Origin of the sequence: Chryseobacterium sp. SIMBA_038 (assembly GCF_046535115.1) — a bacterium.
Taxonomy (GTDB): Bacteria; Bacteroidota; Bacteroidia; order Flavobacteriales; family Weeksellaceae; genus Chryseobacterium.
Window position 1 is genome coordinate 115,343 of record NZ_JAWRXH010000008.1, and the last position, 91,919, is coordinate 207,261.

The 91,919-nt window shown below is 34.0% G+C and carries 73 protein-coding genes (1 of these 73 cut by a window edge); 51 read left to right on the plus strand and 22 right to left on the minus strand.

What is annotated here, in order from left to right; all coding sequences use genetic code 11:
• The 13 genes from SB689_RS19185 to SB689_RS19245 all read left to right on the plus strand — a co-directional run.
• On the plus strand, positions 1-231 hold the 3' portion of the coding sequence (locus SB689_RS19185; RefSeq protein ID WP_410693693.1) for a YceD family protein. It extends 294 nt beyond the left edge of the window; only the last 231 of its 525 coding nucleotides appear in the window; its start codon lies beyond the left edge, outside the window; its stop codon occupies positions 229-231.
• 69 nt (positions 232-300) lie between these two features.
• Positions 301-504: a 50S ribosomal protein L32 gene (rpmF, locus tag SB689_RS19190; protein WP_034678990.1), complete on the plus strand. Its 204-nt coding sequence runs from the start codon at positions 301-303 to the stop codon at positions 502-504.
• Positions 505-632: 128 nt separating this feature from the next.
• The gene (gene accB / locus SB689_RS19195) at positions 633-1,115 is read left to right on the plus strand and encodes an acetyl-CoA carboxylase biotin carboxyl carrier protein (protein WP_410693694.1); all 483 of its coding nucleotides are present in this window, start codon (positions 633-635) and stop codon (positions 1,113-1,115) included.
• Positions 1,116-1,214: 99 nt separating this feature from the next.
• Entirely contained in the window at positions 1,215-2,570 is a 1,356-nt protein-coding gene (gene accC, locus SB689_RS19200; RefSeq protein WP_410693695.1) for an acetyl-CoA carboxylase biotin carboxylase subunit, read from the plus strand.
• Positions 2,571-2,725: 155 nt separating this feature from the next.
• Positions 2,726-3,238: a hypothetical protein gene (locus SB689_RS19205; protein ID WP_410693696.1), complete on the plus strand. Its 513-nt coding sequence runs from the start codon at positions 2,726-2,728 to the stop codon at positions 3,236-3,238.
• A 323-nt stretch (positions 3,239-3,561) separates the two neighbouring features.
• Positions 3,562-4,812, plus strand: coding sequence for an ornithine--oxo-acid transaminase (rocD, locus tag SB689_RS19210; protein WP_410693697.1), 1,251 nt, complete (start codon positions 3,562-3,564; stop codon positions 4,810-4,812).
• A 2-nt stretch (positions 4,813-4,814) separates the two neighbouring features.
• A complete protein-coding gene (locus SB689_RS19215; protein ID WP_410693698.1) occupies positions 4,815-5,579 on the plus strand; it encodes a glycosyltransferase family 2 protein in 765 nt (254 codons plus the stop codon).
• Positions 5,579-6,565 (plus strand): hypothetical protein, encoded by a 987-nt coding sequence (locus tag SB689_RS19220; RefSeq protein WP_410693699.1) that lies wholly within the window; start codon positions 5,579-5,581, stop codon positions 6,563-6,565. The genes SB689_RS19215 and SB689_RS19220 overlap by 1 nt, the downstream gene beginning before the upstream one ends.
• Positions 6,566-6,568: 3 nt before the next feature.
• Positions 6,569-7,756: a glycosyltransferase family 4 protein gene (locus SB689_RS19225; RefSeq protein WP_410693700.1), complete on the plus strand. Its 1,188-nt coding sequence runs from the start codon at positions 6,569-6,571 to the stop codon at positions 7,754-7,756.
• Between the two features lie 19 nt (positions 7,757-7,775).
• Positions 7,776-8,819: a glycosyltransferase family 2 protein gene (locus SB689_RS19230; RefSeq protein ID WP_410693701.1), complete on the plus strand. Its 1,044-nt coding sequence runs from the start codon at positions 7,776-7,778 to the stop codon at positions 8,817-8,819.
• 5 nt (positions 8,820-8,824) lie between these two features.
• Positions 8,825-9,802: a hypothetical protein gene (locus SB689_RS19235; RefSeq protein ID WP_410693702.1), complete on the plus strand. Its 978-nt coding sequence runs from the start codon at positions 8,825-8,827 to the stop codon at positions 9,800-9,802.
• 24 nt (positions 9,803-9,826) lie between these two features.
• The gene (locus SB689_RS19240; RefSeq protein WP_410693703.1) at positions 9,827-10,663 is read left to right on the plus strand and encodes a glycosyltransferase family 2 protein; all 837 of its coding nucleotides are present in this window, start codon (positions 9,827-9,829) and stop codon (positions 10,661-10,663) included.
• 5 nt (positions 10,664-10,668) lie between these two features.
• Entirely contained in the window at positions 10,669-11,556 is an 888-nt protein-coding gene (locus SB689_RS19245) for a glycosyltransferase family 2 protein (protein WP_410693704.1), read from the plus strand.
• A 7-nt stretch (positions 11,557-11,563) separates the two neighbouring features.
• Here SB689_RS19245 and SB689_RS19250 read toward each other — a convergent pair whose 3' ends face one another.
• Together SB689_RS19250 and SB689_RS19255 are read right to left on the minus strand one after the other, a co-directional pair.
• A complete protein-coding gene (locus SB689_RS19250; protein ID WP_410693705.1) occupies positions 11,564-12,250 on the minus strand; it encodes a hypothetical protein in 687 nt (228 codons plus the stop codon).
• 549 nt (positions 12,251-12,799) lie between these two features.
• Positions 12,800-13,144: a phosphomannose isomerase type II C-terminal cupin domain gene (locus tag SB689_RS19255; protein ID WP_410693706.1), complete on the minus strand. Its 345-nt coding sequence runs from the start codon at positions 13,142-13,144 to the stop codon at positions 12,800-12,802.
• A 122-nt stretch (positions 13,145-13,266) separates the two neighbouring features.
• Here SB689_RS19255 and gltX point away from each other — a divergent pair, with 122 nt between their 5' ends.
• Both gltX and SB689_RS19265 read left to right on the plus strand, forming a co-directional pair.
• Complete coding sequence (gene gltX / locus SB689_RS19260) at positions 13,267-14,991, plus strand: glutamate--tRNA ligase (RefSeq protein ID WP_410693707.1); 1,725 nt, start codon at positions 13,267-13,269, stop codon at positions 14,989-14,991.
• A gap of 48 nt (positions 14,992-15,039) precedes the next feature.
• Entirely contained in the window at positions 15,040-15,996 is a 957-nt protein-coding gene (locus SB689_RS19265; protein WP_410693708.1) for an acetyl-CoA carboxylase carboxyltransferase subunit alpha, read from the plus strand.
• Positions 15,997-16,059: 63 nt separating this feature from the next.
• On the opposite strand, the gene SB689_RS19270 is transcribed toward SB689_RS19265, so the two are convergent.
• Positions 16,060-16,773 carry a DUF6759 domain-containing protein gene (locus SB689_RS19270; protein ID WP_410693709.1) on the minus strand — a complete coding sequence of 238 codons (714 nt, stop codon included), beginning with the start codon at positions 16,771-16,773 and terminating at the stop codon, positions 16,060-16,062.
• 148 nt (positions 16,774-16,921) lie between these two features.
• Here SB689_RS19270 and tsf point away from each other — a divergent pair, with 148 nt between their 5' ends.
• The 10 genes from tsf to SB689_RS19320 all read left to right on the plus strand — a co-directional run bounded on the left by tsf (position 16,922) and on the right by SB689_RS19320 (position 35,445).
• Positions 16,922-17,749, plus strand: coding sequence for a translation elongation factor Ts (gene tsf, locus SB689_RS19275; RefSeq protein ID WP_410693710.1), 828 nt, complete (start codon positions 16,922-16,924; stop codon positions 17,747-17,749).
• A 210-nt stretch (positions 17,750-17,959) separates the two neighbouring features.
• Positions 17,960-22,054 carry a gliding motility-associated C-terminal domain-containing protein gene (locus SB689_RS19280; protein WP_410693711.1) on the plus strand — a complete coding sequence of 1,365 codons (4,095 nt, stop codon included), beginning with the start codon at positions 17,960-17,962 and terminating at the stop codon, positions 22,052-22,054.
• A gap of 80 nt (positions 22,055-22,134) precedes the next feature.
• Positions 22,135-24,981 carry a gliding motility-associated C-terminal domain-containing protein gene (locus SB689_RS19285; RefSeq protein ID WP_410693712.1) on the plus strand — a complete coding sequence of 949 codons (2,847 nt, stop codon included), beginning with the start codon at positions 22,135-22,137 and terminating at the stop codon, positions 24,979-24,981.
• Positions 24,982-25,107: 126 nt separating this feature from the next.
• Entirely contained in the window at positions 25,108-27,939 is a 2,832-nt protein-coding gene (locus tag SB689_RS19290) for a gliding motility-associated C-terminal domain-containing protein (protein ID WP_410693713.1), read from the plus strand.
• A gap of 113 nt (positions 27,940-28,052) precedes the next feature.
• Positions 28,053-31,451, plus strand: a complete 3,399-nt coding sequence (locus SB689_RS19295; protein ID WP_410693714.1) for a T9SS type B sorting domain-containing protein — start codon at positions 28,053-28,055, stop codon at positions 31,449-31,451.
• A gap of 134 nt (positions 31,452-31,585) precedes the next feature.
• Positions 31,586-32,374 carry a hypothetical protein gene (locus SB689_RS19300; protein ID WP_410693715.1) on the plus strand — a complete coding sequence of 263 codons (789 nt, stop codon included), beginning with the start codon at positions 31,586-31,588 and terminating at the stop codon, positions 32,372-32,374.
• Between the two features lie 202 nt (positions 32,375-32,576).
• Entirely contained in the window at positions 32,577-33,362 is a 786-nt protein-coding gene (locus SB689_RS19305; RefSeq protein WP_410693716.1) for a DUF6759 domain-containing protein, read from the plus strand.
• An 84-nt stretch (positions 33,363-33,446) separates the two neighbouring features.
• Positions 33,447-34,124, plus strand: a complete 678-nt coding sequence (gene trmB, locus SB689_RS19310) for a tRNA (guanosine(46)-N7)-methyltransferase TrmB (protein ID WP_410693717.1) — start codon at positions 33,447-33,449, stop codon at positions 34,122-34,124.
• A 191-nt stretch (positions 34,125-34,315) separates the two neighbouring features.
• Positions 34,316-34,963: a DUF6759 domain-containing protein gene (locus SB689_RS19315; protein ID WP_410693718.1), complete on the plus strand. Its 648-nt coding sequence runs from the start codon at positions 34,316-34,318 to the stop codon at positions 34,961-34,963.
• 32 nt (positions 34,964-34,995) lie between these two features.
• On the plus strand, positions 34,996-35,445 hold the full coding sequence (locus SB689_RS19320) for a DUF6759 domain-containing protein (protein WP_410693719.1): 450 nt from the start codon (positions 34,996-34,998) through the stop codon (positions 35,443-35,445).
• A gap of 72 nt (positions 35,446-35,517) precedes the next feature.
• Here the strand turns inward: SB689_RS19320 and rpsB are convergent, their stop codons facing one another.
• The 3 genes from rpsB to rplM all read right to left on the minus strand — a co-directional run bounded on the left by rpsB (position 35,518) and on the right by rplM (position 37,332).
• On the minus strand, positions 35,518-36,282 hold the full coding sequence (rpsB, locus tag SB689_RS19325; protein ID WP_410693720.1) for a 30S ribosomal protein S2: 765 nt from the start codon (positions 36,280-36,282) through the stop codon (positions 35,518-35,520).
• Positions 36,283-36,480: 198 nt separating this feature from the next.
• Positions 36,481-36,867 carry a 30S ribosomal protein S9 gene (rpsI, locus tag SB689_RS19330; protein ID WP_054511446.1) on the minus strand — a complete coding sequence of 129 codons (387 nt, stop codon included), beginning with the start codon at positions 36,865-36,867 and terminating at the stop codon, positions 36,481-36,483.
• A 9-nt stretch (positions 36,868-36,876) separates the two neighbouring features.
• Positions 36,877-37,332 (minus strand): 50S ribosomal protein L13, encoded by a 456-nt coding sequence (rplM, locus tag SB689_RS19335; protein WP_066754694.1) that lies wholly within the window; start codon positions 37,330-37,332, stop codon positions 36,877-36,879.
• 348 nt (positions 37,333-37,680) lie between these two features.
• On the opposite strand from rplM, the gene SB689_RS19340 reads away from it, so the two are divergent.
• A complete protein-coding gene (locus SB689_RS19340) occupies positions 37,681-38,790 on the plus strand; it encodes a DUF3667 domain-containing protein (protein WP_410693721.1) in 1,110 nt (369 codons plus the stop codon).
• A 40-nt stretch (positions 38,791-38,830) separates the two neighbouring features.
• Here SB689_RS19340 and SB689_RS19345 read toward each other — a convergent pair whose 3' ends face one another.
• On the minus strand, positions 38,831-39,163 hold the full coding sequence (locus SB689_RS19345) for a hypothetical protein (RefSeq protein ID WP_410693722.1): 333 nt from the start codon (positions 39,161-39,163) through the stop codon (positions 38,831-38,833).
• Between the two features lie 183 nt (positions 39,164-39,346).
• On the opposite strand from SB689_RS19345, the gene SB689_RS19350 reads away from it, so the two are divergent.
• The 8 genes from SB689_RS19350 to SB689_RS19385 all read left to right on the plus strand — a co-directional run bounded on the left by SB689_RS19350 (position 39,347) and on the right by SB689_RS19385 (position 49,745).
• Positions 39,347-42,694 carry a methylmalonyl-CoA mutase family protein gene (locus tag SB689_RS19350; protein ID WP_410693723.1) on the plus strand — a complete coding sequence of 1,116 codons (3,348 nt, stop codon included), beginning with the start codon at positions 39,347-39,349 and terminating at the stop codon, positions 42,692-42,694.
• A gap of 66 nt (positions 42,695-42,760) precedes the next feature.
• A complete protein-coding gene (locus tag SB689_RS19355; RefSeq protein ID WP_410693724.1) occupies positions 42,761-43,375 on the plus strand; it encodes a transposase in 615 nt (204 codons plus the stop codon).
• A gap of 59 nt (positions 43,376-43,434) precedes the next feature.
• A complete protein-coding gene (locus tag SB689_RS19360) occupies positions 43,435-44,145 on the plus strand; it encodes a diphthine--ammonia ligase (RefSeq protein ID WP_410693725.1) in 711 nt (236 codons plus the stop codon).
• Between the two features lie 41 nt (positions 44,146-44,186).
• Positions 44,187-45,089, plus strand: a complete 903-nt coding sequence (locus SB689_RS19365) for a hypothetical protein (protein ID WP_410693726.1) — start codon at positions 44,187-44,189, stop codon at positions 45,087-45,089.
• Between the two features lie 128 nt (positions 45,090-45,217).
• Positions 45,218-45,712 carry a T9SS type A sorting domain-containing protein gene (locus SB689_RS19370; RefSeq protein ID WP_410693727.1) on the plus strand — a complete coding sequence of 165 codons (495 nt, stop codon included), beginning with the start codon at positions 45,218-45,220 and terminating at the stop codon, positions 45,710-45,712.
• Entirely contained in the window at positions 45,709-47,955 is a 2,247-nt protein-coding gene (locus SB689_RS19375) for a carbohydrate-binding domain-containing protein (RefSeq protein WP_410693728.1), read from the plus strand. The genes SB689_RS19370 and SB689_RS19375 overlap by 4 nt, the downstream gene beginning before the upstream one ends.
• A gap of 143 nt (positions 47,956-48,098) precedes the next feature.
• Positions 48,099-49,217: a serine hydrolase domain-containing protein gene (locus SB689_RS19380; protein ID WP_410693729.1), complete on the plus strand. Its 1,119-nt coding sequence runs from the start codon at positions 48,099-48,101 to the stop codon at positions 49,215-49,217.
• 9 nt (positions 49,218-49,226) lie between these two features.
• Complete coding sequence (locus tag SB689_RS19385) at positions 49,227-49,745, plus strand: 2'-5' RNA ligase family protein (protein ID WP_410693730.1); 519 nt, start codon at positions 49,227-49,229, stop codon at positions 49,743-49,745.
• Between the two features lie 62 nt (positions 49,746-49,807).
• Here SB689_RS19385 and SB689_RS19390 read toward each other — a convergent pair whose 3' ends face one another.
• Together SB689_RS19390 and SB689_RS19395 are read right to left on the minus strand one after the other, a co-directional pair.
• Complete coding sequence (locus SB689_RS19390) at positions 49,808-51,169, minus strand: M64 family metallopeptidase (protein ID WP_410693731.1); 1,362 nt, start codon at positions 51,167-51,169, stop codon at positions 49,808-49,810.
• 2 nt (positions 51,170-51,171) lie between these two features.
• Entirely contained in the window at positions 51,172-51,663 is a 492-nt protein-coding gene (locus SB689_RS19395; protein ID WP_410693732.1) for a hypothetical protein, read from the minus strand.
• A 102-nt stretch (positions 51,664-51,765) separates the two neighbouring features.
• On the opposite strand from SB689_RS19395, the gene ruvC reads away from it, so the two are divergent.
• Positions 51,766-52,320: a crossover junction endodeoxyribonuclease RuvC gene (gene ruvC, locus SB689_RS19400; protein ID WP_072411035.1), complete on the plus strand. Its 555-nt coding sequence runs from the start codon at positions 51,766-51,768 to the stop codon at positions 52,318-52,320.
• Between the two features lie 34 nt (positions 52,321-52,354).
• On the opposite strand, the gene SB689_RS19405 is transcribed toward ruvC, so the two are convergent.
• From SB689_RS19405 to SB689_RS19415, 3 genes are all read right to left on the minus strand, one after another.
• Complete coding sequence (locus SB689_RS19405) at positions 52,355-52,762, minus strand: hypothetical protein (RefSeq protein WP_410693733.1); 408 nt, start codon at positions 52,760-52,762, stop codon at positions 52,355-52,357.
• A gap of 86 nt (positions 52,763-52,848) precedes the next feature.
• Positions 52,849-53,316, minus strand: a complete 468-nt coding sequence (locus tag SB689_RS19410) for a DUF6705 family protein (RefSeq protein WP_410693734.1) — start codon at positions 53,314-53,316, stop codon at positions 52,849-52,851.
• A 51-nt stretch (positions 53,317-53,367) separates the two neighbouring features.
• Positions 53,368-55,269: a zinc-dependent metalloprotease gene (locus SB689_RS19415; RefSeq protein ID WP_410693735.1), complete on the minus strand. Its 1,902-nt coding sequence runs from the start codon at positions 55,267-55,269 to the stop codon at positions 53,368-53,370.
• 227 nt (positions 55,270-55,496) lie between these two features.
• On the opposite strand from SB689_RS19415, the gene SB689_RS19420 reads away from it, so the two are divergent.
• From SB689_RS19420 to SB689_RS19430, 3 genes are all read left to right on the plus strand, one after another.
• Positions 55,497-56,567 (plus strand): DUF4407 domain-containing protein, encoded by a 1,071-nt coding sequence (locus SB689_RS19420; protein WP_410693736.1) that lies wholly within the window; start codon positions 55,497-55,499, stop codon positions 56,565-56,567.
• A 112-nt stretch (positions 56,568-56,679) separates the two neighbouring features.
• Positions 56,680-57,273 carry a phage tail protein gene (locus SB689_RS19425; RefSeq protein ID WP_410693737.1) on the plus strand — a complete coding sequence of 198 codons (594 nt, stop codon included), beginning with the start codon at positions 56,680-56,682 and terminating at the stop codon, positions 57,271-57,273.
• 6 nt (positions 57,274-57,279) lie between these two features.
• Entirely contained in the window at positions 57,280-57,966 is a 687-nt protein-coding gene (locus tag SB689_RS19430) for a T9SS type A sorting domain-containing protein (RefSeq protein WP_410693738.1), read from the plus strand.
• A 167-nt stretch (positions 57,967-58,133) separates the two neighbouring features.
• On the opposite strand, the gene SB689_RS19435 is transcribed toward SB689_RS19430, so the two are convergent.
• From SB689_RS19435 to SB689_RS19470, 8 genes are all read right to left on the minus strand, one after another.
• Positions 58,134-60,002 carry a GEVED domain-containing protein gene (locus SB689_RS19435; protein ID WP_410693739.1) on the minus strand — a complete coding sequence of 623 codons (1,869 nt, stop codon included), beginning with the start codon at positions 60,000-60,002 and terminating at the stop codon, positions 58,134-58,136.
• A 425-nt stretch (positions 60,003-60,427) separates the two neighbouring features.
• Positions 60,428-61,888: an IMP dehydrogenase gene (guaB, locus tag SB689_RS19440; RefSeq protein ID WP_410693740.1), complete on the minus strand. Its 1,461-nt coding sequence runs from the start codon at positions 61,886-61,888 to the stop codon at positions 60,428-60,430.
• Positions 61,889-62,303: 415 nt separating this feature from the next.
• Positions 62,304-62,807, minus strand: coding sequence for a DUF4252 domain-containing protein (locus SB689_RS19445; protein ID WP_410693741.1), 504 nt, complete (start codon positions 62,805-62,807; stop codon positions 62,304-62,306).
• Between the two features lie 13 nt (positions 62,808-62,820).
• Positions 62,821-64,101: a DUF4252 domain-containing protein gene (locus SB689_RS19450; protein ID WP_410693742.1), complete on the minus strand. Its 1,281-nt coding sequence runs from the start codon at positions 64,099-64,101 to the stop codon at positions 62,821-62,823.
• A 67-nt stretch (positions 64,102-64,168) separates the two neighbouring features.
• Entirely contained in the window at positions 64,169-64,849 is a 681-nt protein-coding gene (locus tag SB689_RS19455) for a hypothetical protein (protein ID WP_410693743.1), read from the minus strand.
• A complete protein-coding gene (locus SB689_RS19460) occupies positions 64,824-65,333 on the minus strand; it encodes an RNA polymerase sigma factor (protein ID WP_066754654.1) in 510 nt (169 codons plus the stop codon). Before SB689_RS19460 ends, SB689_RS19455 begins: the two co-directional genes overlap by 26 nt.
• Positions 65,334-65,431: 98 nt before the next feature.
• Positions 65,432-66,592: a GlmU family protein gene (locus SB689_RS19465; RefSeq protein ID WP_410693744.1), complete on the minus strand. Its 1,161-nt coding sequence runs from the start codon at positions 66,590-66,592 to the stop codon at positions 65,432-65,434.
• A 243-nt stretch (positions 66,593-66,835) separates the two neighbouring features.
• Positions 66,836-67,087, minus strand: a complete 252-nt coding sequence (locus tag SB689_RS19470; RefSeq protein ID WP_123981131.1) for a type B 50S ribosomal protein L31 — start codon at positions 67,085-67,087, stop codon at positions 66,836-66,838.
• Between the two features lie 183 nt (positions 67,088-67,270).
• On the opposite strand from SB689_RS19470, the gene SB689_RS19475 reads away from it, so the two are divergent.
• From SB689_RS19475 to SB689_RS19535, 13 genes are all read left to right on the plus strand, one after another.
• On the plus strand, positions 67,271-68,680 hold the full coding sequence (locus SB689_RS19475; RefSeq protein WP_410693745.1) for a hypothetical protein: 1,410 nt from the start codon (positions 67,271-67,273) through the stop codon (positions 68,678-68,680).
• On the plus strand, positions 68,680-69,006 hold the full coding sequence (locus tag SB689_RS19480; protein ID WP_047488591.1) for a nucleotide pyrophosphohydrolase: 327 nt from the start codon (positions 68,680-68,682) through the stop codon (positions 69,004-69,006). Before SB689_RS19475 ends, SB689_RS19480 begins: the two co-directional genes overlap by 1 nt.
• 89 nt (positions 69,007-69,095) lie before the next feature.
• Entirely contained in the window at positions 69,096-70,316 is a 1,221-nt protein-coding gene (locus tag SB689_RS19485) for a 3-phosphoshikimate 1-carboxyvinyltransferase (RefSeq protein WP_410693746.1), read from the plus strand.
• 474 nt (positions 70,317-70,790) lie between these two features.
• Positions 70,791-71,591: an SDR family oxidoreductase gene (locus tag SB689_RS19490; RefSeq protein WP_410693747.1), complete on the plus strand. Its 801-nt coding sequence runs from the start codon at positions 70,791-70,793 to the stop codon at positions 71,589-71,591.
• An 18-nt stretch (positions 71,592-71,609) separates the two neighbouring features.
• Positions 71,610-73,214, plus strand: coding sequence for a hypothetical protein (locus SB689_RS19495; RefSeq protein ID WP_410693748.1), 1,605 nt, complete (start codon positions 71,610-71,612; stop codon positions 73,212-73,214).
• 188 nt (positions 73,215-73,402) lie between these two features.
• Positions 73,403-76,543: a SusC/RagA family TonB-linked outer membrane protein gene (locus SB689_RS19500; RefSeq protein WP_410693749.1), complete on the plus strand. Its 3,141-nt coding sequence runs from the start codon at positions 73,403-73,405 to the stop codon at positions 76,541-76,543.
• Positions 76,544-76,564: 21 nt separating this feature from the next.
• Positions 76,565-78,040, plus strand: a complete 1,476-nt coding sequence (locus SB689_RS19505) for a SusD/RagB family nutrient-binding outer membrane lipoprotein (protein WP_410693750.1) — start codon at positions 76,565-76,567, stop codon at positions 78,038-78,040.
• Between the two features lie 82 nt (positions 78,041-78,122).
• The gene (locus SB689_RS19510; protein WP_410693751.1) at positions 78,123-80,471 is read left to right on the plus strand and encodes a phosphocholine-specific phospholipase C; all 2,349 of its coding nucleotides are present in this window, start codon (positions 78,123-78,125) and stop codon (positions 80,469-80,471) included.
• 234 nt (positions 80,472-80,705) lie between these two features.
• Entirely contained in the window at positions 80,706-81,284 is a 579-nt protein-coding gene (locus tag SB689_RS19515) for a hypothetical protein (RefSeq protein ID WP_410693752.1), read from the plus strand.
• A 98-nt stretch (positions 81,285-81,382) separates the two neighbouring features.
• Positions 81,383-82,183, plus strand: a complete 801-nt coding sequence (locus tag SB689_RS19520; RefSeq protein WP_410693753.1) for a WxL protein host-binding domain-containing protein — start codon at positions 81,383-81,385, stop codon at positions 82,181-82,183.
• On the plus strand, positions 82,176-84,938 hold the full coding sequence (locus SB689_RS19525) for a hypothetical protein (protein ID WP_410693754.1): 2,763 nt from the start codon (positions 82,176-82,178) through the stop codon (positions 84,936-84,938). The genes SB689_RS19520 and SB689_RS19525 overlap by 8 nt, the downstream gene beginning before the upstream one ends.
• Positions 84,935-85,471, plus strand: coding sequence for a hypothetical protein (locus SB689_RS19530; protein ID WP_410693755.1), 537 nt, complete (start codon positions 84,935-84,937; stop codon positions 85,469-85,471). Before SB689_RS19525 ends, SB689_RS19530 begins: the two co-directional genes overlap by 4 nt.
• A 10-nt stretch (positions 85,472-85,481) precedes the next feature.
• Positions 85,482-86,006 carry a hypothetical protein gene (locus SB689_RS19535; RefSeq protein ID WP_410693756.1) on the plus strand — a complete coding sequence of 175 codons (525 nt, stop codon included), beginning with the start codon at positions 85,482-85,484 and terminating at the stop codon, positions 86,004-86,006.
• A 58-nt stretch (positions 86,007-86,064) separates the two neighbouring features.
• Here the strand turns inward: SB689_RS19535 and SB689_RS19540 are convergent, their stop codons facing one another.
• Complete coding sequence (locus tag SB689_RS19540) at positions 86,065-87,966, minus strand: SusD/RagB family nutrient-binding outer membrane lipoprotein (protein WP_410693757.1); 1,902 nt, start codon at positions 87,964-87,966, stop codon at positions 86,065-86,067.
• A gap of 11 nt (positions 87,967-87,977) precedes the next feature.
• Positions 87,978-90,890: a SusC/RagA family TonB-linked outer membrane protein gene (locus tag SB689_RS19545; protein ID WP_410693758.1), complete on the minus strand. Its 2,913-nt coding sequence runs from the start codon at positions 90,888-90,890 to the stop codon at positions 87,978-87,980.
• Positions 90,891-91,919: the final 1,029 nt, after the last annotated feature.

Here is a 91,919-nt window from a genome sequence, read left to right on the forward strand (position 1 = left end):
AGCGAAGAAGATGTTATCACGATCCCAACCAGCGACCATGCTTTCAATGTAGCACAGTTGATTTATGAAAATGTAGCCCTTTCCATACCAATGAAAAAGGTTTCACCAAACATAAGCGACGAAGATCTTGAAATTCTTGAAAAATTCAGTCCGAAAGAGACCGAAGAAGAGGAAGAACCGCAAAGTGATCCCCGATGGGAGGCACTTAAGAAATTAAAAGATAAAAATTAAAATAATTTAAATATGATGAGATGATGAAAAAAATCTCATCGCTCATCAAATTAAAAAAGTTATTACAAGATGGCACATCCAAAGAGAAGACAATCGTCCACAAGAAGAGATAAGAGAAGAACTCACTACAAAGCTGTAGTTCCTCAACTAGCTAAAGATGCAACAACAGGAGAAATGCACCTTTACCACAGAGCTCACTGGCATGAAGGGAAACTTTACTACAGAGGTAAAGTAGTACTGGAAAAAGAAGTAGCAACTACTGAAGAAAACTAAGAAGTCGTTTTTCACTGAAAAACACTCGTTTTTATACAAAAACCGCCCAATTTTTATAAAATTTGGCGGTTTTTTGTTGTTTTTTACGTTTTTTTGGTATCTTTGACCCAAAATCAAATATCAAATTTATGGACATTAAAGACATACAAAATCTTATTAAGTTTGTATCTAAGGCTGAAGTTTCTGAAGTGAAGTACAAAACTAAAGATTTCGAAATCACTATTAAAACTCCATTAGCTGGAAGCGAAGTTTCTTATGCTCAACCTGCAGTTTACCACACTGCACCGCAACAAATGGCTGCTCCGGCACAAGCTCCGGCTGCTGCATCTGTACCTGTTGAAAAAGCCGAAGCTGCATCTGATGACAGCAAATATATTACAATCAAATCTCCAATGATCGGAACTTTCTACAGAAAACCATCTCCAGATAAAGATGTTTTTGTAAACGTTGGTGATGAAGTTTCTGTTGGAAAAGTGGTTTGTGTAATTGAAGCAATGAAATTATTCAACCAGATTGATTCTGAGGTAAGCGGAAAAATCGTTAAGATTTTAGTTGATGATGCTACTCCGGTAGAATATGACCAACCTTTATTCTTAGTAGATCCATCTTAACTAGAAGTTAGATGTTAGACATTAGATGTTAGACTAAAATTCTACATTCAAATAACATTAATCTAATTTTCAAATTATCTAATTTTCAAATTTAAGAAGATGTTCAAAAAAATATTAATTGCCAATCGTGGCGAAATTGCAATGCGTATCTTACGTACTTGTAAAGAAATGGGAATCAAAACTGTTGCAGTATATTCTACTGCCGACAAAGATAGTCTTCACGTTAGATTTGCTGACGAGGCTGTTTGTATTGGTCCCGCAATGAGTAAAGACTCATACCTAAAAATCCCTAACATTATTGCTGCTGCAGAAATTACAAATGCAGACGCGATTCACCCAGGTTACGGATTTTTATCTGAAAATGCTAATTTCTCAAGAATCTGCCAGAAGAACGGTATCAAGTTTATTGGTGCTTCTCCTGAGCAAATTGAGAGAATGGGAGATAAAGCCAACGCTAAAGCTACCATGAAAGCAGCAGGTGTACCTTGTGTACCAGGTTCTGAGGGATTAATTGAATCTTACGAACACGCTGTAAAAACTGCTGAAGAAACAGGTTATCCTGTAATGATCAAAGCTACTGCCGGTGGTGGTGGAAAAGGGATGAGAGCTGTTTGGAAAGCTGAAGACCTTAAAGAACACTGGGAATCTGCAATTCAGGAAGCTGTGGCTGCATTCGGAAACGGAGGTATGTACATGGAAAAACTGATTGAAGAGCCTAGACACATCGAAATTCAGGTTGCGGGTGACCAATTTGGTAAAGCTTGCCACCTTTCTGAAAGAGACTGTTCTGTACAAAGAAGAAATCAAAAATTAACGGAAGAAACTCCTTCTCCGTTCATGACTGACGAACTTCGTGAGAAAATGGGTGACGCAGCTGTAAAAGCGGCAGAATTCATCGCGTATGAAGGTGTTGGTACGATTGAATTCTTGGTTGATAAACACAGAAATTTCTATTTCATGGAAATGAATACGAGAATTCAGGTGGAACACCCAATTACTGAGCAGGTTATTGATTATGACTTGATCAGAGAGCAAATTCTTTTGGCGGCTGGAACTCCAATTTCTGGAATTAATTATTATCCAAAATTGCATTCAATCGAATGTAGAATTAATGCTGAAGATCCTTACGCTGATTTCAGACCATCTCCGGGGAAAATCACAGGATTAAACATTCCTGGTGGACACGGAATCAGAGTTGATACTCACGTTTATTCTGGATATACAATTCCTTCTAACTATGACTCAATGATTGCAAAATTAATCACGACGGCTCAAACCCGTGAGGAAGCGATTGCAAAAATGAGACGTGCTTTGGAAGAATTCTATATTGAGGGTGTAAAAACTACAATTCCTTTCCACAGACAGTTGATGAATGATGAAGATTATCTTTCAGGAAACTACACTACAAAATTCATGGAGAGTTTTGTAATGGATAGAAAATACGATAATCACTAAGATTATTTTTAAATAAAAAACTTTGAAACTGTCTCATTTTGAGGCAGTTTTTTTTATTTCTAAAATCACTCATTTGTGGTATTGCGAGTTATTTTTAGGTCAATTACTTTTAATTTAAGATTTTTTCAACTTAATTTTAAATCAAACTACAGAAAATGAGACAAAAAAATAATTCAAAACGGTTTTTAGCATTGATCATGTTCTTCGGATTCTGGAGTTTGTTTTCGGCTCAGGAAAAAACGATTATCAAAATACTTAACCGAGAACTGAAAAAAGAAGTAAAAAATCAATTAAAATATTCTAATTTCAACGGAGATACCATCAGTATTATTAAAGAATTCAGTATTGATAATAATAAAAACCTGACTTTTCAAATTAAAAAGACAAGTCCATATTTCATTGGTTACCAAATTATTAAACAAGAAGTCCCGCTTAATAAGATTGTGAAAATCGGAAAAGATATTCAAATAATTTTAGAGACAGAAAAAGACGCTGTTATAACAACGACGACAACTTTCGACGAAACCAAAAAGGAACAAAAACTTACGGAAAGTCTATTTTTCCTCTACATTTCTAATGAAAAACAAAATGACGACTTAGGAATTGAATTACAGAAAGCCTTTCAAAAAGCAGGTTTTAATGTTAAGAAAGAATATTGGTATGATTAAGTTAAATCTATTTCAAAAATTATTGACATGAAACTTAAAGGTATCGAAAAAAAATTATTGAACCCCTGCTATTTTCCATAAAATATGAATATAGCCATTATTCCAAAATGGGCAAAGATCGTATTTTAGAAGAAATCATCAAACTGGAAATAATTCTACCAAACTGCATTTTTTACGTAGATCACAATCTTTATCAATAATTTTCAGGCATAATATTCATTTAAATTTCATTAAAAAAACATTCTTTTTATTTATTATTACTGATTCAAGTCACTTTCACAACTTTAAAATAAATCACTAACTTTGTACAAAAGCAAAAATATATGTCAACAGTAGAAACAGCAAAAAACTCACAGTATTTTATTGACCTTGAAGACAAACATGGTGCCCACAACTATCACCCTCTACCAGTGGTTTTAGACCGTGGAGAAGGCGTTTTCGTTTGGGATGTGGAAGGCAAGAAATATTATGATTTTCTTTCTGCTTACTCTGCTGTAAATCAAGGACATTCTCATCCTAAAATTGTTGAAGCTTTAGTCAATCAGGCTAAGAAATTAGCTTTAACGTCAAGAGCTTTTTACAACTCTAATTTAGGAGAATACGAACAGAAAATTACCACCCTTTTTGGTTTTGATAAAGTTTTACCAATGAATTCCGGAGCAGAAGCTGTGGAAACTGCGGTAAAATTAGCAAGAAAGTGGAGTTATGAAGTAAAAGGAATTTCAGAAAACGCTGCAAAGATCATTGTTTGTGAGAATAATTTCCACGGAAGAACAACAACGATTGTTTCTTTTTCAAATGATCCTGATGCGAATCAAAATTATGGTCCTTTTACTCCCGGATTTATTAAAATTCCGTACAATGATATCAAAGCTTTAGAGGAAATTTTAACTCAAGATGCTCAAAATATTGCTGCATTTTTGGTTGAACCGATTCAAGGAGAAGCAGGAGTTTACGTTCCGGACGAAAATTTCCTGAAAAATGCTTCTGAATTATGCAAAAAACACAACGTTCTTTTCATTGCCGATGAAGTACAAACCGGTATCGCAAGAACTGGTAGATTAATTGCTTGTCACCATGAAGATGTTCAACCTGATATTTTAATTTTAGGGAAAGCACTTTCAGGCGGAATGTATCCCGTGTCTGCTGTATTGGCAAACAACGAGATCATGAATGTTATCAAACCCGGACAACACGGTTCCACATTCGGAGGAAACCCGATTGCATGTGCAGTTGCCGTTGCAGCTTTAGATGTTGTAGCTGATGAAAAATTATCTGAAAGAGCAGAAGAATTAGGTCAATTATTCAGAAGTGAAATTGAAAAACTGATTGAAAAATCTGATTTGATTACGAAAGTAAGAGGAAAAGGTTTGTTAAATGCTATTTTGATCAATGATACTCCGGACAGCTCTACTGCATGGAATCTTTGTTTACAGTTAAAAGAAAACGGATTGCTGGCAAAACCTACTCACGGAAATATCATCAGATTGGCTCCACCATTGGTAATTACAGAAGAACAATTACTTGATTGTGTGAGAATTATTGAGAAAACGATTTTAGAATATACAAAATAAATATGCCTGAACTCACTGAAAAAGTAAGTGGCTTAATCATAACGTATAACGAAGAGAAAAACATTCGGGAAGTACTCGAATGTTTTGATTTTTGTGACGAGATTGTAGTAGTTGATTCATTTAGTACAGATAAAACATTGGAGATTGCACAAACATTTCCCAATGTAAAAATTATTCAAAACACTTTTGAGGACTTTACAAAGCAAAGAAATTTAGCTTTAGACCATGCTAAAAACGATTGGGCACTATTTTTGGATGGTGATGAGAGGATAACACCTCAACTTAGAAGCGAGATCATCGAAAAGTTAAATAGACCCTATAAAAAAGATGCCTACTATTTTTACAGAAAATTCTTTTTCGCAGGAAAACCTATCAACTATTCAGGAACTCAGACTGATAAGAATTTTAGACTTTTTAGAAGATCTAAAGCGAGGTATATTGCAGGGAAAAAAGTTCATGAAACTTTAGAAGTTAACGGAACAATCGGAGAGTTTAAAAATAAACTGCTGCATTATTCCGTTTCAGATTATGATTCATATAAACAAAAGATGATTCATTACGGAGTTTTAAAAGGACAGGAATTAGCTATAAAAGGTAAGAAATACAGTATTTTAGCTCAATACTCTAAAACGGCATTTAAGTTTTTTAAGGCTTATATTATGAGGCTTGGAATTTTGGACGGAAAAGAAGGCTATCAGCTTTCCTACCTGCAGTCATTAAGTGTTTTTGAAACTTATGAATCATTAAAAAAGAGCAAAATTAGTTGATGAAGATTTGTATAATTAGTTATGATTTCTGGGGATATGATCAATATATTGTTGAGACATTAAGCAAAAAAGGCATTAATGCTCATCATATTAAGATCGCTTCAATTACTCACTCTAACTTTGGAGAAAGGGCTACAAATGCCCTAAGCAAAACTCTTCTCAACAGAAACCTAAAGAAGGAAAAAAGACAGCAGTTTGTTCTGGATTCATTGGATGAACAAGGTCATTATGATCAGATTTTAGTTTTAAATCCTGATACTTTCAGCATATCTACTTTAGAAAAAATAAAAAAACATACCGACAGGCTCATTACTTATCTTTACGATAGTCTCGACAGAGTTCCTGTAAATGAAAATAAATTAAAACTTTTTGATAAAATATTCTCATTCGATATTGCTGATATTGATAAATTTGGATTTGAAAAACTAACCAATTACATCTATCTTCCTCACCTCTCAAATGATACACAAAAACCTGAAATGGATCTTTTTTACATCACTTCATATGATAATAAAAGAGTTTCGTTTATAAAAACTCTTGCAAAAAGATTAATTGATCTTGATCTAAAATTTCAGATTATGATCATAGGAAAAAAAGGTTGGAAACATCAAATCAAAAACCTGTTTACTACTGTTCCTGAAAATTTATCTATTATTTTCAGCATCAAAAAAATATGTCACGAAAAGTTGCCTAAATTTTATCAAAATTCAAAGGCTTTGTTAGATTTGACTCGTGAAAATCAATACGGACTGAGTTTCAGGGTATTTGAGGCGCTAGCTTTAGATAAAAAAATTATTACAGACAATGAAGCCATTAAAAATTACGATTTTTATAATCCTAATAATATTTTGGTTTTAGACGAAACTTGTAGTAACCTTGACAGAGAATTCTTTGATAAGCCTTATGAAAAAATTCCGGAGGATATCTATTATCAATACACGCTTGATCATTGGACAAACAGAGTTTTTGAATTAAATAAAGACTAATAAATGGGAATTCTAAAGAAAATTAAGAAATATTTCAACAGAAAAGAAAAACTCAAAGCTCTTAACACCAATGATATTGTCAATATAGAATTATTTGATTCTTCAAAAAAAACAATATTATTCGCTTCAAGGGACTTCCCTACTCATGATAAAGATTCCGGATCAAACAGGTTGAAAGAAATCATTTTGATCTATAAACAATTAGGATATAACTGTATTCTGTTTGCTCCCAATATGTTTGAGGACGATTCTTATGTGAAATTTTATAAACAGCATCAGGTCATCGTATTTGTAGAAAACACAAAATATAACAGTATTTACAATTTCATTTCCGCTTTTAAAAATATTGATTATGTGTGGTTTAACGGTCCTCTTGCCTTAAATTTATTCTACAAGAAAATGAAAAGTATTCTGCCTAATACAAAATTCATGTATGACATGGTGGATATTCATTTTTTAAGATATAAAAGAGCAATTGAGATTGAACCTACCCGTATTTCTTTAAAGAAAAACTATAAACATTTCTTTCATTTAGAAACTGTAATTGCGCCACAATTGGATTATATTATTGCAATTTCAGACAAAGAAAAAGAAATAATGAGTGAATATGTGGATAAAAATAAAATCATTACGATTTCAAATATTCACTATCCGAAAATTGATATTTCCGAAAGAAAATCATTTAATGAAAGTAAAGGAATCATTTTCATAGGCTCAATCCACGAACCGAATATTGATGCTGTAAGATTTTTATATGAAAAAATAATGCCTCTTGTCTGGAAAACAAATCCGGATCTGAAAGTAAGCGTTATTGGTAATGTTGCAGATAAATTAGACATCAAACAATTTCCGAAATTTGATTTCCTGGGCTTTGTTGAAAGCATCGAAGAGCATTTTATGACTTCAAAAATCATGGTCGCTCCGCTAAGGTTTGGTGCCGGAGTTAAAGGAAAAATAGGACAGGCTTTTGAATACTTTTTCCCTGTAGTAACAACTGATATTGGCGCAGAAGGAATGCAATTGATCAATGAGAAAAATGTATTGATCGCAAATGACGAAAAAACGTTTGCTGAAGCTATTCTTCGACTAAACAATGATGAAGAGCTATGGAATACACTAAGAGACAATTCAATAGACAGTCTGAAACCATTTTCTTTGGAAGCAGTGAGCTCTACGTTAAAAGAAATTTAATCCCTTTAGATTTTTATCTATGAATAATTCCAACTTTCTGGTCAGTATTATTGTTCCCTGTTACAATGCGTCTTATTATGTAAAAGAGGTGCTTTACAGCATCCAGAATCAAACCTATTCGAATATTGAATGTATCATCATCAATGATGGCAGTACAGATAATACTTTAGATATTATTAATGAGTTTGCAGATGTGAGATTTCACATTTATAGTCAGGAAAATAAAGGTCTTTCTGACACTAGGAATTTTGGATTGGAAAAAGCTGCCGGAGATTTCATATTTTTCTGTGACAGTGATGATATTCTTCCTCCAAAAGCTATTGAGGCTTTATTATCAAAACACACGGGAAAAGAAGACATTATTGTTGGAAAAACAGCTAATTTTTCTTGGGAAGAGAAAAAAATAATCTCTTATTTACCTCATCCGAAAGAGCATCAATTTTTAGCAAACACCAATTCTGAAGTTCTATTAAAAAATATAACCGTAGGATTGAGTCCGATTGCTCAGAACAAATTATATAACGCTAAGTTTTTAAAAGAAAACAACTTAAAATTTTTAAGCGGAATTTACCACGAAGATGAATTATGGTTCTTCGAAACAATGTTTAAGGCAAAAAACGTAATCTTTACTCCAGAAATCACCTATCATTATACTGTTGATAATGCACAATCTATCACCAAAAAAAACAGTGATAAAAATCTTTTAGGATATTTAAGTGTCATCAAAACTATTTACGATAAATATTATTTAAAATATCCGAACCAAAGCATTATTGCCTATTACATTTCTTATTTAAAGAAAATCATAATTGGAAATTATAAACATCATTCAAATTACTCAAACGAAGCGCTTAAACAAATGGAAACAACTTTCAAAGAAGTAAATCCGAAGTTTAGTGAGCAAATTGAATTAAAAAATGTTGAGAAAAAATATTTTCAATATATTAATGCTGTAAGTTTAAAAGATGCAGATTCAATAAAAAAAGAGTATTTTAATAATCCGGTTAACAGTTTAAGAAAACAGTTTAAAATTCTGTTATTCAGTATCTTTAATTCAAAATAAAAAAAGTGAAAAAGAAAAGATTTCTTTTGGTAATGCCCGATTATTCTGATTTTCCAAAGCTATTTTTAGATAATTTGGAAAAGGAAGGATTTGACACGTATTTAATTACGGACAAACTTCCAAAATTTAAATATAAAAGCAGCGAAAGCGTCAAAAATTTTTTCGTTAAAAATATTCTTAGAAATAAAGAATACAAGCAAAATCTCATCAATCGACACAACTTTGAAGAACTTAATAAAAGTCTTTCCAAAATTGATGATGAACTAGATTATATTCTGGTTATTCGACCAGATAATTTCCCGATTTCTTTCGTGAAAAATTTAAAGAAAAAAACAAAAAAACTCATTGCCTATCAGTGGGACGGAATTGAAAAATTTCCGGAAGTGAAAAATTATTTCAATCTTTTTGACACTTTTTTTTGCTTCGAAAAAGTAGAATCTGAATATAATATTAGGTCTATTACTAATTTTTATTTCGATCATTTACCACCTTCTCAAAAAAGCTATAATACAGAAAAACCTATATTATATTTCGTCGGTTTATATTGGAAGAGCCGTGAAGAAAAGATTGATAAATTTATCGATCAGGTATCTCGTTTTCCTGTAGAATTATCAATTTTTATTCAATATTTCAAAGAACCTGAACAGAAAAATGATAAAATTAAATACATCCAAAACAGAATAACTTTTGAAGAAAATCTGGAATTTGTGAAAAATTCAGATATCCTTTTGGATTTTGTTGATCCTTTACACAATGGGCTTTCTATCCGTTTTTTTGAAGGAATGTATTATAAGAAAAAAGTAATTACTGATAATATTATGGTAAAAAATTATGACTTTTACCATCCTGATAATATATTTGTCGTAGAAAATGACAATTATAAAAATATTGAGCAATTTTTAAAAGCTCCCTATCATGAACTGTCTGAAGATATTGTAAAAAAATATGGTTTCAGTAATTGGATAAAGGAGGTTATAAAATAATATTTGACTTATAAATACAATACAATGAACGATCTTATTTCTGTTATTATTCCATATTACAATGGTGAAGACTACATTTGTGAATGTCTTGACAGTATTTATAATCAAACTTTCAGAAATTTTGAGGTCATTTTGGTTAATGACGGATCACCAAAGGAATTTCTGGAAGACTTAAAAGTTAATAAATACCCTGATCTTATTTTATACCACCAAGAAAATAAAGGACAATCTGCAACAAGAAATAAAGGTGTTGAAATTGCAAAAGGTAAGTATATTTTATTTGTTGATTGTGATGATAAAATTGCCTCTACATTTCTTGAAAAAACATATAATATCTTAATTTCTAACCCTAAAATTAAAATCTGCTATACAAAAGGACAATACTTTGAAAAAGAATCATCGGAATGGTATTTACCTGATTTTGAAGTGAAGAGATTTCTTTTTGCAAATTGCATTCCTATTTCAGCTTTATTGTATAGAGAGGATTTTATTAAAGCAAAAGGGTTTGATGAAAATTTAACGTATTTTGAAGATTGGGATTTATGGATATCGATTCTAGAAGATGGCGGCGAAGTATATAGGATACCGGAGTATTTATTTTATTACAGAATAAGACATAATGCAAATTCTCTTACCAACATCAGCACTCATCAGGAAGATAAAATAGCCCAAAATAGATTTCTTATTTATCAAAAACACTATAAATTTTATGAAAAACATGGATTTGATTTCAGTAATATAAGCTATATTATCCTCAACAGAGATCAATACAAAAAAAAATATTTCAACGTTTGGTACAGAAAACTGATATACAAACTTTTCAAACAAAAAAAATTCAACGAAATATACAGCCAACTATAATAATTATGAAAATTTCAATTGTAACAGCATACTACAACCGTAAAGCATTATTTATAAAGACTCTTGAAAGTATTCAGAGACAATTAGTGGGCAACAATCTAGATATTGAACTAATTGCAGTAGATGATGCAAGCAGCGAAGAAGAAAGATTAGAAGACCTTATCAACCAATTCCCGTTCTTGAAAATTATACGCCTGGAAAAGGATAACAAATGGTATAAGAATTCTTGCATCCCTTTTAATGTAGGTTTTTTGGCAGCGAAAGGAGATTGTATCATTTTACAAAATCCTGAATGTTTACATTTCGGTAATATTTTAAAATACACTGTTGAAAATCTCACAAAAAATAAATATTTGAGCTTTGGATGTTATTCTCTTGACGAAGAACCAACCGACAATATAGATGAGTACATTCAAAATCCTGAAAAGCTTGAAAAGCTGATTCTAGAGAACAATGTTGAAAATACCAGAGACGGAAGTAATAGTTGGTATAATCATACTGTTTTCAGACCCTTTGCCTATCATTTCTGTTGTGCTATAACGAAAGAAGATTTATATGATTTAGGAGGCTTTGATCCGGCTTATGCAGAAGGTGTTGCATATGATGACAATGAGTTTTTGCACAGAATAAAACTAAAGAAAATGCAGATTGAAATCATAGACAGTGAGCTTGTTTTGCATCAAAATCATTACCGCAGAAAATCCGCTTATAATAATGCTTTAACACTTGATGAAAAGTCAAATGCCATACGAGAAAAGCTTATTGAGAAAAACAGAGATCTTTTTAATAAATATACTTTAAAAAAGAAAAACTGGAGAGTGAGAGGGCTTTCAGGGAATGTTTTAAAAAGAAGTCTAATCAGTAGACTTAAAGAAATGTTCAAATCAAATTGAAGTTGAATTATTTCGTCAACTTCAATGATTTCTTCATTATCAATACGATATAAAATATAAAAACAATAGCCAAAGAAGTAATCAGTATCTGATTAAAAATAAAAATACCATTAGAATTTCCTGAAAATATTTTCTCCGTTAATTTTCTTAGCGTCTGGTTCCATAAAATCAGGGGTAAAATTATCATCAGATATTTTGATCCAAACTGATTATTTTTTGCCCAGGACAAAATTGCAGGCGCACACAATACAAGGAAAAACAATCTATATTCCCAGCTTATAGAAAGAAAAAAACTAAATAAGAAAATCCCCGACCCTACCAGAAAAAGTGAAATTTCCTTATTTCCAATATTTATCAGATCGATTTCCCTCCATTTATTTTTAAATATTTTATACAATAAAAAAATAATACCAAGCAACAAGGCAATATATCCGCTCCAATAAACATATTCAATTTTATACATTTTAGTATTATGGGACATGATATTTTTTAGCGGAACTAAAAAACCAAAACTTAATTCGGCTATGGATGTAGGTGTTCTTTCCCTGATTAGCATGATTTCATTGTGATTCAATCCAATATACACCAGTATAATACCTAAAATACAAACCATCAAAAAACTATTTTTAATAGAAATTTCTTTATATAAATAGATAATTAATAGTCCTGCACCTATCGGATATAGTTTTAACATAAAAGCTAACAGAAAGAACAGTATATACACTAATTTATTTCTCGGAAAACATACTATTGGAAATATCAACAATAAAAATATGACCAAATCATTATTCCCTCTTTCAAAAATCAAAAGAGATACAGGGGAGAGCATTAATAATATATAATAAAAAGCTTTCTTTGGGTAATACCAGCTTCCCGAAGCACAAACCAGCAAAAGTTGTGAACAAAAAACTAGAAAAAAACCAATTATTTTATAATTAGAGGCATTAAAACCTTTGATATAAGAAAAAAACTTCCAAAAAGAAGGGTAATTATATGGAGGCTCATAATGTTCTTTAAAAGGATCTTTCCCTAATCCATATAAATCTATTCCTTTCAAAAGAAGTCGTAGATCACCATAAACAGACCAGGAATCAAACTTTATTATTGGTGAGAACAAATGCCAATATTCTTCATAATTAAATGTCAACAAGAAAAAGAGTAATATTAATAAATAATATACCCTTAAATCTTTGTAGAAGTCACTGTATTTAAACTTCATATATCCATACCTGCAACATTAGATTTATTGTCTGTCATATTCATCATCAATCCTCACAATATCATCTTCCCCAAAATAAGTCCCCGTCTGTACTTCAATGAAAACAACAGGTTTCTCAGAAAGATTCATCATTCTATGTTTAGATCCTAATGGAATGAAAATACTTTCACCGTATTTTAGACTGATTTCTTTATCATCCAGAACAATTGTAGCGTCACCTTCGATGATCGTCCATTGCTCCTGTCTCTTATGATGATATTGATAAGACAGTTTTTGTCCCGGGTTTACTTCTATTCTTTTTAATTTATAATTTGGCTCATCTGCCAAAACAAAATATTTTCCCCAAGGTCTTTCTCCGATTTCTAACATGACTTACTTCTTATTAATTTATACAAATGTAAATATTCAAATCAAAAAAGCCAATATCGAAAGCATTAAACATCATTAAAACACATAATTTTAAGTAAATTTGCATCAAAATTTTAATTGAAATGGAGAAAGTTAGAGTACGTTTTGCTCCAAGTCCTACCGGACCTTTACATTTGGGAGGCGTAAGAACCGCATTATATGATTATCTTTTTGCTAAAAATCAGGGTGGCGAGTTTGTATTGAGAATTGAAGATACAGATACTGCAAGATATGTAGAAGGAGCTGAAGAGTATATCGAAGAAGCATTAGAATGGTGCGGCATCATTCCTGACGAAAGTCCTAAAAAAGGAGGAAAATTTGCTCCATACAGACAGTCTGAAAGAAGAGATATCTACGACAGATATACAGAGCAGATCTTGAAAACAGATTACGCTTACATCGCTTTTGATACAGCCGAAGAACTAGACGTTATCCGTGCTGAATATGAAGCTAAAGGTGATGTTTTTTCTTACGACAACAAAACAAGAAACCGTTTAAAAAACAGTCTTACCCTTTCTGAGGAGGAAGTTCAAAAACTATTGGACGAAAAAACTCCGTATGTTGTAAGATTTAAAATGCCGATCGACAGAACTTTAAATCTTGTAGATATCATCAGAGGAAATTCTTCTGTAAATACCAACACGCTAGACGATAAAGTTTTAGTTAAAAACGACGGAATGCCAACTTACCATTTCGCCAACATCATCGATGACCACGAAATGGAAATCTCTCACGTGATCCGTGGGGAAGAATGGTTACCATCTTTAGGTTTACACACTCTATTATATGAAGCAATGGCTTGGGAAGCTCCAGAATTTGCTCACCTTTCATTGATTCTAAAACCAGATGTTGCAACTTTAATTAATAAAGATAATATTGACAGTATTACAAAATCTTTTACTGAAGAATTTGTAATGAAAAACAACAAATTTTCTTTTGATGAGTCTGCAGTAATCATTAAATCATTCTTTTCAGAAGTAAAAAGTCCAAGATTCAAATCTATGTTGGGTGAAAATGATAAGGACAATGAAATAACTGCTTCTGTAAAACAATTTTTGAAGAAAGGACTTTCAGGAAAATTAAGCAAAAGAGACGGTGATAAATTCGGATTCCCGGTATTTCCATTAAACTTTACAGATCCTGCAACAGGAAACGTGTCCAAAGGTTATAGAGAAAGCGGATATCTTCCGGAAGCATTCATCAATATGGTTGCATTATTGGGTTGGTCTCCTGCAGATGATAAGGAAATTTTACCTTTAGAAGATATGGTTAAAGAATTCGATCTTCATAAAGTTCATAAAGCGGGTGCAAGATTCAGTAAAGAAAAATCGGAATGGTTTAATCATCAGTATATTCAATTAAAATCTGATGAAGAATTATTTCAAATTTTGAAAAATTCAGATTTAAATTTAAATATTGAAGATGAAAAATTATTGAAGATCATTCACCTGATGAAAGAAAGAGCTACTTTTCCGAAAGATATTTATGAAAACGGAAAGTTTTTCTTCGAAGCTCCAACTTCTTATGATGAAAAAGCATCAAAAAAAGCTTGGAATGATGAAACTTCTAACATTTTAAGTGAGTTCGCTACTACATTAGAAAGTACAGAATTTACTTCTGAAACATTGAAGCAGGCAATACATGATTTTGCTGAAAATAAAGGTCTTGGAATGGGTAAAGTAATGATGCCACTTCGTTTAGCCTTGGTTGGAGAATTGAAGGGACCAGACGTTCCGGACATTTTAGAAATCATCGGAAAACAAGAAAGTATAGCAAGAATAAACAATGCTGTAAATAATTTTAAATAAAAATCCATAATTTTTCATAAATTTGAAAGATTTAATTTACTTCAAGAAATGGAATATTTAAGTTTCGAACTTCCTATACAAGAACTAATGGAGCAATACCAGACATGTTCTTTGGTAGGAGAAGAAAGTGGTGTTGATGTAAAATTAGCATGCAGCCAGATTGAGGACAAGATCATAGAGAAGAAGAAAGAAATCTATGGAAACCTTACGCCTTGGCAGAGAGTACAACTATCCCGTCATCCGGATCGTCCTTATACCCTTGATTATATCAACGGAATGGTGGACAAAGGAAGCTTCCTTGAACTTCACGGAGACAGAAACTTTGCAGATGATCCTGCAATGATCGGTGGATTGGCAACTCTTGATGGTCAAAGAATAATGATCATCGGAACTCAAAAAGGCAGAACAACTAAAGAAAGACAGCACAGAAGATTTGGAATGCCAAATCCTGAAGGATACAGAAAAGCTTTAAGACTAATGAAGCTTGCTGAAAAATTCAACATTCCTGTGGTAACTTTGGTTGATACTCCGGGAGCTTATCCTGGATTGGAAGCTGAAGAAAGAGGTCAGGGAGAAGCTATCGCAAGAAACATTTTTACAATGGTTCAGCTAAAAACCCCGATCTTCACGTATATCATTGGTGAAGGAGCAAGTGGTGGTGCCTTAGGAATCGGTGTTGGAAACAAAGTTTACATGCTTGAAAACACTTGGTACACAGTAATTGCACCAGAAAGCTGTTCTTCTATCTTATGGAGAAACTGGGATCACAAAGAAGATGCTGCAAATGCATTAAACCTGACTCCAAAAGATGCTTTAAGAGAGAAATTTATTGATGGAATCATTGAAGAACCGCTTGGAGGAGCTCATTACGATCCTGCAGCGACTTATTTGAATTTGAAAACGTCAATTCTACAAAACATCAAGGCTTTTTCTAAATTCACAGGACAAGAACTTGAAACCCAAAGACAGGACAAATTTATTGCAATGGGGCAATATAAAGGATAAAACAAAAAAAGCGGTTAAGAAATTCTTAGCCGCTTTTTTTATTTAGTTTCGAGAGAGATTTATTTAATCTTCTCTAAGATTCAATTCAATCTCAATATCTTTATTAATTTTTTTCAATGAAGAATATTTTGCATCGCAAACCATGGTTGTTAATACATACTCTCCTTTATCCACTAAAAGATAATTCTGACTGTTTGCCGGAACATCAAGATTATAATATTTTTTCCCGCTTATTTTTACAATTAAATTACATTTAGATCTGTTTTTAATATTAATATAAGCTTCTTTATCCATCGGATCATCATTAAACATATGCGTTAACATCGCTGCGGTTCTCTTATTTTTCTCGCTTGGCTCTGTTTTTTTAGCTGCACTACCCGCGCTTGCATAATTTACCGTTTTACTTGGCGTTGCAGCAGTCTTACTGTTATTTGCATTGGAAGCAATTGTTTTAGAATTGTTTAATTCGTTGTTATTAACAATTTTTTCAACCTTTTCTTTGCTAAGAGGTTTAATTGTTGGTTTTGCTTCCGGAGAATTATCGGCCATAATTATTTCTATCAATTTCTTTTTAAAATAATCTGTTTTTGCGTGACCCGGATTTTGTTTTAAAAATCCTGCAATAATTCTGGCTTCTTTTGTACTTTCGGCATCGCTTTCTGTGTAGATGATTAATGTTTCTTTTTCAACAATAGCCTTAGATTTACCCTTTTTCTTCTTTTGAGAAAACCCAAGAGTGAAAATGCATAAAAAAATGAGGAGAAATATTTTTTTCATTAACTAATCATTTAAAATTTTTATTAAATATACAAATAACGCAAAAAGTCATTTTTTAGTTTATCATTAAAATCATTATCTTTGCACTGCTCTAAAAATAAGCTAAAAAAATCAATACTAATCTTACAATAAAAAAATAATAGATATTATGTCTTATACACCAGCTGCTGCAGACGTAGCAAAATTGAGAAACATTACAGGTGCAGGTATGATGGACTGCAAGAAAGCTTTAGTTGAAGCTGAAGGAGATTTCGACAAAGCGATCGACATCCTTAGAAAAAAAGGACAGAAAGTTGCTGCTAACAGAGCTGACAGAGAGTCTGCTGAAGGTGCAGTTATCGCTAGAGTAAACGAAGATAACACATTAGGTGCTATTATTTCTTTAAACTGTGAAACTGACTTTGTTGCTAAAAACGAAGCGTTCATCGAGCTAGCTTACGAATTGGCTGAAATGGCTGTTGTTGCTGCTTCTAAAGAAGAACTTTTAGCTACTGATTTCCACGGAATGACTGTTGCTGAGAAATTAATCGAGCAAACAGGTGTTATCGGAGAAAAAATCGAGATCGGTACTTTCGAAAGATTAGATGGTCCTTTCGTAGGAGCTTACATCCACGCTGGAAACAAAATCGCTGCTATCACTTCTCTTTCTGCTAAAGTAGACGGAGCTGACGAAGCTGCTAAAGCTGTTTCTATGCAGGTTGCTGCTATGAACCCTATCGCTCTTGACGAAAATGCAGTTTCTCAGGAAACTATCGATAAAGAATTAGAAATCGAAAGACATAAACTTACTGAAGAAGGTAAGCCTGCAAACATTATCGACAATATCTTGAAAGGTAAAATGCAGAGATTCTACAAAGACAACACTTTGGTACACCAAGATTTCATTAAAGATGCAAGTATTTCTATTGCTGATTATGTAAAATCTGTAAACGGAGACCTTAAAGTAACAGGATTTGTAAGAGCAAGCTTAGCTTAATTAATCTTTCAAAGAAAAATAATAATCCCGGTGAATTTTTTCATCGGGATTTTTTGTGCCCTATTTTCATGAAAATCAAAAAACTGATAAAGTGAATATGAAGTGAATATTAAATAATCAATAACATCCATGATACGAGATCATTATTAGATTTTTTTATGCAAAATATTAATTGTTAATTATTATATTTGCGCCCCCTTATAATAAACCATGAAAAAATTTCTACTAGTTATTTGTACATTTCTTTGCCTGTTGGCTAATGCTCAATTAGATACCGAACATTGGTTTGCACCGATGTCGGCAAGCTCTCTACAGGGCACTCCGGAATGTTATTTATATCTATCTACCAACGAAACTACGCCTTTCCCAGTACAGATTTACAATAACAATGCGGTATACTCTACCGTACAGGTAAGCAAAGGAAATCCTGTGCAGGTGACAATTCCGAGTAATTTTATGATTGCTTCTACATTGTCTAACCTGTTTAATTCTAGACCAATGGGATTACAGGTAAAAGGAAACAAGAAATTCTTTGCCAACTTTAGATTTGGAGTTCCCAATCAGGCTGAAATTATTACTTCAAAAGGATTAGCTGGAGTAGGAAAAAACTTTTTCATAGGATTGGCCCCAAATACGACAGCGAAACCTTACGTTAATTCCACAATTGGAGTTATTGCAACAGAAGACAATACAACCGTAACATTATCAGGATATAATCCCAATGTTGTTTTTTCTGATGGTAACTCGGCTCCATCGAGAACTTTCACCATTAATAAGGGAAGATCATATATTATTGAAGCACAAAGTGATCTGGCTCCGAGTAATTTAAATGGATTAGTCGGTGCAAAATTAGTTTCCGACAAACCTGTTTCTGTTACCAACGGAAACTTCAACAGTATCTACACCACTCAAAACAACAGTAATGTGGATGTATTGATGGATCAGGCAGTTCCTGTGGAAAGATTAGGGAAAGACTTTGTCATGGTAAAAGGAAACGGGCCAGCCGCTTCAGGAATGGAAGCTGCTTTGGTTGTTGCCACAGTTAACAATACCAAACTTACTGTGAACGGTAACCTTTTGAATACTGTCACGCTGAATGCAGGACAATATTATATTGTACAGGGAACAAATTATATTAATCAAGGGAATGCAAATTATAATATGAGTATTTCCGCTACAAATAATGTTTACATCTATCAACTTCTTGCCGGAACTTCCGGAAGTACAGTTTATGCAACAGGAGGAATGAATTTTATACCTCCATTAAGCTGTTTTTTACCTAAAGAAATTAATGAAATTGGATTTATTAATAAAATAGGAAATACATCTTACGATACTAAACTTAATATTATCACTCAAACAGGCGCAACAGTAACCTTTAATGGAAATAATATCGGAGCAGGAAACGGCCCTTATCCTGTAGCAGGAAACCCAAACTGGGTAACGTATTCTATTCCGAATGTAACAGGAAATGTTACCGTAAATTCAACATTACCTGTCACTGCAGGAATAGCAGCAGGAAATGGCGCAGTAGGTTATGGTGGCTATTTTGCAGGATTTTCTTCTGTGCCTGCCATTACAAAAACAGGTGACTGTTATGCGGGAATTCTTCTTCAAGTAGACAGCAATTATGATGCTTATCAGTGGTATTTCAATGGAGTTTTAATTCCTGGAGCGACCTCATTCTCTATCAATCCTGAATTATACGGAGCTGGAGATTATACCTGCCAAATCACAAAAAACAATTGTGAAACGAGGTTGACGGCTATTTATAACTATACTTTATGTCCGCCAATCACTACAACGACATATAATATTGGTTCTTGTAACACGAAAGTAATCACTCCGGCTTTTACAAGCTCAACACAAACAATTGTTCCTTCGCTGACGAATATTATTTCTCCGCCAACTTCGGGAACAGCAACAGTAAACCCAACAACAGGACAAATTACTTATACTCCAAACGCGGGAATTACTACAAATACGACCGATACATTTATTTATTATATTCAGGGAAATGGAAATCCTTTCAATTTTGAATATTTTAAAATAATTATCAACACAAATGTTCTAAATGTTAATAACTCTTCATTATCGTCTTGTACAAATGCAAGCGGAAATGGGACTTTTAATTTACCAACAGCAAGTGTATCAGCAGATACTGGAACAACGGTTACTTATTTTACGAATGCTAATTTAACGGGGCAGATTACAAATCCAACAACTTATTCGGGACCTTCAGGAATTATTTATGCTAATGTAACTTCACAGTATGGATGTTCAAAAGTCGCTCAGATTACATTGACTGCAAATCCATCCCCGAACGCAAATAATGCTTCTTTAACATCATGTACCGGAACAAGCGGAAATGGAACTTACAACCTGACTTTGGCAAATGTTTCTTCAGATCCTGGGATTACAATTACTTATTTTACTAATTCAAATTTAACGGGACAAATTACAAATCCAACAACGTATTCCGGACCGGCAGGAATTATTTATGCTAACGTAACTTCATCGGCTGGATGTTCAAAAATAGCTCAGATTACTTTAACTGTAAATCCGCTTCCAAATGTAAGTAATGGTTCTTTAGCATCTTGCGCTGGTACAAACGGAAACGGAACTTATAACCTTACTCTGGCAAATGTTTCTTCAGATCCGGGGATTACAATTACCTATTTTACCAATTCAAATTTAACCGGACAGATTACAAACCCAACAACGTATTCCGGACCTGCAGGAATTATTTATGCTAATGTAACTTCATTGGCTGGATGTTCAAAAATATCTCAGATCACATTAACTATAAATCCATCCCCGAACGTAAATAACGGTTCTTTATCATCTTGCGCTGGAACAAACGGAAACGGAACTTATAATCTTACTTCGGTAAATGTTTCTTCAGATCCTGGGATTACAATTACCTATTTTACCAATTCAAATTTAACGGGGCAGATTACAAATCCAACAACTTATTCCGGACCGGCAGGAATTATTTATGCTAATGTAGCTTCATCGGCAGGATGTTCAAAAGTCGCTCAAATTACTTTAACAGCAACTCCTTCACCCAACATTAATACAAATAATTATAATGCAACTCTTTGTGATAACAGCTTTGAAGGAGCAATCAGTGTAAATTTTGCAACCGTAACTCCTCAAATTGTCACTAACTCTGCGAATTTTACAGTTAGATATTATTTAAATCAGGCAGATGCTACGGCAGGAAACAATAATACACTTCCAACAACCTGGACATATACAGCAAATACAACTGTTTATGTAAGAGTTGATAACAATCCAGCTAGTTGCCCACCAGCTTTTGGACAGATCAATTTTAAAATTGGAAACAGAATAACTTTATTATCAAGCACCGTAAATACAGAAATTTGCGACAATGATCTTAATGGTTCTGAAACCGTAAACCTTAATGATTATAAAAATTTATTCACCAATAATCCTGCGGTAACTTTAACATTCCATACATCATTGGCTAATGCTCAGACAGGAACGAATGCAATATCTTCTACACAAACTATCAACCTAACAGGTACATTTTATGTAAGATTTACAAGCGCAACAGACTGTCCAAATACAGGAATTTTAAATATTAAATTAAAAACTCCAAAAAAATCGACGACGCTTCGTGATCAGATAATTTGTTCTGATGAAAAAGTGATATTAGATGCAGGAGCGGGATTCACTTCTTATTTATGGAGCAACGGAACTACGACACAAACCATAACCGTAGGAGCAGGAAATTATTATGTAGACCTTGGATTCAACGGTTGTATTTATCGTCAGACGGTAACTGTTGCAACTGCTCAGGCGCCAACAATTACAAGTATTACCGTTTCTGGAACTACGGCAACAATCAACGTTTCAGGAGGAACTGCTCCTTATAAATATTCATTGAATGATATTGATTATCAAGCATCAAACATTTTCACAGGATTATCAAGAGGCATTCATACAGTATATGTTTTAGGTGCAGACAGATGTCAGCCGGTTACGAAAGAATTTTTAGTTTTAAATCTAATTAATGCCATCACGCCAAATGGTGACGGGAAAAATGATGTCTTGAACTATTCAGATTTAAGAATCAAACAAGATGTAACAATAGAAGTTGTAGACAGATATGGAGCTGCTGTATATAAATCATCAGACAAAAATTATATCTGGGACGGAAAGTCAAATGGAAGAACTCTTCCTACAGGGACATATTGGTATATTTTAAAATGGATCGAGCCGGATACAAAATTACCAGTTTCGTATTCTGGATGGATTTTAATCAAGAATCGCGAATAATTTAATAATTTTCTTTAAATTTTACTAACAATATCTCAAATATTATTTTAAATTTGTAGAAATCCTAATTCCACTTTTATATGAAAAGATTTCTACTTAGTCTAGTATTAGTTTTTTTTACAATTAATACGCTCTTTGCGCAAAGAGATACAGAACATTGGTTTGCACCGATGATGAATCGAACCGGTCTAACGGGAGGCGCCAATGGTCAGTCAATCTATTTTTCTACTGATTCCACAACACCTTTTCCTGTAGACATTTATAACAATAATGCTATTATCGGTACTGTTACGATCAGTAAAGGAGATCCAAAGATTTTTGTAATTCCTGTAACTCCGTCTACATCTGTATCTGCTATTGTTACAACATCACAAACAGACCTTTTTACCCCTATTACAAAAGGGCTTTACACAAAAGGGACAAAACCATATTATGCTAACCTTAGATTCTCAGTTACAAGTCACGGGGAAATCTTAACTTCAAAAGGAAAAGCAGGTATTGGTAAAAAGTTTTATGCAGCAGCTGCTCCAATTACTGATTTGGCAGGTGGTTCTATTTATAACTTTATGGCAGGTATACTGGCAACGGAAGATAACACTGTTGTTACAGTTTCAGGCTATTCAACTTCTGTTGTATTTTCCAATGGGACAACCGGCCTTACTAACCCAACGATGACTTTCTCCTTAAACAAAGGGCAATCTTATATCATTGAAGGGCGAGGAAATCTGGCAGGTAACCAAATAGGATTCATTGGGGCTAAAATAGAATCTACCAAACCAATTTCTTTAACGAACGGTAACTTTAACGGACAGTTTTCTTTAGGTTCTGTTGGAGGAAGTTCAGATATCATTATGGATCAATCTGTACCAGTAGACAGGTTAGGAAATGAATTCGTTCTGGTAAAAGGAAACGGAAATATCGATATTAAAGTAGAAGATGCGTTGATTATCGCAACGGAAGATAATACTGAAATCTATGTTAATAACAGTACAATTCCTGTAGCTACTATTAATGAAGGGGCTTTTTATAGAGTTAATGCTATTTCGAATACAAATTATATTGATCAGGGTAATGGACATTTCAATATGTACATTAGAACAAGTAAAAATGCATACGTTTACCAACTTCTGGCAGGTCTTGCAACGAGTATTGCAACTTTAGGATACAACTATATACCTCCATTGAACTGCTTTTTACCTAGAAAAATTGATGAAATTGCATTCATTAACGATCTTAACGGAAGTTCAAATGATATTAAACTAAATATTCTTACAGAAACCGGAGCCGTTGTTAATGTAAACGGTGCAGTTCCACCAACCGCACAAGGGCCATATCCTGTTTTAGGGACAACTTCTTGGGTATCATATTCAATTCCAGGATTATCAGGAAACGTAACAGTAACATCTACCAAAGCCGTTACCGCAGGTATCGCCGGAGGAAGTGGTGCAGTAGGTTATGGTGGATATTTTGCAGGATTCTCTTCAATCCCGGTTATTGCTAAAAAATCAGGAGAATGTGCTCCAGGTATCATTTTGGAAGTGGATGATGGTTTCGAAACTTATCAATGGTACAGAGAAGGAGTTCTTATCACAGGGGCAACATTAAGTACTTATGCTCCTACTCAATCAGGAAATTATACGGTAAAAGTAACAATGGGAACATGTCCTCCTGTTACAACACCAATATATAAAGTATATTCTTGTGTTAAAAATACAACTGTAAGTGTAAATGCTTGTGCTACGAAAATTATCACTCCAACATTTTCAGGTTCAACACAAACTCCGGTTCCGAGCACCGTAACAATTACAACACAACCTACTCACGGAACAGCTGTTTTAAATCCAGCAACAGGTATTATTACTTATAATCCTACAGCGGGATATGTAGGACCAGACGTTATTGTTTATAAATTCTGTGGTAATGGTACTGAATTCATCGATTGTGAAATCGTAACAGTGAACTTAACGGTAGTTCCATTTATCGTAAAAGATGCAAAAATGGAAGCTTGTCAGTATGAAGACAAAGCGTACTTTAATTTAACATTAGCTAACGTTATTGATTTTAATCAGGTAACTAAAAAATACTATCCTACATTGGTAGATCTTAATGCCAATACAAACCAGATCATGGATCCTACAAATTATGGTTCTGCAGGAGGATTTGTATATGTAAAAATCACAAGTAATGAAGGTTGTACAGCAAATGCAAAAATTGAATTGGTTGCAAAACCGATCAAAAAATCTCCAATTCTTGTTGACAAATATATATGTATTGATTCAAGAACAAACCTAGAGGCTGGTCCAGGATATGATTCTTACCTATGGAATACTGGTGCAACTACATCAGGTATCCAAGGTGTTGGTGTTGGAGAATATACTGTAATTCTTGGAAAGAATGGATGTTTCGTTACACAGGTAGTAAGAGTTAATAAAACTGCAGATCCTGTTATCAAAGAAATCGAGATTACTAACAATACAGCAACTGTAAATGTTATCGGAGGAACTCCACCATATAAATATTCAGTAGACGGAACTGCTAACTGGCAGGATTCTAATGTATTCACAGATCTTTCAAGAGGTCAGCATACATTCTATGTAAAAGATTCTTATAACTGTACACCTATTTCTGTTGAAATTACTGTACCGAACTTATTGAATGCTATTACGCCAAACGGAGATAATAAAAATGATTATATTGATTACAGTGAATTAGCTTACAAAGGAAATCTAAGCTTCGTTATCTATGACAGATATGGAAATAAGATATTCACAGGAGATAAGTTTAATAACTACCGATGGGATGGTAAGCATTTCGATAAGAAAATCTTAACCGGAACATATTGGTTCCACATCAACTGGAATGAACCAAATAAAGAAAAGACTCCAATAAAATACACAGGTTGGATTCTTGTAAAAAATAGAGAATAACAAATTTCTTTTTAAACCACGATTTTAGAATCGTGGTTTTTTTATGATATAGACCTTTATTTTAAGCAATATTATCAATACTTATTAAAATATTCTGCTATTTTTGCACAATCCTAATTCCAGCTTATGAAAAAATTTCTACTATCTTTAGTATTAATTGTCTTGGCAATTAATACGCTTTTTGCGCAAAGGGACACAGACCATTGGTTTGCCCCCTATTTTAACTCATCATCATCAACGTATGAACATGGTTTATACTTTTCCACAGATTCGGTTACTCCGTTTCCGGTAACTATTTACAACAACAATGTTGTGATCGGAACTGTGACCATCAGTAAAGGTAGCCCTCAGATGTTTACATTGCCTTCGCAGTATATTACAACAACAAATACTTCGAGCGCTGCTGTTCCAAACAATATGGGAGTTTATACAAAAGGAGATAAACCTTATTTTACATCATTAAGAATATACAACAGTATTCATGGTGAGGTTGTAACTTCTAAAGGAAAAGCCGGCATCGGAACAACATTCTATGCTGCTGCAACTCCTATCACGACTGCCTTAACGAGCAGTAGCGCAATGAACTTCACAACGGGTATCATGGCAACCGAAGACAATACGAAAGTAACGGTTACCGGATATGATCCCAACATTCAGTTTATTAACAACATGACTCCTCCTTTAACAATGAATTTCACTTTAAATAAAGGACAGTCTTATATTCTTGCCGGCGTTGGAAATACCGTTGCCAACCAAGCCGGTTTTATCGGAACTAAAATTTCATCTGACAAACCTGTTTCTGTAACCAACGGAAATGCAAACGGAATGTTCGCGACAGGAAATACAACTGCAGGGTCTGACCTTGTTATGGATCAATCTGTTCCTACAACCCGTCTTGGAAACGAATTTGCAATGGTAAGAAGCTTATCTCCACTCACCAATCATTATGATATGGAAGGGGGAATTATAATTGCCACAGAAAACAACACAGAAATTTTCCTTAATGATGCTACAATACCTGTTGCAACTCTTAACGAAGGAGATTATTACAGAATTTTAAATAGTGCATACATCAGTCAAGGTGGTGGGCATTACAATGTTTATGTTCATAGTACAAAAAATATTTATTTATATCAATTAATCGGATCATCAGGTGGTACTGCAACGGCAGGATACAATTATATCCCGCCATTGAACTGTTTCTTACCAAGAAAAATTGATGAAATTGGTAATATTCAGGCAATGCCGACGTATACAGGTACAGTTGTTTTAAAACTTAATATCTTAACTGAAAAAGGTGCTGTTGTAGCAGTAAATGGTGTTGCTCCAACTGCGGCGCAAGGTCCCTATGATCTTTTGGGTAACGACCAATGGGTAACATATGCAATTACCGGAATTACCGGAAATGTTTCCATTACTTCAACAAAAGCTGTTACTGCCGGTGTAAACGGTGGATATAGCACAGCAGGATACGGAGGTTATTTTGCAGGATTCTCTTCAATTCCTTTAATTGCTAAACAAACCGGAACTTGTATTCCAGGTTTGGTATTGGAGGTTGATGACAGTTTTGAAACCTATCAGTGGTTCAGAAACGGTATTGCTATTACAGGAGCTAATGCTAATACCTACACACCGACTCAATCAGGAGATTATACTGTAAGAATTACGATAGGATCATGTCCTCCGGAGACTACTCCTGTTTATAAAGTTTATACTTGTCTTCAGGAGACTACAAAAACAATGACAGTTTGTGAGGGTCTTTTAAATATCCTTCCTCAGTTTACGACTTCAAGTCAGGTTCCTGTTCCGGGAACTGTAACGATTGTTACTCCTCCGGCAAATGGTACAGCGGGTGTAGATCCTATAACAGGTGTAATCACTTACGTTCCAACCGTTGGGTATTTCGGGGCAGATAAAATTGTTTATAAATTCTGTGGTAACGATCCAAACTTTGTAGATTGTGAGCAGATCACTTTAAATTTAACCGTATCAAAAAGTCCGGTAGTCAATAATGCAACTTTAAGATCTTGTTTCATTGAAACTAATCCTGCAACAGCATTATTTAATCTTACTTTGGCTAGCGTTAGTACAGAACCGGGAGTTACTAAAAGATATTTCCCATCTCCTACTGATGCAGCAAACGGAACAAATGAAATTACTAATTTCACAAACTATATCGCACCAACCGGTGTTGTATATATAAGAGTGACAAACGCAAACGGATGTTTCAGTGTAGCTGAAGTTACCCTTATCGTCCTTGCACCTGTAGAATCTGCCATATTGAAAGATAAAATTATCTGTATGGAAGACAAAACAACATTAGATGCAGGTCCAGGTTTTAATGCTTACGAATGGAGCACAGGAGCAATCACTCCGTCTATCACGAATGTAGGTGTTGGAACGTATTGGGTAAAACTGAAAACAGGTGACTGTATTACAAAACAAACGGTAAAAGTATATGCTTCTGAGCAGCCTGTTATTTCAAATATTGATATTACAAACAACACTGTGACTGCCTATGTAGCCGGTGGAACGGCTCCATATAAATATTCTATGGATAATATCACTTGGCAGGATTCAAACATATTTAAAGACGTTCCTAGAGGAAACGGAACTGTATATGTAAAAGATGCTTATGACTGTAATCCTATTGAGGTTGAAATTACAATTCCTAATCTGATTAACGTAATTACACCTAATAACGACGGTGTTAATGATTTTATTGACTATTCTTCATTAGCTCACAAGCCTAATTTGGTTGTGAATATCTTCGACAGATACGGAAGCAAGATCTATCAGGCAGATAAAACAAACGGATACAAATGGGGCGGAACTACAAACGGAACCAATAAAGTATCTACAGGAAATTACTGGTACGATATCAGCTGGAATGAGCCTAATAAAAAGCAAACTCCAATTAAATTCTCCGGTTGGATCTTAGTGAAAAACAGAGAATAATTAATTCAAAATATTTTAATTAAAACCACGATTTCCAAATCGTGGTTTTTTTGTTATTTTTTCAATGCTTTACTACTTTTTATTATTAAATTTGTGGTAAAAGCTGATCCTGAATGAAGAAAATTTTATCTTTTTTATTTATATTCTATATTTTCACTTCAACTTTCGCACAGTTGGACAGAGAACATTGGTTTGCCCCAATGGTAGATAGAACGGGAAACCCGAATCCTTATCAAAATTTATATCTTTCCACCAACAGAACGACATCATTTCCGGTAAGTATTTACAACAATAATGTCCTGATCGGGACAGTGAACATCAGCAAAAACAATCCTCAAAAATTTGATGTTTTAAGAGATTATATCATCACGACTCAACAGACGGATTTATTTACACCCACTTCAAAAGGACTTTATCTAAAAGCAGAATTTCCTTTTTATGCTAACTTGAGGTTTTCGGTTTATAACCACGCAGAAATTATTACTTCGAAAGGAATTCCTTCTACAGGAAAAACTTTTTATGCAGCAAGTGCTCCAATAACGGTCAGCAATTTTATTTTGAATTTCATGACGAGTGTATTGGCGACTGAAGACAATACGACAGTTACCATTTCGGGATACAAAAGTACCGTAGAATTTTCAAACGGAACAACGGGAGTCACCAACCCGACCATGACTTTTACATTAAATAAAGGGCAATCTTATATTATTGATGGTAACGGTGCCCTAACCGGAAACTTTGACGGCTTCATCGGATCTAAAATTGTTTCAAATAAACCTATAAATGTCACCAACGGAAACTTCAACGGTCAATATGCAGGAAATTTCCCAGGCAGTTCTGATATTTTGATGGATCAGTCTGTTCCCGTTGAAAGACTGGGCAGCGAATTTGCCATCGTAAAAGGTAATGGAAGTATCGGAGCCAATATGGAAGGTGCTGTGGTGATCGCTACAGAAGATAACACCCAGATTTATGTTAATAATGAAATACCTCCGGTAGCAACATTAAATACAGGACAATATTTTGTAATTCCAGACACCAAATATCAGTTACAGGGAAGCGGACACTACAATTTATATGTAAAAACATCGAAAAACGCTTACGTTTATCAGATTCTTGCCGGAGATTCAGCTTCTGGAAGTGAGGTTGCAACGGGGGGATTTAATTTTATCCCTGCCTTGAATTGTTATTTACCAAAACAGATTAACGAACTTGGTTTTATCAATGAAAATTTTGTTCATTCGAATGCCAATCCTTCAGGGATTTTAAATATTCCGACTAAGCTTAATTTAATTACAGAAAAAGGAGCAGTTGTAACAGTAAACGGAGTTCAGCCTTTGGCCAGTACAGGACCTTTCAATATGACAGGTACCAATAATTGGGTAACGTACGGTATTCCGAATGTTACAGGAACAATTACTGTAGTTTCAACAAAAGCAATTATGGCGGGAATAAGTGCGGGAAGTGATGCCGTGGGATACGGAGGTTTCTTTGCAGGTTTCCCGACACAGCCTGTGATTTTAAAATCCGGCGGAGATTGCGTACCCGGAGTTGTTCTTACCGTCGATCCTATTATTTATGACACCTATCAATGGTACCGAAATGATGTTCTTATTATAGGAGCCAATACATCAACCTATATTCCTACTCAATCCGGATTTTATCACTGCTCGGTAACGATGGGAAGTTGTGCGCCTTTAGTTTCAGGAAAATTCAAGGTTTTGAATTGTTTAAAACAGACTACAGCTATTTATGATGTCTGTTCAGTAAAAACAATTACTCCAGCTTTCAGCAGTTCTACACAAACACCGGTTCCGTCTACCGTTGCAATTACAACTCCTCCAACTTTAGGAACAGCAGTTGTAAATTCAACTACAGGAATAATTACCTACACCGTTACCAACCCCGGAACTACAGGAACAGATACTTTCACGTACACTTTCTGCGGAAATGACGCAGACTTCCCGGATTGTGAATCGGTAACCGTAACGATTAATATTCAGGCATTAACGGTTACTAATAAAACATTAACCGCTTGTAACATCAATGGACAGGGAACTTTTAATTTAACAACGGCCAATGTTACCAACAACACTCCGGTAACGATTACCTATTACCCTACCCTTCTAGACGCTCAAAATGAGAATCTTGCAGCACTAATTACAGTACCTACGACCTATACTGCTCCAAACGGAACCATCGTTTATGCCGTAGTTAAAAATAATATCGGCTGTAAAAGTATTGCTCAGATTACCCTTAATTTGTTTAATCTGGCCATTGTTTTAAATAATTATAATGGTGTATTTTGTGATGATAATTTAGATGGAATTGTAACCGTTAATTTATCAAACATCACTCCTCTTGTTCTTAATAATCCTACTTATTTTACGAATGTAAGGTATTATGCTAATTTAAGTGATGCCAACTTAGGAAATGCCAATACGCTTCCTAACAACTGGAGTTACACTGCGCCAACAACAATTTACATAAGAGTTGATTCTCCTGACGGATGCGCAAGTGTTGTTCAACCTTTAAATTTCAGCATTGGAGCTAAAATTCCTTTAATAAAAACTTCATATGTCATAAGTGTCTGCGATAACGATCTTGACGGAATTAAAAATGTTGATCTGGCACAATTTATTTCACAATTTACGATAGATCCTAACGTTACGGTAACGTATCATGCGACTTTAGCTGATGCTCAAAATAACGTTGCACCTCTCGGAAATCCAATGAATCTTACCGGAGCTCAAACCATCCATATCAGATTTGAAAAACCCGGAGTATGTCCTAATGTAGCTTCAATTACAGTTAATATTAAAACTCCGAAAAAATCAAATGTTCTTTTTGATAAAATTGTTTGTCCAAAAACAACGACAAATTTAGATGCCGGACCAGGTTTCGACAGCTATCTTTGGAGCACAGGCGCTACAACACCTGCCATCACGAATGTTTCAGCCGGAAGTTATTGGGTAGATCTTACTTTTGACGGTTGTACGTACAGACAAGCTGTAAATGTTACAGAATCTGTTTTACCTGCAATTGTTTCAATCGAAGTCAATGGAAATACAGTAACAGTCGGCGCAAGTGGTGGAACTCCTCCATACGAATATTCTTTAGATGGTGTTAATTGGCAAGCCTCTAATGTCTTCCAGAATGTACCAAGAGGAAATCATGTTGTATACGTAAGAGATTCCAGAAACTGTGACGAAATTACGAGAACATTTACCATTATTAATCTTATCAATACCATAACTCCAAACCATGACGGGCATAATGATGATATTGATTATTCGGCTTTAATGGGCAATGATAATCTTATATTCAGAATATTCGACAGATACGGAGCCGAAGTCTTCAGAGGAACTCCTGCCAACAGATTTACCTGGGACGGAACCTTAGGCGGAAGACCCATAAACACAGCCACTTATTGGTATTTCATAAGCTGGACAGAATTCGGAGGCAGTACATCGGTAAAATATACAAGCTGGCTATTGGTAAAAAACAGATAAATTAACGTATATCACAAACTGGGTTTATAACATTCATTAACATTTTTATTATAAAGTTTAATATAACTTTAACCTGATTTCACTATTTAAGTAGGTATAAATTATTGGATTTCTATGTAATTTTGCCCTATTATATGAAGAAACTTATTACTCTAGTAGTCTTGCTTTTTCTGGTAAAAATCAATGCTCAAATATATAACGGGGAGGTCTTTTTAAGAGACAACTCGGTATTGTATCTAAATCAGGTTTATGTAACCAATCTTACTACGCAAAGAACTGTTCTTACAGATTATAATGGCGATTTTACTATTCAGGCAAATGCCGGAGATGTTATTCGTTTTACCTCGATTGTAACGGAAAGGAAGGATATTCAATTATCTCCCCAAATGTTTGGTCCTAAAAATTTAATTGAATTAAAAATAGCCTACCACGATATTCAGGAAGTTGTCATCAGCAGATTTAAACCTACCGGAAATTTGAGATATGATGTCAATGCTCTTAAAAAAGAAGACAAAGCTTTAGCATTGAAAAAAGTAATCGGCTTACCGGAACCAAAAGGCGACGGAAATCCACCGGAACTTCCTGTTGCAGGACTTCGAGATGGCGGACTTACCTTTAGTTTAGAAAGTATCTACGATATTTTATCTGGAGAAAGAAAGAAAAAACAGCGTTATGTTGCCTATGAAAAGATGAACAGCTCTGTTGCTCAGATTAAAAATTATTTGGGAAAAGATTATTTCCTGAAATTTAAAATTCCGGAAAATCTGATTGATAATTTCCTTCAGTTTGTATATACTTCAGAAAATATTCAACCATATATTATGAATGGTAATTTTGAGGCCGTAAAAATTCCGATTGAGAAATACATGCCTATTTATCAGAGAAGGCTTAGAAATTCTCATCTTCAGGATGTTATAAAATAAATTAGCACCATATTTGCTGTAAAGGAATGTATGTCATAAAATTTAAAGATATACATTCCTTTATTTTTTAAAAATATGTTTAATTTTATGCCATAATTTGGTGTTTTAGCCCTGATATTCCCTTCAATTTAAAACATCAAATCCCCAAAAACACAAGTAAGGAAAAAGATTAATTTAGTTTTTTTAAACTTAATATTAGTGAATGAAAAAGTTACTTTTACTCTTTAGTACAGTGTTATTTTTTGGACTTTTTTCTGCCCAGAGAAAAGACAAAGACTACAGCAATATCTTAAAAAGCAAAAACATTTATGAGATAAATGCTTTCTTAAGAGATGCTCACCCAGATGATCCGCGCAGATCCGTACTAAAACCAAGAGTAATGGAAATGATGAAGGAATATATCAAAACCGCTCGTCCCGAAGATCAAAAAGTAAAACAAATGCAGGAACAGCTTGCTTTGTTGAAGAGAAGACCATCTACAAAAATCTCTTTTGATGAGATGAACGCCATCATCAAACAAAAACAGATCGCAAAATACAACGCAGAATTACAGGCAAAGCAATCTTTGGTTGTCTATACTCCCAGCAGCGCCAAAAATGTTTACGTTACCAATACCTCTGCTGCAGCTTCAACAACCGTTATTGCCGATACAGAAGCAGAAGAATTCAACATGTTGATGTCTGTTTCTCCAACAGAGCACAAAAATAAAACAGTACAGATATTAAACTCACTTTTCGATAATGATCCGATGAGTAAAGAGTGTATTGTACTTATTCAAAACAAATCCGACTGTAATATTATTGTAAGAATGGAGGGAATTGGTACTACAAAATACAGACTTGCCGTTCCTGCACATAACGAAAGCTCGGTTGTAGTCACAAAAGGTGATTATCTTTTCACAAGTATTGTTTGCGGTGCTCAATATGCTTCTCAAAAAACAATCCAGAAACCACTGATGGTGGCATTGGGAAGCTCTGCAAAGAAGTAATAAATTCTCCAAATCTTTATTTATAGTTAAAAGACAAGGTCATGTTTTTAAATTTCGCTATTTTTGCAGGATTTTATATATCTCATGGGCAAAAATAAATTAGCAAGATTCGCTGAAAACAAAATATTACCAAACGTTATCCAGCCAACAAGAGACGAAGCTTTAAATAGCTTTGCACTGAAAGGAAAATGGAGAACAGATTTCTTTAAAAATGATAACCCAATTGTTCTTGAATTAGGCTGTGGTAAAGGAGAATATTCTGTTGGTCTTGCAAAAGCTTTTCCAGAGAAAAACTTTATCGGTATTGATATCAAAGGTGCCAGATTTTGGTTTGGAGCCAAAGAAGCTGTAGAAAATAACATGGGCAATGTTGCTTTTGTAAGGTCTCAAATTGAATTGGTAGACCATTTTTTTGGAGAAAACGAAGTAGATGAAATCTGGATCACGTTCCCTGATCCGCAGATCAAATACAGACGTACAAAACACAGATTGACTCATCCCGACTTCCTTGAAAGATATAAAAAGTTCCTGAAACCGGGCGGAATCATTCATTTAAAGACGGATTCTGAGTTTTTACATGGCTATACTTTAGGCTACCTTCAAGGCGCAGGCTATGAAATTGTATCGGCTCACCATGATATTTATGGAGCTGCTGAATATGATCCGGGTACCGAACATTTAAAAGATATAAAAACCTATTATGAAGAATTGTTTTCTGCAAAAGGAAAAACAATAACCTATATTAAGTTCAAAATAAATTAAAAAACAAACAGATGAAAAAACACACTCTCATTTATTTTACTTTAAAAAGTTAATCAGATTTTATTATTTGAGTGATAAAATTCGCTCGCAAAGATAAAGGTTGTAAAAATTTACATCCTTATTTTTCCATTTAAAAAACACAACACAAACACATAAGAACATGAAAGTAACAACTTTTAAAATTTTTATCAATGAAAAAAAATTCCCTCATCATTTCTGTACTTTTTGTACTGATCTCAAGTTTCGCGCATGCTCAAAAAAGTAGCAGCAAAAACATTCTCAAAAGCACAAATATTCAGGAAATTGAAGAATATCTGAGAACCTGTCATCCGGAAGATCCAAAAAAAAGTGTTTTAAAACCCAAATTGCTCGCCTTAAAAAATGAGGAATGGACGAAAGGTAAAAAAGACGCAAAACCCATGGAAGCCAGACCCGTTATCACTGAAATACCCAATAGTGTAATGAAAGATGCTAATTCTAAGGATGCAGAAGATTTTAAACGCTTAATATCTGAAACAAAAAAGGACCATAAAGAAAAGACAGTAAAGCTTTTAAATGCAATGATTAATGAAGATATTAGCAAAAAGGAAGTCATTCTTTTACTTAAAAACCGTTCTGACTGTAATTTGGTTTTAAGAATTGAAGGAAAAGACTTTTACAATATGGCAATTCCCGCACATGGAGAAAATTTCATTGTAATTAATAAAGGATCTTATACACTGAACAGCAACGTTTGCGATGTAAAATATAATTCACTGAAAAACATAAAAAAGAATATATTTTTAGCCATAAACAATCCTGAACAAGTTGGGAATAAATCAATTTTAAATAATAAGTAAAAAAGATTATTTTTACATCACAAATTCTTCACATGAAAAAGACGGTACTTTTTTACACCTTTGCATTGACCATATTTTTAAACAGTTGCGGTACAACAAGCTACCGCTCAACTCCGCCTGCCAGAAGACCGGTAACAACTAATCCTTCGAGTGCAAACAACTCAGCTGGGCAGGTAGAAAGGGAATACAGTGCCTTAATAAAGACTTATAAGCCCGAAACAGCCGAAGTCCTCACAGATCTGTTAAACGGCTCAGATGGAGACAAAACCTCTATCACAGTTGAAAATAATTCGAGATGTAATATGGTTCTTACCATTAGTGGAAATAATTATTTTAAAAAGATCCCAATTGGTACTAATAAAATAGGCTCAGCAATGGTTCCTAAAAATCAAAACTATAACTTATCCGGAATGTTGTGTAATTCTGTGTATCAGAAAACAAAGTTTATAACGTCATCTTACAATATTAAGCTTTCAAACTAATCTTAAATTAATAAATACAAAAAAACCGCTAAACAAGTTTAGCGGTTTTACTATTTTAAAGAAAATCTTTAATTATTCAGCAGAATCGAAATCTGCATCTTTATCAGCAGATACTACTTCACCTTCTTCTTTAGATTTTTCTTTGTCAGCTTTTCTTTGAGTCTGACCGTCTTTGATAGATTCTGAAACTACGCTCAAGATCATATCGATAGACTTAGAAGCATCATCGTTTCCTGGGATAACGAAATCAACTTTTCTTGGGTCAGAGTTTGTATCAACAATACCGAAAACTGGAATACCTAATTTCTTAGCTTCAGTTACAGCGATGTGTTCTCTCATAATATCTACAACGAAGATCGCAGAAGGAAGACGAACCATGTCAGAGATAGAACCTAAGTTTTTCTCTAAGTTAGCTCTTTGTCTGTCAACCTGAAGTCTTTCTTTTTTAGATAAAGTTTCGAACGTACCGTCTTTTTTCATTTTGTCGATATGGTTCATTTTCTTAACAGCCTTTCTGATAGTAACAAAGTTTGTTAACATACCTCCCGGCCATCTTTCTGTAATATAAGGCATATTAAGTTCAGCAGCGTGTTTTGCAACAACTTCTTTTGCTTGCTTTTTAGTAGCTACAAAAAGAACTTTTTTACCTGCAGAAGTTAATTTTTCTAAAGCGCTACAAGCTTCATCCAATTTAACCGCTGTTTTATGTAAGTCTACAATGTGAATACCATTTTTCTCCATAAAAATGTATGGAGCCATATTTGGATTCCACTTTCTAGTCATGTGACCGAAGTGTACACCAGCCTCTAGAAGGTCTTTTACATTTGCTTTTGCCATGTTTTCTGTTTTTGTTAGTTTACTTTCCGCTTCTTATGCAATCAACAACTTCTTTAGATGGGAGAAGTGTTTGGATGCTAAACGTAACGGGCAATTTGCTTTAGGCTTTAGGCATTAAGCTGTAAGCTTTCAAGCGGATTAAAAATTTTAATAAGTTCAAATAGCTTATTGCATATTGCTTTAAGCTTACCGCAATTCTTAACGTTTTGAGAATTGGAATCTCTTTCTTGCTTTTTTCTGACCTGGCTTCTTTCTTTCCACCATTCTTGCATCTCTCGTAAGTAAACCAGCAGGTTTTAAAGCTAATCTGAATTCAGCATTGATTTCACATAGAGCTCTTGAAATACCTAATCTGATAGCTTCTGCCTGACCTGTATTACCACCACCGAAAACATTTACGGTAACATCGTACTGACCAACAGTTTCAGAAAGGATAAACGGCTGGTTTAATTTATAAACCATAACGTCTGTAGAGAAATAAGTTGCAGCCTCTTTACCGTTTACTGTAATGATTCCAGAACCTGGTTTTACATAAACTCTCGCTACAGAAGTTTTTCTTCTTCCGATTTTGTGAACTATAGACATATTAATTAATTATTTAAATTCGTTAACATTAATTGTTGCAGGCTGTTGAGCTTCATGTTTGTGCTCAGTTCCTTCATATAAGTAAAGGTTCTTCAATAAAGCAGATCCTAATCTGTTTTTAGGTAACATACCTTTTACAGATTTTTCTAATACTTTTAAAGAATCTTTCTTTTGAAGTTCAGCTGCAGTCATAGACTTTTGACCTCCAGGGTAACCTGTATGCCAGATATAAGTCTTATCGTTCCACTTGTTTCCGGAAAGAGTAACTTTCCCAGCATTCAAAACAATAACGTTATCACCACAATCTACGTGAGGTGTAAAGTTTGTTTTGTGCTTACCTCTCAAAATCTTTGCAACCGTAGAAGCTAGTCTTCCTAACGGCTGTCCTTCAGCGTCTACCACAACCCATTCTTTATTAGCAGTAGCTTTGTTCGCTGAAACAGTTTTGTAACTTAATGTATTCACACGTTTTAGTTAAAGATTAAACATAATTTTCCCCATAAGGGTGTGCAAAGGTACAAATTAATTTTGTAACCCGAAAGTATATTTTAGATAAAGTATTGAAAGTAAGTTTTGATTAAACGATTCAACAGATTTCATCTATATAGATTATTTCTGGCATAAATCTTGTAAATAGTTTGAAGATGAAAAAAACGTTTTAGAAAATTCTAAAAACACAGGTGATAAAGTAAAGAGTTTGGCAACTCAAACTCTTGCTTTATTAACTTTTCTTTAAATATTTCCGTAAAAGATTATTGATATAATTATGGTGTAAAGTTAAATAATTATCTTTGCGCAAAACCCTCCACACCCATGAGCCACGGAAAAATTAGAGCAGATAAAACTTGTTTAAACTGCAATCATCAGGTAGAAGATCGATATTGCCCACATTGCGGACAGGAAAATGCCGAAACAAGACAACCATTCTATTATCTCTTCACCCATTTTTTCGAGGACTTCACTCATTACGACGGACAGTTTTGGGGGACATTAAAGAACCTTCTAATAAAACCCGGAAAGCTTACAAGTACCTATTTGGAAGGTAAAAGACAGAAATTTGTACCGCCTGTGAAGCTTTATATTTTTGTCAGCTTCATTACTTTTTTCATGTTTGCTCTTTTTCCGATGATCAATATTAATTTATCAGATAAGAAAGATGCCGGAAATCATAATAAAACAAGTTTTTTCGACAAAATAAAAGCTGCAGAGACTCAGAAAATACTCGATAGTATAAAAGCTGAAAAAAATCTCAGTCAGGAAGATTCTGCAACAGTTAAAAAACTTAATACATTATTATCCGATTCTGCTGAAATAAACGATCTCAAGGAAACGCTCGAAATGGATAAGAAAATCGATGAAGATATTAATTTTGGAGGATATGGAACAAGAAAGTCCTATGATTCTGCAAAGGCAAAAAACCCATCGAATTTGGATTTTATACAAACTCCGCTAGCTCACAAATTCTTTGAATTAAAGGAAAATGGCGTTTCAAAAGCAGAAATCTTTAAAAATTTAGCGGAAAAATCTTTCCATAATATGCCAAAGGCTCTTTTCATTTATCTTCCTTTGTTTGCATTCTTTTTATGGATTTTCCACAATAAGAAAAAATGGTGGTATTTCGATCATGGAATTTTCACATTACATTACTTTTCATTCCTTTTGCTGAATATTTTATTTATATTCCTTATCGCAAAATTAACAAGCGTAATAGACGTTGGATTTATTAATGTTATATTATATTTATTGATCGTATTTTTATTATTATATAGTATGGTATACTTTTTTATTGCTCATCACAAAGTTTATCATACCCACGGAGCAGTCAGCTTTATAATTGGAATCATATTATTTATGATAAATTTCTTTGCATTTATGATCTTGGTCATCGGCCTTGCCTTAGTAAGCTTCCTGATGATCCACTAAATATAAAATGAGACTGCCTTTTAAGACAGTCTCATTTTTTTTATTTTCTTAATGACTTGCTTCCTTTAAAACTTGCGATCAAATAATACGCAACAAAGACCATTGAAAATTTAAGTATCGAAGGAATTGCCAATTCTAAACTAAAAATTAATGTTCCGATCAATACTAACGCTCCCATCGCAACAAAAGAAAAACCTAATTTTTGCGGCAGGGTAATATTGGGTGTATCTAAATAATAAGCAACCCCCCACGCAATCCCGAAAGCCAAGGCATAATATATATCAAGACCGATATTGTTGGAACTATAAAAAAAAAAATTAATAAGGAAACTCAAAACCGTTCCTAAAGCAAAATACATCAAAGCCTTTTTCATACTATATATAATATGATGCAAAAATAAAGAAATTAGTTAGCATTTCTAAACGAATGTTTGTTCAGTTGGGAGAAATTCAATTCTATAAAAACATTTAATTATTTGATTTAAAACAAATTAAATATAAAAATCGGGTTGTTATTTTATTATTATATTTGGAATTCAGAAATTTTCTAGATTTTTATGGAAACCCAAAAATATACTCCAACAAACAAAGTAAGAATTGTAACAGCAGCGTCGTTATTCGACGGACATGATGCAGCTATTAATATCATGCGTCGTGTGATTCAGGGAACAGGATGCGAAGTTATCCACCTTGGCCACGATAAATCTGCCGAGGAAGTTGTAAATACAGCCATTCAGGAAGATGCCAACGCAATTGCATTAACATCTTATCAAGGTGGTCACAACGAATATTTTAAATATATCTACGACCTTTTAAGAGAGAAAAACTCTCCGCAGATCAAAATTTTTGGTGGCGGTGGCGGTGTAATTCTACCTGAAGAAATCGAAGATATCATGTCTTACGGAATCGACAGGATTTATTCTCCGGACGACGGTCGTGAGCTTGGTTTACAGGGAATGATCGATGATTTGGTTAAAAGATCCGATTTCGCGACAGGAAAAGATGTGACGGCAAATGATTTAGATTCAATTAGTTTTGAAAATTCTACAAGCATTGCAAAAATTATTTCTGCGGTTGAGAACTTTTCGGAAGAAAAACCGGAATTAGTAAAAGCGATTGACGAAAAATCAAAAGATTTAAATATTCCGATCATTGGTATCACAGGTACAGGTGGAGCCGGAAAATCTTCCTTGACAGACGAATTGGTAAGACGTTTCCTACGTTCCAATACAGATAAAAAAATTGCGATCATTTCCATTGACCCTTCTAAAAAGAAAACCGGAGGTGCATTATTAGGAGATAGAATTCGTATGAACGCGATCAGTGATCCTAGAGTTTATATGCGTTCGATGGCGACGAGAGAAAACAATGTTTCTGTTTCTCCATTCATTCATTCCGCATTAAATGTGTTAAAATTAGCTCATCCTGATGTAATCATTTTGGAGACTTCAGGTATCGGACAATCAGGTTCGGAAGTTTCGGATTTTGCAGATGTTTCAATGTATGTAATGACTCCTGAATATGGAGCTTCCACGCAGTTGGAAAAAATCGATATGTTGGATTACGCAGATTTAGTTGCTTTAAATAAATCTGATAAACGTGGCGCTTTAGATGCGCTTCAAGCCGTAAGAAAACAATTCCAGAGAAACCATTTGTTATGGGAAAGTCCTTTGGATAACATGCCTGTTTATGCAACAAAAGCGTCTCAATTTAATGATCACGGAACGACTGATTTATACAATAGATTAGTTGAAAAAGTAAATGACAAGTTTTCAGATTTAAACCTACAAGGTTTTGTTGAACAAGAAGTTTCTGAAGACATCACGATTATTCCACCGAAAAGAGTTCGTTATTTATCAGAAATTGTAGAAAATAATAGAATTTACGACGCTAATGTTGAAAAACAAGCCGAATTAGCAAGGAAAATGTATCATATTGAAGGAGTAAAAAAATTCCTTTCAAATGAAACGTTGGATGCTGAATATCAAAAAGCAGAAAAAGATCTTCAACAGGAGAATATCGATTTTCTAAAAAACTGGGATGATACGAAAGAGGCTTTCAAAGCTGAATTTTATTCATATTTCGTTCGTGGAAAAGAAATTAAAGTTGAAACCTCTACAGAATCTTTATCACATTTAAAAATTCCAAAAATCTCTTTACCAAAATACACAGATTGGGGTGATTTAATTAAATGGAAAGGCCAGGAAAACCTTCCGGGAGGATTCCCTTACACAGCCGGAATTTATCCTTTCAAAAGAACAGGAGAAGATCCAACGAGAATGTTCGCCGGAGAAGGAGGTCCTGAAAGAACCAACAGAAGATTCCACTACGTTTCAGCGGAAATGGATGCAAAACGTTTATCAACAGCGTTTGACTCTGTAACATTGTACGGACAAGATCCAGCTTTACCACCAGATATTTATGGTAAAATCGGAAATGCCGGAGTTTCTATCGCAACATTAGATGATGCGAAGAAATTGTATTCCGGATTTGATTTGGTGAATGCCATGACTTCCGTTTCAATGACAATCAACGGACCGGCTCCGATGTTGTTGGCTTTCTTTATGAATGCTGCGATTGATCAAAATGTTGAAAAATATATTGCTGAACATAAACTTGAAGCTAATGTTGAAAAAGCTTTAAAAGCAAAATTCGACGATAAAGGACTAGAAAGACCAAAATATAACGGAGAATTACCTCCATCAAATAACGGTTTAGGATTAAAATTATTAGGTCTTACCGGAGATGAAGTAATTCCTGCTGAAGCATACGCTGAAATTAAAGCTAAAACAATCGCGACAGTTCGTGGTACCGTTCAGGCTGACATTTTAAAAGAAGACCAAGCTCAGAATACTTGTATTTTCTCTACTGAATTTGCCCTAAGATTAATGGGTGACGTTCAGGAATATTTTATTACCGAAAAAGTAAGAAACTTCTATTCGGTTTCTATTTCAGGATATCACATTGCAGAAGCGGGTGCAAATCCTGTTTCTCAGTTGGCATTTACTCTAGCAAACGGTTTCACTTATGTGGAATATTATTTGTCTAGAGGAATGGATATCAATGATTTTGCACCGAACTTATCATTCTTCTTCTCCAACGGTATCGACCCTGAATATTCAGTGATCGGACGTGTAGCAAGAAGAATCTGGGCAAAAGCAATGAAACTGAAATACGGTGCAGACGAAAGAAGCCAGATGTTGAAATACCACATCCAAACTTCGGGACGTTCGCTTCACGCTCAGGAAATTGATTTCAATGATATCAGAACGACTTTACAGGCTCTTTACGCAATCTATGACAACTGTAATTCTCTTCACACTAATGCTTACGACGAGGCGATTACAACGCCGACTGAGCAATCTGTAAGAAGAGCGATGGCAATTCAGTTGATTATTAATAAAGAATTAGGATTAGCGAAAAATGAAAATCCACTTCAAGGTTCATTTATTATTGAAGAATTAACGGATCTTGTGGAAGAAGCTGTTTATGCAGAATTCGACAGAATTACAGAAAGAGGTGGTGTTCTTGGTGCGATGGAAACGATGTACCAACGTTCAAAAATTCAGGAAGAATCGATGCATTACGAATGGCTGAAACACACAGGAGAATATCCGATCATTGGGGTAAACACTTTCCTTGGAAAAGATGGTTCGCCAACGGTTCGTCCGGGAGAAGTTATCCGTTCAACTGAGGAAGAAAAGCAGGTTCAGATTGAAACCCTTCATAATTTCCAACAATCGAATGAAGATAAGTCTGAAGCCGCTTTAAAGACATTGCAATATGCAGCCATCAACCAACAAAACTTATTTAATGTAATGATGGATGCCGTGAAATATTGTTCTCTAGGACAAATTACCAATGCTTTGTTTGAAGTGGGGGGTAAGTATAGAAGAAATATGTAGTCTCATAAAAACAAACCTTCAAGGTTTTAAAAACCTTGAAGGTTTATAATACACACAAATGATAAAATGAACAACAAGCCTTTACTAGAATCTGGTAAATACTATCATATTTATAATAGAGGTAATAATGGACAGAATATTTTTTTTGATTCTGAGAATTACACCTTTTTTCTGAATAGATTTCATCAATACATTTCTCCATTTTGCGATACAATTGCCTGGGTTTTACTAAAAAATCATTTTCACATTCTGGTTTATGTAAAGCCTTTTGAAGAAATAAAGATTGAAAAATTAGAATACACGGCAACCGAAATTCCTAAAAAGATTGATGTCCATTTACAATTTGGGCATTTTTTCAATTCTTATGCTAAAGCTATTAATAAACGATACAACAGAACCGGCAGTTTGTTTGAAAAAAACTTTGAAAGAAAAGAAGTTCCCACAATAGCATATTTTAGAAAGCTTATACACTATATTCATTTCAATCCTGTGAAACATGGTTTTTCAGATTATACTTGGGATTATCCTTGGAGCTCTTATCAAAGCATTATTTCTCATAAGCCAACCAAGCTTAACAGGAAATTTGTAACCGAACTTTTTAAAAATGAGGATTATTTTAAACTTTATCACGCTGAAGATAAAGACTATTCTGATATTGACCAACTTATTATTGAATTTTAATCTTCTCAATTCAAACCTTCAAGGTTTTGAAAACCTTGAAGGTTTAATATTTTTACGAAATGAAACCAAAAGCCATTTTCAACTGGAGCAGCGGAAAAGACTCCGCTCTTGCCTTGTATAAAATCCTAAAAGAAGACCTTTTTGAAATCACTTCCCTACTTACGAGTGTAAACGAAGAATTTCAACGGATTTCTATGCATGGCGTGCATGTAGATCTTTTGCAACAGCAAGCTTTAAGTCTAGGAATTCCTTTAACTATAATGGAAATTCCGAAAGAACCAACAATGGAACAATATCGGAAAATCATGATTTCAACGATGGATAAAATAAAATCTAAAGGAAATACACATTCAATTTTTGGAGATATTTTTCTGGAAGATCTTAGAAAATATCGTGAAGAACAATTACAATCTATCGGAATGGAAGCCGTTTTCCCTCTCTGGAAACAAAATACTTCACACCTCATCAGTGAGTTTTTAGATCTTGGTTTTAAAACCATTGTTACTTGCGTGAATGAAGCCTATTTAGATAAAAGCTTCGCAGGAAGAATTATTGATCAAGATTTCATTAAAGATTTACCCGAAAACGTTGATCCTTGTGGAGAAAATGGAGAATTTCACACCTTTACTTTTGATGGACCTATTTTTAAACAACCAATCTCATTTGAAATTGGAGAGACGGTAAAGAAAACTTATCCCAAACCAAAATCTGATGAGGACGATAAGGAAGAAGAATATGTTTTCTGGTTTTGTGATCTGATTTCAAAATAATTTGTAAAAATTTTCGTTTTTAAGCTAAACTAAACCACATTATGAAACCTTTTTTGAGAATTGAAAAGCCTTGCGAAGAATCATTAGACAAAATGCATAATCTTCCTGACGGGAAATTCTGCGATTTGTGCTCAAAAAAAGTATTAGATTTATCGAACCTTAATGATTCGGAGATTTTAGATATTATTCAACAAAATAAAGGTGAAAGATTCTGTGGAATTGTTTTTAAAAATCAATTAAACCGTTCTTTGCAACCTAAAATTTCATTTTCACAAAATCATTATTCAAGAAAAGCTACTTTTACTAAAATTGCTGCAGGAGTTGCATTGACGGCAAGTATTTTTAACTCTTATCCCGCGCAAACAAAGACCGTAACTAAAACAGAATTTGTTTCTTCTCAATCTAAAATTTCCAAAGAAAATAAGAAAGAAGAAGATAAAATCGGTGATGGAAATGTTGTTATTTCAGGAAAGGTTTTAATTAAAAAAACAAATAAACCAAACCCGGAAACTACCGTACATTTTATTACTCCTCAAAAAGTATATTCTGTAAAAACGGATGCTCAAGGTTTATATGCTCTTGAAGTGCCGAAAGAATCTATTAAAACAGAAAACTTACTGGAATTCAGTCCTGAAAATTATGATTACGAGGGACAATTAATAATCTTCAAAAAGGAAGAACTCCTCAAAAAAAATGTTATTTATCTTGCAGAAAACGATGACCGAAAACAGTATGGAGATATTTCTGCAGAAGGATTTTACGCAAATGAAAAGTCTTTAGTTCTCTTGGAAGGAAAAAAATTAGACTATAAATTATTCAATAAAAGTTATAATATTTTCAGCAATAAATATACTGTATATTATATTCCGAAGTCTTACAAAAAGGTTTTTACTTCAGATGAAAATATCGATGATGTTTACATTGCTTTTGTCAAAACAAATTAATTTACATTAAAGAATTAGACAAATCGTTTAATTATTTGCATTCACCGACACATTTTTGCTGTTTACCTCAAAATCTTTTTTCATTGTTCATTACACTTTACTTTTGATTTTATAAAATCAAGATAACAATGAAAATATTAAAACTTTTAAGTAAAACGGTGTCGCTGTCTTTGCTTTTGTTTGCTGTTTTCTCTTTTGCGCAAACAGGAATAAAAGTCACCTACTACACTGGCTCGACCCAAGATTACAGCATTGAGACAACAGGAAAACTCTATTTTTCCGGAAGCAATTTATTGGTGAAAACAAATGGGACCGCAAATAACATCTCTATACCTACCAATATTATCCGAAAAATTACTTTTACCACCGCTTCTACTCTTTCCACTCAGGAAATTGGTGAAAATAAATCGAAGCTTACCCTTTACCCAAATCCGACTTCAGATTTTATCAGAGTTACGTCTGACAAAAAGGAAAAATTAAATGTAAAAATATATTCCGCAACAGGAAGATTGGTTCTTACAGGAACATATCAGCCTAATGAAGACATCAACATCAGTACGCTGAACGAAGGTTTCTATTTGGTACAGGTAAATAATGCAACCCTTAAATTAATTAAAAAATGAAAAAGCACTTCTACTTCATTATAGCAATGCTTTTATCTTTTGGAATAAAAGCTCAGAATATTGTCGTTCATAATTCCGGCAACAATATGTTTGCTTCGGCGACAGCGATTGTGGATAGTATTAAATTTGACACGAACTATTCAAAATTTAATATCACAGGAAATACGGGAAGTTTAGATATACCGAAATCTATCGTTGACAGTATTACATTTTATTCAACGTCCGTAAATCTTACTAAAATTTACATTATTTATAAAGGAACGGAAAATGCGACTATTATTAATCCATACGCTTCACAAGGTGTAAATATTACCGCAACAGGCGGAACCGTGAATGTTGTTTCAACCGCAACAATAAGTAATTTAGAATATAATTTACTCGGAACAAGCACCACAGGAAGTTTAACCATGAGTTCTACTCTTCCTGCCAATTTTGTGATGAATAATCTCAATATTACCAATGCTTCCGGCCCTGCAATTAATATCACGGGAGCTCAAACACATACTTTTACGTTACAGTCAGGCACAACAAATTCTTTAACAGACAGTTCTTCAAGCACAAAAAATGGAACACTACAAACTGACGGAAAAATAATATTCGCAGGAACAGGAACTTTAAATATCAAAGGAATCAAAAAACACGGAATTTCTACCTCATCCGGAATCGAAGTACAAAACGGAACCATTAAAGTTCTTTCGGCAGCCTCAGACGGATTCCACTCAGAAGGTTATACAATGAGCAACGGAACGGTAAACATTATTGCAACGGGAGACGCGATTGATGCCGGAGATACTGCGGTTTCAATTTCAGGCGGAAATGTGACGGCAACGTTGGCTTCTGCAGATGTTAAAGCTATTAAAACCGGAACTTCTACCATTTCAATTTCGGGAGGAACATTTAATTTAAATTTAACAGGTGCTCAGTCTAAAGCCATCAGCTCTAAAGGAAATATCACTTTTGACGGAGGAAATATTACAGCAATCCTTTCTGGAGCGGCAGTTCTTACAGCTTCGGGAACAGGTTATGATCCATCTTATTCTACTGCAATAAAAACTGATGCCAATGTTATTGTAAATGCAGGAACTTTAAATTTAACATTGACCTCAACAGCCAACGGAGGAAAAGGAATTTCTGCGGATCAAAATATCACGATCAATAACGGAAATGTAACGATTACGACCGCAGGAAACGGTGCAACGTATACCAATACAACAGGAGTTTTAGATTCTTACTCATCTTCTGCGATTTCTGCTGACGGAAATCTTTTGATCAATGCAGGTTCGGTAACGACGACAAGCTCAGGAACAGGCGGAAAAGGATTAAAAGCAGACGGAACCATAACTATCGGAAGCACCACAGGCAGCCCTACTTTAAATATTAAAACAATAGGAGCCCGATTTTTAGTTTCGGGAACAGATTACAGTCATCCGAAAACATTGGTGGCAACGGGTGCAATTATAATTAATAATGGAAATAATATTTTCAATTCAACGGATGACGGAATTCATTCTGATACTTCTGTGACTGTGAATGGAGGAACCAATACAGTTTCAGCAATTTCGGCAACTTCAGGTGTTGGAGAAGGTGTGGAAGCCCCGATTATTACCTTTGCAGGCGGTGTTAATAACATCACAGCATCTAATGACGGAATTAATGCAACCTACGGAACCGTTTCTGGAGGAACAGAAGCCAATGATAACAGTCATTTATACATCACAGGCGGAATAAATATCGTAGCAGGAAGTGATGCGATCGACAGCAACGGAAATATTACAATTACAGGTGGAACAACCATTGTTAACGGCCCGACAAGCCAACCCGAAGAAGGAATTGATTATAACGGTACTTTCTTAATGAACGGCGGACTTCTGATCTCTGCAGGATCTAACTCAAACATGACAAAAGCAATGGGGGCGGCTTCTACGCAAGTCGGATTATATTTAAAATCCAGCTCGCAGTTGGCAACTTCATCAGTTTTACATATCGAAAATGCAGCAGGAACAGAAATGGTGACTTTTAAACCTAAAAATGGCGTTTATTATTTCCATTTTTCAAGTCCGAATCTTGTGAAAAACACTCAATATAAAGTCTATTTCGGAGGAACTTATACCGGAGGAAGCTATGTTGGAAGCTCTACAGGCTGGGGACTTTACACAGGCGGAACCTACTCTACTGCAGGCGGAACGTTGAAAAATACATTTACAACCTCAGCCACAAATACGGTAAATACAGTTAGTTTTTAATCTTGCAATTTATATATTTACTCAAAACCTCTTAAGTGAAATTAAGAGGTTTTTCTTATTTTTGAAGAACAATGTTGATTTAAAAAATTATTTAAACCCAAATGACACAAAAAAATTATTATTTTTCCGCAATTCTATTTTTTTTGATTACTTTAATTTCATGTGAGAAAAATATAATCAAACAGATAGCAGCAAAACCAATTGACAAAAACACGATTATAGATTCTACGATCACGGCTTTTGAAAAAAAATTGTTTGAACAACAAATAGATTCCGTTTTTAAGAAATATAACTTTAATGGAAGTGTTGCTGTCTTCAAAGATTCTGTTCAGCTTTATCAAAAAGAAAACGGTTTTTCAGATTTTAAAACTAAAACTAAGATCAATGATAATACCGTTTTTGCTATTGGTTCTGTGAGTAAACAATTTACGGCGGTGATGGTTTTACTTGAAATGGAACAGGGAAAACTGAAAGTCGATGATAAAGTTTCAAAATATTTAAAGGAGTTTCAGACCAAAGAATACGAAAACATTACAATTCATCAGCTTTTAAATCATACTTCAGGATTGAATTTGTTTGGCGGAAAATTAATGTTTAAAAGTGGTTCTAGTTTTTTCTATTCCAATGATGGATTTAATGCTTTAGGGAAAATAGTTGAGACGGTTTCAGGAAAATCTTATGATGAAAATGTTTTGAATTTATTCAAAAAAGTAGGCATGAACAGTTCTTCAACAGGAAATATTTTTGAAGGAACTGATTTTGCCGGAGCTTATCTTGGAAACGATAAAAACTTTGAAGAAATAAAAAATATGCCTAAAAGATTAGGCGGAAAAGAAATCGGCACTCCCGCAGGAGGCATTCTTTCGACCATTCAGGATCTTCATACCTGGAATAATGCTTTGTATGATGGGAAAATTTTAAATCCGGAAACTCTTCAAAAATTCATTGCCAAAAGTTCAGAAAGACAACATCAGATCTTCGGAAAGATGGGTTACGGCTATGGAATTATGCTGAACCTCGGAAAACCTACAGCCTATTTCCACAGCGGATATATCAAAGGCTCTCCTTCTCTGAATATCTATTATCCCGAAACTAAAACGTCCGTTATTATCCTATCCAATATTGCAGATGAAGAAAAAGGAAAAAGCTCGATTTTCAGACCTCACATTGAGATCAAGAAAATTACGGATGGAATTGAAAATACGGTGATTGATTTAGGAAAAGAAATGAAAGTACCAATTTCACAAAAAATAGTTTCATAAATTTAATTTATGAAAAAGCTTTATTTCATAGCCATTTATCCACCTCAGCAGATAATTGATGAGGTGAAAATATTTAAACAGGATTTAGCATTAAACTATAACAATTCAAAAGCATTAAAAAATGATGCTCATATCACTTTGTTTCCTCCATTTTATAGAGAAATAGAGTTAGAAGAAGATATTCATATTGCTTTTCAGAAAATTGATACCACTATTTCTCCGGTTGAAATTACATTAAATGGTTTTGATGGCTTTCCAAATAAAAGCCCAGTCCTTTTTGTAAAACCCGAAAGCAATGAGCATTTAACTGAACTTTACAACAGAGTAAAACAGCATTTTAATTTCATCAGATATAATTTTAATCCTCATATAACGATTGGTTACAGAGATTTAAGCTTTGATAATTATCTGAAAGCACTTGATGTTTATAAAAACAAAGAATATAAAACTAAATTCATAGTTGACAAAATCATACTACTCCGTCATGATGGAAAATGGGTTCCTATTGCTGAGAAAAAGCTAGAATAAATCAATTATTAAACAAAAAAAATCGGCCTTGTAAGCCGATTCAATTTATTATTTAACCAAAATTATTCCTTAATTATTTTTTGAGAAATAATCAATTCTTTATCCTGAGTTACACTTAGAGTATAAGTTCCAATGATCAAATTATTAATATCAACAAATATTGTTGAAGAGTCTTTCATTTCATACTTCACTGGAATCAGTTTACCTGAAGCATCATATAAAACGACTTTGGTATTCTTTGAAAAATCCTGTTTCCCTTTAATATAAAACTCACTGTTTGCAGGATTAGGATAAATGCTGAATCTTCTTTCTGCAGCTTTTATTTCTGAGGTTCCAAGAGTAGATTTATTCAACGTCCAGCTTACATTGGTAAAGTGAACAGTGCTGTGACCAGTTACATTCACCAAAGTTGTATTATCCGTCACCGAAAAAAGTAGTGTATTATTTCCGTTATTTAATTGGCTCGGAGTTACAATTAATGAATTGCTTGTAGAAGCAAGTGGAGTTCCGTTCAATGTCCATGAATTCACCAATGTATTTGGAATTGGCAGAATTTCATTCACCGTAAATGTTACATTCGTATTCGCACTTACAGAACTGCTGTTTGCAGGGGTATAAGAATCAACCGGAGAAACCAGAGAATGGATTCTTTCAATAATTTGTTCTTTACAGACAGAACAAAATTGTCTGTCCAGATACCTCATCTCGCAGTTTTGATGCGGACGGAACCAAGACGGACTTTCTGTGTAAGGATAAACTCCAACACTATTTACACCTACCCAATTTTTCCATTTAATCGTTGCCGGATTTGAGGTCTGCGTTTTATTTGGAGATTCTCCAGAGCCGGCAAACCAATATTCATCGGCAAGCTTTCCGAATGAGTGTCCTAATTCGTGAACAACGATTTCATTCGCAGAAGCATTTAATGAAGCAAAGGCGTACGTTCCACCACATCCACCATATTCCGTAGAATTACCAAGAACATAGGTGATATCATAATCCGGAAGATTGGCTGCCAAAACCTGTGCAACTTTATTTGTAGAATTGCTGTAAATACATCGGTGAACCCCAAAATCAAACGAAGAACCCAAATAATTATTCGGATTAGAAACCGGGATTACTGGCTCTGTAACATCTGTTGCAGTCCCGGGATGTTTTACCCCCGTTTCTGCAGAAATTACTTTTATACCGTAAGCATTAAAATAATTTTTATATTCTGTATAAGGACTTTTTGTGAAAAGATAATTGATTGTAGACTGCGCCGAAGAAACAAAATTGGTCTGTTGAGTAGCCGTAAATCCGTCCCCTAAAACCGCGATATTAATTCGCTGATCATTTGACCCGCTTTGCAAAAGTGGAACTACATCGAAGACCTGAGAAAAGCAAAATGTGCTGACGAACAGGAAAAGTAAAGTTTTTTTCATGATTATAGTTTTTGGGTGAATAATAATTGGTTTCCATCGGTTGTTACTTTCTCAACTCTCACTACTTTTATTTCTTCGGAATGAGAATATCTTACACTAAATTCTGCATTTTGAAGAGAAACTTTATTTCTGCTTAATCCTTCTTCGCCAAATCTTTCTAATTCAGGATTTAGTGGATCTCCTACGATTTGTTTTACAATTTCCTTTCCGCTGGCATCATTTAAAGAAATAATAAAATCTCCTGTTTTAGCTGAATTGATATCAAAAGATGGTTTAGATTTTAATCTTCCTTCCATGATTTTTTGATCTTCCAAAACTATTTTTTCTGCTCCTGAATTATTTTTTTCAACTTTAAAAAAAAGATAAGCAATTCTGTCTTTTACGGTTGCTGGGTTCTCATTTTCAACAACTCCTTTTTCCTTTAAGTCTTTCACTTGTAAAAAATTACAAAACAGAAAGACCGGAAACATAAAAAAGATCATTACGTTTTTCATAGTTATTTTTTTGTTTAAGTTAAGAAGTTTTTGGTAAAACTTTAATATTTCGTCTGAATTTTTTCATCGTTAAGAATTAATGAAAGTCATATCTTTGACGTGATGATTTCAGAAAAAATAATTTTAGGAATAGACCCCGGAACTGCTATTATGGGTTTCGGCATTATTTCCGTTAAAAAAGGCAATATGGAGATGGTTTCGATTCATGAATTGATATTAAAAAAATATCCGAACCACGAAACCAAGCTTAAATATATCTTTGATAAAACATTGGCATTAATCGACGAATATCACCCTGATGAAGTAGCTCTAGAGGCTCCGTTCTTTGGAAAAAATGTTCAGAGTATGCTTAAATTAGGTCGTGCACAAGGTGTAGCGATGGCTGCAAGTCTGTACAGAAATATTCCGATTACAGAATATTCACCGAAAAAGATAAAAATGGCCATCACCGGAAACGGAAATGCCAGCAAAGAACAGGTTGCAGGAATGCTTCAAAGTTTATTAAAATTAAAAGAATTTCCCACAAAATATCTGGATGCATCCGATGGACTGGCGGTTGCGGTTTGCCATCACTTTAATTCAGGAACGATAAGCAGTGACAAATCTTACACGGGTTGGGACAGCTTTTTAAAACAAAATCCGGATCGCTTGAAATAAGCATCCGGATTTTTTAATTATTTTTAAGTAAAAATTATTTCTTTTTATACTCTGAGGAAGTGACAGAAAAATCGGCTGTCGGTTTTCCATTTTTGTCGTAATAAAAATATTTCAACGTAACATCATTATCGCGAAATTCCTTCATATCAGCAGATGTGTTAATGGCATTAACCGCTCCTTCTTTTGCTTCTTTTTTAAAGGTATTGATCTCTTCTTCTGTTACATTTTCTTTTACATCCTGAGTCAATGTATAATTATATTTGAAAACTCTGTTCGGTTCTGCGGAAACGCTATCAAGCCTTATTCCATCATTTAGAATCTGTGGAGTAAGCTTGTTCATACTAATTGCAGCCTCTTTTAATTCGTCATCAATTGTTTTCTCTTTATTACAAGAAATTAATAATAGGAATGAACTTAATGAAAGTACGATTAAATTTTTCATAATTAAAGATTTTGGTGATTTGATACTTAAAGATAAGATTATTTAAATTAAAAGAACCAAACAACTGAATATCATTAATTTAAAAATCATTTCTTCTTTTCGTAAACATCTTCAATATCTCTTACTTTACCGTCAAGAATATCACTATAAACGATTGAAAATTTATCTTTTGAAAGTATTTTATATTGTTCGAGCTTTTTTAGATCTGCATCAAAATAGGAAAAAGAACTTTGATTTATAGTAACCGAAATTTTATCTGAAGAACTTTTAACAGAACAATCTTTACCTGTAGCATAATTTTTAGTTAAAAATATACTTCCTTTTTCTTTTTCGAAAACAAGATTGTATTTTTTCATGCACTCATGAAGTGGATAGATCTTTTTTTCAGTTCCGTCAAGATAATTTTTCTCTACAAATTTCCATGTTCCTAAAAAATATTCCACATCGCTTTTTACTGATATTGTAGGCTTATTTTTTACTTGCTTATTTTTCTGTTGAGACTGGCAATTGGTCATCAATATGCACAGTAACAAAATACTTATAATTTTCTCCATGTCATTTGATAAAAAAAAGAAGCCCTTTAATTAAAAAGGGCTTCTGGTAATTTAGTTATTTAAAAATTTCTTAGATCCTTTTTGATCTTTATCTGAATAATTAATGATGTAAGCTCCTTTTACCAACTCTTGATTGATTTGAACTTCATTTGTTTTAGAAATTCCTTTTTGGATCAGTTTTCCACTAAGGTCATAGATCTGATAATCTCCAAATATATTGTTTCTACTTCCTACAAGCGTAAGCTTGTTATCTGCTTTTGAATACACAATTTTAGCATCTGAATTGTCTTTAACCTCAGAAGTACCTAATACGTCTAAGATCTTCACTGCATAATCTTCCATTTGCCCATACTGCAATTGAGAACAAGCCGTAAAATCAGGAAGCGCTGCTGAAGCAAATGTTGCTGCATCTACCGCAATTCTCATTCTTAAATAAGTGTTTTTTACAGCAGAAGCAGGTGGAGTAATATTATTGGTAAGCGTTACAACAGCTCCCGAAGCCATCGCAGTTGCAGAAGTATTATTCACCACCAATTCACTAGTTTCAAAAGTTCCGCTATTGTCATAATCAATCCAAACTTTTGTTCTGAATTTATCAGCTTGGCTAAATCCGTTCATATACGTCACTTTCAACGGAGTACTAGAATTTGAGTTGATATCTGTATAATATGCAGGTCTAATACAAGTTGCCGTAGAATAATCAGCGTAATAAATTGGCGCCACCTCATCAGAATCATATCCGTTTGTTGTACTGCTGATCGATGCAAAACTCACTTTATAAGGTCCAATCGCAAAGTTATTATTGGTTGGGTGAGCCGTTCCTGCAGGGTTACACTGAGCTGCAACAACAGAAACCGGAGAAGTAACAACTACAGAAGGATCTTTTCCTGCAATTGAATTCATTAGATTCTTTCTGTATTCCATCATCATTAATACCGCTCTGTCTCTTTGTCCGTCTGTAAATTTACGTTCCACATTGGTATAATTCATAATATTATATTGTGTCCCGTCGTAGTTTTGACTTGTACAAGGATCTGTAGCTGTATTATTCGGAACAGAAACACCATACATACTTCTTGAAGGTGAAGTATCACAAACTCTGTCGCCATCTGTTGCACAGTTATTATTTACAGGACAAGTGGTCTGGCTCGTATAAGAAACTCCCTGGAAAGTATGATAAAGACCAAATGCATGTCCCAACTCGTGCGTAAGCGTCGTGTCATTAGAATTTTTAATGGTAGCCACTTTCATAAAACTTTCATAGCTGTAATCATAAGCATCCGGGAACATTGCATATCCCATTAATCCGTAAGATAATTGCTGCTGACCGTCAAAACCTGTAACTACATAAATATTGAAATATGATGTTTCCGGCCAGTGCGGAGCCAATTGATTTTTAATGTCATAATCAGCAGCTCCATTATTACTTTGCATTTTTACTCCGTATGTGTCATATGATGGAAGTGTACTTCCGTTATATCTTATGATTCCTGATGTAGGCATACAGCTAGGAGATCTTTTAGCCAAAACAAGTTTAAATGGCATTACCGCTCCTCCTGTTGGCCCTGTACCTTCAGCATAGAAACCATTTCCGTATGTTGTAGCATACATTTTGTTGGCTCTGTCGATCCAGTTGATAATTTCCTGATCTGTTAAGGCTAAATTTGCGTTTGCAGTAGCCTGAGATTCAATCACGTGTACTACAACAGGAATTTCATAAACCTGTCCTGTGTATAAAGCATTCCAAGAAGTTGTTGCTCCAAATTTATTTAAACTTGATTGCTTATCGATACTTGCAAACTTAGCATCAGCTTCTTCTCTTTTTTTCTTTAAATCTGGATAACGGTTATCCATTTTCTTCATTATTACATCAAAACCACATTCTTTTTGTTGATTTTGAGAAAATGCATTAATAAAAACCATTAACGCAAAAAAACTAATAATTCTTTTCATTCTTATACTTTTTCTTATTTTATTTATTACAAAACTATGTTTTTTTTATTAAAATGCAAATTGAAAATCTCAATAAAAAGAAAGGAATTTTTATTATAATTAAATCAAAAATATAAAACTCTGATTTACAATATTTTAAATACAAAAATGATTATACTTGGTAAAACATAATACTATCTTTAACATTGGTACGATTTTTAGTATTACTTTTGTATAAATTTTCTATAATGAAAAATAATCAACAAACTATAAATCAGGTGAATCATAAGATAAATTGGTTCCAGAAGTTTCTGATGGTTTGCTCCGGAGGAAACATCCATATTCTACGAAAAACACCGAGCGAATGGAACAAGTTTGCAGGGATCGGAGGGATCGTACTTTTTACTGCTGTTTTTGCAACACTTTCGGCAGGTTATGCAATGTTTACGGTATTTGATAATATTTGGGCATCCATTGGTTTTGGAATTTTGTGGGGACTGATGATCTTCAATCTTGACCGTTACATTGTTTCCTCAATTAAAAAAACAGGAACATGGTGGAATCAGATCTTAATGGCAATTCCACGTTTGATCTTAGCAACTTTTTTGGGAATTATTATTTCTAAACCTTTAGAACTTAAAATTTTTGAAAAAGAAGTTAATAAACAATTGAATACCATTATTCAGAGAAATAAAAAACAGCTTCAAGGAGAAATGAATGGAAGAATCCTTCAACAAAGTGGTCCTTTTGAAACAGAAAAGGAACAAATCTCGGAAAAGGTTGTTCAATATCAAAAATCATATGATTCTGCTGCTGTAGAATTAGAAAAAGAGATTTTAGGAAAACAATCAGGTTTAACGAGTGGAAAAGAAGGTTTTGGGCCAAATGCAAAACGTAAACAAGAGCTTAAAGAACAGCGCAGACAGGATTTGGAAAATTATCAGAAACAAATTTCTCCGCGACTGGAATATCTGGATAAAGAGATTTCAAAAGTTTATACCAATCTAGAAACAGAACGAAAATCAACAGAAACTTTTGAAGATAAATTCAACGGTTTTGCAGCGAGACTGCAGGCTTTGGATGAATTAGGAAAAAATTCAGCCATTATCGGATTAGCAGCTGCTTTCATTATGGGACTTTTCATTTGTCTTGAAATTTCGCCTGTGTTGGTAAAGCTAATTTCAGCTGTTGGCCCTTACGATCATCTTCTGGAAAAAACTGAAAATGACTTCCGATTGTACTCCAAAGAAAAAATTGAAAAAGGAAATGCGCTCACCGATTTTAGGATAGAAGATTTTAAAGATAACCTACATAAATAGAACAACTATTTTAACACAATAACACCTTTCAGTTAACTCTGAAAGGTTTTTTATTTTAATAATCTAAATATGTAAAATATTATTTAACTTTACTCCACTAAACTTGATTATCATGAAAAACTTTACATTTGCATGCGCACTGCTTATCAGCTGTGCATTTACACCTACCTTAAAAGCCCAAGCATCAGAACCTTTTCTTGGACAAATAGCTTTCGTACCTTATAATTTTGTCCCTAAAAACTGGGCAGCATGTAACGGACAATTATTAGCAATTTCACAAAATCAGGCGCTTTTTTCTCTTTTAGGAACTCAATATGGAGGAAATGGAACAACTACTTTTGCATTACCTGATATGAGAGGAAGAATGCTTGTTCACGAAGGTCAGGCTACGGGAGGTCCTACGAATTATACCATGGGACAAACCGGCGGTTCAGAATCTGTTACCTTATTAGTAACACAAATGCCTTCTCACTCACACACCGTGAGTGCTGTAACGGCTGAAGGAAACCAAAATAGTCCAACAAACGCACTTCCTGCAGATACAAAATTATTAGATAAAGAATATTCTGATGCTACTGCCAATACTACAATGAAAAGTACAATGGTAAATCCGACAGGAGGAAATCAACCACACGAAAACAGACCACCATTCCTTACTTTGAAATGTATTATTTCGTTACAAGGAGTTTTCCCATCACAATTTTAATAGATTATGAAAGCTTTATATTTATTATGTCTTGCGCTCGGAAGCTCAGCTTTTGCGCAGACAATAACCTTTAAGGGCTGTTATAATTTATTTGATGACCAGGTTTTCACCTTTACTAAAACAGGAGTTGACACCTATGGAAAAGGCATCTATATTACAACACCTGTTGACGGACAGCCTTGTGGAGGTTTGGGAACTTGTGAATTTAAAATTCAATGGAACAATACTTTAACAAGATGGGAGTTTTTAGCAGATGAAGGAAATGGTACTTTTGCAAGTCCGAACCTTATTTATTACAACTCTACCGGAAACAGTGCTTTTGTAAATCCGCCAGCCAACACAATCGGTACTTGGGTTGAAAATACAGCAATCACAACCGGACAATGTGGAGGAAGCCTTACATCGGCAAACTCTACAATGACAGGAGATGTTCATACTTCTACCTTAGGAACATCATCAGACGTTACAAAAACAAAAATCCAGATTTTCCCTAATCCTGTATCAGAAATCATCAGTATTTCAGGTATTGAAAAAGCGGAATCTTTTCATATTTACAACATGGCTGGGCAACTGGTAGTATCAGAAGCATTCAGCAAAAAAATAAATGTATCACAATTAACTTCGGGAGTTTATTTACTAAGGATAAATACTAGAGATTCTCAAATTCATGAATTTAAGTTCGTGAAGAAATAGAAGATTAAATTTCTATTTAATTAAAGCTTTCGGAAATTCCGGAAGCTTTTTTAGTTTTAAAAATAGAGAATAGCTAAATTTTCAACAAAAATATTAGACCAAAATATTTAAGACAACAAAAAAGCCCCTATAAAATAGAGGCTTTGGATATTTTGATTTTAAAATAATTATTTAATAATCAATTTAGCAGTTTTAGTATCTTTCCCGTTAGAGATCTGAACCATATAAACTCCTTTTTCAAGGTTATGATTTACTCTGAAAGTTCCGTTACTTTCCTGTGTTAAAGTTGGAGTTGCTACTAATCTTCCTGACATATCAGAGATTGTAACGTCAAGATTTTTAGCATTTTTAGCTTTAATAAATACTTTATCTCCAGCAACACTTGGGTTAGGATAAATTACAAAGTCATTATCACTTGCTTTTACATCAGCAGTTCCTAAAGTAGTAACAAATTTTACAGTATAATCTTCTGCCTGTCCGTAAGCTAATTGTCCACATGCAGTCATTGTAGCCGGGTTGTTAGGAGCATCAGCAATAACTCTCATTCTTAAAGGCGTATTTAATACTGTTGAAGCAGGAGCAGTGAATGTAGCACTCAATAATCCTTGTCCGTTAGCATCTACAGCAACATCATTACCTGAAGCTACCAATTCTGATGTTTCAAATGTTCCGTTGTTGTTATAATCAATCCAAGCTCTAACCGATTGGTCGTTATTCACAAATCCAACCTGAATAGTTTGTTGTTGAGTAACTAATAATTCTGTAAAACTATTTGCTCTACATGTTTGTGTAGTATAATCTATATAATAAGAAGGTGCTCCAGCCCAATAACCAGCTGAAGAATTATCGATCTGACCAAGTTTAACAGAAGTTGGTCCTACCAAATAACTTCCCGGAGTAGTAACTCCCGGAGGCGTACAAGCAGCAGCAACCGGAGTTCCAGTAACAACCGGAGTTGCAGGTAAGGCTGTAGCTCCTTTTGAAGTTGTTAAGCTACTTCTGATCAACATAAATAAATCATTAATTCTATCTCCCTGACCTGAAGTAAATTTCTGAGCAACAGAGTTAGAATAATTCATCATATTGTATTGTACACCTTGATAGTTTACACCTGTACAAGGGTTAAGCTGAGAATTTGTAGGTACCGGCCATAATGTATAGCCACTTCCTGCTCTTTCAGTATCACAAACCCCATCATCATCAGTTGCACATACACCAGTAGTTGGCGGACAGAAATCAGCAGCACCAGGAACAGCATCGTAAGTTCCACCTTGGAAAGTGTGATAAAGTCCCATCGCATGTCCGAATTCGTGAGCGAAAGTAGTGTCATGAGCATTGGTAACAACGCCTGACTTCATGAACGATTCGTAGTTTGCATCAAGATTGTTCGGGAATGCTGCGAACCCCATTAAACCTGCATTAGGTGTAGGATCAGCATCAAACATACTGATTACATAAATATTAAAATAAGATGCTTCCGGCCAGTGTGGAGCCAATCCTTTGATAGCTGCTCTACTTGCACCAGTTGCGGTTGTATAAGCCATACCAGATGCATTATATCCAGCTAATGTTCCACCATCATATCTTACGATACCTGTTGTTGCATTACAGTTTGGATCTCTTTTTGCCAATACCAATTTGATAGGAAATACTTGAGCCTGTCCAAAATCAGCTGGTATACCAGCAGCCGGCCAAGCGTATGTTCCTGCATACATTTGATTTGCACGATCAAGCCATGCTTGGATCTGAGCATCAGTTTTATTATAAGTACTTCCAACTGCCGCACCAGACGGGTAAATTAAATGAACTACCACAGGTATTTCATAAACTCCATTTACCGTCTTCCCAAACGCTGAAGAAGAATTATTCTTCTTTTCAGCATGAACCTTTTGAATAATTTTATCAAAAGTCTGTCTTAATCCAGGATTAGCTTTGTCCTGTTCTTGTATTGTTTGATCAAAACCACACCATCTTTGTTGTTGTGCAGTTAATGAAACGGATAACACAAGCGCCCCATAAAGGAAAATTCTCTTCATTGTTTTCTAATTTAAACGTATTCAAATTTAATATTATTTACATAATGTTGTTACAACCCTTTAAAAATTCATTTAATTGGTTAAAACAATCAAAATATTTACAATATGTCCCCATTATTTTTGATTTGTTACACCAATATTATATTTATGTTAAAATTAATTTAAGGTGTCGTTAGTAAGTATTTGGATGTTAATGACTAATTTTAACTAAAATTCTATCAATTTAATGACTAACATCGTAAAAATTTTAAAATATGATATTAGAAGTGCAATGTTTTAATCTTAATGCAATCCTGCTTAATGTAATTAATTCATTGACTTAGTTTCTAAAGCTTGCTTCTATTGATAATTCCAACCGAAGCAATCATTAAAAACACAAAAGCCACACAAATTGTGTGGCTTTTAATTTATCTCTTAAAATTTTCTTATAAAGAATAATTCGGAGCTTCCTGAGTGATGATAACATCGTGAGGGTGAGATTCTTTCAATCCGCTTCCTGTGATCATTACCATTTTGGTGTCTGTTTGTAAAGCTTCAATATCTTTAGCACCACAATATCCCATTCCGGCTCTTAAACCTCCTGTTAATTGGAAAATTACATCTTCCAATTTTCCTTTGTGAGGAACTCTACCTTCAATTCCTTCCGGAACGAATTTCTTAGCTTCACTTTGGAAATATCTTTCTTTTCCCCCTCTCTTCATTGCAGAGAGACTTCCCATACCTTGGTAAGACTTAAATTTTCTACCTTGGAAGATAATTTCTTCTCCCGGAGCTTCATCAGTTCCAGCTAAAAGTGAACCTAACATTACTGCTCCTGCTCCACTTGCAATAGCTTTTACGATATCTCCTGAAAGTTTAATACCTCCATCAGCGATTACGGCTACATTTTTAGATTTAGCATATTCGTAAACGTTGTAAATAGCAGATAATTGAGGAACTCCAACTCCCGCAACAACTCTCGTTGTACAGATAGAGCCCGGACCAACACCTACTTTAAGAACGTTTGCTCCAGCTTTAATTAAATCTTCTGCAGCTTCAGCTGTTACGATATTTCCACCAACGATGTCTAAGTCTGGATAAGCTTCTCTGATTTGAGAGATTTTATCTAAAACACCTTTAGAATGTCCGTGAGCAGAATCAATACCAATAATATCAACACCAGCTTTTACCAATGCTGCAATCCTATCCATTGTATCTTCTCCAACACCAACTCCGGCACCTACGATAAGGCGACCTTTTTGATCTTTATTTGAGTTTGGATATTCTAATTGATTGTCGATATCTTTAATGGTAATCAAACCAACCAATTTATTTTCAGAATCTACGATTGGAAGTTTTTCAACACGGCTTTTAAGAAGAATTTCTTTTGCCTGCTCAAGGTTGGTATTTTTATCAGAAGTGATCAGATTTTCTTTCGTCATGATCTCTTCGACCTTCATATCAAGGTTTTCCTGATATTTTACGTCTCTGTTGGTAATAATTCCGATCAATACATTATTAGCATCTACAACCGGTAAACCTGAGATTTTATATCTGCTCATCGTTTCTTTAGCCTCAGCCAAAGTATGATCTTTTGAAAGGGTAACAGGATCTGAGATCATTCCGTTTTCAGAACGCTTTACACGGTTAACCTGTGCAGCCTGCTCTTCGATCGTCATGTTTTTGTGAATGAAACCTAAACCTCCGACTCTTGCCAAAGCAATAGCGAGGTCACCTTCAGTAACTGTGTCCATTGCAGCAGAAACTATCGGAACATTCAGCGTTATTTTATCGGTAAGTCTTGATTTTAATGAAACCTGGTTAGGTAAAACTTCTGAATAAGAAGGAACTAGAAGAACGTCATCGAAAGTGATGGCTGCCTCTACAATTTTGTTATGAATAGACATCTTTACTTTCTTTGCAAAATTAGGCTATTTGAACGAGATATGAAAGGGCGATTCAATAGTTTAAATAAAAATTAATAATCAATAATTTAAATGAAAAAAACCGAACTTATTAGGAACGGCCTTTCTTGTACAAAATAACTTGAATATATAAGGGTTAACTTATTCTGAATATGATGAAAACTTCATTTGCTATATCAAAAAACTATAGTTGATTATTTTTCTGCAAAAATACGCTAGAAATACATAGAAACAAGTTTTTCATTATTATTTTAATGTTAATTTAATCCTACGCGCAAAATTTTAATTAAATTCAATAAATAAAATAAAATATTTAATATCCTAAACATAAAAACCGCCCTAAAAAGAACGGTTTTCCTGTACAAAATAATTGAGTATATGAAGGGTTTTAAAAAATTTATTTATCTGTTGCAGAATTAATCATTTTTGAAATATCATCTGTGGTAAAGCTACCTTTTACATCTACAAAAACCAACTCCTTATCGGAGTTTACTGTTATCAGCATATTTTTTATGGTTTCTCCTGTTTGCTTTACTCTGATATTTACGTTATCACCATCGTGTTTTATAGTTGCCCAATCTTCGTAATTGTTGTTATTTAAATATTTAGCATAATCTTTCAACATTGCCTGGTCGCCATTTTCTACGGTCAATACTTTAATTTTAGAAACTTTTTTTACAAGCTTTACTAATTCTTCATTTCCGTCATCTTCTCTTAAAGCTTTTTTAATGAAAGGTTTAGCCAAAAACATCGGTACATTAAAACTTTCAAACTTCGCTCCTTTAAAATCATAATCAGTGTTGCTGAAAAAATCCATATCAGGTTTGCGAGAACCACCTATACATGATTGCAACACAAACATTGTAGAGGCAATTAAAAAAATGTTTTTAAAAATTTTCATGGCAATTAGATTTTTAGTTGATCGGTTTTAAGCTTCCACCTGACATTTTGCTGATATTTGAATCAATTTCAGGATTTCCTTTATATTTTACCAAACCTCCAGAAGATGCTTTCACTTTCAATTTGGTGGTAACATTTATAGAAAGATTTCCGCCTGATGTAGACTCTGCCACAACATTGTTTGATCTTAAATTTTCTGCCTTACAAAGCGCTCCACTACTTATATCAAATACCGCTGTGGCAACTTCTCCTTCAAAGCTGGTATCAGAACCGCTTGAAGCTTTCAATGCAAAGTTATTAGCATTAAGATCAGCCTTAATATTTGATCCTGAGGTTGCTTCAACATTCATTGTATTAGAGGCATTGAATTTTCCTTTAATGGTAGATCCTGAAGAAGCATCAATCGTAAGATTATTTTCATTAACAGCGTTTACTGTTGAAAAATTAGCTCCTGAAGAGGTTTTTATCTCACTCATTCTTGGAGAAGAAACATTTACACTTAAATTTTTAAATCTTAAATTTTTCACTCCTTTATTATCAATGTAAACTTTCAGAATACCGTTTTCAACTTTGGTAATTACGTATTGAAGCTTGTCAGCATCAGCAATAACTTTGATGTTGGTTGGACTTTCCTGTTTGTAAACCACATTTACACCTGTGCTTACATTAATTCCTGAAAACTCACCTACATTTCTGGCTTCACCATTCAAATACGATGGATTATTATCCGAAGTCTGAGTATTTCTCGTGTGACTTATCGTATTTGATTTCGTTTCACTTGAATTAATGATCTTATTAACATCATCCATCGACAGTTTCCCGTCCAGCATAACAAGGATATTTTCTCCTGTGTCGCTGTTGATGCTTAATAAAAGATCATCCAAAATTCCGTCTTTGGCCTCCGAAGAGAGGAACTTTATTTTCGCTCCGGAGTTATTTACAGACATTATTTCGCTGTAATTCAAATTCTTAAGATAAGAAGAAACATCTTTCCTTAATTCCGTAAGATTGTTCTGAATTTGTCTACCTTCCGGACTGTTGGCTTTCTCCGGATTTTCTGTGATCAGGACTTTTAATCCGTTGATTTTCGCCAATAACGGCTTGATCTGATCCAGTTGAGCATCGTCAATATTAAGACTGCTGAGCATTCCAAACATCGGTTTTGCTATCTTGATAGAAGTTACACCTTCTACCTCCTGATATTTTTCAAAAAGTTTATCAAATTTGTCTCCTTGCCCATAAACATTATAGAAATGGGAAAAAGCAAATGCGAATATTATCAATATTTTTTTCATGAGTCAATTTTTATTTTTACTGAGGTGATTAATGCCTGATCAGGTTCATAAATCTTTGTTTTATAGGTTAATAATCGTCGTCCATCACTTTGGGCTGTGCTAATTTTTCACTAACGTTATTTGCAAATATCTGAAATGAGTACTTAGTCACATTAATAGCTTCTTCTACATTTTCGATCTTTTTTCCGTTTACAATAACATACGAGTCTTTGTAACCTGAAGAATCTTTTTTAGAAGAATCATATTTTTTAGAAGAAGAATTGTCTACAAACTGAGGTCTTCTTTCTTTTTTCAATCTTCCTCTTTTTGGGAGAATTTGATCTAAAACATCTTTCTCTGCCACAGAATTTTCCTGAAAGATCGAATCTTTTTTCGCTGCGGGAATCGTATCGTTTACATGATTCACTGCAACCTGAGTTTGATGATCACTATTTTCTTCGATGAAATCTTTTTTCTGTTGCTTGATTTGATTTTCAACAAGTTTCGCCTGATCTTCTACATTAGATTTTTGATTATAATTAAAAATCAACCCAATTCCGAAAAGCAAAACTACACTTGCTGCCATCCAAAACCATTTCGGGAAAGAAGGTTTAGCTTTCGTTTGAAGCGGAATAATTGGAGTCTCTTTATTTTCAGATTCTCCGCCTTCTGCTTTTTGAAGGAAATCTTCAAAATCCCAGTCCATTTTTTCTTCCTTTATATTTTGGAAGACTTCGTCGTATTTATCTTGAAATTTGTCGTTGTTCATAATTCATCAGTTGTGAGATTTGTTCTTTTACTTTTTGTCTTGCTCTCATAAGATTTACTCTTACCGCATTTTCTTCCATTTCCAGCATTTCAGAAATTTCAGAAACTTCATACTCTTCTACATCTTTCAAATGGATCACCATTTTTTGTTTCTCCGGAAGTTGATTTATAAAACCTATAATGTGTTCTTTTAAATTATTCACTTCCATACTGTAAAGCTCCGATCGATGCAATTGCAGATCTGCAAACCCTTGCCTTACGTCGTGATGCTTTAGCCTGTTCAAACACTCGTTCCGGACGGCCTTCAATGCATAGGATTTTAAATTTCCAAATTGCGCCAGCTCTTCTTTTTTCTGCCAGAACTTAATCATCAGATCCTGAACCACATCTTCTGCCTCATCACTGCTCATGACGAATCTTTTCGCAAAGCGATACATCTCATTTTTGAGAATGAATACCGTATCCTTAAAAGTTTCTTGGGTCATGAGTTTTGTTTCTATTAGTAAGACAATTAAAAGTTGTATTCTATTACATCATAAATAAAAAAAACTTCAAAAATGTTGAAGTTTTAATTTATAATCGTTTAATATGTTTCAAAAACATATTTCAAAATAGCCTTATCATCGTCTGTTAAAGGCACTTTTCTTCTTGCCATTGCTTTTTCTGCAACTTCGTAAGCTTTATCTAATTTAAATTTTTCATCGCCTTTAAATCCGCCCCAAGAAAAATTCTCTATAAGATTGGGAGGAAAACCTTCTCTGAAAATATTAGAAGCAACACCGACAACGGTTCCAGTATTTAATTGAGTATTGATCGCAGTTTTAGAATGGTCACCCATAATTAAACCCGCAAACTGCAATCCTGTATCTTCAAAAGCTTTGGTTCTGTAGTTCCAAAGTTTTACGTGCCCATAATTATTTTTAAGGTTGGATGAATTTGTATCTGCCCCAAAATTACACCATTCCCCGATCACAGAATTTCCAATGAAACCGTCATGACCTTTGCTCGAATATCCAAAAATAATGATATTATTAACTTCACCACCCACTTTACATTGAGGGCCAATAGTTGTAGCTCCGTAAATTTTAGAACCTAAATGAAATTTAGAGCCTTCTCCTAATGAAATAGGTCCACGAAGATTACACCCTTCCATCACCTCAGCATTTTTACCGATGTAGATCTTCCCGGTTTTTGTATTGATTGTTGAGAACTCAACTTGCGCTCCTTCTTCTATGAACAGGTCTTTTTTATCTCCCAAAAATCCGTTAGTTGAAGAAAGTTCCTGAGAAGTTTTATCTTTTGTAAGCAATTCAAAATCAAAATCGATTGCTTTATCATTATAAGTAAATAAGTCTGTTGGTTTTTTAAAGAAAATAAGTTTTTCTTTAATATCCGTCATTTTTTCAATCTGATGAAGCGAAAAATCTTTCATATTGATCTTTGCTGCGACCAATTCGTCTTCATAAACCAAAGCTTCACCTTGTTTCAAATCCTTAATTTGTTGAATTACATTTTCAGTAGGTAAAAAATTAGTGACTAAAAAAAGACTTTCTTTTTCTTCCGGATTTTTAAATTTTTGCTGCAAATAATTTTCCGTGAAATAAGAAATTTCTGTGTTTTCTAAAATTTTCTGCCACCTTTCGGAGAAAGTAAGAATTCCGCATCGCATTTCGGCGATGGGACGGGTAAAAGTAAGCGGAAGAAAATCTTCCCAATATTGCGCATCTGAAAATACTAATTGCATTTTTTATATAAGATGTTAGAAGTTAGTCGTTAGAAATTAGTAGATGGAATAAAATCTATTATTTCATTTTTTAGTTAATTTCTACTTAATGCAAAAATACAAATAAAATTTTCCTGAATTATTTTAAATAGAGAACAAAATCTAAACTTAAATCAAACTTAACTTAAAAACTAACTTCTATTTACAAACAAAAAAGCCTTCCAATGGTCTTGGAAGGCTTTAATATTTTTTAGTAGCAAAAAATTACTTAGAGAATTTTTTGTACTTGTTCATGAACTTGTCTACTCTACCTGCAGTATCAACCAACTTCACTTTTCCTGTGTAGAAAGGGTGAGAAGTAGAAGAGATTTCCATTTTGATCAATGGGTACTCCTGTCCTTCATACTCGATAGTATCTTTAGTCTCTGCAGTAGATTTGCAAAGAAACACCTCGTCGTTACTCATATCTTTGAAAACAACAAGTCTATAATTTTCTGGGTGAATTCCGTTTTTCATAATACAATTTTTTAAAAAATTAAAGTTTTGCTTTCGAAATAGTAATGGTATTTCTCTGCTAATTTTAGGGTGCAAAAATACAATATTTTTTCTAATTTCCAAATACTCGTTCAATATTTTTTTCTTGATAAGAAAATTAAAGTATTTTCGTTAAATTTGAAATCTATTTAAACTTTAATTTCGATGAAATTCAAATTATTACTGGCTTTTTCTTTTTGGATGCTTCTCATTGCGGTATCTTGTAACAAAGATGACATCAATTTTGATGCTCCTTCACAGCAACTTAGCTTTTCAAGAGATACTGTATTCTGTGATACGGTTTATCACCAGGTTCGTTCTGAAACCTATGCTGTAAAAGTATATAATAATGAAGATAAGGATATTTTGATCCCAAGAATCAACCTTGAAAAAGGAGCAACCTCTTTATATAAAATAAATGTAGACGGAAAATCCGGATATGATTTTAAAGATGTTCCGCTAAGAAAAAACGACAGTTTATACATTTTCGTTGAAATTGCTCCTGAGGCAACAGGTCCGGAAGCGATTGCTGAAGATAAAGTAATTTTCACAAGTCCGGCAGGTCAGCAACACGTTACTTTATTCTCTGTGGTTCAGGATGCTGAGTTTTTTATTCAGACACCTTCCAACCCGAATGTTATCAGCAGCAATACAACATGGAATAATGATAAGGCTAAAATTATTTACGGAGACCTTACCGTTAATCCTAGTGTAGTATTGAATATTCAGGCCGGAACTAAAGTTTATTTCCACAAAAACAGCGGAATGAAAGTGTCTACAGGATCTACTTTAAATATTAATGGAACCTTAGACAAGGAAGTTATTCTTCGAGGAGACAGAAATGATCCTTATTATGACACGATTCCTAAAAACTGGAACTCTATCAGAATGGCAGCCAATTCTACCCTTAATATGAACCATGCAAGACTTTTCGGAGGAAACAGAGGTTTAGATATGAGACAGACCAACGCAACGATAAGCAATTCTTTCATTCATACTTTCCAGGAATATGGAATATATGCTGTTGCTTCTACGGTAAATGCTAAAAATTTAGTCATGAACAACTGTGGAGAATCTTGTATTGGAATCTTCAAAGGCGGAAATCATACGTACACTCATGCTACAATTGCTAATTATTCTCAAGTTCTATCTTCAATGAACAGAAACGGAATTTTCGCAACTAATGAATGGAAAAACGATGCTGGACAAACCGAACAAGGCGCATTACAACAACTTAATATCAGAAATAGTATTGTCTATTCTGACAGAGATAATTCTGTGAGTTTTGAGCAGACACCGGGACAACAGTTTAATTTTATCGTTCAAAGCAGTTTGTTGAAATATTCAGGAACAACTGAAGCAGGGTTTCCTTTTGACAGCAATCCAAGTGTAATTCAAAGTTATAAAAATGAAGATCCTCAGTTTGTAAATTATTTTACGGCTCATCTTAATTTGAGAGTAAAACCGACTTCTTTCGCGAGAGGAAAAGGAAATACAACCATTGCAGGAACCGTTCCTACAGACATTGTTAACGTATCAAGAACGACTAGTCCAACACTTGGAGCTTATCAATAATGGAAATTACACATCTGCAGCAGCAAGTTGACGAATGGATAAAAACAATTGGCGTCCGTTATTTCAATGAGCTGACCAACATGGCAATGCTGACCGAAGAAGTAGGTGAAGTTGCCAGAATTATCGCCAGAAGATATGGCGAACAAAGTGAAAAAGAAAGCGATAAAAGCAAAGATCTTGGTGAAGAATTAGCAGATGTATTGTTTGTAACTTTATGCCTCGCCAATCAAACCGGAGTTAATCTGCAGGAAGCTTTCGATAAAAAAATGAAGATAAAAACTGATCGCGATAAAGACCGTCATCAGAATAATGAAAAATTAAAATAATGCAGGAAGATGGAGGATGGAAGCTGGAAGTTTAGCGCAATACAAACTTCCCGCTTCCCGCCTCTAGCTTCCTAACTTTAAGAAGAACAATGAAGAAGCTAGAAAAATCAAAATTAATCGGAGATAAAACAGTACAAATCAGCGGTTCGAAAAGTATTTCGAATCGTTTGTTGATTTTAGAAAGTCTGTTTAAAAATATAAAAATCGGGAATTTATCCAATTCTCAAGACACCCAATTGCTAAAAAAAGCGTTGTCTGAAACTACGGAAATTGTAGACATTCACCATGCAGGAACGGCAATGCGTTTTCTTACGTCTTATTATTCTATCGCCGAAGGAAAAACCACAATTCTTACGGGTTCAAAAAGAATGAAGGAAAGACCTATAAAGAATTTGGTAAGCGCTCTTCAGGATCTCGGAGTAGAAATTGAATACATGGAAAATGAAGGTTTTCCGCCTTTAAAAATTACAGGAAAAAAAATCACTCAAACGCAGGTTAATGTTCCTGCCAATATTTCAAGTCAGTTCATCACCTCTCTTTTGCTTATCGCAGGAAAATTGGAAAATGGATTAGAAATTAATCTTGTAGGTGAAGTTACTTCAAGGTCTTACATTGAAATGACGCTAGATATTTTAACAAAAATCGGAATTAAAAACAGCTTTGTTGGCAATGTAATAAAAGTCGAACCATTTATCAACGATCATTCATCAATGATCAATTATGAGGTTGAAAGTGACTGGAGTTCCGCGTCTTACTTCTACTCTATCTGCGCATTAGGAAGAGAAAAAATTCATCTGAAAAGTTTTTACAAAGAATCAACTCAGGGAGATTCTGCGATTGCAAAAATCTATGAAAAGTTTTTTGGAATTAAAACAATTTTCTCAGAAGATGAACACAAACTTACTCTTCAACCAGATCCTAATTTTTCTTTTCCTGAGAAGATTATTTTAGATATGAATAATTGTCCGGACATCGCACAAACTCTTTGTGTAACGGCGGCGGCATTAAAAATTCCATTTGAGATTTCAGGGTTGGGAACTTTGAAAGTAAAAGAAACCGATCGACTTTCAGCTTTACATATCGAATTGAAAAAACTGGGAACAGAAACTGAAATTACAGATTTAACCATTAAATCAATCAGCTTCAACGAGCCGGAGGAAAATATTTCTATTAAAACGTACCAAGATCACAGAATGGCCATGAGTTTTGCACCGTTTTGTCTGATCAAAGAATTAAATATTGGAGAGGAAGATGTTGTAGAAAAATCTTATCCGATGTTTTGGGAGGATTTAGAAACTATTTTAGAATAATTTTGAAGAGCGAATAAGAGGTTTAAACTATGAATATTCAATCTAATACGTTTTATAAAATTAATAAGATTACAAAAACATTCATTATTGTTATTTTAATGAGCTGTATTTTGATTAATCTTTTTGATATTATTAGATATTATGAATTTCTAAACCTCAAACTTCCTTTCATCATTCTAATTTTGTCAATTTTCACCATAAGTTTGTATTATGAAAATTATTTTACAACGTTTTTACTGATAATTTTCAATACATTATTTTGGTATTATACAATAGCAGAAAGAAAAGACTTATCTTGGTATTATAATCCTATTAATCATTATGATATGGTTTTAAAAAGCTTTGCTAATCTTTTTAGCGTTTTCTTTAGGTCTATAATATATAAAATAGTTTCTCCTTTGGCCTTGCTAAACAACCTGTTAATCTGGATTATCATTATTCCTTTTAGAATCTATAAATTTTATTTACAAAAAAATGTCACAACATAAAACTATAATCATCACAGGAACCTCATCAGGAATCGGTTTCGTTTTAGCCGAACATTTTGGAAAAAAAGGTCATAAAGTCTACGGTTTAAGCCGAAAACATACGGAAAGTAAATATTTTAAATCAATTCCGACCGATGTTACGGATAACGACGCCGTTCAAAATGCGATTGCAGAAGTGTTGAAAACTGAGACAAGAATCGACGTTTTGATCAACAATGCCGGAATGGGAATGGTTGGCGCTGTGGAAGATTCTACAAAAGAAGATATTTTAAAATTATTCAATTTAAATCTTGTCGGAGCGGTACAAATGATGACTGCCGTTATGCCGAAAATGCGTGAAAACAAATTCGGGCAAATCATCAATGTTTCCAGTATTGGAAGTGAAATGGGACTTCCTTTCCGTGGATTTTATTCTGCTTCAAAATCTGCTTTGGACAAAGTAACCGAAGCTATGAGATACGAAGTTTATCCTTGGAACGTCAATGTTTGTTCGCTTCATTTGGGTGATATAAAAACCAATATTGCAGAAAACAGAGTGAAAACAAAAGTTTCTCAGCCTTACAAAAACGTCTTTGACAAAGTGTATGCTCTAATGAACTCTCACGTAGGCGACGGAACCGAACCTTTGGAAGTTGCAGAATACGTTGAAAATCTTTTAGGAAAAAATAAATGGAAAGCTCATTATTATTTTGGTAAATTCGGGCAGAAAATTGGAGTTCCGTTAAAATGGATTCTTCCTCAGGGAACTTATGAGAATTTAATGAAGAAATATAATAAACTGGACTAGTTTCAGTTTTACAAAAAGTTGAAGTTATTTCTAAAAATATTTTTTATTCTGTTTTGCGTTTTTACACAAGCGCAAAAGAAGCATTATTTTCTAATCGATTCTGAAACTAAAGTCAAAAAAAAGGTTAGAGATTCCGTATCTGCGGTAAAATTTCTGGATTCTCTGGCTCAAAACAATTATTTTTTCACTGAATTAAAAGAGGTTAAAGCAAAAGGCGACAGCACCGAAATATTTTACAATAAAGGAAAAAACTTCAACGAAACGTACGTCAACCTTTCAGATTCTATTACGCAGAAATTAAAAATTCAGAAAGATTTTTTTACTAAAAATTTAGATTCAACCAAAAAAGTTCTCAACAAAAGATATATTGATGACGGATATTCTTTCAGCAGAATTAAGTCTAAATATAAAGGTCAGAAAAACGGCTATCCGATCGTAGAATTAGACATTAATAAAAATGATAAACGAACTATCGATGGCTTTGTCGTAAAAAATTATGTAAGAGTTCCGAAAAGATTTATGAAAAACCTTGAAAAAGAATTCAAAGGCAAAACATACGATGATAAAAATCTTTTAGCGATTAATAAAACCTTTCAGGGGCATCCTTTTTTGAGTTTAGAACGGCAGCCACAGACTTTGTTTACAAAAGATTCTACCCAGATTTATCTATTCATGGAAAAGAAAAAAACCAACACTTTTGACGGAGTTATTGGTTTTGGAAATGATAAAACAGATAAATTTACGCTAAACGGAACCTTGAATGTCAATTTTAAAAACATGTTCAACGGTTTTGAAACCGTTAATTTATACTGGCAGAGAAACCCTGATAAAGGGCAAAACTTCGATTTACAAACCGATATTCCTTATCTTTTCAATTCTAATGTAGGTTTAAATATGAAGGTGAATATCTTCAGACAGGATTCTACTTTTGCGAATGTAAAGGCGCTTCCCGCTTTCTATTATCACATAAATAACCGAAATAAAATCGGTCTTCGAGGAACTTTTGAAAGCTCAAGTATTATCGATACTTTATATGTTCAGGGGAAAGATTATAACAAAAAAGGGATCGGAATCTGGTTTGAAATGGTGGAACCAACTGACGTTGATCTTTTCCTTTACAAAACTAAAATCAGTGCCGGATATGATTATCTGACAACAACTTACACCAAAGATAATATTAAAGCTCCACAAAATCAATTCTACTTTTTCGGGGAACATAATTATAATATCAACGGAAATCATTTCCTGAATATAAAGGCAGAAGGAGCCATGATGGACTCAAAAGTTGAGTTCTCCGCCAACGAATTGTATCGTTTCGGAGGCTGGAATTCCATGCGGGGATTCAATGAAAATTCCCTCGCCGCAGATTTCTATTATTACGGAAGTTTAGAATATCGATATTTAATTGGAAATCAAGCATTTTTCGACGTCTTTGGGCAGTATGGACAGCTCAATAATAAATCCTTGAACGTCAAACCTAAGCTTTACAGTGTCGGGCTTGGTTTCAATTTCTTCATTCCGATCGGATTGATGAGTTTCCAGCTGTCGAATGGTAACGAATTTGGAAATCCGTTTAAGTTTAATGATATAAAAATCCACTGGGGAATTTTGAGTAGATTCTAAGATTAAAAATATCCTTTAACCTATTAATAATACTATTTAAAATAAAGCAAAAACTCTGATATAAACAGCTTTTTTCGCTTTATCCTTTCGTTAATTTTTCTATTGTCTCTTATTGAAATCGTATTTTTATCGTAATGCAGGATTAAAATTTAAGTAACAGTACACCGCTAAATTTGCTCTCAAAAAAAATGAAGAAGACTTTAGCTACTTTTGCGATTTTTTTACTCCCCCTCTATTTAACCGCCCAAGAGATCAACATTTCAGGAAATGTAAAATCCGAAAATGGCTCTACGATCTCTGGTGTAAATATCACTGATAAAAACTCAGGAAAATCGGTAACCTCCGATCAAAACGGTAATTTTACCATCACAGCCAACCCAAAAGATATTCTTGAATTTTATTCTCCGGAATTTTCTAGTTATTCCATTGAAGTTTCTTCTAAAAGAAATTATTCAGTTGTCTTAAAAAAGGTAGGTGAAAAGCAAATCGAAGGCGTTGTAATTACCGCTCTGGGTATTGCAAAGAAGAAAGAAAAAATTGGTTATTCCACTCAGGAAGTCGGAACAAAACAATTCGAATCTATTACAACACCAAGCATTGGAAATCTGTTTTCAGGGCAGGTTGCCGGATTAAATGTTTCCAATCCAACAGGAATGCAACAGGCTCCGGAATTTACGCTAAGAGGAAATTCTAATTTGGTTTTTGTGATTGATGGAGTAATCGTTGAAAAAGAAGTTTTTCAAAATTTAGATCCAAATAATATTGAAAATATCAATGTTCTGAAAGGAGCTCCCGCTTCTGCATTATACGGTTCACGAGGAAGATACGGAGCTGTTTTAATCACAACAAAAAGTGCTAAAAAGAAAGGCTTCACGGTTGAGTTCTCTCAGAACACAATGGTCACAGGCGGATTTACAAATCTTCCAAAAACTCAGACAGAATACGGAAACGGTTCTCACGGACAATATGAATTCTGGGATGGCGCGGACGGCGGTGTGAATGACGGAGATATGATTTGGGGTCCAAAATTTGTTCCGGGAACTAAAATTGCACAATGGAACAGCCCGATTCGAGATAAAGTAACGGGACAGACAATTCCGTGGTATGGAGCCGTGACGGGAACACAGTACAATGATAAATCTAGATATGAAAGAGTTCCTATCGATTGGGAATATCATGATAATCTTTCTACATTTTTAAAGCCTGCGGTTATCAATAATAACAGTTTTTCAGTAAGCTATAAAAATAATAAAGATACGTACAGACTTTCCGGAAATTTCATGAATTATGATGACCGAGTTCCGGAAGCTTACCTGCAACGTTATGGAATTAATTTCTCTTCAGAAAATCACTTGGGAGATAAATTGATCTTTGATACGAAGTTTAATTTTAATCAAACCTTTACTCCAAATATTCCGAATTACGACTACAACCCAAGTGGTCACATGTACACGATCCTTATCTGGATGGGTGGTGACGTAGACGGAAGAGATCTTAAAAATCACATGTGGATTCCCGGAAAAGAAGGAACTGCACAAGCCAACTGGAACTACGCTTGGTACAACAACCCGTGGTTCGGAGCCGAATATTATAAAAATAAAAACAGGACTGATGTTATCAATGCGCAGACCGGTTTAGAATATAAAGCCACACAAGATTTCTCAGTAAAAGGTAAAATATCTATTGTTGAAAATCACAATAAGCAGGAAATTTTAAGTCCGTATTCTTATTTCAATTACAGCGCACCGAGAAGTGGTGGTTATATTTTGAATGATACCAAAACCTGGAACCTCAACTCTGATGTTTTAGCAACTTATAAAAAGAAAATTTCAGACAATTTTGATTTCACGATCAATGCCGGAGGTTCTACTTTTTATTATAAAAATGATGTTGACAATGCTTCAACAGACGGTTTGAAAGTTCCTGAACAATATACATTAGACAACTCCGTAGGTTCTGTAAAGTATTACGATTATTTAAAGGAAAAATTAATTTACAGTGTCTATTCTACGATCGATGTAGGTTTGTATAATGCTTTTTTCATCAACGTTTCAGGACGTAATGATTGGTCTTCCACGTTGCCAAAAGCCAACAGATCATACTTCTATCCGTCTGCTTCATTAAGTGCAGTGATTTCGAATTTGGTTAAAATGCCGGAATCTATTAATTTATTAAAATTATCCGCTTCATGGGCAAAAGTAGCGTATGATTTTCAGCCTTACTCTATCAGAAACTATTATCTGAATAACAGCGGAGTTACCTACAACGGAAATCCTACGTATTATTACCCGACAACCTTAAACTATGAAAATTCTTTAAAGCCTGAACAGACAAAATCTTATGAATTAGGCTTAACAGCAGGTTTATTTAATAACAGAATTACACTAGACGCAACGTATTTTAGAACGTTAGATTATAATAATATTCTTCAGTTCCCGAGTGCGCAGTCATCAGGTTTCACTTCGCAATATGTAAATGGAAATGAATATACTACAAAAGGTGTTGAAATTTCATTAGGATTAGTTCCTATTAAAACCGCCAATTTCACTTGGAAATCTTTGATCAACTGGAGTAAATACGAGCAAAAACTAACTTCCATTTATGGAGATATGCCGAATTACAACAACATCAAACTTGGCGAAAGAATGGATAGTTATTATGACCTCACATGGCAAAAATCTCCGGACGGGAAAGTGATTTTAGATGCAGAAACAGGGATGCCGACAAGAGCAAATACACCAACCAACTTAGGCCATTTCGGTCCGGATTGGACCTTTGGTTTCAACAACACATTCAAATATAAAAAATTTACTTTAAACATTGGAATCGATGGAAGTATCGGCGGTGTGATGAGATCTCAGGTAGTCGAAAAAATGTGGTGGGGCGGAAAACATCCGAATTCTACAGCGTACAGAGATCAGGAATATGCTAATCCGGGAACGTATTATTTTGTTCCAGATGGAGTAAATTACAACGCAGCAACAGGAACTTATACTCCACATACAAAAGCGATCAGCTTCCAGGATTGGGCACAGAATTATCCTTACCAAGCAAGAGTAACCGAGGATGAAAGTGAATTATTTGCTAACGTTTTCGACAGAACTTTTGTGAAATTGAGATCAATCGTTCTGGAATATGATTTCTCTTCTTTGCTTAATCCAAAAGGGATGGTAAAAGGTTTCACAGCCAACATTTCTGCGTACAACCTTGCAATGTGGAAAAAATCTAAAAATTTATACTCTGATCCTGATTTCCAGATCAAAACAGGGAATGATATTCAGGATCCGTCAAGCAGATGGTTCGGAGTTGGATTTAATCTTAAATTTTAATTAAAAAGCATTTCAATCAACATGAAAAATATTATAAAATCATTATTTATCGTAGGATTATTTGCAGTGACATCTTGCGAAACCAATCTTGATACGATCAATGAAAATCCAAACGATCAGGCAAGTATTGATCCTAAATTCCTTTTAACATACGTTTCAAAATCTGCTTTTCAGGTGAACGGCGACAATATGTACGCTTCAAGAATGATGATCGGGACGGACGGAGAAAACACTTATCAATACATGAAATGGAATGATGCTTCATTCGACGTCTACACTTCCGGGCTTTTGAACACGGCGAAAATGATGCAGGAAGCCGAAAAAATCAACAATAAAAATTATCAGGCGATCGGTAAATTTTACAGAGCTTATTATTTCTTTAATTTAAGTTTAAAATTCGGAAGCATTCCTTATTCTGAAGCATTGAAAGGAGAATCTGGTATTACTCAACCAAAATATGATACTCAGGAAACGGTAATGGCCGGAATTTTATCTGAATTAAAAGAAGCCAACGACCTTATTAATTCCAGCGATAAAATTGAAGGTGACATTATTTACAACGGAGATGCCACCAAATGGAAAAAACTGATCAATTCTTTCCGTTTGAAAATCTTAATTACAATGTCTAAAAAAACGACATTAGGAACGTATAACATTGCAACAGAATTTGCTTCCATCGCAGGAACTCAAACTTTGATGACTTCAATTTCTGACAATGGAGAATTGAAATTCGCAGATGCAGCAGACAGCAGATATACGATGTTCAACAACAGTGGTTACGGTTCGAGTTTGTATATGGCGGATTATTTTATCAACATGTTCAAAGCCAGACAAGATCCGCGTTTGTTTACTTTTGCAGCGCAGACGACAGGAGCGAAAGAAGCAGGAAAAGCAATCACTGATTTCACAGCATATAACGGTGGAAACCCAACTTCAGCTTATTCTGATAATGCGGCTTTGGTTACAGCCAAAAATATTTCTAAAGTAAATGATCGTTTTTATAAAGACGCTACGAATGAACCATCATCGGTTTTGAGTTATTCAGAATTAGAATTTATTTTAGCAGAAGCAACAGCACGAGGATGGATTTCGGGATCAGCAAAAACGCATTATGATAACGCGATCAAAGCGAGTTTTAATTTTTATCAAACCTATGTAAAAAATCCGAATCAATATTTCGTAGGATTTGATGTGAATCAATATTTAACGACTTCTTTAGTTCTTTATAATAATTCGGATCCGTTGCAGACTCAGTTGGAGAAAATTATGACTCAGAAATACATGACAATGTTTCATCAATCCCAATGGACGTCTTATTACGATTATTTGAGAACAGGCTTTCCAAATTATCCTTTGCAGACAGGAGTTTCAGCACCTTTAAGATTCAGATATCCACAGGTTGAATACAACTATAACAGCACAAATTTAAAAGCTGCACTCACATCACAATATGGAGGAAATGACAACATCAACTCTAAACCTTGGTGGTTACAGTAAAAATCTAACTATTTTTTAATATCAAAAAAGAAATCACAGGAAAATCTATTATCTTGTGGTTTCTTTCTTATTACGATTGAATATGAACAGAAGAGAATTTTTAGAAAAATCGAGTCTTTTATTAGCCGGATTGGGAACTTCAAGCGTTTTGCATCCCGCCATTTTAAAAGCTTTAACGATTGAACCCGCTGCTCTGTCTACTTTTTATGATGCAGAACATGTTGTGATTTTAATGCAGGAAAACCGATCTTTTGATCACGCTTTCGGTGCTTTGAAAGGCGTGAGAGGTTTTTTAGATAAAAGAACTTTCATCAAACCTGATGGCCATTCCGCTTTCTTTCAAAAAAATGATGCCGGAAAATATGCTTCACCCGCACGTCTAGATCTTAGAAATACAAAATCTACCTGGATGAGTTCTCTGCCTCACTCTTGGGACAATCAGCAAAAGGCACTAAATAAAGGAAAATACGATCAATGGCTTCAGGCTAAATCGTCGGGCAACAAAGATTATAAAGACATTCCGCTGACGTTGGGATATTATAATCGTGAAGATTTGCCGTTTTATTATCAACTGGCAGATGCGTTTACGATTTTTGATCAATATTTCTGTTCATCATTGACAGGAACTACACCAAATCGACTTTTCCATTGGTCGGGAACGTTGAGAGAACAACAAAATGGTAAATCAAAAGCCAATGTTTTTAATGAAAATATTGATTACGAAAAAGCAAAACAGGCAAGATGGAAAAGCTTTCCAGAAATTTTAGAGGAAAACAATGTTTCATGGAAAATCTATCAGAACGAGATCAGCCTTCCAAAAGGAATGTCGGGCGAACAGGAAGCTTGGTTAAGTAATTTTACAGATAATCCGATTGAATGGTTCTCCAAATTCAATGTAAAATTTTCAAAAGGATATTATAAAAACATTCCGAATATTATTTCTTATTTAAAAAAGGAAATTGAGAAAAATCCAAGTCAAAAAGAAAGATTTGAAGGAATGATTGCCGAACTTAATGAAGATCTCGAAAAATATAAACCTGAAAATTTTGCCAACCTTTCTCAGTACGAAAAAAATCTTCACGAAAAAGCCTTCACCACCAACGCAAATGATCCTGAATATTGGGATTTAGAAATCGGACAGGATGAAAACGGTGAACGATTGGTAGTACCGAAAAGTGACGTATTATTTCAGTTCCGAAAAGATGTTGAAGAGAAAAAATTGCCGTTGGTTTCATGGCTGGTAGCTCCCGAACATTTCTCTGATCATCCCGGTTCACCGTGGTACGGCGCATGGTATATTTCTGAGGTTTTAAATATTTTAACTAAAGATCCTGAAACTTGGAAGAAAACAATTTTCATTATTAATTACGATGAAAATGATGGTTATTTTGATCACGTTTTGCCTTTTGCACCACCGATGAATCCGAGTCAGCCTGTTGACATGAACGGAAAAGAAGGTGCGGAATATGTCAGTAAAAATCAGGAATATATGTTGACTCAAAAGCTGAAAGATCATGAGAGAATTGAAGGAACGGTTGGTTTAGGATACAGAGTTCCAATGATTATTGCATCGCCTTGGACGAAAGGAGGTTTTGTAAATTCTGAAGTTTCGGATCATACTTCTGTATTACAGTTTTTGGAAAAATTCATTCAGAAAAAATATAAAAAAGATGTCACAGTTGATAATATTAGCGATTGGAGAAGAGCGATTTGTGGAGATCTGACTTCCGCTTTTAATTCGTCTAATGTGAAAGCTCCGCAGATGGATTATTTAAATCAAAAAGATTATGCAAAGACCATCAATGCGGCAAAAAATAAACCTGTCCCGAATTTAAAATGGCATTCTGAAAACGAGTTGAGTGATAATTTACTGGACATTCAGGAAAAAGGAACAAAACCGTCCAACGCTCTTCCTTATGATTATCATGTCAATCTAGAAAGAGGAAATATCAAAATGACCAACCTAAAAGAAGCTGCAGTTCCTTTGTTGATCTACGACAGAACTCAGTTTGACCATGATAATTTCCATTTTTCTTATGCTTTATATTCGAAGAAAGAATTATCGCATGATGTGAATGTAGAGAAATATGATCATGAAGTTTTTGGTCCGAATGGCTTTTACAGAAAATTCAAAGGAGAAAATGATCCTAAACTAAAAATTTCGTTGATCAATAATCCTGCTAAAAATGAGGTTGTATTAGTTATTGAAAAGAATAAAAAAGAAAGCATAGGTACCACTATAGATTTAGAAAATCTTTATGAAAAGAAGAAAACTCAAATCTTATTAGGTATGATAGAAAAAATAAGTATTAATTTAGATAAAACCAAAGGCTGGTACGATCTGAAGGTGAACCTGGATAATAACATCTGGCATTTTGCAGGAAGAATTGAAACAGGAAAAACTTCTATTTCAGACCCGCATTGGGCATAATTTAAAACAATATTTAATATCATAAAGTCTTATACAAATTGTGTAAGACTTTTTTGTTGGTTGATTACGATCATAAATTAAATACAAATTATTCAATAATTTTTCAAAAAATTAAACAATAAAAATTAATAACAAAATACTGATAGTGAATAAATAAGCATATAAAAAATATCATAAAAATATTTCATACTTTGTTGAATTTTCTTAACTTCACTTTACCAAACTTTAAATACTATGAAAAAAATTAAATTTTCAATTGCAATGTCTCTAGTCGCATTTGCTGTGTCTGCTAATCTTAATGCACAAGACACGAACACGGACAATCATACAATTACTATTAGCATCCCAGAAGTTGCTTTAGTTGATATTGAACCGGCAGCTACTAAAAATATTACTTTAGGCTTTACAGCTCCTACTGAAGCAGGGCAACCAGTTACTGCAAATGCTTCCAATACGACGCTTTGGCTGAATTATTCTTCCATTAAATCTGTTGCAGATCCTACCCGTAATGTTACCGTAAAACTCAACGCAGTTATTCCGGGAATAGATATTCACGTTACAGCTGCCGCCGCTACTGGTGCAGGTGCAGGAACATTGGGAACGCCATCAGCACAGTTAACATTAAGTGCTGTAGATCAGACAATCGTTTCAGGAATAGGAAGTGCTTATACCGGAAATGGTGCTAACAATGGTCATAATCTTACGTATGCCCTAGCCGCAGGTAGCGGACCTGGTGGAATTGCAGCTTATGCAGATCTACAGGCAACTGCGACAACTGTTGCTACTGTTACTTACACGATTTCAGACAATTAAGTCTGAAAATATCCCATTATAAGTAAGAAGAAATCGATTTATCAGTTTCTTCTTAGCTTTCTTTTGCCTTTTTTTAACCATAAAACTTTACATTTAAAATGATAAAGCGCATTCTCTTTTTTGTTTATCTACTCATTCCGTTTACATTTTTACAGGCTAGTATTGTTGTCTTAAATGGGCTTACCCACAACTATAAAGTGGAAAACGGACAAGTTTATAAAGGAAAAATTGCCCTAGAAAATACAGATAACAAACCGCAAAGTGTAAAAATATTTTTACAGGATTTTACGTATCAGGCAGATGGAACAATCGGCTACACCAATCCACGTACGAATGAAAGAACAAACACAGATTGGATCAAGCTCAACACCAATTTTATCACCTTAAAAGGCAAAGAGAAAACAGAGGTGTATTACGAAATCACCATTCCAAAACAACTTTCCAAGGCAGGCAGTTATTGGAGTGTGATCATGATCGAACCTGTGGAAGATGTAAAGCCAAGCGACAGTAAACAGGGAGTTAATATAACTTCTGTCATTCGATATGCCATTCAGGTAATTACAGATTATGATTCTGAAAAAGTAAAACCCGATCTAAAATTTGAGAGTGTAAAAATTGAAAAAGAAGAAGGCAAACAAATCGTAAAAATTGCAATAGCCAATAAAGGAGATATTTATTCTAAACCTACAGCATCTATCGAAATATACAATCGTAAAACAGGACAAAAAATGGGTGCTTTTTCTAGTCAGGCAATGGGATTATTACCAACAACATCGAAATCATATCATATTGATCTAGATAAAATACCACCTGATCAATACAATGCCGTCATCATTGCAACCGATGAAGACGAAAATGCATTCGCACTGAATGTGGAACTAGAAGTAAAAAATGATTAAAAATTGGACACTTTATTTTATCATTCTATCATTATTCCCAGTACTTTTTTTTTCTCAGCAACAACCTAAAGAATTTGTCAGCAAAAAAGATAGTCTACTGCCGGGAACGGCTACTTCTGTTTCCTTCACCATAGAAAACATGACCTCAGAAAATAAGGTCTATGATTTTCGGGTAGAAACTTCCGGTCAGTATATTGTCCCTATTATCACAAAAAGTGAATATCCGGTTTTGGCAGGACAAAGTTCTGTTTATATTGTTCCTTTGAGAATTGCTGCAGAATGTCCACAAGGAAATTATATCGTAAAACTATATGGAAAAGAGAAAAATAATGGCGATCCTATCATTAAATCTTTACAGGTAATCGTTTCCGGAAACAAAAAACTTTCCGTAACAGCGATCAACTCTCCTGAATTTGTAAAAGCCGGAGAAACTATCAACTCTTCTTTTTTATTAAAAAACAGTGGAAACATCACCGAAAATCTTTTACTTGAAAGTAAAAATGCAGTTGTTGATAACGGATCTCATCTTCTTCTACAACCCGGAGAAATAAAAATTATTACCGTTAGCAAAAGTACAAGTCCCGATTTAGGAAAAAATGAATATTTCAATCTGAATCTTTCAGTTTCTTCTGTTGATAACCCACAAGAAATTCAAACGGTTTATACTAGTACCAAAATTATTTCTATTAAACCTACTGAAGACGATATTTACCATCGCTTACCGATTTCAGCATCTTTATCTTTTATTGGAATGGAAAACAGAGGGATTTATCATGACGGTTTTCAAGGTGAAATTTATGGTAAAGGAAGTCTCGACAAAGAAAATAAAGGACAAATTGAATTTCATGCGGTAACCAAAAATCCTGTAGAGTTTAATTCTTTTACTCAATATGAAGAATATTTTATCAATTATAAAAGAGATAATTTTTTCGTTCATCTGGGTGATAAAACTTACACTTCCTCCTATCTTACGGAATTTGCAAGGTACGGACGAGGTGCAGAATTTAGATATAATTTCAAAAAATTTAGTATAGGAAGTTTTTATAATCATCCGAGATTTTTCCGGGATGTAAAAGATGAATTTAATATCTATTCAACATTTAAACTTAATAAAGAATCTGAAATTACAGCCGGTTATTTATACAAAATACCAAGAACTGAGGATGTAGGATTTAGTCTTAATGGATTGAAACTAGATTCTAATGCTCAACTTCCCTACGCAACAGGAAAATTTAAACTTAATAAAAATATTGACGTTTCTGGTGAATTGGCCTACAGTAAAACCGACCGAACAGAAGGAAGCGCTTACATGATGCAAGTTTTGGGAAGCTTTGAAAAATTCAACGGAAATATAATGTATATGAGGTCTAGTCCGCAATTTGCTGGTTATTTTACAAATACCAGTACCATTAATGGAAATCTTCAATACAAAATTTCAAAAAGGCTCAATCTATTCGCCAATTATGTCCAAGATGCAAGAAATTTTAAAAGAGACACCTTGTTTTTAGCAGCTCCATATAGAAATTATCTTCAGTATGGAATCAATTATAAATATTCAAAAAAAGGTTCTTTGATGATTTATAATGGATATCAGAAATATCAGGATCGTTTGGAGCCCAGACAATTTGATTATTATGAAAGATTCGTCAGAGTGAGTGTTGATCAGCAGATTGGTATTTTCCAGATCAATGCGCAATCTCAATTTGGAAAAACAGAAAATTATTTATCGGATTTTACAGGAAATTCAAGTTTTTATACTCTTAATTTGGCTTTTGAAAAATTTAAAACCTCTTTTAATATATTTGGAAGTTATGCCATAACATCCCGATATCAGATGCAAAATGAAAAACAAATATATTATGGAGCCCGAATTCTAAGCAGATTTTCAAACGATACCTCTTTAAGTATTTTCTATCAAAACAATTACCTTCCTGAAGAATATTATAATGATCGAAACTTGTTTGAAATTGTTTTTCACCAACAGCTTTTAAAAGGTCATGAGTTTGATGTTTCCGGTAGATATGCTTTGCAACGTGGGCAAATAGGAAATAAAGATTTTATATTTTCACTTCGTTATACATTGCGTCTCAATGCTCCCGTACAAAAAATTGCAGAATACACTACTTTATCTGGAAACATCGGTAATCTTGGAACAAAAAAAATTGACGGGATAAGACTTATGATGGGCAGCCATCTCTCTGTAACGGACAAAAACGGAAACTATATTTTTAAAAATGTAACTCCCGGAGATTATCTCCTCGAAATCGATCGGTCAACAACAGAAATTAATGATATTGCTGATATTACATTACCTACTCAAGTGTTATTAACTAATAAAGAGAATGTTTTTAATTTTAATTTAACAACAGCTGCAAATATTCAAGGTCGTATTCAGTTTAATGAATCTTCGGAAAACAATCAATTAAGCTTTGCTCACTTTCAATTTAATAAAGAAAAAAAGAAAAGAGAGAGCATTATTATTGAAGCTTCTAATGGTGAACAAGTTTATAGAAAAGTAGGCTTTTTAGGAGAAAATTTTGATTTTACTTATCTGCGCCCCGGCACTTGGAATGTAAAAATATACAGAAATGGTTTGGATAAGCGCTACAAAATTTCAATGGATACTTTTAGTTTTACATTAAATCCTTCGGAAACCAAAGATCTCATCATTAATGTGGTAAAGCAACAAACGGAAGTAAAATATCAACAAGAGTCTATAAAAGTTGGTTATAATGAAATAAAAAAGAGAAAATGAGATTCTTCACCAACATATTAATAGCATTTTGCTTAACTATACCTAACTTAATATTTTCACAAACCACTGGAAATAGTGCTGTTTCTATAACATTACCTGTCGTTACTTTATTAGATATAGAACCGACAGGAAATTTTACATTAAATTTTACAGCCCCAACAGAAGCAGGATTATCAGTCGTAAATCCGGCAGTTAATACTACGAAATGGATCAATTATACTTCTGCAATTGCTCCAGCGGGTCTTACAAGAAGAGTTACGGCATCTGTTAATCAAGTTATTCCGGGTGTCAATATAAGATTACAGGCGGGAACAGCTTCAGGATCTGGTGGTGGTACTTTAGGAACTTCTTCCGGACAAGTGACCCTTACTACAACACCTGTTACAATCATCACCGGAATTGGCGGAGCATTTACAGGAAACGGAGCTAATAATGGTCATCAACTCACTATAAGTCTTGTTCCCAATACATATACCAACTTATCTGCACGCACCAATACTCCGGTTGTCATCACTTATACTATCACTGAATAAAATTAATCTCATGAAGTCTAACAGTCATTTTTTCGAAAAATCTCCTCTAACAAAATATTTTTATATTGTTATTCTTTTGGTATTCAGTCAGTATCATAAAGCTCAGACTTTAACAGTCACCGGTACAAGCTGGGCAGTTCCTATCACTACAATCACTGAAGCCGGAACCAATTATAGCGGGACTTATCAAAGTGCAGCCAATCAAGTATTGTTAGCGGCGAGTGTTCCTATACTTTTAGGGAGTGCAAAAGTTTCTGTACATTATCAAGCTAATCCTACATGGCATAATTCATTGGTTTTATCTGCGAGAAGAACAGGAAACGGAACAACAGTTTGTGTTCTATGCACGATTACCGGAGGTACAAATTATCAAACTCTTACACTGACCGATGTTGAATTGTTCAGAATTGCTGCAGTTTTAGCACTTGGATCATACAGCAATATTCCTATACAGCTACAGTTGAGTGGCGTGTCTGTTACCATTCCTGCAACGACTTATAATAGCCGAGTAGTTTTTACCATTAGTGCTCTTTAAAAAATACCTCCCTTCAATAACATTGAAAGGAGGATATAATAAAATAAACTAGTAACTTCTAATGTTTTGCCCACCAAAGCGGAGTAAGAACTTCGTCTGTTCCTCCTAACAATTGTACTGCTTTAGTATAACCGTTGGGGTCTGAGTTTCTGAAACTGCTAGGATACGGCAATCTTTGCGGAAAATTTTTCACTGAATTTGTCATAAAATTGGAAGAATTTAAATTCGGCAAATTCGGTAATGGGGTTTCAACTGCAGGGTTTTCAAAGAACGGCAAGCCCAATCTTCTTTGATCACTCCACGTTTCAAGCGGTAACCAAGGTGTGTTAGCTATGAATTTTTGCGTAATAATTTTAGTTAATTTATCATTTCTGATATTTCCACCTTTATAAATTGTATTTGAAGGGTAATTAATTGTAACAGTTCCTGCTACACCTGTTTTACCATCAACATAATTCATAGAATGTGATGCACCCGGCTCTGTTGTATGAGAATAGCTTGCAGATGTACCGTCTCTATTATAATCTGTCGAAGAAATATAGGTAGAATAATATTGACCAACTCCATTATATAATAAACTTTCCTGAACGCCTTTATTATACGCTGCTTCATCTGACATAGGTGTAATCCAACCTCTTAAATTGGCTTCAGCAATTAAAAGATAGCTTTCCCAACTTCCAAAAAATACTCTTTTGTTTGTACTGTTTCTATATTGCTGCCCTATACTTGGCGTATAAATGGCTGATCCTCTTACATCATTTAATGACAGGGCTGTTCCCCAGTTTCCAATAGTATAAGCATTCCATGTATATTTAGTATTAACTGTAACTTTTGATCCGTCAGAGTATCTCATATCTTTCATCATAGCTGCATCAGAAACTGCATATCCTTGTGGAAATATAGGACTTGCTGTATTTCCAGGAATAAAAAAAGTTTTATATGCTCTTGGATCTATTTTATTAGGTAAGCCATCTAAAAAATAACCTGTTGAAGGATCATTCGTTTTTTGAGGATATTGACTTGTAAACTTTTTACCAATGTATCCATCTGGCTTAATATATGACTGTAAATCACTTGATAGCTGATTTTGTGATGGTACTCCTCCTAAACCAAGATATAAATTATTGAGTGTAGCCGAGATTATTTGCTGATTCCAAGGTCTGGACATTACTCCTGTTAAATCATTCCAGCCATCTTTTTCTGCAACGGCAAAATTTTCATCAGCATTAGATATAAATTTATTTGAAGATGCTGCATCTTCAAATTCTGTTTTAGCTTTTGAAGGATCAACTTCGGATAGTCTCATTGCTAATCTCATTCTCAGAGAGTTGCCGTATTTCACCCATTTATTCCAATCCATTTGATAGGCAATATCTTCTTTTTTTACATCATCACCTACAGTAATACCCGTGTTTATTTTTGAGACTGCATCTTTTAATTCTGATAAAATAAAGTAATACACATCTTTCTGATTATTAAACTCAGGATTTACTCCCTGAAAAGCATCTATTGGAATAGATCCAAAATTATCTGATAATTCACTCATTAGATAAGCTCTCCATATTCTGGATATTTGGATAACGTTATCATTATAATTTGCTCCGGTACCATTCAAGCTTTTTTCTCTACCAGTACGAATTGCAAGGTTAGCATCATTAAGCCATTTGGATATATATCCCCAATAGTTGGAAGTATATCCATCATCATAATTTCCTCCTGCAATAGATGTTTGATAATGCTGTCTCCCCGCACTTTTCCAATAGATAACAAAAGTTCTTTCAGCAACTTCCGGGTTCATTTGAGCACCTAGCATAGAAGATGCCAAAAAGTATTCGGGCAAAACCTGTTCAACAGTTGCAGCACTCGGATCTATGTTCATTTCTTCAAATCGATCACAACTGTTGCTTGAAACTAGTACAAATACAGAAAATAATAGAATTTTTATGTTAATTTTTTTCATTTTAATAATTTTTAAAATCCGACAGTTAAATTAAATACAAAGTTTCTTGACGTTGGAAATGAAAGATATTCATATCCGGTTGCATTAGTATTTACAGCAGATGCAGATTCAGGATCAACACCTTTTACTTTACTATAAAGCATCAATAAATTATTTATAGAAAAGGAAATTTTCGCACTCTGAAAAGCCGTATTTGTAAATAATGTTTTAGGAAAATTATAACTTAATTGAACATTTCTTATTCTTACATTGGTTGCATCATAAATATTTTCTTCATTAATTCCTAGATTACTGCTTCTGCTCGAAACTGCTGTCCAATAATCCTGTGGGGTAACAGCAGTTCCATTTACTGTATATCCGCCATTTCCGTTTGGAACAACCCCATCTACTATAAAGGAATTTCTACCTCCATCTACAACAGTCTCTTTAGCAAGACCTGCTCCCTTTAAAGCTAACATTGTTCCTGAAAAAAATTTCCCTCCGAATCTCCCATCAATCTGAAATGAGAATCCAAAATTTTTAATTGTAAATCCGCTGGTTAAACCTAATAAAGCTCTTGGTGTCTGATCTCCTAAAACATATTGCTTTCCATCTGAAGTAGGTAATCCTTGCCCATCAAGAATCTTCTGTCCAAAATATGGGCTTGAAGAATCTTCCACACGAGCATATTTTGTACCTATAATCACTCCATACCGTTGTCCTGTGTAAGCTACAACTCCAATCTTATCAAATCCAATAATGTTATAAATATTAACATCATCTGTTAATTCATAAATTTTGTTTTCATTTTTAGAGAAGTTAACATTAAGATTCCAACGGAAATTCTGCTTACGTATAATGTCTGCATTTAATATCACCTCAATACCTTTATTACCAATATCTCCTGCATTTATTTTTCTTGCTACATAACCCGATAATGGATTCATTGGCAAATTGATTAACTGATTTGTAGCATGAGTATTATAATAATTAACATCTAGATCAATACGATCATAGAAGCGGAGATTGACTCCGGTTTCAAATGTTTTAAGAATTTCAGCAGTAACAGCAGAGTTATATAAAATCGAACTAAAATTACTTGCTGTATTATTTGGGTAGACTGATTGCTCTGTCCTGAAATAATTTAACAGTTCATTAAAACCTAAGCCATTACCTGTTTGTGCATAAGAAGCTCTGATTTTAGCAAAAGTTATAAACCTTCCGAGAAGCTCTTTATCCCATATTTTTTTGAACATATCTGTAACCACTAAAGAAGTATTTGCAGAATAGTAAGAAAAAGAGCGATTCTCTTTACTCAAAGTAGAAGACCAATCATTTCTATATGTTGCACCTAAAAACCAAAAATTATCATAATTTATATCGAAAGTAGCAAATGCAGAATTCACTTGTTTTCGAATTCTAGCTTCAGAAACATCTGGTTGTCTATTTACTATATTGGTAACAGTAAAATAATTCGGAACGGCAAGGCTACCGCCAATTGAACTATCATTGTAATTATAAGTCATTATCTGTCCAAAAACTGAAGCGGCACCACTCCATTTTCCAAATAAATTATCTTTTTTAAGATTTAAGCTAGCAATATAATTGTTTTCTACAGATTTATTAAATGATGTAGAATAACTATTTGCAACATTTCCTCCTGTATAAACTTTTTGCTCAGCCTTTGTATTGTATAAATCAGAACCAACTTTCAGGTCAAAATTAATCCAGTCTGCAAAGCTATATCTTATATTTCCGTTTAAAAAGAATCTATTTCTTACATCCTGATTCAATCTGTTATTAACCGACCAATAAGGGTTATTTCCGTCTTTTATATACCAATATTGCTTTGCTCCCAAAACATCCATTCCTTCTTGAAAATCCGCAAGATTTACCGTTGTAGGCAGTGTGAGTATATTACCATAATAATTATTTGGATTTTCTCCTCCTACAGGCCTGTTCTTTGCAAATGAATTTATGTATTGAACTTTTATATCTGTAAACCATCTATTGTTACGTCCAAATTTCGAGGTAGCTCGGGTAGTGATATTAAGTCTTTCATATTTCGTCTCAGGAATCATTCCATTATCATTTAAATAACCTACGGAAGAAAATAGAGTTGTATTTTCACCGATAGCCTGTTGAAATGTCAATGTATTATTATTAGTAATTCCTGGTTTAAAAAAGGTTTTAAAATTATCATAAGAACGTAACGGTATATTCTTTCCATCCCAGTTTCCAACGATTTGTCCGTTGATCTCTTCTCCCCAGCTAGCCCCTCCATCTATAACATACTTTCCGGCATTGCCCTGAGAAAATTGTTTTTGAACCTGTGGTACCATGAAAAGAGTTTGTACATTTAATGTATTAGAAAACACTATTCCTGCTCCTTTACTTTTCTTACCTGTTTTAGTGGTAATCATAATAACTCCATTACCTGCCCTTGAGCCATATAAAGCAGATGCTGCACCACCTTTCAGAACGGTAATATTTTCAATATCCTCTGGATTAAGATCACTCAATCCATTACCCATATCCATGGTAGGGTTCCAAAAATCATTGTTACTTGCTCCCGTAAAGTTTGACATTGGAGTTCCATCAACTACGATGAGAGGTTGATTATCGCCAGTTAAAGAATTAAAACCTCTTAAAATAATTTTAGAAGATGCGGCTGGCCCAGCACTAGATTTTACTAATTGTAGACCGGTAACTTTTCCTACCAATGCATCTGTAACATTATTCTCTCTTGCATCAACCATCGTTGAGCCTTTAATATCCTGATAAACATATCCTAAGGCTTTCTTCTCTTTCTTAATGCCATATGCAGTAACTACGACTTCATCAATTTTTGATGTTTTAAGAGAATCTTTTTCTTGGGCATAAAGTCCATTGAGACAAAATAATGTAGACTGGAGGATTCCAATCTTAAATATTGTTTTTTTCATATTGATGTGCTTTGATACAAACATAATAATATTTTAATATTTTTTAACACATTAAAACAAATCATATCAAATTTTCAATGCAACAAAAACAAAAATCAACAATTACATTAATGAAAATGAATTTTTAAAAACAAAAAAAGAAAATTTTTAAAAAGAATAGGAATGGTAATGAATAATAAAAAAATAGGTTTACAGAAGGTTAAACGTTTTATCGAAAAATATTAGGTAAAAAAATATAAAGACTATCGCCCAAAACTGAATACGGGTAGTGGATTCTAAGCTAATTTTTTAAAAAGAACTATACTTTCATGTTTCACAATATTTATAATTAAAATATGTAAATCAACTATTTAGTATAAGTCCATTAGCTTTCTCAGGAATATTATAACTTAAAACAAACACATTAAATTTGATACTTCTGATTTAACTAATAGGAGCGGGTTTTAACCCGCTTTGGTTATTAGATTTATGCAATTGGCTTCAGCCAAAACTTAAATATTATTTCTAATCTAGCTAATATAAAAATGATGTAAAAGGAATAATTTAGATCCTTCCAGGATGACAAACTTTGTGGATATTTTGGAATGTTGAAAGATGGATGTAAGGAGTTTAATATAATGGTGAATATTTTTTGAGACTGCTTCACATTAATCATAATTAAAATGCTGTGATCATTTTATTAATTACTAATATTCTATTTTTATTTAAAATAAAAAATGATCTTACAATTTATTTCCCACAGATCACACGGATTTTCACAGATGTTTATGATTATTTTTATAGGGAATATTATCAAATAGTAAATCTAATGATATTTTGAGATTGCTTCGTCACTACGTTTCTCGCAATGACACACTTAACTCCTAGCTTCTAGCTTCTAGCTTCTAGCTTCTAGCTTCTAGCTTCTAGCTTCTAGCTTCTAGCTTCTAGCAAAAATAAAACTTTGGGTATGTATCAAAAAAAAGTCTCATACAAATGAATGTATGAGACTTTTAAATAAAAACTGGCGGCGACCTACTCTCCCGCTTT

Coding starts and splice junctions, on each gene's coding strand:
- rpmF (WP_034678990.1), top strand. CDS start 301: ATGGCACATCCAAAGAGAAGACAATCGTCCACAAGAAGAGATAAGAGA.
- accB (WP_410693694.1), top strand. CDS start 633: ATGGACATTAAAGACATACAAAATCTTATTAAGTTTGTATCTAAGGCT.
- accC (WP_410693695.1), top strand. CDS start 1,215: ATGTTCAAAAAAATATTAATTGCCAATCGTGGCGAAATTGCAATGCGT.
- SB689_RS19205 (WP_410693696.1), top strand. CDS start 2,726: ATGAGACAAAAAAATAATTCAAAACGGTTTTTAGCATTGATCATGTTC.
- rocD (WP_410693697.1), top strand. CDS start 3,562: ATGTCAACAGTAGAAACAGCAAAAAACTCACAGTATTTTATTGACCTT.
- SB689_RS19215 (WP_410693698.1), top strand. CDS start 4,815: ATGCCTGAACTCACTGAAAAAGTAAGTGGCTTAATCATAACGTATAAC.
- SB689_RS19220 (WP_410693699.1), top strand. CDS start 5,579: ATGAAGATTTGTATAATTAGTTATGATTTCTGGGGATATGATCAATAT.
- SB689_RS19225 (WP_410693700.1), top strand. CDS start 6,569: ATGGGAATTCTAAAGAAAATTAAGAAATATTTCAACAGAAAAGAAAAA.
- SB689_RS19230 (WP_410693701.1), top strand. CDS start 7,776: ATGAATAATTCCAACTTTCTGGTCAGTATTATTGTTCCCTGTTACAAT.
- SB689_RS19240 (WP_410693703.1), top strand. CDS start 9,827: ATGAACGATCTTATTTCTGTTATTATTCCATATTACAATGGTGAAGAC.
- SB689_RS19245 (WP_410693704.1), top strand. CDS start 10,669: ATGAAAATTTCAATTGTAACAGCATACTACAACCGTAAAGCATTATTT.
- SB689_RS19250 (WP_410693705.1), bottom strand. CDS start 12,250: ATGTTAAAACTATATCCGATAGGTGCAGGACTATTAATTATCTATTTA.
- SB689_RS19255 (WP_410693706.1), bottom strand. CDS start 13,144: ATGTTAGAAATCGGAGAAAGACCTTGGGGAAAATATTTTGTTTTGGCA.
- gltX (WP_410693707.1), top strand. CDS start 13,267: ATGGAGAAAGTTAGAGTACGTTTTGCTCCAAGTCCTACCGGACCTTTA.
- SB689_RS19265 (WP_410693708.1), top strand. CDS start 15,040: ATGGAATATTTAAGTTTCGAACTTCCTATACAAGAACTAATGGAGCAA.
- SB689_RS19270 (WP_410693709.1), bottom strand. CDS start 16,773: ATGAAAAAAATATTTCTCCTCATTTTTTTATGCATTTTCACTCTTGGG.
- tsf (WP_410693710.1), top strand. CDS start 16,922: ATGTCTTATACACCAGCTGCTGCAGACGTAGCAAAATTGAGAAACATT.
- SB689_RS19280 (WP_410693711.1), top strand. CDS start 17,960: ATGAAAAAATTTCTACTAGTTATTTGTACATTTCTTTGCCTGTTGGCT.
- SB689_RS19285 (WP_410693712.1), top strand. CDS start 22,135: ATGAAAAGATTTCTACTTAGTCTAGTATTAGTTTTTTTTACAATTAAT.
- SB689_RS19290 (WP_410693713.1), top strand. CDS start 25,108: ATGAAAAAATTTCTACTATCTTTAGTATTAATTGTCTTGGCAATTAAT.
- SB689_RS19295 (WP_410693714.1), top strand. CDS start 28,053: ATGAAGAAAATTTTATCTTTTTTATTTATATTCTATATTTTCACTTCA.
- SB689_RS19300 (WP_410693715.1), top strand. CDS start 31,586: ATGAAGAAACTTATTACTCTAGTAGTCTTGCTTTTTCTGGTAAAAATC.
- SB689_RS19305 (WP_410693716.1), top strand. CDS start 32,577: ATGAAAAAGTTACTTTTACTCTTTAGTACAGTGTTATTTTTTGGACTT.
- trmB (WP_410693717.1), top strand. CDS start 33,447: ATGGGCAAAAATAAATTAGCAAGATTCGCTGAAAACAAAATATTACCA.
- SB689_RS19315 (WP_410693718.1), top strand. CDS start 34,316: ATGAAAAAAAATTCCCTCATCATTTCTGTACTTTTTGTACTGATCTCA.
- SB689_RS19320 (WP_410693719.1), top strand. CDS start 34,996: ATGAAAAAGACGGTACTTTTTTACACCTTTGCATTGACCATATTTTTA.
- rpsB (WP_410693720.1), bottom strand. CDS start 36,282: ATGGCAAAAGCAAATGTAAAAGACCTTCTAGAGGCTGGTGTACACTTC.
- rpsI (WP_054511446.1), bottom strand. CDS start 36,867: ATGTCTATAGTTCACAAAATCGGAAGAAGAAAAACTTCTGTAGCGAGA.
- SB689_RS19340 (WP_410693721.1), top strand. CDS start 37,681: ATGAGCCACGGAAAAATTAGAGCAGATAAAACTTGTTTAAACTGCAAT.
- SB689_RS19345 (WP_410693722.1), bottom strand. CDS start 39,163: ATGAAAAAGGCTTTGATGTATTTTGCTTTAGGAACGGTTTTGAGTTTC.
- SB689_RS19350 (WP_410693723.1), top strand. CDS start 39,347: ATGGAAACCCAAAAATATACTCCAACAAACAAAGTAAGAATTGTAACA.
- SB689_RS19355 (WP_410693724.1), top strand. CDS start 42,761: ATGAACAACAAGCCTTTACTAGAATCTGGTAAATACTATCATATTTAT.
- SB689_RS19360 (WP_410693725.1), top strand. CDS start 43,435: ATGAAACCAAAAGCCATTTTCAACTGGAGCAGCGGAAAAGACTCCGCT.
- SB689_RS19365 (WP_410693726.1), top strand. CDS start 44,187: ATGAAACCTTTTTTGAGAATTGAAAAGCCTTGCGAAGAATCATTAGAC.
- SB689_RS19370 (WP_410693727.1), top strand. CDS start 45,218: ATGAAAATATTAAAACTTTTAAGTAAAACGGTGTCGCTGTCTTTGCTT.
- SB689_RS19375 (WP_410693728.1), top strand. CDS start 45,709: ATGAAAAAGCACTTCTACTTCATTATAGCAATGCTTTTATCTTTTGGA.
- SB689_RS19385 (WP_410693730.1), top strand. CDS start 49,227: ATGAAAAAGCTTTATTTCATAGCCATTTATCCACCTCAGCAGATAATT.
- SB689_RS19390 (WP_410693731.1), bottom strand. CDS start 51,169: ATGAAAAAAACTTTACTTTTCCTGTTCGTCAGCACATTTTGCTTTTCT.
- SB689_RS19395 (WP_410693732.1), bottom strand. CDS start 51,663: ATGAAAAACGTAATGATCTTTTTTATGTTTCCGGTCTTTCTGTTTTGT.
- ruvC (WP_072411035.1), top strand. CDS start 51,766: ATGATTTCAGAAAAAATAATTTTAGGAATAGACCCCGGAACTGCTATT.
- SB689_RS19405 (WP_410693733.1), bottom strand. CDS start 52,762: ATGAAAAATTTAATCGTACTTTCATTAAGTTCATTCCTATTATTAATT.
- SB689_RS19410 (WP_410693734.1), bottom strand. CDS start 53,316: ATGGAGAAAATTATAAGTATTTTGTTACTGTGCATATTGATGACCAAT.
- SB689_RS19415 (WP_410693735.1), bottom strand. CDS start 55,269: ATGAAAAGAATTATTAGTTTTTTTGCGTTAATGGTTTTTATTAATGCA.
- SB689_RS19420 (WP_410693736.1), top strand. CDS start 55,497: ATGAAAAATAATCAACAAACTATAAATCAGGTGAATCATAAGATAAAT.
- SB689_RS19425 (WP_410693737.1), top strand. CDS start 56,680: ATGAAAAACTTTACATTTGCATGCGCACTGCTTATCAGCTGTGCATTT.
- SB689_RS19430 (WP_410693738.1), top strand. CDS start 57,280: ATGAAAGCTTTATATTTATTATGTCTTGCGCTCGGAAGCTCAGCTTTT.
- SB689_RS19435 (WP_410693739.1), bottom strand. CDS start 60,002: ATGAAGAGAATTTTCCTTTATGGGGCGCTTGTGTTATCCGTTTCATTA.
- guaB (WP_410693740.1), bottom strand. CDS start 61,888: ATGTCTATTCATAACAAAATTGTAGAGGCAGCCATCACTTTCGATGAC.
- SB689_RS19445 (WP_410693741.1), bottom strand. CDS start 62,807: ATGAAAATTTTTAAAAACATTTTTTTAATTGCCTCTACAATGTTTGTG.
- SB689_RS19450 (WP_410693742.1), bottom strand. CDS start 64,101: ATGAAAAAAATATTGATAATATTCGCATTTGCTTTTTCCCATTTCTAT.
- SB689_RS19455 (WP_410693743.1), bottom strand. CDS start 64,849: ATGAACAACGACAAATTTCAAGATAAATACGACGAAGTCTTCCAAAAT.
- SB689_RS19460 (WP_066754654.1), bottom strand. CDS start 65,333: ATGACCCAAGAAACTTTTAAGGATACGGTATTCATTCTCAAAAATGAG.
- SB689_RS19465 (WP_410693744.1), bottom strand. CDS start 66,592: ATGCAATTAGTATTTTCAGATGCGCAATATTGGGAAGATTTTCTTCCG.
- SB689_RS19470 (WP_123981131.1), bottom strand. CDS start 67,087: ATGAAAAACGGAATTCACCCAGAAAATTATAGACTTGTTGTTTTCAAA.
- SB689_RS19475 (WP_410693745.1), top strand. CDS start 67,271: ATGAAATTCAAATTATTACTGGCTTTTTCTTTTTGGATGCTTCTCATT.
- SB689_RS19480 (WP_047488591.1), top strand. CDS start 68,680: ATGGAAATTACACATCTGCAGCAGCAAGTTGACGAATGGATAAAAACA.
- SB689_RS19485 (WP_410693746.1), top strand. CDS start 69,096: ATGAAGAAGCTAGAAAAATCAAAATTAATCGGAGATAAAACAGTACAA.
- SB689_RS19490 (WP_410693747.1), top strand. CDS start 70,791: ATGTCACAACATAAAACTATAATCATCACAGGAACCTCATCAGGAATC.
- SB689_RS19500 (WP_410693749.1), top strand. CDS start 73,403: ATGAAGAAGACTTTAGCTACTTTTGCGATTTTTTTACTCCCCCTCTAT.
- SB689_RS19505 (WP_410693750.1), top strand. CDS start 76,565: ATGAAAAATATTATAAAATCATTATTTATCGTAGGATTATTTGCAGTG.
- SB689_RS19510 (WP_410693751.1), top strand. CDS start 78,123: ATGAACAGAAGAGAATTTTTAGAAAAATCGAGTCTTTTATTAGCCGGA.
- SB689_RS19515 (WP_410693752.1), top strand. CDS start 80,706: ATGAAAAAAATTAAATTTTCAATTGCAATGTCTCTAGTCGCATTTGCT.
- SB689_RS19520 (WP_410693753.1), top strand. CDS start 81,383: ATGATAAAGCGCATTCTCTTTTTTGTTTATCTACTCATTCCGTTTACA.
- SB689_RS19525 (WP_410693754.1), top strand. CDS start 82,176: ATGATTAAAAATTGGACACTTTATTTTATCATTCTATCATTATTCCCA.
- SB689_RS19530 (WP_410693755.1), top strand. CDS start 84,935: ATGAGATTCTTCACCAACATATTAATAGCATTTTGCTTAACTATACCT.
- SB689_RS19535 (WP_410693756.1), top strand. CDS start 85,482: ATGAAGTCTAACAGTCATTTTTTCGAAAAATCTCCTCTAACAAAATAT.
- SB689_RS19540 (WP_410693757.1), bottom strand. CDS start 87,966: ATGAAAAAAATTAACATAAAAATTCTATTATTTTCTGTATTTGTACTA.
- SB689_RS19545 (WP_410693758.1), bottom strand. CDS start 90,890: ATGAAAAAAACAATATTTAAGATTGGAATCCTCCAGTCTACATTATTT.